At 65.2% G+C, this 113,110-nt stretch carries 106 protein-coding genes and 1 pseudogene (2 of these 107 cut by a window edge); 49 read left to right on the forward strand and 58 right to left on the reverse strand.

Annotated elements, in window-relative coordinates:
• The 3 genes from eutB to HR9077_RS21220 form a co-directional block, all read left to right on the forward strand.
• Positions 1–954, forward strand: partial view of a hydroxyectoine utilization dehydratase EutB gene (eutB, locus tag HR9077_RS21210; protein ID WP_136069289.1) — the 3' portion only. It extends 48 nt beyond the left edge of the window; only the last 954 of its 1,002 coding nucleotides appear in the window; its start codon lies off the left edge, out of view; the stop codon is at positions 952–954.
• Positions 955–1,175: 221 nt separating this feature from the next.
• Positions 1,176–2,180, forward strand: a complete 1,005-nt coding sequence (locus tag HR9077_RS21215; protein WP_136069290.1) for an ornithine cyclodeaminase family protein — start codon at positions 1,176–1,178, stop codon at positions 2,178–2,180.
• A gap of 44 nt (positions 2,181–2,224) precedes the next feature.
• The gene (locus HR9077_RS21220) at positions 2,225–2,785 is read left to right on the forward strand and encodes a cupin (RefSeq protein ID WP_244613407.1); all 561 of its coding nucleotides are present in this window, start codon (positions 2,225–2,227) and stop codon (positions 2,783–2,785) included.
• Positions 2,786–2,810: 25 nt separating this feature from the next.
• Here HR9077_RS21220 and HR9077_RS21225 read toward each other — a convergent pair whose 3' ends face one another.
• The 6 genes from HR9077_RS21225 to argC all read right to left on the reverse strand — a co-directional run bounded on the left by HR9077_RS21225 (position 2,811) and on the right by argC (position 8,851).
• Positions 2,811–3,839: a 2-hydroxyacid dehydrogenase gene (locus HR9077_RS21225; RefSeq protein WP_244613408.1), complete on the reverse strand. Its 1,029-nt coding sequence runs from the start codon at positions 3,837–3,839 to the stop codon at positions 2,811–2,813.
• Complete coding sequence (locus tag HR9077_RS21230; protein ID WP_136069291.1) at positions 3,820–4,512, reverse strand: GntR family transcriptional regulator; 693 nt, start codon at positions 4,510–4,512, stop codon at positions 3,820–3,822. Before HR9077_RS21230 ends, HR9077_RS21225 begins: the two co-directional genes overlap by 20 nt.
• The gene (locus HR9077_RS21235; protein WP_348532942.1) at positions 4,509–5,996 is read right to left on the reverse strand and encodes a tripartite tricarboxylate transporter permease; all 1,488 of its coding nucleotides are present in this window, start codon (positions 5,994–5,996) and stop codon (positions 4,509–4,511) included. Before HR9077_RS21235 ends, HR9077_RS21230 begins: the two co-directional genes overlap by 4 nt.
• The gene (locus HR9077_RS21240) at positions 5,996–6,487 is read right to left on the reverse strand and encodes a tripartite tricarboxylate transporter TctB family protein (protein WP_136069293.1); all 492 of its coding nucleotides are present in this window, start codon (positions 6,485–6,487) and stop codon (positions 5,996–5,998) included. The genes HR9077_RS21235 and HR9077_RS21240 overlap by 1 nt, the downstream gene beginning before the upstream one ends.
• 73 nt (positions 6,488–6,560) lie before the next feature.
• A complete protein-coding gene (locus HR9077_RS21245) occupies positions 6,561–7,535 on the reverse strand; it encodes a Bug family tripartite tricarboxylate transporter substrate binding protein (RefSeq protein ID WP_136069294.1) in 975 nt (324 codons plus the stop codon).
• A gap of 359 nt (positions 7,536–7,894) precedes the next feature.
• On the reverse strand, positions 7,895–8,851 hold the full coding sequence (gene argC, locus HR9077_RS21250) for an N-acetyl-gamma-glutamyl-phosphate reductase (RefSeq protein ID WP_136069295.1): 957 nt from the start codon (positions 8,849–8,851) through the stop codon (positions 7,895–7,897).
• Between the two features lie 247 nt (positions 8,852–9,098).
• Between argC and HR9077_RS21255 the strand changes: the two genes are divergently transcribed.
• Complete coding sequence (locus HR9077_RS21255; protein ID WP_136069296.1) at positions 9,099–9,767, forward strand: haloacid dehalogenase type II; 669 nt, start codon at positions 9,099–9,101, stop codon at positions 9,765–9,767.
• Between the two features lie 25 nt (positions 9,768–9,792).
• Here the strand turns inward: HR9077_RS21255 and HR9077_RS21260 are convergent, their stop codons facing one another.
• Positions 9,793–10,548, reverse strand: coding sequence for a GntR family transcriptional regulator (locus HR9077_RS21260; RefSeq protein WP_136069297.1), 756 nt, complete (start codon positions 10,546–10,548; stop codon positions 9,793–9,795).
• Positions 10,549–11,219: 671 nt separating this feature from the next.
• On the opposite strand from HR9077_RS21260, the gene HR9077_RS21265 reads away from it, so the two are divergent.
• The 6 genes from HR9077_RS21265 (at position 11,220) to HR9077_RS21290 (ending at position 17,332) form a co-directional block, all read left to right on the forward strand.
• Positions 11,220–12,218, forward strand: coding sequence for a flagellar biosynthesis protein FlgA (locus tag HR9077_RS21265; protein WP_244613410.1), 999 nt, complete (start codon positions 11,220–11,222; stop codon positions 12,216–12,218).
• On the forward strand, positions 12,215–13,489 hold the full coding sequence (gene otnK, locus HR9077_RS21270) for a 3-oxo-tetronate kinase (RefSeq protein WP_136069299.1): 1,275 nt from the start codon (positions 12,215–12,217) through the stop codon (positions 13,487–13,489). Before HR9077_RS21265 ends, otnK begins: the two co-directional genes overlap by 4 nt.
• Positions 13,486–14,136: a 3-oxo-tetronate 4-phosphate decarboxylase gene (gene otnC / locus HR9077_RS21275; protein ID WP_136069300.1), complete on the forward strand. Its 651-nt coding sequence runs from the start codon at positions 13,486–13,488 to the stop codon at positions 14,134–14,136. Before otnK ends, otnC begins: the two co-directional genes overlap by 4 nt.
• 77 nt (positions 14,137–14,213) lie before the next feature.
• Positions 14,214–15,185, forward strand: coding sequence for a Bug family tripartite tricarboxylate transporter substrate binding protein (locus HR9077_RS21280; RefSeq protein WP_136069301.1), 972 nt, complete (start codon positions 14,214–14,216; stop codon positions 15,183–15,185).
• Between the two features lie 114 nt (positions 15,186–15,299).
• Positions 15,300–15,785 carry a tripartite tricarboxylate transporter TctB family protein gene (locus tag HR9077_RS21285; protein ID WP_136069302.1) on the forward strand — a complete coding sequence of 162 codons (486 nt, stop codon included), beginning with the start codon at positions 15,300–15,302 and terminating at the stop codon, positions 15,783–15,785.
• A gap of 53 nt (positions 15,786–15,838) precedes the next feature.
• Positions 15,839–17,332, forward strand: a complete 1,494-nt coding sequence (locus tag HR9077_RS21290; protein ID WP_136069303.1) for a tripartite tricarboxylate transporter permease — start codon at positions 15,839–15,841, stop codon at positions 17,330–17,332.
• Between the two features lie 4 nt (positions 17,333–17,336).
• On the opposite strand, the gene HR9077_RS21295 is transcribed toward HR9077_RS21290, so the two are convergent.
• From HR9077_RS21295 to HR9077_RS21305, 3 genes are read right to left on the reverse strand one after another with little or no spacing between them, the layout of a single operon-like run.
• Positions 17,337–17,990, reverse strand: coding sequence for an ATP-binding cassette domain-containing protein (locus tag HR9077_RS21295; RefSeq protein ID WP_136069304.1), 654 nt, complete (start codon positions 17,988–17,990; stop codon positions 17,337–17,339).
• Positions 17,991–18,008: 18 nt separating this feature from the next.
• Positions 18,009–19,703 carry an ABC transporter permease gene (locus HR9077_RS21300; protein WP_244613412.1) on the reverse strand — a complete coding sequence of 565 codons (1,695 nt, stop codon included), beginning with the start codon at positions 19,701–19,703 and terminating at the stop codon, positions 18,009–18,011.
• Positions 19,704–19,711: 8 nt separating this feature from the next.
• A complete protein-coding gene (locus HR9077_RS21305) occupies positions 19,712–20,938 on the reverse strand; it encodes an ABC transporter substrate-binding protein (protein ID WP_136069305.1) in 1,227 nt (408 codons plus the stop codon).
• A 174-nt stretch (positions 20,939–21,112) separates the two neighbouring features.
• Here HR9077_RS21305 and HR9077_RS21310 point away from each other — a divergent pair, with 174 nt between their 5' ends.
• The 3 genes from HR9077_RS21310 (at position 21,113) to HR9077_RS21320 (ending at position 25,283) form a co-directional block, all read left to right on the forward strand.
• On the forward strand, positions 21,113–22,924 hold the full coding sequence (locus HR9077_RS21310; RefSeq protein ID WP_136069306.1) for a DUF748 domain-containing protein: 1,812 nt from the start codon (positions 21,113–21,115) through the stop codon (positions 22,922–22,924).
• 80 nt (positions 22,925–23,004) lie between these two features.
• Positions 23,005–24,474 (forward strand): NfeD family protein, encoded by a 1,470-nt coding sequence (locus tag HR9077_RS21315; protein ID WP_136069307.1) that lies wholly within the window; start codon positions 23,005–23,007, stop codon positions 24,472–24,474.
• Complete coding sequence (locus HR9077_RS21320; protein ID WP_136069308.1) at positions 24,471–25,283, forward strand: slipin family protein; 813 nt, start codon at positions 24,471–24,473, stop codon at positions 25,281–25,283. Before HR9077_RS21315 ends, HR9077_RS21320 begins: the two co-directional genes overlap by 4 nt.
• Before the next feature lie 3 nt (positions 25,284–25,286).
• On the opposite strand, the gene HR9077_RS21325 is transcribed toward HR9077_RS21320, so the two are convergent.
• Complete coding sequence (locus HR9077_RS21325; protein ID WP_136069309.1) at positions 25,287–26,708, reverse strand: APC family permease; 1,422 nt, start codon at positions 26,706–26,708, stop codon at positions 25,287–25,289.
• 172 nt (positions 26,709–26,880) lie between these two features.
• On the opposite strand from HR9077_RS21325, the gene HR9077_RS21330 reads away from it, so the two are divergent.
• From HR9077_RS21330 to HR9077_RS21355, 6 genes are all read left to right on the forward strand, one after another.
• Positions 26,881–27,363: a DUF302 domain-containing protein gene (locus HR9077_RS21330; protein ID WP_136069310.1), complete on the forward strand. Its 483-nt coding sequence runs from the start codon at positions 26,881–26,883 to the stop codon at positions 27,361–27,363.
• Between the two features lie 407 nt (positions 27,364–27,770).
• On the forward strand, positions 27,771–29,261 hold the full coding sequence (locus tag HR9077_RS21335) for a SulP family inorganic anion transporter (RefSeq protein ID WP_136069311.1): 1,491 nt from the start codon (positions 27,771–27,773) through the stop codon (positions 29,259–29,261).
• 16 nt (positions 29,262–29,277) lie between these two features.
• Positions 29,278–30,132 carry a universal stress protein gene (locus HR9077_RS21340; protein ID WP_136069312.1) on the forward strand — a complete coding sequence of 285 codons (855 nt, stop codon included), beginning with the start codon at positions 29,278–29,280 and terminating at the stop codon, positions 30,130–30,132.
• Between the two features lie 163 nt (positions 30,133–30,295).
• Positions 30,296–31,507, forward strand: coding sequence for an MFS transporter (locus tag HR9077_RS21345; protein WP_136069313.1), 1,212 nt, complete (start codon positions 30,296–30,298; stop codon positions 31,505–31,507).
• A gap of 295 nt (positions 31,508–31,802) precedes the next feature.
• Positions 31,803–32,657: a universal stress protein gene (locus HR9077_RS21350; RefSeq protein WP_136069314.1), complete on the forward strand. Its 855-nt coding sequence runs from the start codon at positions 31,803–31,805 to the stop codon at positions 32,655–32,657.
• Positions 32,658–32,698: 41 nt separating this feature from the next.
• Positions 32,699–33,097, forward strand: a complete 399-nt coding sequence (locus HR9077_RS21355) for a RidA family protein (protein ID WP_136069315.1) — start codon at positions 32,699–32,701, stop codon at positions 33,095–33,097.
• A gap of 4 nt (positions 33,098–33,101) precedes the next feature.
• On the opposite strand, the gene HR9077_RS21360 is transcribed toward HR9077_RS21355, so the two are convergent.
• From HR9077_RS21360 to HR9077_RS21440, 17 genes are all read right to left on the reverse strand, one after another.
• The gene (locus tag HR9077_RS21360) at positions 33,102–33,713 is read right to left on the reverse strand and encodes a hypothetical protein (RefSeq protein ID WP_136069316.1); all 612 of its coding nucleotides are present in this window, start codon (positions 33,711–33,713) and stop codon (positions 33,102–33,104) included.
• A gap of 87 nt (positions 33,714–33,800) precedes the next feature.
• Entirely contained in the window at positions 33,801–34,553 is a 753-nt protein-coding gene (fabG, locus tag HR9077_RS21365; protein ID WP_136069317.1) for a 3-oxoacyl-ACP reductase FabG, read from the reverse strand.
• Positions 34,543–35,079: an ApeP family dehydratase gene (locus HR9077_RS21965; protein ID WP_168381019.1), complete on the reverse strand. Its 537-nt coding sequence runs from the start codon at positions 35,077–35,079 to the stop codon at positions 34,543–34,545. Before HR9077_RS21965 ends, fabG begins: the two co-directional genes overlap by 11 nt.
• Positions 35,080–36,270 carry a beta-ketoacyl-ACP synthase gene (locus tag HR9077_RS21375; protein ID WP_136069319.1) on the reverse strand — a complete coding sequence of 397 codons (1,191 nt, stop codon included), beginning with the start codon at positions 36,268–36,270 and terminating at the stop codon, positions 35,080–35,082.
• Positions 36,263–36,838 carry a DUF3261 domain-containing protein gene (locus HR9077_RS21380; protein ID WP_244613414.1) on the reverse strand — a complete coding sequence of 192 codons (576 nt, stop codon included), beginning with the start codon at positions 36,836–36,838 and terminating at the stop codon, positions 36,263–36,265. The genes HR9077_RS21375 and HR9077_RS21380 overlap by 8 nt, the downstream gene beginning before the upstream one ends.
• 10 nt (positions 36,839–36,848) lie before the next feature.
• Entirely contained in the window at positions 36,849–38,120 is a 1,272-nt protein-coding gene (locus HR9077_RS21385; protein WP_136069321.1) for an NAD(P)/FAD-dependent oxidoreductase, read from the reverse strand.
• On the reverse strand, positions 38,113–40,428 hold the full coding sequence (locus HR9077_RS21390; RefSeq protein ID WP_136069322.1) for an MMPL family transporter: 2,316 nt from the start codon (positions 40,426–40,428) through the stop codon (positions 38,113–38,115). Before HR9077_RS21390 ends, HR9077_RS21385 begins: the two co-directional genes overlap by 8 nt.
• Positions 40,418–41,023, reverse strand: a complete 606-nt coding sequence (locus HR9077_RS21395; protein ID WP_136069323.1) for a LolA family protein — start codon at positions 41,021–41,023, stop codon at positions 40,418–40,420. Before HR9077_RS21395 ends, HR9077_RS21390 begins: the two co-directional genes overlap by 11 nt.
• 27 nt (positions 41,024–41,050) lie before the next feature.
• Positions 41,051–42,604, reverse strand: coding sequence for an HAL/PAL/TAL family ammonia-lyase (locus tag HR9077_RS21400; RefSeq protein ID WP_136069324.1), 1,554 nt, complete (start codon positions 42,602–42,604; stop codon positions 41,051–41,053).
• Positions 42,594–43,541 (reverse strand): LpxL/LpxP family acyltransferase, encoded by a 948-nt coding sequence (locus HR9077_RS21405; RefSeq protein ID WP_244613415.1) that lies wholly within the window; start codon positions 43,539–43,541, stop codon positions 42,594–42,596. The genes HR9077_RS21400 and HR9077_RS21405 overlap by 11 nt, the downstream gene beginning before the upstream one ends.
• Positions 43,538–44,296, reverse strand: a complete 759-nt coding sequence (locus HR9077_RS21410; protein WP_136069325.1) for a glycosyltransferase family 2 protein — start codon at positions 44,294–44,296, stop codon at positions 43,538–43,540. The genes HR9077_RS21405 and HR9077_RS21410 overlap by 4 nt, the downstream gene beginning before the upstream one ends.
• Positions 44,289–46,073 carry an AMP-binding protein gene (locus HR9077_RS21415; RefSeq protein ID WP_136069326.1) on the reverse strand — a complete coding sequence of 595 codons (1,785 nt, stop codon included), beginning with the start codon at positions 46,071–46,073 and terminating at the stop codon, positions 44,289–44,291. The genes HR9077_RS21410 and HR9077_RS21415 overlap by 8 nt, the downstream gene beginning before the upstream one ends.
• On the reverse strand, positions 46,070–46,651 hold the full coding sequence (locus HR9077_RS21420) for a COG4648 family protein (RefSeq protein WP_136069327.1): 582 nt from the start codon (positions 46,649–46,651) through the stop codon (positions 46,070–46,072). Before HR9077_RS21420 ends, HR9077_RS21415 begins: the two co-directional genes overlap by 4 nt.
• A gap of 42 nt (positions 46,652–46,693) precedes the next feature.
• Complete coding sequence (locus HR9077_RS21425) at positions 46,694–46,957, reverse strand: phosphopantetheine-binding protein (RefSeq protein WP_136069328.1); 264 nt, start codon at positions 46,955–46,957, stop codon at positions 46,694–46,696.
• Positions 46,881–47,747 (reverse strand): lysophospholipid acyltransferase family protein, encoded by an 867-nt coding sequence (locus HR9077_RS21430; RefSeq protein WP_168381020.1) that lies wholly within the window; start codon positions 47,745–47,747, stop codon positions 46,881–46,883. The genes HR9077_RS21425 and HR9077_RS21430 overlap by 77 nt, the downstream gene beginning before the upstream one ends.
• Positions 47,747–48,433: a beta-ketoacyl synthase chain length factor gene (locus HR9077_RS21435; protein WP_136069330.1), complete on the reverse strand. Its 687-nt coding sequence runs from the start codon at positions 48,431–48,433 to the stop codon at positions 47,747–47,749. Before HR9077_RS21435 ends, HR9077_RS21430 begins: the two co-directional genes overlap by 1 nt.
• Positions 48,434–49,389: 956 nt before the next feature.
• Positions 49,390–49,902 (reverse strand): hypothetical protein, encoded by a 513-nt coding sequence (locus tag HR9077_RS21440; protein WP_136069331.1) that lies wholly within the window; start codon positions 49,900–49,902, stop codon positions 49,390–49,392.
• Positions 49,903–50,158: 256 nt separating this feature from the next.
• On the opposite strand from HR9077_RS21440, the gene HR9077_RS21445 reads away from it, so the two are divergent.
• The 5 genes from HR9077_RS21445 (at position 50,159) to HR9077_RS21470 (ending at position 53,993) form a co-directional block, all read left to right on the forward strand.
• Positions 50,159–51,832, forward strand: a complete 1,674-nt coding sequence (locus tag HR9077_RS21445) for a methyl-accepting chemotaxis protein (protein WP_136069332.1) — start codon at positions 50,159–50,161, stop codon at positions 51,830–51,832.
• Positions 51,833–51,912: 80 nt separating this feature from the next.
• Entirely contained in the window at positions 51,913–52,272 is a 360-nt protein-coding gene (locus HR9077_RS21450; protein WP_244613416.1) for a helix-turn-helix domain-containing protein, read from the forward strand.
• A gap of 126 nt (positions 52,273–52,398) precedes the next feature.
• Positions 52,399–52,548, forward strand: a complete 150-nt coding sequence (locus tag HR9077_RS21455) for a BrnA antitoxin family protein (RefSeq protein WP_136069333.1) — start codon at positions 52,399–52,401, stop codon at positions 52,546–52,548.
• Positions 52,549–52,786: 238 nt separating this feature from the next.
• The gene (locus HR9077_RS21460; RefSeq protein ID WP_136069334.1) at positions 52,787–53,116 is read left to right on the forward strand and encodes a hypothetical protein; all 330 of its coding nucleotides are present in this window, start codon (positions 52,787–52,789) and stop codon (positions 53,114–53,116) included.
• Between the two features lie 379 nt (positions 53,117–53,495).
• Positions 53,496–53,993, forward strand: a complete 498-nt coding sequence (locus HR9077_RS21470; protein WP_136069335.1) for a hypothetical protein — start codon at positions 53,496–53,498, stop codon at positions 53,991–53,993.
• A 165-nt stretch (positions 53,994–54,158) separates the two neighbouring features.
• On the opposite strand, the gene HR9077_RS21475 is transcribed toward HR9077_RS21470, so the two are convergent.
• A complete protein-coding gene (locus HR9077_RS21475) occupies positions 54,159–55,874 on the reverse strand; it encodes a PilZ domain-containing protein (RefSeq protein ID WP_244613417.1) in 1,716 nt (571 codons plus the stop codon).
• Positions 55,875–56,114: 240 nt separating this feature from the next.
• Here HR9077_RS21475 and HR9077_RS22540 point away from each other — a divergent pair, with 240 nt between their 5' ends.
• Positions 56,115–56,270, forward strand: a complete 156-nt coding sequence (locus HR9077_RS22540) for a BrnA antitoxin family protein (RefSeq protein ID WP_168381021.1) — start codon at positions 56,115–56,117, stop codon at positions 56,268–56,270.
• Between the two features lie 153 nt (positions 56,271–56,423).
• On the opposite strand, the gene HR9077_RS21485 is transcribed toward HR9077_RS22540, so the two are convergent.
• From HR9077_RS21485 to HR9077_RS21505, 5 genes are all read right to left on the reverse strand, one after another.
• A complete protein-coding gene (locus tag HR9077_RS21485) occupies positions 56,424–56,768 on the reverse strand; it encodes a hypothetical protein (protein ID WP_136069337.1) in 345 nt (114 codons plus the stop codon).
• A gap of 378 nt (positions 56,769–57,146) precedes the next feature.
• The gene (locus HR9077_RS21490; protein WP_244613418.1) at positions 57,147–58,646 is read right to left on the reverse strand and encodes a PhnE/PtxC family ABC transporter permease; all 1,500 of its coding nucleotides are present in this window, start codon (positions 58,644–58,646) and stop codon (positions 57,147–57,149) included.
• Entirely contained in the window at positions 58,639–59,367 is a 729-nt protein-coding gene (locus HR9077_RS21495; RefSeq protein WP_136069339.1) for an ATP-binding cassette domain-containing protein, read from the reverse strand. The genes HR9077_RS21490 and HR9077_RS21495 overlap by 8 nt, the downstream gene beginning before the upstream one ends.
• The gene (locus HR9077_RS21500) at positions 59,367–60,224 is read right to left on the reverse strand and encodes a putative selenate ABC transporter substrate-binding protein (protein ID WP_136069340.1); all 858 of its coding nucleotides are present in this window, start codon (positions 60,222–60,224) and stop codon (positions 59,367–59,369) included. The genes HR9077_RS21495 and HR9077_RS21500 overlap by 1 nt, the downstream gene beginning before the upstream one ends.
• A gap of 93 nt (positions 60,225–60,317) precedes the next feature.
• On the reverse strand, positions 60,318–61,178 hold the full coding sequence (locus HR9077_RS21505) for a MurR/RpiR family transcriptional regulator (RefSeq protein ID WP_136069341.1): 861 nt from the start codon (positions 61,176–61,178) through the stop codon (positions 60,318–60,320).
• 215 nt (positions 61,179–61,393) lie between these two features.
• Here HR9077_RS21505 and zwf point away from each other — a divergent pair, with 215 nt between their 5' ends.
• The 5 genes from zwf (at position 61,394) to HR9077_RS21530 (ending at position 65,536) form a co-directional block, all read left to right on the forward strand.
• A complete protein-coding gene (zwf, locus tag HR9077_RS21510; RefSeq protein WP_136069342.1) occupies positions 61,394–62,869 on the forward strand; it encodes a glucose-6-phosphate dehydrogenase in 1,476 nt (491 codons plus the stop codon).
• Between the two features lie 3 nt (positions 62,870–62,872).
• Positions 62,873–63,544: a 6-phosphogluconolactonase gene (gene pgl, locus HR9077_RS21515; protein ID WP_136069343.1), complete on the forward strand. Its 672-nt coding sequence runs from the start codon at positions 62,873–62,875 to the stop codon at positions 63,542–63,544.
• A 22-nt stretch (positions 63,545–63,566) separates the two neighbouring features.
• Positions 63,567–64,226 carry a bifunctional 4-hydroxy-2-oxoglutarate aldolase/2-dehydro-3-deoxy-phosphogluconate aldolase gene (locus HR9077_RS21520; protein ID WP_136069344.1) on the forward strand — a complete coding sequence of 220 codons (660 nt, stop codon included), beginning with the start codon at positions 63,567–63,569 and terminating at the stop codon, positions 64,224–64,226.
• Positions 64,227–64,569: 343 nt separating this feature from the next.
• Complete coding sequence (locus HR9077_RS21525; RefSeq protein WP_136069345.1) at positions 64,570–65,196, forward strand: DUF938 domain-containing protein; 627 nt, start codon at positions 64,570–64,572, stop codon at positions 65,194–65,196.
• A 106-nt stretch (positions 65,197–65,302) separates the two neighbouring features.
• Entirely contained in the window at positions 65,303–65,536 is a 234-nt protein-coding gene (locus HR9077_RS21530) for a hypothetical protein (RefSeq protein WP_136069346.1), read from the forward strand.
• A gap of 74 nt (positions 65,537–65,610) precedes the next feature.
• Here HR9077_RS21530 and HR9077_RS21535 read toward each other — a convergent pair whose 3' ends face one another.
• Both HR9077_RS21535 and HR9077_RS21540 read right to left on the reverse strand, forming a co-directional pair.
• Positions 65,611–67,023 (reverse strand): PhoH family protein, encoded by a 1,413-nt coding sequence (locus tag HR9077_RS21535; protein WP_136069347.1) that lies wholly within the window; start codon positions 67,021–67,023, stop codon positions 65,611–65,613.
• 253 nt (positions 67,024–67,276) lie between these two features.
• The gene (locus HR9077_RS21540; protein WP_136069348.1) at positions 67,277–67,456 is read right to left on the reverse strand and encodes a metallothionein; all 180 of its coding nucleotides are present in this window, start codon (positions 67,454–67,456) and stop codon (positions 67,277–67,279) included.
• 135 nt (positions 67,457–67,591) lie between these two features.
• On the opposite strand from HR9077_RS21540, the gene HR9077_RS21545 reads away from it, so the two are divergent.
• The 3 genes from HR9077_RS21545 to HR9077_RS21555 are packed head-to-tail and all read left to right on the forward strand — an operon-like array spanning position 67,592 to position 72,075.
• A complete protein-coding gene (locus tag HR9077_RS21545) occupies positions 67,592–69,988 on the forward strand; it encodes a PAS domain S-box protein (protein WP_136069349.1) in 2,397 nt (798 codons plus the stop codon).
• Between the two features lie 40 nt (positions 69,989–70,028).
• Positions 70,029–70,427 carry a response regulator gene (locus tag HR9077_RS21550; RefSeq protein ID WP_136069350.1) on the forward strand — a complete coding sequence of 133 codons (399 nt, stop codon included), beginning with the start codon at positions 70,029–70,031 and terminating at the stop codon, positions 70,425–70,427.
• Positions 70,408–72,075, forward strand: coding sequence for a diguanylate cyclase (locus HR9077_RS21555; protein ID WP_136069351.1), 1,668 nt, complete (start codon positions 70,408–70,410; stop codon positions 72,073–72,075). The genes HR9077_RS21550 and HR9077_RS21555 overlap by 20 nt, the downstream gene beginning before the upstream one ends.
• A gap of 38 nt (positions 72,076–72,113) precedes the next feature.
• On the opposite strand, the gene HR9077_RS21560 is transcribed toward HR9077_RS21555, so the two are convergent.
• From HR9077_RS21560 to HR9077_RS21580, 5 genes are all read right to left on the reverse strand, one after another.
• A complete protein-coding gene (locus HR9077_RS21560) occupies positions 72,114–74,225 on the reverse strand; it encodes a TonB-dependent siderophore receptor (RefSeq protein ID WP_136069352.1) in 2,112 nt (703 codons plus the stop codon).
• Between the two features lie 152 nt (positions 74,226–74,377).
• Complete coding sequence (locus HR9077_RS21565) at positions 74,378–75,376, reverse strand: helix-turn-helix transcriptional regulator (RefSeq protein ID WP_136069353.1); 999 nt, start codon at positions 75,374–75,376, stop codon at positions 74,378–74,380.
• Between the two features lie 200 nt (positions 75,377–75,576).
• Positions 75,577–75,984 (reverse strand): nitrite reductase small subunit NirD, encoded by a 408-nt coding sequence (gene nirD, locus HR9077_RS21570; protein ID WP_136069354.1) that lies wholly within the window; start codon positions 75,982–75,984, stop codon positions 75,577–75,579.
• Between the two features lie 128 nt (positions 75,985–76,112).
• Positions 76,113–78,602: a nitrite reductase large subunit NirB gene (gene nirB, locus HR9077_RS21575; RefSeq protein WP_136069355.1), complete on the reverse strand. Its 2,490-nt coding sequence runs from the start codon at positions 78,600–78,602 to the stop codon at positions 76,113–76,115.
• A gap of 2 nt (positions 78,603–78,604) precedes the next feature.
• Positions 78,605–79,879, reverse strand: coding sequence for an NAD(P)/FAD-dependent oxidoreductase (locus tag HR9077_RS21580; RefSeq protein WP_136069356.1), 1,275 nt, complete (start codon positions 79,877–79,879; stop codon positions 78,605–78,607).
• A gap of 591 nt (positions 79,880–80,470) precedes the next feature.
• On the opposite strand from HR9077_RS21580, the gene HR9077_RS21585 reads away from it, so the two are divergent.
• From HR9077_RS21585 to HR9077_RS21970, 7 genes are all read left to right on the forward strand, one after another.
• A complete protein-coding gene (locus HR9077_RS21585; RefSeq protein WP_136069357.1) occupies positions 80,471–83,215 on the forward strand; it encodes a nitrate reductase in 2,745 nt (914 codons plus the stop codon).
• Positions 83,175–84,122, forward strand: a complete 948-nt coding sequence (gene cobA / locus HR9077_RS21590) for a uroporphyrinogen-III C-methyltransferase (RefSeq protein WP_136069358.1) — start codon at positions 83,175–83,177, stop codon at positions 84,120–84,122. Before HR9077_RS21585 ends, cobA begins: the two co-directional genes overlap by 41 nt.
• 369 nt (positions 84,123–84,491) lie before the next feature.
• A complete protein-coding gene (locus tag HR9077_RS22280; protein WP_244613420.1) occupies positions 84,492–84,656 on the forward strand; it encodes a hypothetical protein in 165 nt (54 codons plus the stop codon).
• A gap of 27 nt (positions 84,657–84,683) precedes the next feature.
• Positions 84,684–84,809: a hypothetical protein gene (locus HR9077_RS22370; protein ID WP_280178460.1), complete on the forward strand. Its 126-nt coding sequence runs from the start codon at positions 84,684–84,686 to the stop codon at positions 84,807–84,809.
• 119 nt (positions 84,810–84,928) lie between these two features.
• A complete protein-coding gene (locus tag HR9077_RS21600) occupies positions 84,929–85,270 on the forward strand; it encodes a zinc ribbon domain-containing protein YjdM (RefSeq protein ID WP_136069359.1) in 342 nt (113 codons plus the stop codon).
• Between the two features lie 147 nt (positions 85,271–85,417).
• Positions 85,418–86,161, forward strand: coding sequence for a Crp/Fnr family transcriptional regulator (locus HR9077_RS21605; protein WP_136069360.1), 744 nt, complete (start codon positions 85,418–85,420; stop codon positions 86,159–86,161).
• A 283-nt stretch (positions 86,162–86,444) separates the two neighbouring features.
• Complete coding sequence (locus HR9077_RS21970; RefSeq protein WP_168381022.1) at positions 86,445–86,585, forward strand: hypothetical protein; 141 nt, start codon at positions 86,445–86,447, stop codon at positions 86,583–86,585.
• 188 nt (positions 86,586–86,773) lie between these two features.
• On the opposite strand, the gene HR9077_RS21610 is transcribed toward HR9077_RS21970, so the two are convergent.
• Complete coding sequence (locus tag HR9077_RS21610) at positions 86,774–87,796, reverse strand: LysR family transcriptional regulator (protein WP_136069361.1); 1,023 nt, start codon at positions 87,794–87,796, stop codon at positions 86,774–86,776.
• 48 nt (positions 87,797–87,844) lie between these two features.
• On the opposite strand from HR9077_RS21610, the gene HR9077_RS21615 reads away from it, so the two are divergent.
• Both HR9077_RS21615 and HR9077_RS21620 read left to right on the forward strand, forming a co-directional pair.
• The gene (locus tag HR9077_RS21615; protein ID WP_136069362.1) at positions 87,845–88,675 is read left to right on the forward strand and encodes a hypothetical protein; all 831 of its coding nucleotides are present in this window, start codon (positions 87,845–87,847) and stop codon (positions 88,673–88,675) included.
• Between the two features lie 59 nt (positions 88,676–88,734).
• A complete protein-coding gene (locus HR9077_RS21620; RefSeq protein WP_136069363.1) occupies positions 88,735–89,976 on the forward strand; it encodes an MFS transporter in 1,242 nt (413 codons plus the stop codon).
• Positions 89,977–90,348: 372 nt separating this feature from the next.
• On the opposite strand, the gene HR9077_RS21625 is transcribed toward HR9077_RS21620, so the two are convergent.
• Positions 90,349–90,780, reverse strand: coding sequence for a GFA family protein (locus tag HR9077_RS21625; RefSeq protein ID WP_136069364.1), 432 nt, complete (start codon positions 90,778–90,780; stop codon positions 90,349–90,351).
• 79 nt (positions 90,781–90,859) lie between these two features.
• Complete coding sequence (locus tag HR9077_RS21630) at positions 90,860–91,750, reverse strand: LysR substrate-binding domain-containing protein (protein ID WP_136069365.1); 891 nt, start codon at positions 91,748–91,750, stop codon at positions 90,860–90,862.
• 105 nt (positions 91,751–91,855) lie between these two features.
• Here HR9077_RS21630 and HR9077_RS21635 point away from each other — a divergent pair, with 105 nt between their 5' ends.
• On the forward strand, positions 91,856–92,488 hold the full coding sequence (locus tag HR9077_RS21635; protein WP_136069366.1) for a LysE family translocator: 633 nt from the start codon (positions 91,856–91,858) through the stop codon (positions 92,486–92,488).
• 76 nt (positions 92,489–92,564) lie between these two features.
• Here HR9077_RS21635 and HR9077_RS21640 read toward each other — a convergent pair whose 3' ends face one another.
• Positions 92,565–92,891: a hypothetical protein gene (locus tag HR9077_RS21640; protein ID WP_136069367.1), complete on the reverse strand. Its 327-nt coding sequence runs from the start codon at positions 92,889–92,891 to the stop codon at positions 92,565–92,567.
• A gap of 158 nt (positions 92,892–93,049) precedes the next feature.
• On the opposite strand from HR9077_RS21640, the gene HR9077_RS21645 reads away from it, so the two are divergent.
• Positions 93,050–93,976 (forward strand): LysR substrate-binding domain-containing protein, encoded by a 927-nt coding sequence (locus HR9077_RS21645; RefSeq protein WP_136069368.1) that lies wholly within the window; start codon positions 93,050–93,052, stop codon positions 93,974–93,976.
• A gap of 24 nt (positions 93,977–94,000) precedes the next feature.
• On the opposite strand, the gene HR9077_RS21650 is transcribed toward HR9077_RS21645, so the two are convergent.
• Complete coding sequence (locus tag HR9077_RS21650; RefSeq protein ID WP_136069369.1) at positions 94,001–94,933, reverse strand: LysR substrate-binding domain-containing protein; 933 nt, start codon at positions 94,931–94,933, stop codon at positions 94,001–94,003.
• 97 nt (positions 94,934–95,030) lie between these two features.
• Between HR9077_RS21650 and HR9077_RS21655 the strand changes: the two genes are divergently transcribed.
• Positions 95,031–95,960, forward strand: coding sequence for a DMT family transporter (locus HR9077_RS21655; RefSeq protein WP_136069370.1), 930 nt, complete (start codon positions 95,031–95,033; stop codon positions 95,958–95,960).
• Positions 95,961–96,036: 76 nt separating this feature from the next.
• Here the strand turns inward: HR9077_RS21655 and HR9077_RS21660 are convergent, their stop codons facing one another.
• From HR9077_RS21660 to HR9077_RS21670, 3 genes are all read right to left on the reverse strand, one after another.
• Positions 96,037–97,269, reverse strand: a complete 1,233-nt coding sequence (locus HR9077_RS21660; protein WP_136069371.1) for a dicarboxylate/amino acid:cation symporter — start codon at positions 97,267–97,269, stop codon at positions 96,037–96,039.
• Positions 97,270–97,424: 155 nt separating this feature from the next.
• Positions 97,425–98,453 carry a serine hydrolase domain-containing protein gene (locus HR9077_RS21665; RefSeq protein ID WP_136069372.1) on the reverse strand — a complete coding sequence of 343 codons (1,029 nt, stop codon included), beginning with the start codon at positions 98,451–98,453 and terminating at the stop codon, positions 97,425–97,427.
• A gap of 86 nt (positions 98,454–98,539) precedes the next feature.
• On the reverse strand, positions 98,540–99,490 hold the full coding sequence (locus tag HR9077_RS21670) for a DMT family transporter (RefSeq protein WP_136069373.1): 951 nt from the start codon (positions 99,488–99,490) through the stop codon (positions 98,540–98,542).
• Between the two features lie 99 nt (positions 99,491–99,589).
• On the opposite strand from HR9077_RS21670, the gene HR9077_RS21675 reads away from it, so the two are divergent.
• Positions 99,590–100,462 carry a LysR family transcriptional regulator gene (locus HR9077_RS21675; protein WP_136069374.1) on the forward strand — a complete coding sequence of 291 codons (873 nt, stop codon included), beginning with the start codon at positions 99,590–99,592 and terminating at the stop codon, positions 100,460–100,462.
• On the opposite strand, the gene HR9077_RS21680 is transcribed toward HR9077_RS21675, so the two are convergent.
• Positions 100,459–101,016 carry a GNAT family N-acetyltransferase gene (locus tag HR9077_RS21680; RefSeq protein WP_136069375.1) on the reverse strand — a complete coding sequence of 186 codons (558 nt, stop codon included), beginning with the start codon at positions 101,014–101,016 and terminating at the stop codon, positions 100,459–100,461. The two genes, HR9077_RS21675 and HR9077_RS21680, sit on opposite strands and share 4 nt — an antisense overlap.
• 55 nt (positions 101,017–101,071) lie before the next feature.
• Between HR9077_RS21680 and HR9077_RS22545 the strand changes: the two are divergent.
• Positions 101,072–101,313, forward strand: a pseudogene (locus HR9077_RS22545) (YciI family protein); the annotation flags it as partial.
• Positions 101,314–101,356: 43 nt separating this feature from the next.
• On the opposite strand, the gene HR9077_RS21690 reads toward HR9077_RS22545, so the two are convergent.
• Positions 101,357–102,694 (reverse strand): MFS transporter, encoded by a 1,338-nt coding sequence (locus HR9077_RS21690; protein WP_348532943.1) that lies wholly within the window; start codon positions 102,692–102,694, stop codon positions 101,357–101,359.
• 175 nt (positions 102,695–102,869) lie between these two features.
• Entirely contained in the window at positions 102,870–103,346 is a 477-nt protein-coding gene (locus HR9077_RS21695; protein WP_136069376.1) for a peroxiredoxin, read from the reverse strand.
• Positions 103,347–103,530: 184 nt separating this feature from the next.
• On the opposite strand from HR9077_RS21695, the gene HR9077_RS21700 reads away from it, so the two are divergent.
• Complete coding sequence (locus tag HR9077_RS21700) at positions 103,531–104,151, forward strand: TetR/AcrR family transcriptional regulator (RefSeq protein WP_136069377.1); 621 nt, start codon at positions 103,531–103,533, stop codon at positions 104,149–104,151.
• Positions 104,152–104,183: 32 nt separating this feature from the next.
• On the opposite strand, the gene HR9077_RS21705 is transcribed toward HR9077_RS21700, so the two are convergent.
• The 5 genes from HR9077_RS21705 to HR9077_RS21725 form a co-directional block, all read right to left on the reverse strand.
• Entirely contained in the window at positions 104,184–105,041 is an 858-nt protein-coding gene (locus tag HR9077_RS21705) for an ABC transporter substrate-binding protein (RefSeq protein ID WP_136069378.1), read from the reverse strand.
• A gap of 193 nt (positions 105,042–105,234) precedes the next feature.
• A complete protein-coding gene (preA, locus tag HR9077_RS21710; protein ID WP_136069402.1) occupies positions 105,235–106,533 on the reverse strand; it encodes an NAD-dependent dihydropyrimidine dehydrogenase subunit PreA in 1,299 nt (432 codons plus the stop codon).
• Between the two features lie 11 nt (positions 106,534–106,544).
• Positions 106,545–107,918, reverse strand: coding sequence for an NAD(P)-dependent oxidoreductase (locus HR9077_RS21715; protein WP_136069379.1), 1,374 nt, complete (start codon positions 107,916–107,918; stop codon positions 106,545–106,547).
• Positions 107,919–108,223: 305 nt separating this feature from the next.
• On the reverse strand, positions 108,224–109,666 hold the full coding sequence (gene hydA, locus HR9077_RS21720; protein ID WP_136069380.1) for a dihydropyrimidinase: 1,443 nt from the start codon (positions 109,664–109,666) through the stop codon (positions 108,224–108,226).
• Between the two features lie 187 nt (positions 109,667–109,853).
• A complete protein-coding gene (locus tag HR9077_RS21725; protein WP_136069381.1) occupies positions 109,854–110,720 on the reverse strand; it encodes a nitrilase-related carbon-nitrogen hydrolase in 867 nt (288 codons plus the stop codon).
• A 621-nt stretch (positions 110,721–111,341) separates the two neighbouring features.
• Between HR9077_RS21725 and HR9077_RS21730 the strand changes: the two genes are divergently transcribed.
• Positions 111,342–112,883 carry an NCS1 family nucleobase:cation symporter-1 gene (locus HR9077_RS21730; RefSeq protein WP_136069382.1) on the forward strand — a complete coding sequence of 514 codons (1,542 nt, stop codon included), beginning with the start codon at positions 111,342–111,344 and terminating at the stop codon, positions 112,881–112,883.
• Positions 112,884–112,953: 70 nt separating this feature from the next.
• On the opposite strand, the gene HR9077_RS21735 is transcribed toward HR9077_RS21730, so the two are convergent.
• Positions 112,954–113,110 carry the 3' portion of a LysR family transcriptional regulator gene (locus HR9077_RS21735; protein ID WP_136069383.1) on the reverse strand. The gene runs 752 nt beyond the window's last position, so only the last 157 of its 909 coding nucleotides appear in the window; its start codon lies beyond the right edge, outside the window; the stop codon is at positions 112,954–112,956.

A 113,110-nucleotide genomic window follows, 5' to 3' on the forward strand; every position in this document is an offset into this window, starting at 1 on the left:
CGCGCCAACCTCGTCGGCCAGGTCGCGCGCACGCCGCTGATTCGCTCCCAGGCGCTGTCGCGGCGTTTCGACGCCGAGGTGTTCCTCAAGCTGGAGAACCACCAGCCGAGCGGCGCCTTCAAGCTGCGCGGGGCGACCCACATGATCCGCACGCTGATGCAGGAGCGGGGGCCGGATGCCCTGGCGCGCGGCGTGACCACGGCGTCGACCGGCAACCACGGACGCGCGGTGGCGCTGGCAGCGTCGAATCTCGGCGTGCCGGCGGTGATCTGCCTGTCGCGGCTGGTACCCGACAACAAGGCGCGCGCCATCGAGGCGCTGGGGGCCGAGGTGCGGCGCGTCGGCAACAGCCAGGACGAGGCGTTCGGCGAGGTCGCGCGGCTGGTCGACGAGCAGGGCATGACGCTGATTCCGCCGTTCGACGACCCGTTGATCGCCAGCGGCCAGGGCACCATCGGCGTCGAGCTACTCGAGGATCAGCCGGATCTCGACCGGGTATTCGTCGGGCTCTCCGGTGGCGGTCTGCTGGGCGGCATCGGTGCGGCGCTCAAGGCGATCCGTCCGGCCACCCGGGTTACCGGGATCAGTCTCGCCCAGGGCGACGCCATGTGGCAGAGCCTGCGGGCCGGCCGGCCCATGGAGGTCGAGGAGGTCGAGAGCCTGGGCGATTCGCTGGGCGGCGGCATCGGGCTCGACAACCGCTGTACCTTCGCGCTGGTGAGCGAGGTGATGGACGATCATTTCCATGTCGGCGAGGCGGCCATCGCCCGCGCCATGGTCGCGCTGCTCGACGACGAGAAGATGCTCGTCGAGGGCGCGGCGGCGGTGGGCCTGGCGGCGCTGGACGAGCATGCCATCGACATCCGTGGTCAGCGCGTGGCGCTGGTCGTCTCGGGCAACGGCGTGGCACTCGAGACCTTCGATCGTGCCCGGGTGCTTGCCAAAACCGACTAATCTTGCTGCGCTTGGGAAACACCGCACAAAATGCCTGCGCGGGCAAATCGCTGCGTTGCGCGGTGCTGGTACGCCAGCCCGGCCGGAATCCTCACCTATACCCCATAGGCTCGGGTTCCTGTGCTCCGTGCGCCTAGCGCTTCGCTCGGGGACGCCTAGTTCGCTCGGCAATTTTGTTCAGCGTTTCACTTTGATTTCTTTAGGACAGAGGGCCTCTGCCCATGCAGCTCTATCAACGCGACGCCATCGAGTCGGCGGTCACCATCGACGCGGCGGCCCTGGAAGCCGTGGAAGGCGCCTTCGCGGCACTCGGTCGCGGCGACGTCGTGCAGCCGCCGATCCTCTCCATGGCCATCGAGGAATCCAACGGCGAGGTGGACGTCAAGACCGCGCACATCCGCGGCGGCGAACGCTTTGCGATCAAGGTCAGCCCGGGGTTCTTCGACAACCCCAAGATCGGCCTGCCGAGCCTCAACGGGCTGATGATGGTGTTCTCCGCCAAGACCGGGCTGGTCGACGCGGTACTGTTCGACGAGGGCTACCTGACCGCGGTGCGCACCGCCCTGGCCGGAGCCCTCGCCAGCAAGCACCTGTCCCGCGAGGAGAGTCGGCGGGTGGCGGTGCTGGGTGCCGGCGAGCAGGCCGAGCTGCAGGTGCGCGCGCTGCAACTGGTCCGCGACATCGATACCGTCGACGTCTGGGCGCGCAGCCGCGAGTCGGCCGAGGCCTATGCCGAACGCGTGCGCGGCCTGGGGCTCTCCGTCAACGTTCACGCCACGGTACGCGAGGCCTGCGAGCAGGCCGACATCATCGTCACCGCGACCCCGTCCCGCGAGCCGATCCTGACCGCCCAGGACCTGCCCGACGGCGTGCACGTCACCGCCATGGGCTCGGACAGTCCCGACAAGCGCGAACTCGACGAGGAGGTGATGATCCGCGCCGACGCCTTCGTCTGCGACACCCGCGCCCAGAGCGAGACCAACGGCGAGCTCAAGGCGTTCGCCCGCCGGCCTGCAAGCGCTGCGCCCGGTTCCGGTTCCGGTGGTGGTTCGGCCGGCTTCGGGGCGGATGGAAAGCCGCCGTTCAAGGTCTATGAGCTGGGCCGGGTCATCGCCGAGAACCAGCGGCTGCGGGTCTCGGCCGCCAGCATCACCGTCTGCGATCTGACCGGCACCGGCGTGCAGGACACCGCGATCGCCAGCTTCGCGCTCGCGCGGCTGAGCTGAATCGAACCCGGTTAAGCCATCGTCTCATCGCGCAGGAGGTTTCGATGCGACATTCCGCCAAGCCGCCGTTCGCGGCCACGCCGACCGCGCAGGCCGGCGGCGAAAGCCAGGTTCCCGCGCCGCGGACGCTGCGTTTCGAGGCGCGCGGCGGTTTTCCCAACTCGCCGTTGCCGGTGCTGGTCTACCGCCGGCTGCTTGCCGGCTCGGGGGAGGAACTGGCGACGGCCTTCGAGACGCTGTTCGCGCGTCATCGCTGGCCGCCGCAGTGGCGCTACGGGCTCTACGATTTCGACCACTTCCACTCCACCGCCCATGAGGCGCTGGGGGTGTTCAGCGGCGACGCGCACATTCGCCTGGGCGGGCCCCAGGGCGACGAGCTCGACATCGCCGCGGGCGACGTGCTGGTCCTGCCGGCGGGCACCGGACATGCCTGCCTGCAGGCCAGCGGCGACTTCGAGATGGTCGGCGCCTACCCGCCGGGCCAGGTCTGGGAGGTGGAGCGCGGCGACCCCGCCCAGCTGGCCGCCGCCCAGGCGCGTGTCGCCCGGGTCGAGCTGCCCGCCGACGACCCGGTGGGGGGCGAGCTGCTGTCGCTGTGGCGTTGAGTTGTGTCGCCATGAGCTATGCGGACTAATTGACTGGCGTCGGCAGCTCGCGGCCTTCGGCGAAGGCGAGAAGGTTGGCATACTGTAGATCGCCCATGGCTTCGCGGGTATGCACGGTGCCCGAGCCTTGGTGCGGCTGCAGCAAGACGTTCTCCTGGTCGCACAGACGGAGATCGACGTCGGGTTCGTTTGCGAATACGTCGAGCGCCGCACCTGCCAGGCGCTTGTCCTGCAATCGTGCGATCAAGGCTTCCTCGTCGATGACCGTGCCCCTTGAGACATTGACCACGATGGCTTCGTCGGGCATCGCATCGAGAATCTCTGCGGATACCAAATGGCGTGTTTCCTCGCCACCGACCACCGTAATGAACAGGACATCGACATGGCGTGCCAGCTCGATCGCCTCGGCGTGATAGATCCAGTCGGCGGGTACCTGCTTGGGCTGGCGCGATTGGTAATGTAGCGTGGTCTTGAATGCTGCCATGCGATCGGCAATTTCCTTGCCGATGCGCCCCATTCCCAGAATCCCGACACGTAGACCACTGGCATGTGCATTGAGCGGAAACGCGCCCCGGCGTGTCCAGTCGCCGCTACGAACCCAGCGGTCACCGTCAATGAGACGTCGTTTGAGAGCTAGGTACATGCCGACCGCCAAGTCAGCGACGTCATCGTTGAGCACATCCGGCGTATTGGTCACGGTAATGTCGCGGCCCTTGGCTGCCTCGATGTCGATATCGTCGTAGCCGACACCGAAGTTGGCGATCAAGCGAAGGTTGGGCAGGGCATCCATTTCGGCGGCGCCGAATGGCGAATGACCGTGGTAGGCAACGGCTTGGCAGGCGTCCCGCTCGTCGCTGGCAAGGCTCGTCAACTGCTGCGGGGTGTCGACCAAGCGCGTTACGAAGCGGGACTCCAGCCGCTCACGCTGTCGTGGAGAATAAGGACCGATCAGGATCGTGTCGGGTCGAGTCATATCGGGAAATTCCATCCTTCTGAATGAGTGGTATTCGGGATCGTTGGGGCCGCTGTAGCGATCAGGTACTTGCTCGATCAAGCAGGCCTTTCCGCTCGATGGCGAGGGTCTGTTCACGCGTGCGACGATGCAGAACCTCCAGGACGGCGATCGCGGTATCAACATCGGTGGCTGCGATGGCACGCATGATATCCACATGAGGTCGGCCCGTGTCGGCCAGCCCCTGATCGGCGAACTGGGACAGGAAAAAGCCGATGCGGCGTGATACGGCATGCAGCGGCATGATGGTCTTGGCGGCGACGGTATGTCTGGCCGCTTCGCAGACGCGTTCGTTGAAACGTTTGTCTATCTTTGAAAACCCGACGTTGTCGGCACTTTCCAAGGCCTTTTCGGCCTGGCTTGCCATATGCAGGAATTCCTGTCGTTGGCTGTCGCTGGCCAACTGCGCTGCGCGCTTGATGAGCAATCCTTCTACATGCTGGCGAACATCCAGGGCTTCCAATGCCGTGGTCGTATCGATGGGCCGGATTAAAATGCCTTGCCTGGGCAGGACGCTTAGCAGGTAGTCCTGCTTCAGCCGCAGCAAGGCTTCCCGAATCGGCGTTCGCCCCATGTCGAGTCGATCACAGAGAGTCTGTTCTGTCAGGGTCTGTCCGGGTGCCAGCTCTAGGGTGACGATCATCTCCTCGATGAGCGTGTAGGCCTCCTCGGCGCGCGAGAAAAGCGATGATGCGGAGCCGTAAGATACGTTCATGTCGATCTCACTTTACTTGCAGAGCGGCGCAGGAGCGCTATCAGAGGAGGAACCAGCCAGATGGCAATGGTAATGATCGCCAATCCCAGGGCGATGGGGCGACTGAAGAAGATCAACAAATCGCCATTTGATTTAACCAGTGTGTTCAAAAAGTTGTCTTCGACGACAGGGGCCAACACGACACCGAGGATCGCTGGGGCAAGCGGGAAGCCGTTCTCCTCCATGAAAAAGCCGAGTATGCCGGCACACAGCATCGTCATGACGGCAAAGACGGTATTTTCTACGGCGAAAGAGCCGATGATGCAGGCCGCGACGATCAGCGGCATCAGTATCGTGCGTGGCACGGCCAGGATATGTCTAAACACCCTGATCGCCAGGTAGCCGAACGGCACGATCAGGATATTGGCCATCAGAAAAGCGAGAAAGACCGCGGTGATCAGTTCGCCTTGAGTCAGGAAAACGGTAGGGCCGGGGTTGAGCCCCTTCATGTAGAGCACGCCGATGATGACTGCAGTCAAGCTGTCACCGGGAATGCCGAACACCGTGGCCGGGACCAAGGCGCCCCCGATCGACGCATTATTGGCGGCACTGGCCGAGGCCACACCATCTACAATTCCAGTGCCGAATTTTTCCGGGTGCCGAGATTGTTTCTTGGTGCTTGCATAAGCGATGTAGGATGCAATGTCGGCCCCGGCGCCGGGAATGGCTCCGATCAGGGTCCCTATCCCGCAGCCCTGTAGGATCTGGAAGCCCATGCGCTTGACTTCTGTCAGCACTCCTCTGAAAAGGCCGTGTAATTTGCCCACCGATGGCGGCTTGCCGTTCCCGGGTGACAGGGCAAACCGAAACACCTCGGATAGGGCGAACAGGCCGATCAGCACCGGGATGAAGCCTAGTCCGCCGGAGAGGTATTCGGTGCCGAAAGTGAAACGCGGCTGCCCCGATACCGGGTCGAGCCCCACCATGGCTATTAGCAGTCCAAGACTCAGAGAAACCAGTCCCTTGGCCGGTGAGCCGTGAGAGACCGCGATTGCCGCCGTCAGGCCCAGGCAAGCCAGCCAAAAATACTCTATCGAACTGAACTGAAGGGCCAGATTGCCTAGCGAGGGCGCGGCAAAAATCAGCACAATACTGCCGAATATCCCACCCAGCGACGAGCAGATTAGGCCGGTCCCCAGGGCGAGACCTGCCTGGCCTTGCTGAGTCATGCGGTAGGATTCATCAACGTAGGCGGCGGAAGCCGGTGTGCCAGGAATGCGTAGTAGCGCACCGGGAATATCACCCGAGAAGATTCCCATAGCACACAGCGTTACGACGCCCGCCAGGGCGGGTACAGGATCCAGAAAGTAACTGACCGGAACCATCAAGGCGACCGCCATGGCGGCGGAGAAACCCGGAATGGCGCCGATCACTAGCCCATATAGGGCACAAGCCAGCATGACTCCCAGTGTCGTGGGTGTGAGTAGTAACGCCAGTGCATCCATTACCATGTCAGAACCCCCGCGAACGGTGTCAGCAATCCCCACGGCAACTGCACCGACATTAACTGATAGAAAAAACTGTGGAAGGCAACGCTACCAATGACGGCGATGGCAATATCCCGTCCAGGTCGGCGGTTGAAATAAAACAGCAATGAGAAGAGAGTCACCGGCATCGTAATTAGAAACCCGAGCACATTGACCGTGAAGATATAGAAAAGGATAGCGATGATGACGAAGCCGATTGGAAGTAGCGCTCTCGACAAACTTTGGTCGCTATCGATGCGCAGCCACGTAGACACCTTGCCTTCGTTGAGAGCTATCCTTTTTGCCAATACGGACAGCCCGCAGATAACGAGCAAAATACCGATCAGGGTGGGCATGAAACCCGGTCCGTAATCGATGAATTGCAGGGTCGGTAATTGCTGAGCCAGGAAAATGACTGCACCGCCGAGGCAGATAATCAAAAGGCCGTTGATACTGTCGTCGAATTTCACAGCAGTGACTCCAGGTACGGGCGTCTAGATCACGACGACACCGAGTGGTGTCGCCGGCGAATTGAGGTGAGGGTCAGTCGTTTTTCACCAATCCGATCGTGTCGATGAGCTTGCGTACCGAACTCTGCTCGTCAGCTATGAAATCGCTGAACGCCTCGGCGTTGCGCCACTGAATGCCGAAACCACGGTCGGTCATCTGCTGACGCCACTGGTCATCATGGACGATCTCCTGCATGGCGTTTTCAAGGCGTTCGGCAATATCGTCAGGCAGCCCTTTGGGTGCCACCAGGCCACGCCAGGCTCCGAGTTGGAGATCCATATCGGTCGCTTCGTTTAAAGTGGGAACCTCGGGGAATGTTTCCAGGCGGTCTTCGCCCATCACTACCAGTGCCTTGATGCGTCCTGCCTGAATCAAGGGCGCGGCTTCCGGAAGTGAAGAGGGGACCACGTCCACACCGCCAGCGGCGAGATCCTGCAAGGCGGCGGCAGCTCCCTTGCCCGAGACGAAACGAACCTTCGATACGTCGACACCGTAGCTGTCCATCATCGTTGCAACGGCCATCGGCCAGGAACCGCCACAGCCACCGCCGCAGGCGATCACATAATCCCCTGGAGATTGCTTGATGGCTTCCAACGCCTGGTGAATGTCTTCCCAGGGACTATCTTCGCGCACCTGAAAACCGGCCGGATCGAAGTTGAATTGCGCAAGGGGAGTAAAGTCCGCGGCGTCGATTTCGGCCTGCCCCATGGGAGCATAGTGGGCGAAGTTATAGAGAATCCCCAAGGTATAGCCATCAGGGGCGGCATTTTTGATCGAAGAAATGCCGACCACACCGCCCCCCTGGCCCTGGTTGATCACATTGAAGGGCTGGCCAAAACGTTCCTGCAGGTGTTCCGCCAGCATGCGCCCCGTCTGGTCGGTCCCCCCACCGGCACCGGAAGGCACCACGATATTAACTGGTCTTTCTGGCCACTGTGCCTCGGCGATGCTGGGAACGAGGCCGGTAACCAACAGCGCCGAGGCGGCTAGGTTAATTACTTTTCGCATAGCTGATCTCCTGTGATATATCACGATGTATGACAGCTTTTTGGCCCTGCTATGTCAAAGCAATATGGCTTGAACTTTAGTCTTAAGGCGTTGGTTGAGGATGAGGCCTGCGAATTAGCAATTCAGTTACGTCACTGATGCAATTAACTTTTTAGTCTCAAGGCGCGTCAGGCGTCATTAAGGCGGCTAGGATTCGCACCTGTCGGGTGCAGAGCGGGTGCCGTCAGCATTGGAAAGGATGACGCTTGCCGAAGAGACGCTGAACGGAAGGGCGCTGCGATATGTCGCCGCTTAAGCGGCGACTGGAGGGGCTCGGAGCTGCACGAAGAGACGATTACCCTGGCCGGCTGGGTGGTTGATCAGTCGGACCGTGTCGCGAGGCCGCTGGCTTCGTCGAGCCCCAGATGGATGTTCATGCTCTGCACCGCGGCGCCGGCGGCGCCCTTGCCGAGGTTGTCGAGCCGGGCGACCAGCGCGAGTTGCTCCTCGCCGCCATAGACGAACAGGTCGACGCGGTTGGTGTCGTTGGCGCCCTGGACGTCGAAGAATCCGTGATCGAGGCTGTCCTCGTCCTGCAACGGCATGACGTTGACGAAGCGCTCGCCGGCGTAGTGTTCGAGATACGCCTTGCGAAGCGCCGCGCCGCTGGCGCCCGGCGCGAGCCGGCTGACATGCAGCGGCACGGTCACCGCCAGGCCCTTGAGGAACGGCCCGACCACCGGGTTGAACACCGGCGTCAGTTCGAGCCCGCCATGCACGCGCATTTCCGGCAAGTGCTTGTGGGTCATGTTCATGGCGTAGGGGCGCGGTGCGCTCAGGCGGCCGGCTTCGGCGGCCTGGTACTCCTGGATCAGCGTCTTGCCACCGCCGCTGTAGCCGGTCAGCGAGAACGCCGAAACGGGATAGTCGGCGGGCAGCAGCCCGGCATCGATCAGCGGACGCACCAGCATGATGAAGGCACTGGCGTGACAGCCGGGGTTGGCGATGCGCTTGCTCTGACGGATGCGCTCGCGCTGGCCGGGGGCCAGTTCCGGCAGGCCGTAGGTCCAGCCGTCGGCGATGCGAAACGCGGTGCTCGCATCGATCAGGCAGGTGTCGGGGTTATCCAGCAGCGCGACCGCTTCGCGCGAGGCAGCGTCCGGCAGACACAGGAAAGCGACATCGGCGGCGTTGAGCAGGCGGCCGCGCTCGGTGCTGTCCTTGCGCTTGGCGGGGTCGATGCGCAGCAGCTCGAGGTCGTCGCGCGCCTCGAGATAGTCGAGCAGGCGCAGGCCGGTGGTGCCTTCCTGTCCGTCCACATACACTTTGAATGCCATCGGGTATCTCTCGCTAACAGCGGCTATCGAATGCGTCAGGCCGCTATTGTGCGCGGTTTACCCGTCACTTGTCATATCCCCGGCACGAACGCGTCAATACCGGCGGGGCTTGCGCCGTCAGGCATTGTCGCCCGGGCTGGTTCATCCGCGATCGCTCGGCCATAGCGGCGGCCAGCCGGCTTGCCGAAGCCCGGCAAAGCAGCCAGTCTGGAAGACGGAATCGACCGATGCGACTGGGACGGATGCCATGAAACGCGCACTTGCCTTCGATGTCTACGGCACCTTGATCGACACCCACGGCGTGGTCGAGGAGCTGAGCCGGCGGATCGGCGAGCGTGCCGGCGAGTTCTCGCAGCGCTGGCGCGAAAAACAGCTCGAATACTCCTTCCGGCGTGGCCTGATGGGCGCCTTCGCCGATTTCTCGCAATGCACCGGCGACGCCCTGGAATTCGTCGATCGTGCGCTGGGCACACGGCTATCCGACACCGACAAGGAACGGCTGATGGCCACTTACAGCGAGCTGCCGGCGTTTCCCGACGTCGCGCCGGCGCTGGAGCGGTTGGGCCGGCTCAGGATGCAGCGGGTGGCGTTTTCCAACGGCAGCCGCCAGGCGGTCAGCCAGCTGCTCGGTCAGGCCGGGGTGCTCGACCATTTCGACGACATCGTCAGCGTCGAGGAACTCAAGCGCTTCAAGCCGGATCCGGCGGTCTACGCGCACCTGCATCAACGCCTCGAGGCCGACGCCCACGAGACCTGGCTGATCTCCAGCAACCCCTTCGACGTCATCGGCGCCAAGCACGCCGGCCTGCGTGCCGTGTGGGTGCGCCGCAGCGCCGAGGCACCGTTCGACCCCTGGGGCGGCGAGCCCGACATGACCGTCGCCGATCTCGGCGAGCTGGCCGAGCGGCTGGGCTAGCCAGCCGGACGTATATCTGTCGCGCTCACGCTTCGTCACCGGATGAGTCCGACCGAAGCGTGGTGTTTGTCGCTTCGGTCGCCCGCGCCGGCCGGGGAGAGGCCTCGGTCTCCGTGGCGCGATGATCGGCGGCGTACTTGAACCATGTCTTGCCGAGGTGGTTGCGCAGCTCCTCGCCCATACGCGTGGCGTCCCTGGCCTCGAGAGCCGCCATGATCGCTTCGTGCTCGGCCATGGCGGTCGTCCACTTCTCGCTCTTCTCGTTGGAAAGATAGCGGACCCGATAGAGCTGACGGCAGAGGTAGCCGTGCATCTCTATCAAAGAGGCGTTGCCCGAGAGCGCCACGATCCGGTTGTGAATCTCCTGGTTGATACGAAAGTAATTCTGCCGGTCGCCGCGGATGAAGGCGGCCTTCATTTCGTAGTGCAGTGCCTGGAATTCGGCAATGTCACGATCGGTGGCCCGCGCGCAAGCCAGTTCGGCAGCCGCTTGTTCGAGCACGCTCAGCACATAGGCTTTTTCCTGCATGTCCGAGGGGCTGACGTCCGCTACCACCGCACCGCGATTGGGCAGTATCTCGACCAGACCTTCGGCAGCGAGAATCTTCAGTGCCTCGCGTAGAGGCGTCCGCGATACCTGCAATTCCTCGGCCAGCGTACGTTCGGGCAAGCGTTGCCCCGGCTGGAAATGGTCCATCACGATATGTTCACGAAGATAACTGGCCACTTTGGCCACCAATCCGGGGCGCGGCGTCTGCACGATGTCGTCGAGTGAAGTCATAGCAAGTTGCCTGAGATTTACCGTCAATATGGCATACCATACCAGTCCCCTCCAATCCTTCCGTTCCTTCCTGAGTTATATTTTTCCCTGTTTTTTAGTGGCTTAAGAGCCTCCGACGGGGTGGTTATACCATCGTATAAGGGGATTTCCTTGCTGCCATAAATGGTATACCACTAGTCTCGTGATGACACGAGAGGCTCCCCGGTGTGGTGAGCACGATTCCTCACAACGCGGCAGCGCAGCCTGCGAGCCGCCGCCTGGAAAGCGACGAGCGAATGAATTTCCTGAAACACTTTGAAGGTCAAAGAATCGTCGAGGCCTGCGTCGCCGGCGCCGGTGATTTCGGCACTGGGGTGATACGGCAAGCCCTTAATATGAAAGCGCTTTCAGCACGCATAGCGATAGATGTGGATACCTCGAGCGCACGCCGGGCACTCGAGCGGGCAGGCGTCGGTTCGGCCCATATCGCTGAGTGCGACGATCCGGCCACGGCTCGCACGGCGTGGGACAGAGGCTGCTTCATTGCTGCCGGTGAATTGTCCACGGTACTCGAGTTGCCGTTCGATGTGCTTGTCGAGGCAACTGGTATACCAGAGGTGGGTGCCCAACATTCATACGCTGCCTTGTGCGCCGGCAAGCATGTCGGGATCGCCACCAAGGAGACCGAGTCGGTGGTAGGTCCCTACTTGACCCATCTGGCAATCGACGAGGGATTGATCTTCACGCCTCTCGACGGCGACCAGCCGAGCCTGTTGATCGGGCTGGTGAGCTGGGCCCGGACCCTGGGCTTCGAGATCGTGGTGGCGGGCAAGAGCAGTGAATACGACTTCGTCTGGAACCCCGAGCGTGAGGAGCTCGTCTGCAACCGCGAAGCCCATTCGATACCCGAGCTGGCCTCCGCGTGGGCGCTGCCGGCTGACTCGGTGGCGCCAACTATTGCGGCACGCGCCGAGGCGACCCGAATGATCCCGCCGATTTCGGTGCCGGATCTCTGCGAAATGGCCAATGTGGCCAATGCCACCGGGCTATTGCCCGATCGCCCCGAATTCCATGCCACGGTGCTGCGCATTCCCGAGGTGCCCACGGTCCTGGATGTCGCCGAGCACGGTGGGGTGCTGCGGGGCAGCGGGCGAGTCGAGGTCTTCAATTGCCTGAGAACCGCCGACGAGGTCAGTTTCGCAGGTGGTGTGTTCGTGGTGCTGCGCTGCGAGGACGAAGCCACCTGGGATCTGCTGCGCGACAAGGGCCATGTCATCAGTCGCAGTGGCGCCAGTGCGATGGTTTACCTGCCACGCCATTTGCTCGGCCTGGAAGCCCCCATCTCGCTGCTCGACGCTGTACTCAACGGTCTGCCGTCCGGCGGTGGCGAGATGACGCAACCGCGGATCGACCTGGTGGCGCGTGCCACCCGCGATCTGCCGGCCGGACATCGCTTCGAGATGACCGGGCACCATCGGATCATCGATGGCCTGCGTCCCGAAACCCACCCCGCTGGACCGCTCGTCGGAGAAGCCGCCGCCCCTTTCTACCTGCTGCCGGAAGCGCGTCTCAAGCGCGCCGTCGCCGCCGGTGAAACGATTCCCTTCGCGGCCCTCGAGGAAGTGCCCGACTCGATGTTGCTGCGGCTCCGCAGACGCCAGGACCAGCGATTCTTCTCGGAGGTGTCATGACCGCCACACCGACGCTACGTCTGGGATGTGTCGCCGACGATTTCACTGGAGCGACCGATGTCGCCAGCCTGCTGGCCCGTTCGGGCGTGCCGGTGACGCTGCGCCTGGGCACGCCTGAGGCCGCGACCCCGGCTTCATCGGGCATCGAGGTGATCGCGCTCAAGTGCCGAAACCTGCCCCCGCGGCAGGCCGTGGATGAGGTGCTGGCGGCGGCCGATTGGCTGCTTGGCGCGGGCGCCGAGCAACTTTACTGGAAGTACTGCTCGACCTTCGACTCGACTGCCGAGGGCAACATCGGCCCGGTCGCCGAGGCCCTTGCCGAGCGGCAGGATAGCCGGTGGGTGATCTATTGCCCGGCATTCCCCGAGAACGGGCGCACTTGCTACTTCGGCAACCTGTTCGTCAACGGCCAGCCACTCGACGAGAGCCCCATGCGCGATCACCCGCTGACGCCGATGCGAGACGCCGACCTGACCCGGTTGCTGCGCCCGCAGGTGAACGGTGAGGTCGGTCTGTTGGACATCGAGACGCTCCGTGAGAGTGGCGATGCCGTATCCAGCAGGCTCGACGAACTGGCAGCGCGAAACGTGCGTCACGTGATCGCCGATGCCATCGACGGCGACGATCTCGCCGCATTGGGTGACATGCTCGGGCATGAAACGTTGCTGACGGGGGGCAGTGCGCTGGCTGCCGAGCTCCCGCGCCATCTGTTTGCCGAGGGTCCTTCCATGGGTGACGCGCGCGAGCGTATACCCGAGACGGGCAGCCATACGTTGCTGCTGAGTGGTAGCTGCTCGGCCATGACCCGGCGTCAGGTGGCGGCTTACCAGGCGCATGGCCCGAGCTATCGGCTCGAACCGATGGCACTCGCCGAAGGAGACGAGGCGCTCGATGCGGCGCGCCAGTGGCTCGACGATCACTACGATGCCTGCCCGCTTATCTACGCCAGCGCCGATCCCGAGTCGGTGGCGCGGGCGCAGGCGGCGCTGGGGGGCGAGCGTGCCGGAATGCTGGTCGAGGCCGCACTGGCCGCGCTGGCCGATCACGCTTACCGCCGCGGCGTCAGGCGCTTCGTCGTGGCCGGGGGTGAAAGCTCCGGCGCGGTGGCGCAGGCGCTGGGCGTATCGCAATTGCGAGTGGCGCGCGAGATCGCCCCCGGGGTGCCCTGGACCTTCGCCGAGCGCGACGGTGAAGCGCTGGCCCTGACCCTCAAGTCGGGAAACTTCGGTGATGAAAACTTTTTCGCCAAGGCGCTGGAGACTCTCTCATGACGACCGAGACGCAACTTCGCGAGGCAATAACGCGCTTCGGACGTTCGCTATTCGAGCGCGGCCTGACGCCCGGTTCTTCGGGCAACCTGTCGGTGCGCACCGCCGATGGACACATTCTGTGCACGCCGACCAATGCCTCGCTGGGCTTTTTGGATCCGGCGCGGCTATCGCGGCTGGACGGCGAAGGAAACTGGCTCGATGGCGACAAGCCGACCAAGGAGGTCTTCCTTCATCGCGCGATGTACCGCGGAAACCCTGCGAACCAGGCCGTCGCGCATCTGCACTCCACCTATAGCGTCTGCCTGTCCTGCCTGGGGGATCGCGACCCTGAAGACATGCTCGAGCCGATGACGCCCTATGTCGTGATGCGCGTGGGAGCGGTGGCTGGCGTGCCCTATCACCGTCCCGGAGACGACAGCCTTGAGCCCGAGATCGAGCGGCTCGCGGCACGCTACTCGGGCATCGTCATCGGCAATCACGGGCCGCTGGTTGCAGGAAGGAGCCTCAAGGACGCGGTCTTTTCCATCGAGGAACTCGAGGAGGCCGCCAAGTTGGAGTACCTGATGCACGATCGCAATCCACGACGACTCGACGAGAAGGAGGTGAGCGAACTCAAAGCGCAGTTCCGATCCCTTCGGGGAACCTAGTTCACAAGCTTCGAACCCTTTGTCATTCGATAACAGGAAGGAGCGCGCCGCGCATCCTTCGATGGGAGGCCAGTCTCATGTTCAACAAGTACAATCTCGTCGCCATCGGCAGTGCCGTACTGCTCGCCACGGGCAGCAGCGCCGTCATGGCCAGCTCTCAGGCGGATTATCCCGACGGCAATATCAAGATCCTGGTAGCGGCGGGGGCCGGCGGCGGCACGGACAACTTCGCCCGTACCGTTCAGCCGATGCTCGAGAAGAATCTGGATACCACGGTGATGGTCATCAACTTGCCGACCGCATCGGGAGCCATCGCCCACCAGCGCACGGCCAATAGCGAGCCCGATGGGCAGACGCTGGATTTTGCCTCGTCGACCTACATCACCTCGCTGGCGGCCGGGCAGAATCCAACCGGGCTCGATCAACTCACGCCGGTGGCCCGCATGCAATCGGATGTCATGACGCTGATCGTCAATCCGGAAAAATACGAGGATTTCGATGCCTTCATGAAGCATGCCGAGGAAAATCCCGGCGATGTGGTCATCGGCGGCACCGCGGCGGCGAGCCCGGACAAGATGGCGTTCCTGAATTTTCAGGAGGCCTCGGGACTCGATATGAGCTTCATTCCCTATGACCAGGAGGGCAGCGTCTCATCCAACGTGCTGAGCGGCAATATCGACGGCATGTTCGGCGAGATCAGCTCGATCATCGGCTACATGGATTCGGGCAAGATGAAGCCCATCCTGGTCTTCGCCGAAGAGCGCCTCGAGGGCTTCCCGGAGATTCCCACCACCGTCGAGCACGGCTGGGACCTGACCGACGGCAACGAGCGCGGCGTGTTCGTCGACGCCGAGACGCCCGAGCAGACGGTCGCGGCGATCGAGAGCGCGCTCCACGAGGTCTACCAGTCTGACAAGTACCAGGACTACGTCAGCCGCGTTCACCTGGATTATCGCGACGGTTGGATGGGGAGCGAGGCCTACCGTCAGGCACTCGAGGAAGATCTCGAGCAGTACAAGAGGTTGCTGAACCAGCAGAACGGCCAGTGACCGAGCCGGCACGTGACGGAGTCACTGCCGAACCGGGCAAGACCGGCATCGCCGGTCTTGCCCGTTGGGTCCAGGCCCGTCTGAGCCATCATTCTCGAAGGATGGGCGACTCGCATGAGAAAGCCTCTTTATGTATTCATCGGTTGCGTCATGGTAACGGCGGGCTTCTTCCTGGCCTTGACCTGGCAGTTGCCGGGCTCCGATGAAGTATCGACGCTGATCGGCCCACGCTTGTGGCCGCTGATGGTACTGGTCCTGATGCTGGTGTTCTCGGTCCTGCTGCTGATCCAGACGCGACGCAAGGCCAGCGAAGACGTGGACGCAGAGTCCGCCCCGTCCACCTCGAATACCGCGGCCGAGCAGCCAGGCCGGTGGCGCGCGCTCGAGGCCTATCGACACTGGCTGCTTCTGGCGCTGGTGATCGCTTACACCGTGGGCATGGAGGCGATAGGTTTTCTGCCGGCGACGGTGTTTTTCACCCTGCTCGCGACCTGGGTGCTGGGGGCCAGGCAGTTGCGCAGCATCGTCCTGACGACATTCGCCGGCGCCCTGATGGTGGCGGTGGTATTCGATGCACTGCTCAACATTCCGCTGCCATGAGGTATGGCGACCTGAGGCGCTGCGTTCGTACGATTCACCCGTGAGGCGAGAAAATGATCGATAGCCTTCTACATGGGCTGGCTGTGGTGCTGCAGCCCATGAACTTTCTGATACTGCTGTCCGCGGTCTTCATCGGTTTCATCGGCGGTGCACTGCCTGGCATCAGTGGCGTGATCCTGGTGGTGATCCTGCTGCCGGTGACCTATGGCATGGAGCCGACCACGGCCTTCATGCTGTTGACCGCAATCTATGCATCGACGGTCTTTTCCGGCCTGATCACGGCGATTCTCTACCGCGCGCCGGGCACCCCGGAAGCGGTGATGACGTCCTTCGATGGTTACCCCATGACTCAGCGAGGCGAGGCTGGCAAGGCCCTGGGGATCGGCATCCTGAGTTCGGCGGTGGGCGGAATGGTGGGAACGATCGCGCTGATCGTGTTCACGCCGATGCTGGCCTCGGTCGCTCTGCAATTCTCCTCGCCGGAGTTCTTCGCTCTGGCGGTGCTGGGACTGACCGTCGTGGCTTCGCTGGGAGGGAGCGTACTGCTGGGCTTGATCGGGGCCATGATCGGACTGTTCATCGCCTCGGTGGGTATCGACCCGGTAACCGGCACGCTGCGTTATACCTTCGGCAATCTCAATCTGGCAAGCGGCATCAATCTGATTCCTATCATCGTGGGGCTGTTCGCGATCTCCGAAGTCTTGAAGCGAGCCCAGGGCAATGCGCCCCATCAGACGGTCAAGAAGGTCAGGATCCGCATCTTCGACGGGGCCATCCTCAAGAAGATCCGCGCGACGCTGGCGCGCTCGTCGATTCTGGGCGTGGGGATAGGCATCCTGCCCGGGATCGGCGCCAGTACCGCGGCCATGGTCAGTTATAGTGAAGCGGTACGCTGGTCCAAGCACCCTGAACGCTTTGGCCATGGGGAGCCGGAGGGCGTTGCCGCTCCGGAATCGGCCAACAACGCAGCGGCCATGGGGGCGTTGGTGCCGCTGTTTGCCCTGGGCATTCCCGGAAGCGGGACCACGGCGATCATTCTCGGCGCCTTCATCATGCACGGCCTGCAGCCCGGGCCAGCGTTCATGAGTGGCAACGGCGAGTTGATCTACGCCGTTTTCGTGGGCCTGCTGTTGGTCAACGTGATGATACTCGCCTTCGCCAAACCCTTTGTGGCCGTGCTCTCGCGTGTGCTCAACGTGCCCTATGCGGCGCTTGGCCCGATCATCCTCATCTGTTGCGTGGTGGGAACCTATTCCGTGCAGAATTCGATGTTCGACGTGTGGCTCATGCTGGGCTTCGGTGTGGCGGGGTTCTTCCTCGAGAAAATCCGCTTTCCCCTGGTAGCGATCATTCTGGGCGTCGTGTTGGGCCCGATCGCGGAAAGCGAGTTGCGGCGTTCCCTGGCGATGTCTCAGGGCGACCCATCGATCTTCTTCACTCGACCGATCAGCGCCAGTTTGCTGGCCGTCGCCATCGTGGTCGTCACCTTGGCCATTGTCATGCCACTGGTGAAGCGTTATCGCCGAGGCGCCAATGCCGCCAGTTGAGACACTAGCCGGCCGGCGGCAACGCCAGCTCGATTACTCGCCCGCCGGCGGCTTCGGCATCGGCGGCATCGTGGGTGACCATCAGCGTCGGCAGGTTGCGCTCGCGGACCCGGGCGAATACCAGTCGGCGCAGGTCGTCGCGCAGCGCCGTGTCGAGCTTGGAGAACGGCTCGTCGAGCAGCATTGCCCGAGGGCGCGAGAGCAGCACCCGCAGCAGCGCAACACGCGCCTTCTGGCCCCCCGACAGGGTCGCCGGGTCGCGTTCGGCATGCCCGCCCAGGCCGACTTCGTCGAGGGCGGCGTCGATCCGCCGGCGCCGTTGGCGGCGGCTGCCGCCGGCGCGCATGCCGAAGCCCAGGTTGCCGGCCACCGATAGATGCGGAAACAGCAATGGATCCTGGAAGAGCAGGCCGACGTGGCGTGTCTCGGCGGGCAGCGCGTTGAGTTCGCGATCGCCCAGGCGCACCGAGCCGCTGGCGCTGAAGGCCGCCGGCAGGAAGCCGGCGATATACGCCAGAAGAGTCGACTTGCCGACCCCCGAGGGGCCCATCACGGTGACGATCTCGCCGGGCGCGACGACGCTATCGAGGGCCAGCAGCGGCGTGCTGCCGCGGGCGATGCGAATGGACTCGAGGGTCAGCGAATCGGATGGGGTCATGGCGGTCTCGTGATGGATTCAAGAACGGCTCAGCAAGCCGGCGCGACGGCGGAACAGCAGCCTTGGCAGGCCCAGCGCCAGGGCGAAACCCAGCGCCGGCAGCAATAGCTGAAGCAGCGCGTAGACCGCCGTCAGCCGCCGGTCGCCGCCGCTAGCCAGGGCCACCGCCTCGGTGGTGATGGTGCTGACGCGCCCGGCGCCGAGCAGCAGCGTCGGAAGATACTGGCCGATACTGACCGCGACACCCACCGCCGCAGCGGTCAGCAGCGGCGTGGTCAACAGCGGCAGGCGCACCCGCCAGAAGACGCCGGCCGGCGAGGCGCCGAGGCTGCGGGCAAGCTGCGTCCAGCGCGGATCGAGGCGCCGGTAGCTTTCGGCCAGCGACAGGAATACGTAAGGCAGCACGAAGATCGCATGGCCGCCGATCACCGCCATCGGGCCCGGCGTCAGACCGGCCTGGGTCTGCAACGACACCAGCCCGAACAGGAACGCCACCGGCGGCACCAGCAGCGGCAGGTAGAGCAGCCATTGCACGCCGGTCCCCGGCGGCCGACGGCGAAACGTCTCGGCCTCCAGGGCGCCGACCACCAGCACCAGGGCGATGAGCGTCGCGGCGCCGGCGATCAGTGCCGCCTGAACCAGCGGGTCGATGAAACCACTGGCCCCGCGCAGCCAATTGCCCGCGGTCAGGGGGTGCGGCCAGGCCTGGGGGAACGGCCAGTAAGCGGCCAGCGACCACAGCACCAGGCCGCCGAGGCTGGCCAGTATCAGCAGCAGCGTCAAGGCGATCAGCCCGCCACCCAGTGCCGTGCCGAGGCGTTCGGCGAATCGCCGACGGCCGTCGCTCGGCCAGTCGCGCAGCGTGGTGGCGACAAGGCGCTCGAGCAGCCACCAGCTGGCCAGCGCCGCGAGGGTGACGGCGAACTGCAGCAATGCCGCGGCCGAGGCCATGAAGCGCGTCGTCAGGTCCGGGTCGCTGAGCCAGCGCATCACCGCCACGGCAAGTGGCGGCGGGGTGTTCGGGCCGAGGATCAGCGCCACGTCGACGACCGAACTGGCGAAGGCGATCACCGCATAGATCGGTAGCCGCAGCAGCGGGTAGAGCCCCGGCATCACCGCCTTCAAAAAGCCCGCCAGGGGGCGATAGCCGAGCGCCCGGGCGACGCGCAACCGTTCGCTGGCCTGGCACTGAGGCAGCGCGGCGAGGCTCATCAGCAGCAGGAAGGGCACTTCCTTGAGGGTCAGGCCGAGGACCAGTGCCAGACCGTACGGGTCGCCCGGAAACAGGTAATCCGGCGGGTATTGCCAGCCGCTGGGCCAGGGCGAGACCAGCCGGCTGGCCAGTCCCGACGGCGACAGCAGAAAGGCCAGGCCGATCGCCGCCGCGGCGTGGGGCACGGCGAGAAGCGGCGAGAGCAGGCGCTGGACGAGGCCGAACCAGCGACTGTGCAGGAAGACGCCGAGGAACAGCGCGACGATCGCCAGTGCCAGCGCGGCGCTGGCCAGCCCGCTGGTGTAGCTCAGGGCGATCATCGCGAGGAGTCCGGGCTGCTCGCCGAGCGACCGCCAGTGCTCGAGCGTCGGGGCATGGCCGCCCAGCGCCGGCAGCCAGCCGAAGGCCGGAGCGATCACCCCGGCCAGCCCGGCGGCGACCGGCAGACCGAGCAGGGCAATCGCCAGCCAGGGTGCGGTGCGTACCAGGGCGACGTGCAATGCAGGCCTCATTGCGCGCCGTAGCGCGCCTGCCAGGCCCGTTCGAGTCGCTCCATCCAGCTCGGATGCGGCTCGGCCAGGGTATTGCCCAGCGCCCCGGCGGGCAGGCTGGCGGGATTGTCGCCGGCATCCTCGAAGGCGGCGCGCTGGTGCTCGCTCAATGCCTCCATGGCCAGCACGCTGGCGTCACCCCAGCCGTCGGGATCGCGTTTCCGGGCCTGCGCCTCGGGGGAGAGCAGGAAGTTGGCCAGCACCAGTGCGCCGGCTTTATGGCTGGCATTGAAGGGGATGGCGACGAAGTGCACGTTGCCCAGCGTGCCGCCATCGAGCACGTAGCTGCGCGTGGTCGGCGGGAGCTGATAGTTGGCCACCGCGACGGCGGGCTCGGAGGGGGTGAAGGTAAACGCCAGACTGAGTTCGCCGTCGCCCATCAACTGGCGTAGTGCGGCGCCGCTCGTCGGGAAGTGCTCGCCCTCGCGCCACAGGTAGGGGTGCAGGGCGTCCAGGTATTGCCACAGCGGCGCGCTGATGGCAGCGAAGTCGGCATCGTCGACCGGGTGGTAGAGCGGCTCGCGGTCGTCGACCAGTCCGAGCAGCGCCTGCTTGAGAAAGCTCGAACCGAGAAAGTCCGGTACCAGCGGATAGGTGAAGCGCCCGGGGTGGGTGCGCGCCCAGTCGAGCAGCGCGGGGATGCTGCGCGGCGGTTCGTCGACCCGGGCGCTGTCGTAGTAGAAGGTCAACTGGGCCTTGCCCCAGGGCGCTTCGAGCCCTTCGGTGGGCAGCGTGAAGTCCTCGCGCACCTCGGGATTGGCTTCCGGTCGGGTCAGCGCGAAGCGGGGCAGACGCTCCGCCCAGGGGCCGTAGAGCAGCGCGTTTTCCTTCATGGCGGCGAAGTTCTCGCCGTTGATCCAGATCAGGTCGATCGCGCCGTCGTCGGTGTTGCCGGCGGCCTTCTCGGCGAGGACCCGTGATACCGCCTCGGCTGTGTCGCCGAGCTTGACGTGGGTGAGCGTGACGCCATGCTCGGCGGCCATGCGCTCGGCCACCCAGTCGATATAGCCGTTGATCGCCGGATCGCCGCCCCAGGCGTTGAAGTAGACGTGCTGCCCCCGCGCCTCGGCGAGAACCGACTGCCAGTCGTCGAGCTGGTAGGCCATGGCCGGCCCGCTGATCGCAAGCAAGGTGGCGATGCACAGTCGGCCCAGCCAGCCGTCGCAAAGCGCTCGGAGTCTCATCGACGCATCTCCCGCAGGTTGTTCGGTGTGCCACGGCGGGGCCCGCCGCGCTCACCAGCGACCTTAACGACAAGCCGTCGTTGCCGCCAGCCCGGCCCGCGATTGGCGGGTCTGCGCTGGCGATGCCACGCTGGTGAAGGTCCATACACGATTCAGGTACAACGGAAGTCTCGCATGTCGCATTCCCATCGCCGTGCCGCGCGACCGGCGCGCAAGCGTCGCGCCGGTATTGCGCTGGTCGTCCTGGCGGCGCTGACGCTGCTGTTGCTGGTCGCCTGGCTTTGGGCGCTGCCGGCGTATGTCGATCAGCGTCTCAGTCGGACGCTGGCCGAGCGGACCGGCCGCCAGGTGACCATCGACGACGTCGCCATCACGCCGTGGCGCTCACGGCTAACCCTGGAGGGGCTGAGCATTGCCGGCCAGGACGATACCGCGGTGTTCGCCGGTCGCCGGGTGGTGGCGATCCTCGATTGGCATTCGCTGTTCGCGCCGGGCTGGCGCTTCGAGCGGGTCGACCTCGAGGCGCCGCGGCTGCAGATGATCTGGCACTCCGGGGGCGAATGGAACCTGGCCCGGTTGCTCGGCGGCGATGAGGGTGGCGGCGGCGAGACGATGCCGCTGCGCGTTGCCCGGCTCAATGTCAGCGACGGCCGGCTGGACTGGATCAATCGCCGCCCCGACGAGCCACTGACGCTGACCCTGGAGAATCTGGACCTCGAGGCCCGCGGCTACGACAACACCGCGCAGCGGCCCTTTGGCTTGCGCGGCGAGGCGGACTGGAACGGCGGCACCCTGGAAGGCGAAGGCGAGATGGGGTTCTCGCCGTGGACGGTGGATGTCGATCTGACCGCCGAGCAGGTGGCGTTGACCACGCTGTCGGGCTACCTGGCCCACGTCGTCCGCGCGCAGCCGGCGGCGGGTACCCTGGACGCCCGGATTCGCCTGCGCGCGGGCCGGGCCAGCGATGCCGGCACGCGGGTCAGAGGCCGGGGACAGGTCGCCGGGCTCGAGATGCGCGATCCCGAAAGCGACGATCCCATCGCCCGCGCCGAGCGCTTCGCCGTGGAGGGATTGACGTTCGTCAGTGCCCAGCCCCGGCTGACCGCCGAACGGGTGACGCTCGAAGCGCCCTGGCTCAAGGTGGTCATCGACGAGGGGCTCGACACCAATCTCGACGCCTGGCGGCCGCCGCAGTCATCGAATGCTGGCTCAGAGGGTGGCGGCATGCGCTATGCAATCGACACCCTGGCCGTCGAGCAGGGCGCCGTGGCATTCAGCGACCGGCACCTGCCGCGCCCGTTCGAGCTCGATTTCTCTGCCTTGACCGGCGAGTGGCGACAGATCAGTTCCGCCCGGGAGGGCGACGGCCGGCTGTCGCTGGAAGGGCGGGTCGCCGACGGTTCGCCGCTGCGCATCGAGGGCGCCTTCGATCCGCTGGGCAAGGCGATGCAGGGCAATCTGAACCTGCACTTCGAGCGTCTCCAACTGGGAACCTTCGCGCCCTACCTGCGTGCGTTCGGCGGCTATGCGATCGAGCAGGGCCAGGCGACGCTGGACCTCGATTACCGCCTCGAGCAGGGGCGGCTGCAGGCCCGGAACCATCTCGTCCTGCGCCAGCTCCAGCTCGGTGAAGAGGTCGACGCCTCGGCCACCGATCTGCCGCTCAAGACGCTGGTGGGCGTGCTGAAGAGCGACGATGGGGTCATCGAGCTCGACATCCCCATGCGTCTCCCGCTGGACAATCCCGGCTCGGTGGATTTCGGCAGTGTCGCCGGCCAGGCGATCCGCGAGGCGCTCGAGAATCTGGTTTCATCGCCGCTGGAGACGCTTTCCGAGGTGGCCGGGGGCGACGGCGAAGACGGTTCGGACGCCGACAATGACAGCGGCACGGGCCAGACGAGCGGTGCCCGGAGCGATGCCGAGGCCACGGACAGCGACGAGGACGGTCCGGCGGCGCTCTACGAGCGGGCGCGCACCCGCCAGTGATCCTGCGGCGGGGCGGTTGGCCGATGGCGGCCGGGCTGGGCTAGTCTGAACACAGCGCCATTCGCTCGCGCGGGGGACCCATGTTGCCACGAGATCCATATTCCAGCCGTCAGCGGCGAGTGTTGTGGCTGGCCTGCCTGGTATGTGCAACGCTGCTGGCCTGGGCGGCGAATGCCCAGCAGTCGTCACAGACCCAGCGTCATGCGCTGGTGCTGACGCTGCACGGCAGTGTCGGCCCGGCGACCAGCGATTATTTTCAGCGCGGCCTGGAAAAGGCCGAGAACGACGGAGCGGCGCTGGTGGTGCTGCGCCTCGATACCCCCGGCGGACTGGCCGTGGCGATGCGCGACATGATCGGCGCGATGCTCGCATCCCCGGTGCCGGTGGTCGTATATGTCGCCCCGGATGGCGCCCGCGCCGCCAGTGCCGGCACCTACCTGCTGTACGCCAGCCATGTCGCGGCGATGGCGCCGGCCACTCACCTGGGTTCGGCGACGCCGGTGCGTATCGGCGGCGAACAGCCCGAAGCGGGGGCCGATCGAGGACAGGAAGGCGGAGATGACGCCGAACAAGCCGATGACGAAAGTCCGCGGCGCGGCGACACCGCCATGCAGCGCAAGGTGCTCGAGGATGCGGTGGCTTATATCCGCAGCCTCGCCGAGCGCCATGGCCGCAATGCCGAATGGGCCGAGCGCGCGGTACGCGACGCCGTCAACCTGACCGCCCGCGAGGCGGTCGAAAACAACGTCATCGAGGTCGTCGCCCGCGACGTCCCCGAGTTGCTGGAGCGCATCGATGGCCGCGAGGTGGTCATGGCCGACGGCACGCGCACCCTGGAAACCGCCGGGCTGGCCCTGGAACGCTTCGATCCCGACTGGCGCACCGAACTGCTGAGCGTGATCAGCGATCCCAACGTCGCCTACCTGCTGATGATCGTGGGCTTCTACGGCCTGGTCTTCGAACTGATCAATCCCGGCATGCTGGTGCCCGGCGTGGTCGGCGGCATCAGCCTGCTGCTGGCGCTGTTCGCCTTCCAGGTGCTGCCGATCAACTACGCCGGGCTGGGCCTGATCCTGCTGGGCCTGGCACTGATCGTCGGCGAGGCGATGGTCCCCAGCTTCGGAGTGCTGGGGATCGGCGGCATCGTCGCCTTCGTGGCGGGCTCGGTGATGCTCATGGACGATCGCAACCTGGCCGTGTCGCTGCCGCTGATCGGCGGGGTGGCACTGGTCGCCTCGGGTTTCATGCTCTGGGTTATGCTGCGCTTCATGCATCTGCGCCGACGTACTCCGCGCGCCGGGCAGCGCGAACTGATCGGTGCCGAAGCCACCGCGCTGGATGACTTCGTCCCTGGCGAGTTCGGCGAGTCCGCGCAGGGCCACGTGCGGTTGCGCGGCGAACGCTGGCGCGCGCGCAGCGAGCAACCGGCGCGTGCCGGCCAGCGGTTGCGCGTCACGGCCCTCGACGGCCTGACCGCCGAGGTCGCCCCCGAGCCCGATGCACCCGCGTCACAAGCTCAATCACGGCCGACCCCCGGAGGTCCGACATGATGCTTTACTATCTCGTACCGATCGTGCTGCTGATCCTGCTGATCGCCGCCTCGATTCGCATCCTCCCCGAGTACAAGCGCGGGGTGGTGTTCTTCCTCGGGCGTTTCCAGGCAGTCAAGGGGCCGGGACTGTTCCTGATCATCCCGGTGATCCAGAAGATGCAGGTGGTCGACCTGCGGTTGATCACCCTCGACGTGCCCGAGCAGGACGTGATCTCCCAGGACAACGTCACCGTGCGCGTCAACGCGGTGCTGTACTTTCGCGTCGTCGATCCCGAGCGGGCGATCATCCAGGTCGAGCACTTCGCCACCGCCACCAGCCAGCTGGCCCAGACCACGCTGCGCTCGGTGCTCGGCAAGCACGATCTCGACGAGATGCTCTCCGAGCGCGACCGGCTCAACGACGATATCCAGGAGATCCTCGACGTCCAGACCGAGAGCTGGGGGATCAAGGTCGTCAATGTGGAGATCAAGCACGTCGACCTCGACGAGAGCATGATCCGCGCCATCGCCCGCCAGGCCGAGGCCGAGCGCGAGCGGCGCGCCAAGGTGATCCACGCCGAGGGCGAACTGCAGGCCTCGCAGAAGCTGCTCGAGGCGGCCAACGTGATGTCGGGCAACCCGGCGGCGCTGCAACTGCGCTACCTGCAGACGATGAGCGACATGAGCGCCAAGAACGCCTCGACCATCGTCTTCCCGCTGCCGCTGGACGTGATGGAGGCGTTCCGCGCGATGCGTGGCGAGCACGCCGCGCCGCGGCCGAGCGACGATCCGGCAGCGTCGCCGCAGACGCCACCGGCCGGCGGCTGAGCGTCAACGCCGGTAGACGCGCTGCATCGCCGCGTCGCTGAAGGCGCGGCCGTAGCGGCGCAGGGCGAACAGGTACATGGCCAGCCCGAGCGCCATCCAGCCGCCGAACACCAGCCATTCGATCGTGTTCAGTGCCGAGGGGCTGCCGGGCAGGTACAGGCAGACCATGGCGAAGGACAGCACCACGGCGAGGCCGCCCACCAGCTTGCCGTTGGCGATGCGGAACGGCCGCTCCATCTGCGGCTCGCGGGAGCGCAGCACCATGAACGACAGGGCCACGAACAGGTAGGCGATCACGATGCCCAGCCCGCCGGCATTGACCAGCCAGACCAGCGCCGGGCGACCCAGGAAGGGGGCGATGCTCGACAGCACGCCGATCATCAGGATGGCATTGGTGGGGGTCTTGTAGACCGGATGCAGCTTGCCGAGGAAGGCGGGCAGCATGCCCGAGTGAGCCAGAGCGTAGATCGCCCGCGAGCCGCCGATGTAGAAGGCGTTCCAGCTGGTGATGATGCCGGCGATACCCGCCAGGACCATCAGCTTGCTGCCCCAGGGGCTGGCGAAGACCGCGGCCATGGCGTCCGGCACGCTCAGCGAGCTGCCGGTGAGGGCCGTGTGGTCGAGCATCAGGCTGGTGCCGAGAATGATCAGCGAATACCAGGCCACCGCCATCAGTACCGCGATGATCAATACCTTGCCGATATCGCCAAACGGCAGGTCGATCTCCTCCGCGGCCTGGGGAATCACGTCGAAGCCGACGAACAGAAACGGTACCAATACCAGCACCGCCATGATGCCACCGGCCCATCCGCCGTTGGCCCCGTGATTGAACAGCGGAGTCATGTTGACGCCGTCGCCGGCGAACAATGCGCCGCTGATGAACAGCACCCCGACGACCAGGATCAGGACGGTGACCAGCTTCTGGACCAGCGCCGCCGTGCGGATGCCGACGTAGTTGATGGCCATCATCACCAGCGAGCCGAGCACGCCCACCGCCACCCAGGTGGCCTTGACGTCCCAGCCGGCGACGGTCCACAGCTGGCCGACATCGTAGCCGGGCAGCAACTGCTCGAAGACGGTAGGCAGCGCCACCGCCTCGAACGACACCACGCTGACGTAGCCCAGCACGATGCTCCAGGTGCACAGGAACGAGGCGAAGTGCCCCAGTGCGCGATAGCTGTAGACGTGCTCGCCGCCGACCTTGGGCATCGCCGCGGCCAGCTCGGCGTAGGTCAGTCCCACCAGCAGTACCGCGATGCCGCCGAGGATGAAGGCGAGGATGGCGCCGACGCTGCCGCCGTCGAGGATGGCGGTGCCGGTCAGCACGATCCAGCCCCAGCCGATCATCGCGCCGAAGGCCAGTGCCAGTACGTCGCCCCTGGCGAGCACGCGAACCAGGTTGTGGTCGTGGGAAGTCTCATTCATGTGCATTCCAGCCGTGTTGATCGTCGTCCATGGTTGACCGCCGTGAATGGCCAGGCGGACTCTACTCATCAAAATAGCAGCGGGGCAAAGCCGTGTTGAGGCGTTACCGCTTCGTTGCGCCATCCGCTCGAAAAGGTGCCATCCTCAATGAGCAGACGCCGAGGAGAGAGTTATGAAAGCATGGCTACGGGTGATGATGGGCTCGCTGGCGATCGTCGCCGTGTCGAGCGCGGGTGCGGAACCGGGCGAGCGCACCGGGGATGCCTTTCCGGGTATCGAGCATGTCGGCACCGGGGAGTCGGTCAACGAGGTGGAGGCGCGGCTGCGCGAGGCGCTGGAATCGCGGGGGCTGAGGCTGTTCAGCGTGATCGACCATACCCGGAATGCCGCCGGTACCGGTCTCGAGTTGCCGCCGACCAGAACGGTGATTTTCGGCAACCCCAAGGTCGGCACCCCGATGATGCAATGCCAGGGCAGCGCGGCACTGGATCTGCCGCAGAAGATGGTGATCCGCAAGGAAGGTGACGGCACGCGTATCGAATGGAACGCACCTGGCTATCTGGCCCAGCGTCACGGTCTGCGCGACTGCGAGCTTCCGCTCGAGAAGATCGCGACTGTGCTGGAGGAAGTCGCGCGCGAGGCGGCGGGGCAGTGAACGGGCTTCTCGACGGCATCACGAGCGCCGCCCGGGGTGAAGTGGCCGGCGAGAACTGCTAGAATCCGCCACTTGTCGTCTACGGGCTTTAGACCAAGGTCGCAACCCTTCGACGGCTGACGCACACACCCGGCTACCAACCACGGGATCGATACGGCCATGCCCTCGATTGCTGCGAGCAGTCCACCCTAGCGCAACCGCCCGCCTTTTCGCGTGCCCGGCACGCCGTGCGACGTGAGCGTGCCTTGGCATTCTCCGCTCGCCACCTAGGGTTGTACCCGACAACCTGACGTAACTGATTTCGCTATTCATGGACCGGTCGTGATCCGGCCCGTTGCCACGGCTTCGCCGTGGGCGGGCATTTCCTTCCGCGCGCTTGCAGCGTCCCGACAACTACGGAACCGAGAATGATTCGCTCCCTCCGACAGACCTGGTTTTCCAACATCAAGAACGATTCGCTGGCCGGCATCGTCGTCGCCCTGGCGCTGATCCCCGAGGCGATCGCCTTCTCGATCATCGCCGGCGTCGACCCCAAGGTCGGCCTCTACGCTTCGTTCTGCATCGCCGTGATCACCGCCTTCGCCGGCGGCCGGCCGGGGATGATCTCCGCAGCCACCGGCGCCATGGCGCTGCTGATGGTCACCCTGGTACGCGAGCACGGCCTCGAGTACCTGCTCGCCGCCACGCTGCTCACCGGTGTGCTGCAGATCGTCGCCGGCTACCTGCGTCTGGGCGAGTTGATGCGTTTCGTCTCGCGTTCGGTGGTCACCGGCTTCGTCAACGCCCTGGCGATCCTGATCTTCATGGCCCAGTTGCCCGAACTGACCGGCGTCACCTGGCACGTCTACGCCATGACCGCCGCCGGGCTGGGCATCATCTACCTGTTCCCGCTGCTGCCCAGGATCGGCACCATGCTGCCGTCGCCGCTGATCTGCATCGTGGTGCTGACCATCGTCTACATGGCCAGCGGCATGGACATTCGCACCGTCGGCGACATGGGCGAGCTGCCCGACACGTTGCCGATATTCCTGTGGCCGGATGTGCCGCTCAATTTCGAGACGCTGGCGATCATCTTCCCCTATGCGGTGATGCTGACCGTGGTCGGCCTGCTCGAATCGATGATGACCGCGACCATCGTCGACGACCTGACCGACACGCCCAGCGACAAGAACCGCGAATGCAAGGGCCAGGGCATCGCCAACATCGGCGCCGGCCTGTTCGGCGGCATGGCCGGCTGCGCGATGATCGGCCAGTCGGTGATCAACATCAAATCCGGCGGTCGCACCCGGCTGTCGACGCTGATCGCCGGTGTCGTGCTGCTGCTGATGGTGGTATTCCTCAGCGACTGGGTGTCGCAGATCCCCATGGCCGCGCTGGTGGCGGTGATGATCATGGTCTCCATCGGCACCTTCAGCTGGGAATCGCTGCGCGACCTGAAGAAGCATCCCATGAGCACCAATATCGTCATGGTCGCCACGGTGATCGTGGTGGTCGCCACCCACAACCTGGCGATCGGGGTGTTCGTCGGCGTGCTGCTGGCCTCGCTGTTCTTCGCCAACAAGGTCGGCCAGGTGCTGTATATCGGCAATACCATGAGCGAAGACGGGCGCACCCGTGAATACCGCGTGGTCGGCCAGGTATTCTTCACCTCGGCGGATCGGTTCACCGACGCCTTCGATTTCAAGGAGACCGTCGAGCGGGTGCGTATCGACCTGACCCATGCGCACTTCTGGGACATCACCGCGGTCGGCGCGCTCGACAAGGTGGTGATCAAGTTCCGCCGCGAGGGCACGGAAGTCGAGGTCATCGGCCTCAACGAGGCCAGCGCGACCATCGTCGATCGCTTTGCTGTCCACGACAAGCCGGATGCCGTCGACAAGATGATGAGCGGCCACTAACCAGGAGGAGCCTTGTATGTCTCGACAGATTCTGGCCTGCATCGACGGTTCGGGCTTTTCCACGGCGATCTGCGATGCGGGGGCCTGGGCCAGCCTGAGGCTGGCGGCGCCGCTGACCTTCGTGCACGTCATCGACAGGATGGCGACCCCCGTCGCGCACGATTCGACGGGACAGATCGGACTGGGCTCGCGGGAGCACCTGCTGGAGGAGCTCGCGACCCTGGATGAGCAGCGCGGCAAGATCGCCCAGCAGCAGGGGCGGCTGATGCTGGAAGCCGCCTGCCAGCGGGCCAAGGATGACGGCGTGGTCGAGCCCGTCTCCCGGCAGCGCAACGGCGAGCTGGTCGAGGCCTTGTCGGAGCTGGAAGGCGAAGCCCGGCTGCTGGTGCTGGGCAAGCGTGGCGAGTCGGCACCGGCGGCGAGCGCGCATCTGGGTTCCAACCTGGAACGCGTCGTACGGGCTCTGCATCTACCGATCCTGATCACACCGGCCGAGTTCGCGCCGCCGGAGCGTATTCTCATCGCCTTCGACGGCAGCCCGACCGCCAGGAAAACGGTGGAGAAGGTGGCCGACAGTCCGTTGTTGAAGGGGCTGGAGTGTCATGTCGTGCTGATCGGGGAAGACACCTCGGCGCACCGGGAGCAGTTGAGCTGGGCGACCCGGCGCCTGGAGGAGAGTGGCCTGACGGCCTGTAGCGCGATTCAACCGGGGGAGGTCGAGCCGACCCTGCGCGCCTATCAGCAGGAACATGACATCGGCATGCTCGTCATGGGCGCCTACGGACACTCGCGCATCCGTCAGCTGCTGGTGGGTAGCACCACCACCGACATGATCCGCCATGCCAGCGTTCCCGTCCTGATCATCCGTTGATCGCCTGGCCTGGCTGCGACAGGCGCTGGGGTTTCGGCTGACCGGACCTGGCGCCATCGAAAGGGGCTTCTCGCGGTGCAATACCGGATGGCGACCCGGAAAGGCCCGAAGCACCTGCTCTGAGAGCAGGCTGCAGGCAGCGCGCTAACAGGGAGCTTCGAGCATGAGTTACAAGGATGTCGTCAAGCAGTATCCGGGAGTTCTCGCGCTTTGCTTCATAGCGGTCTTTTCGGGAAACCTGGGACAGACCTTCGTCGTCGGATTCTTCCAACCGGCCATTTCCGAAACCTTTGCACTGACCAACGGGCAGTTCGGCATGGCCTACTCGGCGGTAACGCTGATCTCCGGTTTCTTGATCTTCTTTATCGGGCCTACGTTGGATTGGGTCCCCGCCCGCCTGTTTGCAGCATTCATCGTACTGGCCATGACGCTGGGGGTTCTACTTCTTACACTGACGTCATGGCCCATTACGGCGCTTATCGGGCTCGGGTTGGTGCGGTTTTGCGGCCAGGGCTTGTTCACTCACCTGGGTACGACGGTTGTCGCCAAGCAGGTCGCTCAGGCCCGTGGCCGCGCGCTTGCACTGGTCACCCTGGCGATGCCGATCGGCGAGGCGATACTGCCCTCCGCCATTGCGGGGGCCTTGCTTGTCATGGGCTGGAGGGAAGTGTGGTGGGTAATGCTGGCGGCGTTGCTGGTAGTCTGGGGGCCCGTGCTGACCCTGGCCAAGACCTGGCCACGGCCATCCCATCAGCGTTGTCCCAAAGGAAATAGAAGCGACGCCGACTCCTCTCCCCGGCCTTTGAGTGACATGCGCTTCTGGCGGCTCAGCTTGATGATGATGTCGATCGGGATAGTCAACACCGGCATTTTCGTATTCCAGGCGGACCTGGTCGGAGAGTTCGACGCGACGCCCTCGGCCTTTGCCGTGGGGTTTGCGCTGGCAGCAACGGGGCGCGTATGCGGCGCCCTGATCGCAGGGCGTCTGGTCGATAGGCTGGGTGCGGCAATGATGGCGCGTTTATATCTGTTCCCGCTGATGGCTGGTCTATCGATCGCCGTCGGCCTTCAAAATGCCTACGGAATTTTTGCCTACATGCTCTTGTCCGGCTTGGTCACCGGTATGCAGGAACCGACTATAACGAGCCTGCTCATACAAATATGGGGAAGCAGGAATCTGGCGACGCTACGTTCGGTCTTTGCAGCCGGTATGGTGTTCTCGTCGGGCCTGGCTCCTGCGGTGTTCGGCCTGCTGCTGGACGCCGGCATAGCGTTCACGACGATATTGTTGTTGATGGCCGCCATGGTCGCTATGGGATGGTTGCTGGCCTGGAAACCCCTGCAGGAAGCCGCTCGTGGCATCAGCCGGGAATAGAAAGGCTTGTCTGCGGGCCTGGAAAGTGGGTCGCGCACCAGCGGGTCAATGTCCCGATCAGGTCCTTGGGTGGCCCTCAAGCGTCAGGCACTGTCGGCGTGCGGAGGCATGGCTCGCGGAAGGAGCGCCGCTGCACAAACCACAGGCGACCAGGCTTCGAAGGATAGCCATGGACGGATGCCCTCGAGAGGCTGGTGAGCCGACTCCGATCGCCCCGGGGATGTGTCGGGTGCTGTTCACGGCGCACCGGATGAGTTAGAAACGAAACAAATGGACAGAAGAGAGGACGAGCGCGATGAGCGAGCAAGTCATGGCCTGTATCGACGGTTCCGGCTATACACCGTCGGTCTGCGATTACGCGGTATGGGCCAGCCAGCGGCTGACCGCGCCGCTGGTGTTCCTGCACGTCCTGGACAATCATCCGCCGCCCCAGGCCGGCGATCTCTCCGGCAACATCGGCCTGGGCAGCCGCGAGCACCTGCTCGACGAACTCGCCCAGCTCGACGAGCGGCGTGCCAAGGTCGCCCAGGAGCAGGGCCGCCTGATGCTCGACGAGGCCCGTCAGCGCGCCGAGCAGGAGGGCGTCGCCGAGCCCCAGATGCGCCAGCGCAACGGCGAGCTGGTCGAGACGCTGAGCGAGCTCAGCGCCGACATCCGGCTGCTGGTGCTGGGCAAGCGCGGCGAGTCGGCGCACCGGGCCAGCGAGCATCTGGGCTCGAATCTCGAGCGCGTGGTGCGGGCGATGCACCGGCCGATTCTGATGGTGCCCGAGCACTATCGTAAGCCCGAGCGGGTGATGATCGCCTTCGACGGCAGCAGGACCACCCGCAAGGGCGTGCAGATGATCGCCGACAGCCCGCTGTTCAAGGGACTGGCCTGCCACGTGGTGATGATCGGCGCGGATATCGCCGACATCCAGGCACAGCTCGACTGGGCGATCGATACCCTCAACGATGCCGGCATCCAGGCCCATGGGGCGATACGCGCCGGCGAGGTGGAGGCGAGTCTGCGCGAGTATCAGCGCGAAAACGCCATCGACCTGCTGGTGATGGGCGCCTACGGTCACTCGCGGATTCGTCAGTTGCTGGTCGGCAGCACGACCACGGCGATGCTGCGCAATGCCGACATTCCGCTGCTGCTGCTACGTTGAGCGTTGACCCGATGCCATATCGATACTCGAGGAGCCACTGAATGATCCAGCGTCACGATACCAAGACCCGCATGAGCCGGGCGGTGATCCATAACGGCGTCGCCTATCTGTGTGGCCAGGTGGCCGGACCCGAGGCGCGCCACGGCGATATCGTCGCGCAGACCGAGAGCATGCTCGCGCGCGTCGACGGCCTGCTAGGCGAGATCGGCTCCGACCGCAAGCACTTGCTGTCGGCGACGATCTACCTGAAGGAGGGCGGCGATTTCGAGGCGATGAACGCGGTCTGGGATGCCTGGGTACCCGCGGAGTATGCCCCGGCGCGTACCTGCGTGACCGCGGCGATGCCGGCCGACGAGCTGCGCGTCGAGATCAGCGTGACCGCGGCGATCAAGAGCGAGCGGGCGGTACCGAACACGCCACCGCAGACACGCCTCTACTGACCGCTCACTGGAGCGTGGCGTCATCGCTTGCCGGCGGCGGTGACGGCTGGAAGCGCAGCAGCGGCGCCAGGCGTTCCTGCTGGACCTCGCCGACCCGGCACAGCTGATCGGCGATCTCGGCGTACTGGCGCAGCAGCGGTTCGATCAGTCGGTACTGGGCGGGATCGCCGCGCGCCTCGTCGGCGGTATCGGCGAGCCATTCGAAGAGCCGGGCCAGGCGGTGATAGTTGGGATCGCCGCGCCCGGTATTGCCGCGTAGCGCATCGATGCCCAGGCAGCGCTGCACGCTGCGCTTGTTGGGGTCGAGACTCTCCTTTTCGAGCAGCATTTCCGCCTGATGGACGAAGCGCTCCATCAACTGGGCGGTCTCGAGGCTGCGCTGCTGACGCTGCTGGCCCGCCAGGCTTTCGATAAGCGTCTGTTGCTGGCGCCGTTGCTGGGCGACGATGACGATCAGCAGAATCACCACACCCATGGTGGCGACAAGCGCCAGGCCGTACGCCGCCAGCAGAGCCAGGATATCCGCGTCCAGCGGCCAGCCCGGATCGCTGGCGACGACGCCCAGCCCACCCAGTAACAGCGTGGCGATTACCACGAAAACGATCAGCGTTGTCACACCCGGCTCCCGGCTCCGACGAGGGGGAATTCACCTCGTCTCTGGCAGTTATCGGCCGCGCGGATGAAAACTTGACGACGTCGCTCGTCAGCACAGTCCGCCGTTGATGGCCAGGGTCTGGCGGGTGACGTATCCGGCGTCGGGACCGCACAGGAAACTCACCGCGCCGGCCACCTCGTCGGCGCTGCCCAGGCGCTGCATGGGGATCGCCCGGCGCGCCTCGCCGAAATCGCCGTCGGCGGTCATGTCGCTGTCGATCAGCCCCGGTGCCACGCAGTTGACGGTAATGCGACGCTTGGCGAGTTCCACGGCCAGCGCCTTGACGGCGCCGATCAGGCCGGCCTTGGCGGCGCTGTAGTTGACCTGGCCGCGATTGCCGATCAGCCCCGAGACCGACGACATCACCACGATGCGCCCCGGCGCGCGGCGGCGGATCATCGGCATCACCAGTGGCTTCACCACGTTGTAGAAACCGTCGAGACTGGTGTCGATCACGCTGTCCCAGGCCTCGTCGGTCAGCGCCGGGAAGGCGCCGTCGGCGGTGACGCCGGCATTGCAGACCACGCCGTAGTAGGCGCCGTGTGCGGCGATATCGGCTTCGAGGCATTCGCGGGCCCGGGCGCGGTCGGTGACGTCGAAGCGCAGCACGCGGGCCCGGCGGTCCAGCTCACGAATCTCCTCGGCCACCGCCTGGGCCTCCTCGACCCGGCTGCGACAGTGCAGCACCACGTCGAAGCCATCCCGGGCCAGGCGCAGGGCGATCGCCCGGCCGATGCCGCGGCTCGAGCCGGTGACCAGGATCGTGCCGGATGGAGAGAGCGAGGCGTTGTCAGGGGTCATGGATGGCTTCGTCCTGTGGCGGTCGGGCTTCGGGCTGATAGAGGGTCAACCAACCCTCGGCCAGCGGCGCCCCGCGCGGGTCGTCCGCGTCGAGGATCTCGCCGCTGAACTGGCCGAGGCCGTTGGCGCCCGCGAAATCGCAGCGAATGCGCACCTCGAGCGTCCTGCCGATCTGGAAGCGCGGGGTGCGGGCGAAGTATCGACGGCTGCCCACCAGAAAGCCCACCGCCGGCGCCTCGCCGTGCCGGGCGGCGTGCCAGCCGGCCCAGGCCGCGACCGCCTGGGCCAGCCACTCGAGACCCACCCAGCCGGGAATGCCCTGGGCAGGCATTCCTGCGGCAGGCGCTCCTGCGGCAGGCGCCCCTGCGGCAGGTCCCCCTGCGGCTTCGGCGAACAGATCGTCGGCGCGCGGGGTCAGCCGGGCGGTCAGGCCACGGTCGTCGGCGGCGACCAGCGTATCGAGCAGGCACATACCCGCTGCGTGAGGGACGAACTCGGCGATGGGACGAGGCAGGGCGTGCTCCATTCAATCCTCCCGGCTCAGCAGCAGGCTGGCGTTGTTGCCGCCGAAGGCGAAGGAGTTGCTCAGTGCATGGCACGGCGGCCGGGCGGGCGCGTCGTCCCCGACCAGCGCCAGCGGCGCCAGTTCCGGGTCGTAGGCGCCGTCGTAGACGTGGCGCGGCAGGCGGCCGCGTTCCAGCGCCAGCCAGCAGAACGCCGCCTCCAGCGCGCCGGCGGCGCCCAGGGTGTGGCCGGTCAGCGCCTTGGTCGAGCTCGCCGGCGGCGAACCGTCGAACAGCGCATTGACCGCCAGCGCCTCCATGCGATCGTTATGCGGCGTGCCGGTGCCATGCAGGTTGAGGTAGTCGACCTGATGCGGGGCGAGGCCGGCCTGGGCGAGCGCGCCGCGCATGGCCGCCAACGCGCCGCTGCCGTCGGGACGCGGCGCCGAGATATGGTAGGCATCGGCGCTCTCGCCGACGCCGGTCAACTGGATGCCGCCGGGCTCGGCGGTGACCACGAACAGTGCCGCCGCCTCGCCGAGGTTGATGCCGTCGCGATTTACGGAGAACGGCAGGCAGGGGTGGTCGCTGACTGCCTCGAGGCTGGCGAAGCCGTTGACCGTCAGCCGGCACAGGCTGTCGCCGCCGCCGGCGATCACCGCGTCGCACTCGCCGGAAAGCAGCAGCCGGCGTGCGCTGGCCAGTGCCCGGGCGCTCGAGCTGCAGGCGGTGGACAGCGCATACACCGGGCCGGTCAGCCCCAGCCGTTCGGCGACGAAGCGCGCCGGCGCGCCGAGTTCCTGGCGGGCGTAGCGGAAATCGTCGGGCAGCGGCGCCTCGCGCCCGGCGGTCGCCAGCGCGGCCTCGGTCTCGCCGATCCCCGAGGTGCTGGTGCCGATCACCACGCCGATGCGATCGCGGGGATAGCGCGCCAGCGCGGCGTCCAGGCTCTCGCCGAGCCGCGCCAGGGCCAGCGCCAGCAGCCGGTTGTTGCGGCTGAGGTGATCGGCGGGCCAACCGGCGGTATCGCCCAGCGCCGTCTCGACCCGGCCCAGCGGCAAGGCGCGCCCCGGGGTGAAGGCATCGCTGACGGCGAGTCCGCGGCGCCCGGCGAACAGCGCCTCGACGATGCGCTCGTTGTCGTCGCCGAGGCTGCACACCACGCCGGGCGGCGAGAGTCGGCAGGGCGTTCGTCGGGGTGCGGCGTCACTCATCGACGGCTTCCTTCAGCGGGGTGATACGTAAACGGTACTGGCCCTGACGATCGTCGAGCAATACCGGCCCGCGCCGGCCGGCCTGGCTGTCGGCGGGGCTGATGCGGGCGATCAGTCGACCGTGGTGGTGGATCTCGCGCGCTTCGTCGGTCAACGTCAACCGCCACGATGTGCCGGCGAACGCTTCGCGCAGCGCCCCGGCGGGCCACAGGCACCACTGCAGCCGTGCCGCCAGCCACTCGGCCGGGGGCAGCCGCTTCTCGATCTCGGCGAGCGGCACGTCGCCGGCGACGTAGCGGCTGCCGTCGTCGTCATCGACCAGCGTCACCAGACGCTGGCCGTAGGGGGTCAGCAGCGCTGCGCGCAGCTCGTTGCCGTCGAGGCGGATCAGCGCGATCAGCGTCTGCGGCTCGCTGCTGTCATCGCGCTCGAAGGTGAGCTGACGCTTGAGCGTCGCCGGCTCGGCGAGCGCCGGCTGACTCGGCGCGGGCGGCAGCGGCGGGGCCAACGAACAGCCGCCGAGCAGTGTGAGCAGCACGGCAATAACGAGCAGTCGCGGAACGGTCATGCCGCTCATTTCAGCGCACCGTCGCAGGTGAATGGCCGCTCGAAGTCGCGGCATGGCCGCACAGCTCGGCGAGCACATCGAGGCGGCGCCGCGCGCGGCTGACGAAGGGATTGTTCTGGTCCCAGGCGTAGCCGGCGAGCACCGCGCTGATCATCCGCCGCAGGTCGGCGGGCGGGTCGGGATGGAAGATGATCGACTGCAGCCGGCCGTCGTACCAGGCCTCGACGAAGGCGCGGAAGGTCGCCACCCCGGCGCGCAGCGGGTGCTCGAACTCGGCGTCCCAGTCGGGTGTCTCGCCGGCGAGCTGGCGGACGACCAGCGGTGCTGCCATGTCCGCCGAGCGCAGCGCGATGGTCACCCCCGAGGAGAACACCGGATCGAGGAATTCGCCGGCATTGCCGAGCAGCGCGTAGCCCGGGCCGTGCAGGCGCTCGACATCGGCCGAATAGCCCTTGAGCGCGTTGACCGGACGCAGCGGCTCGGCACCGGCGAGCAGCGCGGCGAAGCGCGGTTCGGCGTCGATCAGGGCCCGCCAGCGGCCGGCCGGGTCGGGGCCCGCGGCTTCCAGGGTGGTGATGTCGCCGACCACGCCGACCGAGGCGCGTCCTTGGCGGAAGGGGATCAGCCAGTACCAGGTCGCCGCGTTGTCGGGATGCACGCCGATCAGGATCTTCTCGCGATCCAGCGCCGAGAAATCGCCGCTGACGTGGGTGAACAGCGCCATGCGCGATTCCAGCCGGGCGTCGCGTTCGAGCCCGAGCTGGCGGGCGAGTACCCGGCCGTAGCCGCTGGCGTCGAGCACGAAGCGGGTCGTCAGGATGCGGGTGGTGCCCGCCTCGTCGAGGACCTCGAGTTGCGGGCGCTTGGCATCGGCGACGAACCGGGACACCTGGGTGCCGAACTCGACCGTGGCGCCGTAACCTTGGGCGGCTTCGATCAGCCGCTGGTCGAAATCGGCGCGCTCGACCTGGTAGGTACTCGCCCAGCCGGGGCTGAACTTGTCGCGGAAGTCGATCGCCGTGTCGACGCCGCGACGGGTGAAGGCGGCGCCGTTCTTGGGCTGGTAGCCGCCCGCCTCGACGGCGGGCAACAGCCCGGCGCTGTCGAGATGCGCCATGCACTGCGGCAGCAGGCTCTCGCCGATCGAGAAGCGCGGGAAATGCGCGCGCTCGATCACCCGCACGCTGAGCCCTTCGCGGACCAGGCGTGACGCGGCGGCGGCGCCGGCCGGCCCGGCGCCGATCACGATCACATCGGAGTCGAATGCTCGTTGACTAGTCATGTGCGCTCTCCTGTCGCGTCGTCGCGTTTGCCGGGCGAACCCAGGGCACCAGCAGCCAGACCAGTGTCAGGCCGATCAAGCAGGTCAGGCCCAGGTGATGCAGCGCCGGGGTGGCGCTGAAGGCCAGCAGACCGAAGGCCAGCACGCTGGTCAGCGTCGACAGCGTGATCGCCAGCCAGGTAGCCGGGCGGCGGGCGTGCTCGGCGCTGAAGATACCGGCGTCTAGGCCTATGCCCAGTACCAATAGCATACCCAGCTGGCTGAATACATTCAGCGCCGTGCCGGTCAGGGCGAACAGCGTCAGCACGCCGAGCAGCGCGCCCAGCGCCGGCGCGGCGACCCGCCAGGCGCGGCGGCGATAGCGCCAGCTCAGCACGACCATCAGCCCCAGCAGCGCGGCCGCCACCCAGCCGGCGATGTGCCGGCGCAACTCGCCGAGCAGGGTCGACAGCCGGGCGACGCGGTCGACGTACTCGACGCCGTCGTCGCCGGCGCTCAGCTGTTTCAGCGCGGCGACCTCGTCGGCGGCATCGACGCCGGTCAGCACCAGCGTCGCCGCCAGCATGCCCGGCTCGGTTCCGGGGATCTCGCCCAGCCACAGGCGGCGATCGCGCTCGCCGGCGGGCATCGCCAGCCAGTCCGCGACGCGCAGAAGGGGCACCTCGTCGAGCGTCGCCCGGGCGCGGGTCAGCGTCGTCTCAGGCAGGCCGGCGCGTGCGACCAGCGTGGCCAGCGGGTCGCCGTAGAGCCGGCGTACCCGCTCGAGATTGGCCCGCTGCTCGGCCGGCGGGGGGACATGTTCGGCGAGGTTGTCGTAGCCGATCGCCAGGCCGGCGTCGATGCGCGCATCCAGCGTCTCGCCGAGTCTGGCCAAGTGGTCGAGCAGCGCGGCCTCGTCGTCGGCGCGCACCAGCAGGTAGTGGCTGCCGGTATCGCTGCCCAGCAGCGACTGAACCTGGCGTTCTTCGGCGAGCCGCTCCGGCGACGAGGGGTTGAGCAGGCGCAGGCTATCGTCGACCTCGAGGTGGCCGATGACCACCGCCAGCATCGCCGTCACGCCGATCAGCGCCGCCCAGGGCGACAGGCGGCGGCGCGGTGTGGTGAGCTGCCACAGCCGTTCGGCCAGTCGCGCGGTGGCGGGGTGCGCCGGCAGTCGCAGGCGTGGCAGCCACAGCACCACGCACAGCCAGGCGCCGGTGAGCCCCAGCGCCGCGAAGATCGCCATCTGGCGCAGCCCGGGCAGCGGCGTCAGCGCCTGGGCGAGATAGGCCACCAGGCTCGAGGCGAGCCCCAGCGCCAGCCCCGGCAGCAGTGCGCGCAGTCGAAAGCGAGAACCTTCGATGGCGCGGTCGCTCTGCAGGTGCAGGGCATAGTCGATGGCCACGCCGATCAGGCTGACGCCGAATGCCAGGGTGAGCAGGTGCAGCCGGCCGAACAGCGCCAGGGTCAGCGGCAGGGCGAACAGCAGCCCGCCCGCCAGCGGCAGCAACAGCGCCGCCAGCGTGCGCGGCGAGCGGAACACCGTCAGCAGGATCACGATCAGCCCGGCGAAGGCGCCGAGGCCGATGGTGGTGATCTCGTGGCGCGCCTGACGGGCGCCGGCGGCGGCGTGGAAGATCAACCCCGAGTGCAAGAGTTCGGCCTGAGGGTGGGCACGCTCGAACGCCGCCAGTTGCTCGCCGAGGGCCTGCTGGGCCGACAGCGCATAGGGGCTGCCCGCCAGTTTCCCGATCAGCAGGGCATGGCGCGTGCCGGCGTCGTCACGCACCGTCAAAAGACCCTGCCAGGGCTCGATGCGCGTGTCGTCCTGAGCGTCCAGCCAGCGCTCGAGCAGGCCGAACGGATCGCGAACCGGCTGCGGCGAGCCGAGCGGCGAGAACAGCCGTTCGAGGGCCGGTTCGACCAGCGCGGCGCCGCCGTCGGCATCGATCGCCGCCTGCAGCGCCGGGGTCAGCAGTCGGTAGCGGTAGGCGCCCAGTGTCTCGCGCGGGTCGGCATCGGCAAGGTCGACATCCCGCCAGTCGAGGCGGGCGAGGTCGGGGAGTCCGCTCAGGCGCTCGGCCAGCGCGGCGCTGGTGGCCGGCAGGTCGTCGGCGGTGAGCAGCAGCACGAAGCGATTCTCGAAGGGCCGGCCGAGCTGTGCCGAGGCCCGCTCGATCAGCGGCGCCTGGCGATCCTCGGGCAGTAGCGCGGTAAGCCGGGTGTCGCTGGGCAGTCCGTCGCGCAACTGCCAGGCCAGCAGCAGCGCGCAGCCGGCGAGGATTGCTGCCCAAAGCCAGGCCAGGGGGCGATGTGGATCACTCGCCATTCGGGTCCTCGTCGGCCGTCGCTGCGCTGGCATCCGCCCCGAGCGGGCGCTGGTCGCTGAAGCTCACCTCGAGGATGTCGTCGTCGGCGGCGTGCAGGCCGAGCGTCTGGAGATAGCGGCCGCCGGCGAGGTGGAGGCTTTTCAGGCGCTCGCGCACGGCTTGCTGACGCGGCACCAGGTCGACGCGCCAGGCCTCGGCGTCGCCGGCGAGGGTGATGTCGAAGCGCCGTTCGAGCACCTCCCAGTCGCCGTCAAGCAGGCTCAACAGCAGCTCGGCGGCCTGCTGACGGCGGCGGTCGTCATCGCCGTTGGCCCCGCCACCGCCCTTCTCGTCGAGGCTCGCGGCGTCCTGCGGTGTGAACACCAGACGCTTTTCGACGGGCGTTTCCAGCCTCCACACCACGCGTGTGTCGCGCTCGTAGCGAAACTGGCCGCGGCTGACCAGCGAGGTGTCGAGATCGGCCAGGTAGCGCGTCTGCTCGAAACGCCCGGCGATGTCCGGCGTCGCCGCCAGCCGCGCCTGCAAGTCTTCCAGGTCGAAGGCCCGCGCCGGAAGGCTGCACAGCAGTAGCAGCAGCAGGCTCAAGATTCGCATGACGGGCTCCTTGGGTCGGCGATCCAGCTATTGGTGGTACAGCGGCGCGGCGAGCGCCTCGAGCTCGGCGCACAGCCGGCGCAGCTCGGCGTCCAGGGCGCGATCCTCGCCGAGCGGGGCGATATGCGTGCGGCATTCGGCAACGAAGCGGGCGAGCGCCGGCGGCGGTGACCCGGCGCTGTCCTGGCGGAGCTCGACGCCCTGGCAGGCGGCATGCAACACGCCGGCGGCGACCTGCTCGGCGAGGGTGAGCACGCGCAGCGCATCACGCGCGGCGATGGTGCCCATGCTTACCTTATCCTGATTGTGACTCTCGGTGGAGCGCGAGAACACGCTGGCCGGCATGGTGTGCTTGAGCGCCTCGGCGGTCCACGCCGAGACGCCGATCTGGACGGCCTTGTAGCCATGGTTGAGGGGCGCGCGCTCGGTGCTGGCGCCGCTCAGGTTGGCCGGCAGGCCATGGTTGTAGCGTTCGTCGACGAGCAGCGCGAGCTGGCGGTCGAGCAGGTCGGCGATATTGGCGACCAGGGTCTTCAGCGAGTCCATGGCGAAGGCGATGTGGCCGCCGTAGAAGTGTCCGCCGTGCATCACCGTCTCGCCGAGGGGGTCGATCAGCGGATTGTCGTTGGCGCTGTTGAGCTCGCCCTCGATGAAACCGCGCAGCCAGTCGAGGCTGTCCTCGAGCACGCCGATCACGTGCGGCGCGCAGCGTGTGGAATAGCGGTCCTGCAGGCGCGAGGCGTTGCGCGGTGGATGATCGTCCTGAGTCGCCAGATCGGCGCGCAGCCGCGCGGCGCAGCGTTGCTGGCCGGGGTGCGGCTTGGCGGCGAACAGCGTGGCGTCGAAGTGATAGGGGTTGCCGGCCAGCGCCCAGACGTTGAGCGCCGTCAGGCGCGTGGCGAGTCGCGCCAGGCGCTCGCCACGGGCATAGGCCTGGCAGGCCAGCGCGGTCATCACCGCGGTGCCGTTCATCAGGGCCAGGCCCTCCTTGGGGCGTAGCCGGTAGGGCGCAAGACCGCGTTCGACGAAGGCTTCCGCAGCCGGGCGGCGGCGGCCGTTGTCATGGACCTCGCGCTCGCCGCAGAGCACCGCGGCGAGATACGACAGCGGCGTGAGGTCGCCGCTGGCGCCCACCGACCCCTCGCTGGGAATCACCGGCACGACATCATGCTCGAGAAGCCAGGCCAGCCGTTCGAGCAGTTCCCAGCTGACCCCAGAGACGCCGCGACACAGCGATACCAGGCGTACCAGCACCACGGCGCGGGCGGCCTCGGCGTCGAGCATCTCGCCGAGTCCGCAGCCATGGAAGGTGTACAGCTGATGAGGCAGCGCGGCGAGCTGCTCGGCGGGCACCGCGCGGGTGCAGGCGTCGCCGTAGCCGGTGGTCACGCCGTAGACCACGCCGTCCTCGGCGAGCAGTCGCTCGAGAAAGGCCGGACCGGCCTCGATGCGTGCCCGGAATTCGGCGTCGTCGGCCAGGCGCACGCGCCGCTCGCCGCGGGCGACGGCGCAGACATCCTCGATGGCCAGCGGCGAGCCGTCGAGGGTCAATGGATGGGCGTCGGGGTTCTCAGCGGTCATCGGCATGCCAGTAGGGAAAGAAGTTGAACCACTGCAGCGGATAGTCGCGGCACTGTTCGCTGAGCCAGTCGACGTAGCGCTGCATGGCGGCGTCGCGCCACGCCTCGCGTTCGGCGCGCTTCAAGTGGGTGGTGTCGTCGAACGGTTGAAAGCGCACGCGATGGTGATCGCCCTCGCGCATGCAGCCCAGGGTATAGATCGGGCAGCGCAGCAGCGTCGCCAGCCAGAACGGCCCCTCGGGGAACGGTGCCGGCGCGCCGAGAAACTCGAGATCGCGGGTCCGGCCGTCATCGGCGAGCGGCACCCGGTCGGCGGCGATCACCACGAAACCACCGTCGTTGATGCGTTGTGCCAGGCGCATGGCGGTGGCCGGCGTGATCTCGCTGACCTCGACGATCTCGGGGCCGCGGCGCAGCGTGGCGCGCTCCAAGAGAGTGTTGAACTTACGGGCGTTGCGGGTGTGCATCAACTGCGAGACGTGAAAATCGTCGCGGCTGTCGCTCATCGCGCTGCAGATTTCCAGGTTGCCGTGATGCGAGACCAGCATCAGCCCACCGCGTCCACCGGTGATGGCGGCATCGAGGCAGGCGCGATCGGCGGCGTCGAGGCGCACGTCGAGCGGCATGCCGCTCCAGGCGTCGACCTTGTCCATCAGCGACTGGCCGAAGGCCCGGAAATGGCGCAGCACCAGGCGCTGCGGCCAACGCGGCGGATGTCCGGCATGCCGTGGCCAGATACGCATCAGATAATCGCGCGAGGCGCGTCGCGCCACAGGGCGGCGAACGAAATAGTAGAGGATCACCCACTGCAGCATGAAGGTGAACGGCAGCCGGCCCAGTCGGCGGCGGATCCAGACCATGATCCGCATGCCGGCGACGCTGCCCGATTCCTGAATGCGCGCCCAGTGCTGTCGCGGGGCCTCTTGGGTGGCACTCACGTGGTTTTCCTCCGTTGGGCGAGGCGCCTTCCGAGCAGTCGCGGCAGGCGGATCAGCATGCCGGCGAGCAGCTTGATGTGCATCAGTGCCAGCAGGGCGTTGTCGCGGGCCATGGCGAAGTGCGAGACGCCATCCTGTGGGTAGTGTACGCGAACCGGCAGGTTGATCACTTCGCCGCCGGCCCATAGCCAGCGCACCGGCAGCTCGGTGTCGAACTGCATGCGCTCGCCGCAGCCGTGGCGCTCGACCAGCCGTAGAGTGGCAGCGACCGGAAACAGCTTGGCCCCGCACATGGTGTCGCGCAGCGTGAACGATAGGGTGTTCAGCCACACCAGGCCATGGGTCAGGTAGCGGGCGTAGTAGCGATGGCGGGGCACGCTGGCGTCGAAGCGTGGGTAGCCGATGCGCAGGCGCTGGTCGTCGGCGTCGAGGCCGTGAATGAACGCCGGCAGGTCGGCCGCTTCATGCTGGCCGTCGGCATCGACCTGCAGGGCGTGACTGAAGCCCTTCCGGGCGGCTTCGCGCAGGCCGGCCTTGACCGCCGCGCCCTTGCCGCGATTGACCGGCAGGCGTACCAGCATCACGTCGTCGGCGGTGGCCAGGCGATCGAGTTCCGCTGCGCATTCGGCATCGCTGCCGTCGTCGACCAGCAGCAGCGGAATGCCCAGCCGTCGCGCGCCCGCGCAGGTCGAGGCGATCGCCCCGGCATGGTTGTAGACCGGAATCAGTACGCAGGGACGGGCCGCTTCAGCCATATCGCTCGTCTCCTTTTTCCTCTGCCACGGCCGTTGCGGCAAACAGGATGCGCCCGCTGGCGTGGCGACCGCGCGCGCCGTCGACGCTGAAGCTCAGCCGTTGCCGGCCGCCGGTTGCGTCCTCCTGCGCCAGTGTCAGTCGCGCCCGTTCGCCGGGCAGCAGCAGCAGCGGGAACTTGACCCGTTCGAGGCCCTGAAAAGGCGCGTCGAGGGCGAACTGCTCGCGGGCCAGCTGGCAGGCCCAGTGCACCAGGACCACACCCGGCACCACCGGCTGGCCGGGAAAGTGCCCGTCGAGAAAAATGAGTCGTTCGGGGATTTCGAGGTCGATCGCACAGCGCCCCTCGCCAGCCTCCATGACCCCCAGCCAGCGCGGCTGGCGGCGATCGTCGATATCGCCGAACAGGCGGGCGATCAGTGCCGCCGTGAGCTTGCCCTGGGCGTTGCTCGGCCAATGGCCGACGAAGCGCCAGTAACGCGGAATCACCGTGGGCTCGTAGCCGGCCAGCAGCCGTTCGCGCAGGCTGGCGATCAGTGTGCGCCGCGCGGCGCGGTCCCGGGGCAGCTCGGATTCGTCGAGGCGCACGACCGCGCCGAGCCGGGTGGCGTGTTGCGGCAGGGCTACGGTGTGCACTTCGCGTACCCGCGGGTCGGCGGCGAGGGCGCGGTCCATGGCGGTCAGCGAGACCCGCTTGCCGCCGACCTTGGCGATGCGGTCGCTACGCCCCAGCAGCCGGAAGCCGTTGCCGCTCGGCTCGATGCGATCGGCCTGGCGCTGCCAGTCGCGGGTGTCGATGAACGGTGAGCGGAGCCACAGTTGGTTTTCCGTATCGGCGCGGACCTCGATCCCCGGCAGGGGCGTCCAGGCCTCGCCGCGATGCTGATCGCGCCAGGCGATGCCGCCGGTCTCCGAGCTGCCGTAGATTTCCAGCACCGGCGCGTCGAGCAGGCGGCGGGCCCGGGCGCTGGCCGCGGCGGGCAGCGGCGCCCCCGACGAGTGGACATAGGCCAGCCGCGCGCGCACCGCCGGCCAGTCGATGCTCTCGGGCAGGCGTTCCAGCGGCGGCGGGGCACTGATCAGCACCGCGTCGGTGTTCTCCGTGGCGAGTGCCGCCAGCCAGGCGTGCAGCGTCTCCGGGTAGCGGCAGGTGGTGTCGGCCAGGGGGGCGCCTTCGCAGAGCGGCCGCAACACGGCGAACAACAGCCCGTAGATATGCTGGTGGCTGACCTGGCTGATCACCAGGCGCCCGTCGAGCGGCCATCGGGCGCGGTGGGTGGCCAGTTCGGCATCGAGCTGGGCGAAGCGTTTTTCCAGACGCTGGGGCTCGCCGCTCGACCCCGAGGTGTATAGCGCAAGCGCGAGTCGCTGGGGGGCGAGCTGTCCCCAGCGCGGCGCGTGGCCGGACGAGACGGGCCTGTGGCCATCGGCGACATCGCCGAGCCGGGCGCGGGTCAGGCGGTCGGTGGCGGCAAGTGTCTCGGGGCGGTCGTCGGCGGGCAGCAGGGCGCTGTCGCCGCGTTCCCACAGGGCGATCAGCGCGGCGGCGAACTCCAGCGGTGCGCGTTCGTGAAGCGACCAGTGCTGACCGGGGCCGGCGATGGTGTCGAGGCAGGCCTGCCAGGCGCCGATACGCTGCTGGAACTCCCCGAGCGTGGTGACGCCCGGCGTAACGACGCCCGGCGTGGCGACGCCCGAAGCGGATCCGGCGCACCAGCCGACGCAGCGCGTGGGCTCGCCGGCACGCCAGGGTGCCGAGAGTAGCGGGGAGTCGGTCATGAGGCGCTCTTCCTCTTGATACGTTGGCGCAGGCACCATTCGCCGCCGAACAGCAGGGCCATCGCGAGATAGGCGATGCCACCGTTGTAAAGCGTCCACAGGGCCGGGTCGCCATGGAGCACCGTGGCCAGGGCGAGGCCGCCGTTGACGGCGAAGAAGCCGCACCAGACCTGGGTCACGCGGCGCGTATAGCGCACCCCGCTCGCGGGCAGGTCGGGCTGCTCGCGGCGTGCCAGGCGCTCGATGATGCTGGGCGGATGGCTCAGCGACCAGGCGAACACGCCGAGCAACGCGAGATTGATCACCACCGGCCAGAGCAGCACGGTCAGCGTGGCGTGACCGGCCAGCGCCAGGAGCAAGGCGGGGATCAGCACCACGCCGGCCCAGCGCCGATAGCCCGACGGCAGCCGCCAGCAGCCCAGCCCGGCAACCAGCGCCAGCAGCACCCAGCCACCGGTGCGCTCGGCAAGCAGCCTCGACAACCAGGGCCAACCCAGCGCCAGGGCGCCGAGCAGCAGGTTGAGCAGGACGGTCGGTCCTGAGGCAGTCTTGCCGAGGGGCGTGTTCGTCGCGGCCATCTTCACGTGCTTCGATGCGAGCTTGTCGGATTGCCTGGGCGGTTACTTGACGCGGCGCTCCTCGACCAGCGCGGCCAGGCTGCGCAGGTTGGCGAAATGACGGCGGGTGTCCTCGCTGTCGGCTTCGAGCTGGATGCCGTAGCGCTTCTGCAGGGCCAGGCCGAGCTCGAGAGCGTCGATGGAGTCGAGCCCCAGCCCCTCGACGAACAGCGGCTCGTCGGGAGCGATGTCATCCGGCGTGACGTCTTCCAGTTCCAGGGTGTCGATGATCAATTGCTTGAGTTCGCGTTCCAGCTCGGTCGTCATCGGAGGGTCCCTCTTCCCATGTGGTGCTGTTGAAATAGTCTTCCAGGCGACGCGTCAGGTCGCGAACGGCCTGCTGTGACGTATCACCGCCGACGAGCGGCGCCAAGGGGGCGCCGATCTCGATATGAAAATAGGGGCGGCTCGGCGGCACACGATACCATGCTTCGCCCTTGGTCAGGGTGGCCGGGGTGCAGCGAATGCGTACCGGGGTGATCCAGGCGCCGCTGGCCAGAGCGATCGATGCCGCGCCGCGCTGCAGCCGGACGGGCTGGCCGGGTAGCGAACGGGTGCCTTCGGGAAACACCAGCAGCGGACGACCTTCGGCAAGCGTACGACGGGCCGCGCCGATCACCGTGCGCGGTTCGCGGGTGGTGATGTAGCCGGCGGCGAGAATCGCCCGGCGGGTGATCGGATTGTCGGCCAGTTGGCCCTTGACGATACAGTTGGCATCGGGGGTCGATGCCAGCAGGAACAGCGCGTCGATCAACGAGGGATGGTTGGCCAGCAGCAACCGTCCGGAAGTCTGCAGGCGCTCTATATGGTCGATGCGTACCTCGATCACGCCGAGCCGGCGCAACGCCCCGATGAAGCCCTGGCAGGCAAGGCGTACGAGCCGGCGCACGCGGCGGCGCGCGGTGGGCGCATCGCGCGCGGCCAGCCGGATCGGCGGCGCCAGCAGCCAGCCGATGATCAACGCGCAGAGGCCGAACAGGATAAATCCCAGCGCGGTACCGACACCGCGCCATAGCCGGGAAAACCGCCCGTTTGCGGGCCGCGCCTGTGTGGGCATCAGTCGTCGAGCCGCCATGCCAGGCCGCGCTGGGGACTGCGCAATGGCGCTGCATCGACCAGCCAATCGATGACGTCGGCTGGCTGCGGGGGGTCATGCGCATCGGGGTTCGTCGCGGCCGGTGCGCTGCGCACGCGGCGGCCTCGGTCGGCCGTGAACGCAAGCGCCACGGCGGCCGCTCCACGGCTGGGCGGGGCGTATTCGGCAAAGCGTGCCGGCACCGGGGCATCGCTGAATACGGCGATGACCCGCGGCGCGCCGTCGGCCAGGTAACCGCGCGCTTCGCTGAACAGCGCGGCGAGTTCGTCGCCGCTGGCGGACAGTGCCTGTAGCGAGCGGCGGTTGTCGCTGGCGATCGAATGCACGCCGAGTATGGCGTTGTGCACCGACATGCCGAAGCGTGCCGGCGATGGCGCGTCGCCTTCGGCCAGGGCATACAGCAGTTCCAGTGTGCGTTCGCCGTCGCCGTGCCGGGAGGCGTGAATCATCAGCGTGGTGCTGTCGGGGTCGAGTTCGGCAAGCATATCGCAGACCGCGCGACCCAGGCCGTTGAGCCGCCGCCGCAGCATGGCCGGCAGCGATTGGCCGCTGGGGCGTTCGAATGTCGACAGTCGTGGATCGACGGCAGCGGGTCTGTTCGGCTGCCAGGCACGCCAGTCGTGGAGAAAAAGCGGGACTGTGGTCATGATCGAATCCTGGATTGCCGAGGATGTCCGCGCGGCTGCCAGCCGGGCACCGACATCAGGATCATACCCTACGCGAGTCGACCTCGGCAGGCCATCAACGGCCCGTGGCGCCGTGTCGCTCGGGCGAGCGGCCCCGGGCGTTCGAGGCCGGGCATGACCCCGGAAGTGGCCTTCATCGGCGTCGCCAGGCCGATGACGGCGGCGGTTGGCTTTCCAGCTCCTCGACCGCCAACTATTGTAATGAGCGCTAAAACGGATTTGGCGATCATGGATGGGACGATGAACAGGACGAACAGGGAGTAGTGCCAATGCCAGCCATCAGAAAGTGGGTCCACAAGTACCAGAGTCAGCCTTATCTACTGGAAATCCACCAGGACCGATCCTCGGGCGGGGATTACAGTTTCCGGTTTTCGATGCCGATCGAGATGAGTCACATCGACTCCTCCTGGCATAGGCCGGGAAGGACGTATCCCAGCGAAGATCAGGCCCACAAGGCCGGTGAGCAGTACGCGATGCGCGTGATCGAACGATTGAGATCGACAGCACAGGAGTCCTGACGCCGGCTGTGATTCGCGGGGTCTGGACGGCGACGTCGCTGCCAGCGACGTCGCCGTTTTCGGTTGCATGGCGCAGGCGTCACCGCCGTCCGGCAGGGCATCGACGGGTCCTTGCGGGCGTTTCTCGCACAACTCGTGTCGGCGATCTCTTACAAGATAAGACAACCTGGGTTAAAGCCGTCGGCGCCTGCGACTGCCAGACTGAATCCGATGAGCAAGGACACGCTCATGACAGGGAAGACGAGCACAGGGACGGCTCGAACCAGGGATGCACGGGCAGGATGCCTGTGGAGGTAGCAAGGAAACGCAGCGCTATAAGCCCGGCCCAAGCGGCCGGGCTTTTTTATGTGGCAGAGTGGAAGCTCCGCATGGCAGAGCCCTTGACTGTGTCAGACGCGATCATGCCTTGCCGATCAGCACCAGCTCGCTTTGCAAATGGCTCGGCAGGTCTTCCAGCAGGACGATATTCAGCACCTTGCCGCCGTCCTCTGCCCTGGCCACGCTCTCGTCGAGCGAGGCATTGATCTCGCTCGGGGAAAGGTTGTACATGGCACCGGTCAATGGGTCCACGACCAACCATCCGATCAGGCCACCGAAGACGATATTGCCCGCGATGTACCAGCCATTGGGCGTTGATTCGATGGTGAGCTTGCGTGAATCGTAACCCTCTTTGGAGATCTCCACGCTATATGTCTTTCCGCCGAAGTAGGAGCCGTCGGCTTTCTTGAGTTGTGTGGTTGTCGGCGTCGTGGCGCTGAGAATCTCGTTGCCGCGCTCGTCGGTGATGACGATATTCGCATCGCTGGGAGAGCTGTTGAGGGTCACCGTTTCATCGCGGTCACCGACGATCGTAGCGCAACCGGAAAGAGCCAGTGTACTAATCAAGGCGCCCAAAAGTAGCTTGCTTTTCATCATGTTCCCTTGCATATAAGTGTTTTTTGTCTACCGCTCGGCAGGGCGCCATCCTGCCATGGTTTTTCGCGACTGATTCCGCCAATAAGCACTGAAAGCGGCTTCACCTCGGCCGGTGAATGGCTCGCCATGCTGTTAGATGACTGCCTGCCGTTTACCAAAGAAATTTTCCTTCTTTCACTTTTCGTTCGTGCTGCCGATAGCTGAGGCGCAGGAATCCGTATTAACGTAAATTTAAGTAATTTAAGGTAAAAAAATGAAAAACTGGTCCGTAAAGGGCAGCCTGACGGCGGCGCTTCTGGTGCTCGTCGCCATGCTGGGGGTCATTAGCGCACTGGGGCTGTATTCCATGAGCTCCAGTGGCAAGGCGATACATGAGCTGGCCGAGATCAACGTCATACAGAGCAACGCGCTCAACCGTGCCCAGGTGAATCTGCTGAGGGCGTGGGCGATGCTGGAACAGTACGCTGGTGCAATGGGGGAACAAGCGACCAGTGCCGCGATCACCCAGCTACCGGAGAAGAGTCGAACGGCGCTGGAGCGGGCCGAGCAGCGCTTTGCCGGCTTCGAGGCGGTCCGCATCGGGGAGAATAGCCGTAGAGATCCCTATGTCGATGCCGTCAAAGCGAGCTGGACTGCCCTGGTGGATGAAACGCTTCGGCCGCTTGCACAAGAACCCGATCGTTTCGAAATCCGCATCCAGCAGGCTGCGCTCAGCGAGCGCTTTGTAGCCTTCGATGAGGCCGTGCGCGCGTTCATTCACTATGCCGAGACCCGCGGCGAAACGCTGATCGCCGGGAACGATCGCACGGCGTCAGTCGTCAAGTCGGCTGCCATCGGCCTGCTGGTCCTGGCCCTGCTTATCGCCTACCTGGTGCGTGCAGGAATGATCCGCATGGTCGTCCGGCCCCTCCAGGAGACGGTCGAGCACTTCGATCGCATCGCCAAGGGGGATCTCACCGCGCGCATCGAGGATCGGGGGTCCAATGAGATCGGCCAGTTGTTCGCCTCGCTGAAGGAGATGCAGGGCAAGCTGGTGGAACTGGTGCGCGCTCTGCGCAGCAATAGCGAGAGTGTTTTCACGGGAGCCCGTGAGATCGCTTCTGGTAGCCAGGACCTGTCGTCACGCACCGAAGAGCAGGCTTCTGCGCTACAGGAGACGGCATCGAGCATGGAACAGATGGCCTCCACGGTGCGCCAGAATGCCGATGCGACCGGCGAGGCCGATCAACTTTCCACCCAGGCTTCCCGCAAGGCCGAGGAGGGCGGTCGCGAGGTTCAACAGACGGTCGAAGTGATGCGCTCCATCGAGGAAAGCGCCCGCAAGATCAACGAGATCATCGGCGTCATCGACTCGATCGCCTTCCAGACCAATATCCTGGCTCTGAATGCGTCGGTCGAAGCGGCACGCGCGGGCGAGCAGGGACGTGGGTTCGCGGTGGTGGCCAGCGAGGTACGGTCGCTGGCCAGTCGCAGCGCTGAATCCGCCAAGGAGATTCGCGGTCTGATCGAGGCGACCTCATCGCGCATCGAGGCGGGGGCCGAACAGGCCGAGCGTAGCGGCAAGACCATCAGCGAGACCGTCGAGGCCATCGGCAAGGTTTCCAAGCTGATGGGCGAGGTCGCGGCGGCAACGCATGAGCAGAACGGCGGCATCGATCAGATCAATGTCGCCGTGACCCAGATGGATTCCGTGACGCAGCAGAACGCGTCGCTCGTCGAGCAGACGAGTTCCGCGGCGGCTTCACTCGAAGACCAGGCGGAGCAGTTGTCGGCGCTCATTGCCACGTTCCGGGTTGCCGGTGGCATGGCCAGCTCAGCCCCGAAGGCACTACCCGGCAACCCCGGCGCGGAACGCCGGCCCGTTCAGACCAGGAAATCCGTGACTCCGGCACGCGCTACGGCGACCGAAGAGTGGGAAGCGTTCTAGGCATCTTCCGGCAACATGAGGAGCCCGGCCTGTACAGGCCGGGTTTTTTTATCGCCGAGGAGAGGCCGGAGACGTCGACGGTGAGGTTCAGCGCCGCGATGACCAGCAGCAGGAAGAGCGCCTTCGCGCGGATGGAAGCGCTGTGGGATGCCGAGGAAGGCAGCGCCGAGGCCGACGAGCTGGAAGTGCTGTCGATTCTCGTCGAGCGCTACGAGGATGAGCATTATCCCATTGGGCCTGCCGATCCCATCGAGGCGATCCGGTTTCGCATGGAGCAGCAGGGACTGACGCAGCGCGATCTGGAGCGCTTCATCGGTTCCAGTGGCCGAGTGTCGGAGGTGCTGAACCGCCGGCGCGGGCTGAGCCTGCGCATGGTGCGAAATCTACACAAGGGATTGCAGATTCCCTATGAAACCCTGCTGGACGAGGAGCCGGCGTAAGGAGATCGAAGCAATGCCAGACGATGCCGGCAGCGGCTGGATCGACCCTGACGACGCGCCGGAACTGACCGACGAGTTCTTCGAGGAAGCCGACGAGTACCGGGGCGGTACCCTGACGAAGCGTGGGTGCCCAAGGCCGATGTGGTCAAGGAGCGCGTCACCGTGCGCTTGGACCTTGACGTGGTGGCGACCTTTCGAGAGACGGGCCCCGGCTGGCAGACCCGCATGAATCGGGCGCTGAAGGTGTACCTGGCGGAACATGGTACCTGGATATGAATTGATGCGCCCGGCTACCTCGCCAGACCCTACGCGACGGCCCGCGACTACCTGAAAGACCAGGCACGCAACGCCAGGCAACTGGCCGAGCAGGAGCTACCCGCCGGCTGGGCGATGGCCTGGAGCATGGGCGACTGGCTGGTCCCCCGGCGCCTGGAGCTACCAGGGTCTGGCCCCGATCGACGCCCGCAGCGCCGTGTGGATCCAGGGCCAGAGCCCCGGTGGAATTGTCGCCGAAGTGAAGCGCCGCGGCACCGCTGGCGACCGCCTGGCCGACACCATCGTCGACCCGCTGATTACCGACCCGGTACCGGCTCGAGCGCGGGGTACCGCACGCCAGGCCACCGAGGCGCACGATCTCCCGATATCCGACGACCTGGGTGGGCTGATCGAACCCGGGCAGATGATCGAGGCCAGCGAGGACACTGGCGGCGGCTTCGAGGGCGACTTGCGGGGTCTGGTCCGCGGCCTGAGCGTGACCGCCAACGCCAAGCGGGCCAGCAATGGCGGCGTGAGCCTGGCGGTACGCCAGAGCCTGACCATCGAACGACCCTATCAGGAGGCCTGAGATGGCGAACCCATGGAGCAAGCTGCGCCGACTACTACCCGGCGACCCGCTGCAGGTGGGGACCGTGACGGCGCTCGACCAGGCCGGCAACAGTATCGTCGAGCTGATCGGCGGGGGGCACCGTGCGAGTGCGAGGGCAAGGCGTTGCGGTGGGCAGCCGCGCCTACGTCCAGGGCGGCGAGCTCAAAGGGGAAGCCCCCGAGCTAGAGGCGGTGATGATAGCGGTATAAGTGGCGTAGCGGGACGTGAATTTTTCACAACGTTGTAAGCCATGGCTTACAACGGGCAAGGCCCGTTTCAGTTACATTTAGTATTTGTTAGGGAAGGGGATGGAACCCAGGCAGGGACGCCACCCGATACTCGTCATTAGGAGGCCTGGATGAGGCGTTGGCTCACTGCAGGGGCATTGGCAGGATTGGTCGCAACAGTAGCGCTGGCTGCTGTGACACCGGCTCGTGCTGCCGAGGTCTATCATTGCGTGGTCGACGGGACGCCGACGTTTCAGGACTACCCCTGTGACGGAGAACGCCAGTCCGTGGATGTCGGCAATAACCTCTCAACGGTCGGCTCGCCAGAGCCTCGCTTTGACTTGGCTGAGCAGCACCGCAAGCGCGAAGAACAGGCGCGCCTCAAAGCGGAGCTGGCTCGCGAGCGTGCTAGAGTTCATGATCTTCGGGACAAGGCCGAGGAATCCAAGTTCGATCAAGCCCGCGCCCAGGGCGTGGTGATCCCGGGCATGACTGAGGGAGACGCTCGCCTCATCTACGGCCGACCTGACCGCTCTGGAAGGGACGGTACCTGCACCGTCCTCAAGTGGCACCGTCCCTATCACTGGGTGAAGATCTGTCGGAACGAGGTGGTGCAGTCCTACTACTAATCACCGCAGCCTGGCGATCGGCAGCTCATCCCACCAGATGGTGTAGCACGGCGTCCGGCATAGCCGGAATCCAGATAGCGTGGTGGTGTACCGCGCAGGCGTTTCTCCGCTTTACCGCATCTCCTGGGGGCTTCTCCGTTTCCAAGGCGAGCAACCCCTCTGCCGCTAACGGGAGATATTGTAGTCGACAGGATTGACGATGCCTTCGAGCTTGCCAATCTGGTCGAAGTCCTTGCTGGTCAGGTTTATATCCAGCGTGGTATCGGGGAAGTGCAAGTTCTTGACGACGTGCACCTTATTAGGCAAGCCTTTGAGATCGACATCGACGATCCAGGCCAGAAAGCCCTGCGAATACCGGGCCAGCATGCCGATCGGGTAGAGCCCGTAGGTCTGGATGTACTCGACCAGCATCGACCGCTCGTAGCACTGCGAATGTTCGTTGACCCAGCGGTAGGCGTCGATTGGCGGTTGGGGCGGTGCCCCGTTACGGGGGTGGGTCAGCTTGTCGATGATCTTGACGACGGCCATATAGCGGGCCTCGTCGGAAAGCGCGTCACCGCGCTTGCCGGTCGGATAGCCGCTACCGTCCAGGCATTCGTTGGCATTGACAATCACGTCAAGACAGATGCTACCGGGCTGCCAGCCTATCTCGTCGAACTTTTCGAGCAGCGCCGTGACATGACCCCGCAGTATGCCCTTCTGCGTTGGAGTCATGCAGACCTTGAGCGAGGGTAGGTCGCGGTTGAGCAGCAGCGACTTGCCCATGACGTGCAGCAAGGCGCCGACCATGGCCCCACGCGCCTTGTGGGCAAGTGCAGGGCTAGCCAGCATATAGTCGGCCAGGCGAACGGTGGTCACCAAGGAGTGACGGACCCAGTCAGGGGCACTCGTAAGATAGGAGAGCGCATAGATAAGCTGCTTGCGCTCCTTGGACAACAGATAGAGAAGCGTATCCGCACAATCGTAGATAATTTCCTGAGGGAATTCGCGGTGATTTTTCAAGAACATCAACGACAATTGTAGCCGTCTGGCGATTTCGCGAACCCCCTGAACCATGGGCGGTAACTTGGCAGTCTTGATATTCTCTTGGCGCTCTTTCTGAAGCATCTGGCGCGTCTTTTCGCTGGAGATGAACAGCGCCGATGTAGCGATTTCGAGAGGTTTGAGGCCGGTTCGGCGGGCAGACTCACGCTCGCACTCGTTGACAAAGTGACTGAGGTTCTTTTGCCGCTCGGGAGATATGTCGAGAAATTCGATCCCCACTGCGGCTTGTAATGCTCCACCTAGCGGCCGCATGTGGCGCACCCTTGCATGGCTGGTGAAAGATTGACAGTTGGGGAATTCGATATGGATCTCGGGCAGGTCCTGGCCGACGGAGAGCGCCGTGCTATCCTCGATGGCAACTTCCAACAGGCACCCACCGATCGACAAGTTCTTGACGCTGCCCGAGAGGGACATTCCTCCTTCATAGACGACGATATTGGCCTTGGCTTTCATGCCGAGAATGAAGGGGATGCGTACACTACCCCGGGTTTCCTTCACGAAGATCGAGTTAGGTAGTTGGCAACTCAGCCAATAGGTATCACCCGACTTCTTGAATGCCGATGCCTGAATTCGTTCCAGACTGAGAGTCTCGGGCTCATCTTCCTCCTTCATTATTTCGATGTCGATATTGATCTTGTTGTTCCAGACGAAGCGTTCGAGCTTGTCCTGATCGAAATGCGCTTCTATAAGGAGGTTTCCGGTAGCAGCGTCGACTTCTAGAATGGTAGCTGGGAGAGTCTGTGGTTCGTATTTTGACAAGATATATACATTATGTCCTTTGTCAAGGATCGTTTCGATGGCATAAGCAAAATTATTGTATCCGGTCAAAAATGGCATGGATATTTCCCCGTGTGACCCGTCGGATCTCATGCTTTTATTGTAGTATCTTGGAATATCCATTTGGTGGCAGTTTGAGTCAATATTGGCTTTTTTTGCCATTTTGCTAAGTCATTGAGCTTGTTTTCTTTTTCTTTTGTGTAGTTTTGTAAAGTTAATTGATAGGGGCGTGGAATATTAACTTGCGAAGCATTGAGGGGTAATTAGGGGTACAAAATGTCGAACTGGGGGCTGCACCCGATGTTGGACGTAGTCGTCGGCGAGGCGACGGGGCGGTACCCTAGTGAAGCGTGGGCGCCCAAGGCCGATGTGGTCAAGGAGCGCGTCACCGTGCGCTTGGACCCTGACGTGGTAGCGACCTTTCGAGAGACAGCCCCGGCTGGCAGACCCGCATGAATCGGGCGCTGAAGGTGTACCTGGCGGAACATGGTACCTGGATATGAATTGATGCGCCCGGCTACCTGGCCAGCCCCTACGCGACGGCCCGCGACTACCTGAAAGACCAGGCTCGGGTATTACGAATCCGGCGTTATACGGGCTAATCAGTCGTTAAGGGCAGGCGCCGCCTACCCACTCACCTTCCCAGATGAGGGTCAACGGGTTAGGTGAATCTGCGGCGTACGTGATGTCGGCCGAAAAATGTTCCTCGTCTTCGATCGTGACGTCGAGCGCTTCGCTCTTGTTTCCGGGTGAAATATCAAGCTGTTTCCGCAGTGTACTTTCGAAGTCTTCCGCTTCTTGCGGCGTGAAGCAGTTGGTCGTTTCCTCGGCCGGCGCAGTCTCGTTGTAAGCGGTTGAGGTTACGTTGTATTTGCCGGGCTTGATGCTGGTTGCAGACCACGCCTGTGTGCAGAAGACGGCGGTGGCGATCGATAGCAAGACGATTCGTTTCATGACGCGTCCTCCAGACGCTGAATGGGGTGCAGCCTTGCCGGCAATTGCAAGGCTCGGTAGATATCCAGTTATGCCGCGCTCGCCGGATTGCGGGTCAGGCTACCCTAAAAATAAAAGCGTTTCGATATGTGGCTCCAGCGCGGCGGGCCTCCGGGCCAACAGGTGGTGCTGTTCGACTACGACGCCAGCCGAGCGCCACTGGGGGAAGACATACCCCAGCACCGAGCGGCTGTCACGTCAGCGGATACCTTCAGTCTCCTGGAGGCTTCGTCAACTGGCGGCAATTGGGGCAGGCCTTCTTTGTCAGGGGCAGCTTTATCGAGGTCTGGCGAGGAGAATTGTACGTCGAATTGTACGTCGTTAACGAATCCAGGGGGCTCACCGGCTGCATGGATCGTCCATCACCACGTCGCGGGGCCGGTAACGGCGGGCCAGGGCGTCGACGGCGATGTTGATCATTGCGGTGACCAGCAGCAGAAAGAATGCCTGATCGAACATCAGGTACTCGAAGCTCGAGTCGATATGGAAACCCAGCGTGGCCACGCCGAGCATGCCGAGCAGCGCGGTCTCGCGGATGATCACCTCGGCACGGTAGAACAGTAGCGCGAGTAGCCCGGGATAGAGGCGCGGCAGCAGCTCGTAGGCATAGCGACCGCTGGCGGTCAGCCCCGGCATGCCCGGTTGCAGGTTGTCGGCGTGGCGTGCGGCGAGAAAGGCGAGCAGCGCGCCGTTGTGCAGCGCCAGCGCCAGCCAGGCGGGCAGCATCGAGGGGCCGAGCAGCAGCAGGAAGATGAACGCCAGCATCAACTCCGGCGTCGAGCGCAGGCCGACCAGCACCGCCTTGCCGGCGAAGCGGGACGGGCGGTTGCCGAAGTGACGACTGGCCAGCGGCCAGACCAGCAGCGCGACCAGCAGGGCGCCGACGGTACCCATCAGCCCGAGCAGCAGGGTATTGGCGATCGCCGGCAGAAGATCGGGGATCTCGGTGAACCAGGCGATCAGTCCGCTCCAGTCGCCCTCGCGCAGCGGCGCCGGCCAAAGGTCCTGGCTGACGAAGCGCCACAACAGCCCGCCGTCGACCTGCGGCCAGGGGCCGAGCACGAACAGGCTGGCCAGCAACAGCCAGGGGACCAGCCGGCGATGACTCCACAGGCCGATCGAACCGATCAGCAGATAGAACAGCCAGAGCAGTGCGCCGGCCTCGTGATAGCGGCCCTCGCGAAAGGCGCTCTCGAGATGAAAGCCCAGCGTCGGCAGGCCGACGAAGCCCAGCAGCACGCTGGCGCGCAACGAGCACTCGAAGCGGTAACGGGTATAGGCGGTGAGCCGCGACCAGACCAGCGGCAGCTCGGTGTAGATGAAGCGCGATAGCCGGTCGACCCCGGGCGGCAGGCTGGCGGCGGCGGTTCCCGGGGTCTGCTCGAGGATCTCGGCATAGACCTTGGCGAAGATCCCGGCGTAGGGTACGGCGAGTGCCGCCAGCGCGGTGACCGCCGAGAAGCCGAACACTTGCAGGAACAGCAATGCCCAGAACAGTTCGTGGATCGCGCGAACGAAGGCGCAGCCGGCGCGCACCAGCCGCGAACGGGCAAATATCAGCGCCAGCGGAAAGCCCAGCAGCACGCCGAGCGCGGTGCCCCAGAGCGCCACGCCGACGGTCAGGGCGATGGCGTGAAGCGGCGACACCAGCGCGCTCCAGCTCGGCCAGGCCAGTCCGCCGGCCATCCGCGCGAGCTCCGCCCAGGGATCGTGGGCGATGATCGCCAGATCGGCGAACGGCAGCGCCAGCAGGCACAGCGCGACGAGCATCAGCGAACGGCGCGCCAGGCTCAGGCCGGGTGAGTCGCCACGCAGTGCGCCCGGGACACGCTCACGCATCGCCGGCCTCGGCGCGGCGCTGGACATCGGTTGTAGGATGCGGGGCGTCGGCCGCCGGATAAAGTCGGTCGAGGTCGGCCAGATCCAATTCGCGGGTCGGCGCGTCGAGTTCGAGCCGGCCGTTGCGCAACCCCCACACCCTGTCGAAGTGGCTCAGCGCCAGCTCGCGCTGGTGCAGGGCGACGACGCTGGTGGCGTGGCGCTCATCGATCAGCGCCAGCAGGCGTAGCGCCTGGTGCGGGTCGACGCTGGCCACTGGTTCGTCGCCGAGGAAGAGCCGGCGCTGCTGGTAGAGCGCGCGGGCGATCGCCACGCGCTGGCGCTGGCCGCCGGAGAGTTGCGCGACCGGGCGCCTGAGCAGGCCGTCGAGGCCGAGCTCCTCGCACAGCGCGGCGATCTCGGCCCAGGCGCGGCGCTCGGGGCGTATCAGGTTCCACAGGTTGGCGAGCGCCGAATGGCGTTCGAGTCGGCCCATGTAGATGTTGTGGTAGACCGCCAGCTGCGGCACCAGACCGTGGCTCTGCGGGCACCAGGCGACGTCGCCGGCCAGGCGTCGGCGCAGCGCGGCGAGCAGCGTCGATTTGCCGGCACCGCTCTGACCGAGCAGTGCGACGCGCTCGCCGGCGTGCAGGTCGAGCGTGAGGTTGGCCAGCACGATTTGCCGGCCATGGCCGAGATCGACACCATCGAGGCGCAGCAGTGGCGCGCTTTCAACTGCCATCAGCGCAGCAGGCCGAGTTCCTCGCCGACCTGCTCGATCGGCGTGTAATCGTCGTTGTCGGCGGGAATGAAGGCATCCCGCGGGAAGCTCGCCAGCAGCTCGGGGTCGCTCATGTCGAGCAGTGCCTGCCGGACCCGAGCGGTGAAACCATCGCCGAAACGTGCATCGACGTCGCCACGAATCGTCCATTGATAGTCGGGATAGGCGGGGGTTTCCCAGAGCACCTTGACCTTGTCGGTGTCGACCCGTCCCTCTTCCACCGCGGCCTGCCAGACGGTGAAGTTGACCGCGCCGATGTCGTAGGTGCCGGATTCGACCAGCGCGATGGTCCGCGAGTGATCGCCGGAGAAGCCGACCCGCGAGAAGAGTTCTTCCGGCGCTTCGTCGAACTGCCGGCGCAGGTAGAATTCGGGCATCAGCCGGCCGGAGGTCGAGGTCTTGGCGCCGAAGGTGAAGGAGTGCCCCCCGATCGCCGCGGGCAGTCCCTCTTCGCTCGCTTCGAGCCCGGTGGCGCTGTTGGCGATGAAGTAGCTGTGGAAGGCCGCGTCCTCGCTGCCCTGGGCGAGCGCCTGCGAGCCGGGTACCAGGCGGCGTGCCTGGACGCCGGACAGCCCGCCGAACCAGGCCAGCTGCACCTGGTCGTTGCGGAAGGCGCTGACCGCGGCGCTGTACGACTTGACCGGCAGGTACTCGACGTCGACGTCCAGCTCGCCGGCCAGATAGTCGGCGACCTTCTGGAACCGCTCGACCAGCCGCGACTGATCCTCGTCGGGGATCGCGGTGAAACGGAAGGTCTCGGCACTGGCCGTGGGCACGGTCAGGCACGACAGCAGGGCGATGGCAAACAACCGGCGCATGGGGCACTCCTCGCTTGGCAAAGGGGCTATTGTTGGGTCTCGGCGAGGCCCGGGCAAGTACGGCAGCGCCGGGACGCCGGTCACGCCTGGCGTTCAGGCGTCGCTGAGCGGGAAACGGGTCGCTTGCAGGCTGTCCTTGATCTTCTTGAGATGGCTCTGGAAATCCTCGCCACGGCGCAGGGTGACGCCGGTGGCGAGGACGTCGATCAGCGCCAGATGGATCATCCTCGAGGTCATCGGCATGTAGACGTCGGTGTCCTCGGGGGTGATGACTTCCAGCGTCTCGGTGCACTCGCCGGCCAGCGGCGAATCGGGGGCGGTGATGCCGAGGATCACCGCGCCGTTCTCGCGGGCCAGGCGGGCTATCTCGACCAGCTCGCGGGTGCGTCCGGTGTACGAGATGATCACGATCACGTCGCCGGTGTGACTGGCGGCGGCGACCATGCGCTGCATCAGCACGTCCTCGTGGACCATCACCGGCAGATTGAAGCGGAAGAACTTGTGCTGGGCGTCCTGGGCGACCGGGCCCGAGGCGCCAAGGCCGAAGAAGTGGATCTGCTTGGCCTGGATCAGGTAGTCGACGGCGCGCTCGATGCGCTTGGCGTCGAGCGCCCGGCGGGCGTCGTCGAGCGCGGCGATGGTCGCGCCGAAGATCTTGTCGCCGTAGCGGGCGGCATCGTCGTCGCGTTCGACGCTGCGGCTGACGTAGGGTGTGCCCCCGGCTAGACTCTGGGCTAGCTTTATCTTGAAGTCTGGATAACCCTTGGCATCGAAGTTGCGGCAGAAGCGATTGACGGTCGGCTCGCTGACCGAGGCGCTCTGGGCCAGCGTGGCGATGCTCAGCCCGGTGGCGGTCGCCGGGTCGTTGAGAATGACGTCGGCCACCTTGCGCTCCGAGCGGTTGAGTTCGTCGAGGCGGGCGCGAATACGGTCAAGAAGGTCATGGCTGGCCATGCGGGGGAAGACTCCGATACATGTCATCATGTAGTGATTTAACTACATTGCTGGCCACATCCTAGCGTGACGCCTGCCGGCCCGCCAAGCAGCCGGCTCAAGGGCAGCGGAAAATCCGTTATGGATAGGTGGTAAAATTACCAATATCGATTGCTGGCATGCCTTACAATGACATATTTTATGCGTAAGATAACCAGATTGAAGGGGTTCGAGGCATGATCCAAGACGGTACTCCCGAGACTGATCTGGCGCTGTTCGGCGCCATGGGCGACCTGGCCATGCGCAAGTTGTACCCGGCGCTGTACAACCTCGATCGCGATGGACTGCTCGCCGACGAGACCCGTGTCCTGGGTCTGGCGCGGCAGGATACCGATGCGGACAGTTTCCGCCAGCGGGTGAGCGAAGCGCTCGAGAAGTCCATCAAGCCGGGCAATCTCGATCAGCCGTGCGTCGAACGCTTCATCGCCCGTCTCGAGTACATCAAGCTCGACTTCGCCACCGTCGAGGGTTACGAAGCCATCAGACAGTGGCGCGAAGGCGTCTCGCGGCCGATGACCGTCTACCTGGCGGTGCCGGCGGCCATCTACGGCGATATCTGCGCCAACCTGGCGGCCAGCGACAGTCTCGACGATGAGTCGCGGGTGGTGGTCGAGAAGCCGATCGGTTACGACCTGGAGTCCTCGCAGGCGATCAACGACGCCATCGGCAAGGTCTTTCCCGAGGAGCGGATCTATCGCATCGACCACTACCTGGGCAAGGAGACCGTCCAGAACCTGATCGCGCTGCGTTTCGCCAACCCCCTGTTCGGCAACCAGTGGAACCAGAACCAGATCTCCCATGTCGAGATCACCGTCGCCGAACAGGTGGGCATCGAGGGCCGCTGGGGCTATTTCGACAAGGCCGGCCAACTGCGCGACATGGTCCAGAACCACCTTCTGCAACTGCTCTGCCTGATCGCCATGGACCCGCCGTCGAACCTCGACGCCGATGCCATCCGTGACGAGAAGGTCAAGGTGCTCAAGGCGCTCAAGCCGTTCTCGCGGGACAGCATCGGTCGCGATGTGGTCCGCGGCCAGTACACCGACGGTTCGATCGACGGCAAGAGCGTGCCGGGTTATCTCAACGAGGAGGGCGCGGACACCGAGAGCCGCACCGAAACCTTCGTCGCGATGAAGACCGAAGTCGCCAACTGGCGCTGGGCCGGCGTGCCGTTCTATCTGCGGACCGGCAAGCGCATGCCCGACAAGCTGTCGCAGATCATTATCCATTTCCGTCAGCAGCCGCACTACATCTTCGACCCGGACCAGCGTGACCTGGCGGCCAACAAGCTGATCATCCGGCTGCAGCCCGAAGAGGGCATCGCCCTGCAGGTGCTGACCAAGGATGGCGGGCTCGACAAGGGCATGCGGCTGCGTCCCGGGCCGCTGCACCTGGACTTCAACAGCGCCTTCCCCAAGACGCGCATTCCCGATGCCTACGAACGCCTGCTGCTCGAGGTGATGAAGGGCCAGCAGTACCTGTTCGTGCGGCGCGACGAGATCGAATATGCCTGGCGCTGGTGCGACAAGCTGGTGGCGGGCTGGGCCGAGCGCGATATTCCGCCGCGGCGCTACCCGGCGGGTTCGTGGGGCCCGGTGGCGTCGATCGCCATGATCACCAAGGATGGCCGCAGCTGGTACGAGGATTATTGACCGATGAGTGCAAGCACGCCGCGCGAGCAACTCGCCGCGCAACTCTGTGAAGCGGTGGCCAGTGCGCTGGCCGCGGATCTCGAGAATAACGAGCGGGCCTTGCTGGTGGTCTCGGGGGGCTCGACGCCGGTGCCGTTCTTCACGCGCCTGGCGAGCATCGAGCTGCCCTGGTCGCGCATCGACGTGACACTGGCCGACGAGCGCTGGGTCGCCGAGGATGCCGACGACAGCAACGCCCGGCTGGTCCGCGAGCACCTGCTGCAGGGGCCGGCCGCGGCGGCCAGCTTCTGCCCGTTGACCAGTGACGACTCGACCCCCGAGCTGGGCGTCGAGTCGGTGGCCGGTCGGGTCGCCGATCTGCCCTGGCCGGCCAGCGTGGTGGTACTCGGCATGGGCGGGGACGGACACACCGCTTCGTTGTTTCCCGATAGTGGCGAACTCGGCCTGGCCCTGACCAGCGACGAACCGCTGGTCGCCGTGCGCGCCCCCAGCGTGCCGCAGCCGCGGATCACCCTGAGCGCCGGCCGCCTGCATCAGGCACGTCGCCATATCCTGCACATCGTCGGCGACGAAAAGCGCAGTGTGCTGGCGCGCGCCATGGCCGGCGACGATGCCCGAGAGCTGCCCATCCGCGCCTTTCTGGCCTGCCCGTTGGCGGTCTACTGGGCGCCCTGAACCGATTTTGCTGGAGCCTGACATGAGCAATGAAAAGCAGTTGCCTTCGACCCGGACCACCGAACTCGACAGCATCTGTCAGAAGGCGTCGGTGATTCCGGTGCTTACCATCGAGCGTCTCGAAGATGCCGTGCCGTTGGGCCGCGCGCTGGTGGAGGGCGGGCTGCCGGTACTCGAGATCACCCTGCGCACCGACTGTGCGCTGGATGCCATCGCCCGCATGCGCAAGGCGTTGCCCGGGGCCAGCATCGGCGCCGGCACCGTGCTGACGCCGGCCCAGTATCGCCGGGCCGAGCAGCTCGGTGTCGATTTCGTGGTCACTCCCGGGGCTACCGATGCACTCTACCGGCATGGCGTGAGCAGCCCGGTACCGATGCTGCCGGGGGTTGCGACGATCTCCGAGCTGATGAACGGCTGGCAGTACGGCTACCGGCGTTTCAAGTTCTTCCCGGCCGAATCCAGCGGCGGGGCGGCGGCGATCAAGGCGTTCGGTGGGCCGATTCCCGAGGCGCGTTTCTGCCCCACCGGCGGCGTGACCCCGGAGAACGCCGAGGAGTACCTGAAACTGGCCAACGTGATGTGTGTCGGCGGTTCCTGGGTGACGCCCAGGGAGCTGGTCGAGGCCGGCGACTGGGCGGGTATCGAGGCGCTGGCCCGCGAGGCCGCTGAGCGCTTCGGATAAGCCGGGCGTCTGCTCGCTGCCGCCGCAGGCAGCGGGCCTGCTTCTCTCTCGACAGTCCGTGCTGTCGTTCGACCCGCCGTCCTGGTGGGTCTTTTTTATCCGGCGCTTTTCCGGGACGATCGAGGCCCGGCATTGCGCGAAGCGCGCCGGCCCGGCAGGCCATCAGCCGCTTCGGCCAGTGCAGTCACGGTGGCTCTCCAAGGCCTGTTTGGCTGTACAGGCGGCTGATAAGCTTTACTCGTTTACGAGCCGGCGTGGGCAAGCCATCGGCATCGGGACGTATGGGCCATGGCGCGTACGTGAATGTCGGCAACCCGCGAAGCGACCTCAACGGAGTAGGTTAATGCACAGTGATGACAGCACGGGCGACGCGCGGCTTTTCAGCCCGTCCGTGGCGCGCAACCGCGAACCGATTCTCGAGGTTCTCGTGACGGCACTGGACGGCGCGAAGCAGGTGCTCGAGATCGCCAGCGGCAGCGGCGAGCATGCCGTCCATTTCGCCGCGGCCCTGCCGGAGGTGCAGTGGCGGCCCAGCGATCCCGAACCCCAGGCGCGGGCGTCGATCGCCGCCTGGCGCGACGCGGCGGAACTCGACAACCTTGCTTCGCCCGTCGAGTTGAACGTGCTGGAACGCCCCTGGACCGTGCCGGACTTCGATGCGCTGGTGGCCATCAACATGCTGCACATCGCCCCCTGGGAGGCGACCGAGGCGCTGCTCGGCGAGGCCGGGGCGCGCTTGCCCGACGGCGGGGCGCTGTTCCTCTATGCCCCCTTCCTGCGCGATGGCGTGCCTACGGCACCCAGCAATGCCGCTTTCGATGCCGATCTGCGTCGCCGCGATCCGAGCTGGGGCATTCGCTCGCTGGAAGCGATCCGTACCCTGGCCCGGGCCAACGGCCTGTCGATAGAGCGCATCGTCGAGATGCCGGCCAATAATCTCAGCGTGGTGCTGCGTCGCCGGACAGCTTGAAGGGGGCTGCGTCGCCGGGCGGCTTGATAAATCCGCCGATACCCCAAAGACTAGGGGCAGCGGCCGCAATGTGGCCGATCGTGCAACATCAATGGAGTGAGTGCCGATGACCAGTAACGATCTATCCGAAGATTTCCGCATGCCGGTGGCCTGCCCCAAGTGCGGTAGCCACCTGATGCGCGTCTCCGAGGTTCACAACCCGGACGACAAGGTGTTCTGCGCGTCATGCAACGCCTACATCTGCCTCTATCACGAAGCGCAGCAGATCATGGAAAAGGGACCCGGCAGCGAAAGCGAGGCGATGCTCGAGAAAGCAGTCAACGCCGATCACAAGCGCTGAGCTACGAGCCACGAGCACGCCGTAGCGTGCTCGCAGACGGGGTCCATCGCACAGGCTTGCGTGCCCTGCGCGGTTTACAAAAGCTCCTCGGCGGCCAGCGCCAGGCGCGAGCGCTCCACGCTCTTGAGCGTGACGTGCCCGGCGTGGGGCCAGTCGCGGAAGCGTTCGACCAGTGCCGCCATGCCGCAGGTGTTGGCGGTGAGGTAGGGGGTGTCGATCTGGCCGACGTTGCCCAGACAGACGATCTTGGTATTGCGGCCGGCCCGCGAGACCAGCGCCTTGAGTTGCTTGGGGGTGAAGTTCTGGGCCTCGTCGATGATCAGGAAGGTGTCGTTGAGGGTGCGTCCGCGCATGAAGGTCGGCGAGCGTATCTGCACCCGTGAGCCGATCAGCTGGCGCGTGGCGCCTTCGCTCCAGCTCGAGGTGCCATCCTTCTCGTCGCGCAGCAGGTTGTCCATGTTGTCGTGGAAGGCGCCCATCCAAGGCCCCATCTTCTCCTCTTCGGTACCGGGCAGGAAGCCGATGTCCTCACCCATCGGGATCGGCGCCCGGGTGAACACGATGCGCTCGAAAAGCTTGCTGTCCAGCGTCTGCTGGAAGGCGGCGGCCAGCGTCATGTAGGTCTTGCCGGTGCCGGCGTTGCCGGCGATGCTGACCAGGTCGATCTCCGGGTCCATCAACAGGTTGAGGGTGAAGTTCTGGCGGCTGTCGTGGGCGTGCACGCCCCACACGCCAGCGTGGTGACGGTAGTTGGTCAATAGCTGGAGGCGCGCCGAATGGGGCGCCACTTCGCGGACGATGGCCTCGAAATCGGCGCCGTTGTCGCTGTCCGAAACCAGCATGCCGACGTGCCAGTCGGCCGGTATGGCGCCGTTGAGGCGATAGAAGGTGTGGTGGTCGATACGCTCGACGGCGACGTCGACGTTCAGCGATTCCCAGAGTCCGGCGCCGTCGCGGCCGGCCTGGGCATAGACCTTGGCGCCCTCGATCATCGCGTCGCTGTCGCTGAACACACGGTCGTTGAGATAGTCCTCGACCGGCACGTTCAGGGCCGCGGCCTTGACCCGCAGGTTGATGTCCTTGGTGACCAGGATCACCGAGGCGTCGGGGCGTTCGTCGCGCAGCCGGCAGGTCTCCGCCAGGATACGGTTGTCGGGGCTGTCCTCCAGGTGATCGAGGGGCTTGAGGTCGTTGTAGCACAGAAAGCGCAGGCGGCCGCTGTGGCCATAAGCATCGGTCAGCGGGATGCCGCGGCTGATCTCGTCGAAGCTGACCCGGGATGTGAGCTCGGAGAGCGTACGGCTGATCTGGCGGGCGGTGCGGGCGATCTCGCGGATGCCGTTCTTGTGCTTGTCGAGTTCCTCGAGCACGGTCATCGGGATGACCACGTCGTGTTCCTCGAACTGGTAGAGCGCGGTGGGGTCGTGAATCAGGACGTTGGTGTCGAGTACGTAAAGGCGGGTCGCTTTCTTGTCGATCAGAACCATCGGCAAGTACTCCTCGAATTGACGGCAGGTTCGACGCTGGCAGTGGTCGGTTACATGACGGTGACAACGAACCAGGCGTGGCTACGTTCGGCCTCACTTCCTGAGCGTAATGTCGCGGACCTCCTGTTGGCGGGTCGGAAAAGGCGGGGAGCCTGTCGTTTCAAGATGAACCGAGTTGGCGTGGAACGCCAGCCCGGCGTTCCACGCTAATGTCGCTGTCTGAACGGATCGGTCGTGGCCGCAAGAGGGTGGGTCAGGTCTTGATGCCGCCCCAGCCGTGCTCGTGGCAGTCGCACTTGGGGTCCTGGCAGGGCCGGCGGTCGTCGTGGGCCGTCGCGCAGGCCGTGCAGCAATAGTAGCGCCCGTTGACGGGGATCGCCGTGTCGGGCACAGGGCAATCGCAGTGGGGGCACTCGCATATCCTTGAGGGCATGTTTTCCTCCTTCCCTAGCGTGCGATAAGGTCATTGTAGTCACGCCGCCGCCGCTTCCCAATACGTCGGCTATCAAGCTTTCGCCTTCCGGTCCGATAATCAGGACACAGTCGTTATTCTTCCCAGGAGTCCTTCATGGACCATCGTCCAGCGGCTAAGCCCGATATTCCGGCCATTGACGAGGCCGAGCGTCTCGCGGCGCTGGCCCGCTACGAGATCCTCGATAGTGTCGCCGAGGAGGAATTCGATGCGATCACGCGTCTGGCGGCACAGCTCTGCGACGTACCCATCGCATTGATTTCGCTGGTCGATGCCCATCGACAGTGGTTCAAGAGTTGTGTCGGCCTCGATGCGCAGGAGACCCCGCGCGAGCATTCGTTCTGTACTTATGCCATTGTCACTGACGAACTGATGGAGGTGCCCGATGCGCATAAGGACGCACGTTTCGCCGATAATCCTCTGGTCGTTGGTGAGCCCCATATTCGCTTCTATGCCGGTATGCCGCTGGTGGTCGCCGGAGGGCATCGCCTGGGTACCTTATGTGCAATCGACTCGCGCCCACGGTGCCTCGACGACGGCCAGCGCCGGGCGCTCGAGGACCTGGCGCGGCTTGCCGTACGACTGATCGAGCAACGGCTGCAAACGCGCCATGCGCAAGCGCGCGAGGCATTGCTCGATAGTCTACTCGAGTCGATGCCGGCGGGTATCGTCGCCAGCGACGCCGAGGGGGGCTTGAGCCTGTTCAATTCCCGCGCTCGCGGCTGGCACGGCGGTGACCCGCTATCCATGCCGCCCGAGCAGTGGGCCGCCTGCTTCAACCTTTTCGAGGCGGATGGCGAGACGCCGTTGGCGCTCGAGCGTATTCCGTTGAGGGCTGCCTGGAAGGGCGAAACGGTGCGTGATCAGGAGATTTGCATCAAGGCCGACGGGCAGCCGTTGCGATGGGTAACCTGTAACGGTCAGGCGTACTTCGACGAGGCCGGCAAGCGTCTTGGAGCCGTGGTGACGATGCACGATATCACCGAACGCCAACGCTATGAGCAGCAGATCATTGATATGCGTCGCCGTCTCCAGGCGGTGATCGATGCCTCCACCGAAGTGGCGATCATCGCCACCGACCCTAGCGGGGTGATCACGTTGTTCAATACCGGGGCGGAACGACTGTTGGGTTACGCCTCCGATGAGGTGGTTGGCCACTATACCCCGCTCACGTTTCACCTCCCCGAGGAGATCGAGCGCCACGCCGCCGAACTCTCCGAACGCTACGGCGTGCCCGTGAGCGATTTCGAAGTGTTTACTGCCCGAGCGCTGCGCGGTGAACCGGAAAGTGGCGACTGGACCTACGTCGAACGAGATGGCGGTCATCGCCAGGTGCGGTTGGTAATCAGCGCGATACTCGATTACGCCGGACTGATCGATGGCTTCCTCGGCGTCGCCATTGACCGCAGCCAATTGCAGGCGATGGAGCAGGAACTGAAGATCAGAGAAGAGCAATTCCGCACCGCGTTTGATACCGCCCCCCAGGGCATGGCGCTGGTCTCGCTGGAAGGCCAGTTCCTTGAGGTCAATCGGACCCTATGTACCATGTGGGGGTATGAACGAGATGAATTGCTGGCAACCGATTTCCAGACGTTGACCCACCCCGACGATCTGGCCTCGGACCTGGATCTGGTCGGCCAGCTTATTCGTGGAGAGATTCCGCAATATCAACTGCTCAAGCGCTACTTCACCCATGACGAGAGCATGTTCTGGGGACTGCTGTCGGTTTCGCTAGTGCGTGATTCCGCTCAGCATCCGCGGTACTTCGTCGCACAGATTCAGGATGTTACCGAACAACGTCAACTCGATCGGCTGAAAAGCGAGTTCGTCGCCGTGGTCAGTCACGAACTGCGTACCCCGCTGACATCGATCAAGGGGGCGCTGTCGTTGGTCAACAATGGGGTGCTGGGTGAGGTGCCCTCGACCATGAGCGAAATGCTGAGTGTGGCCGAACGCAATACCGAGCGCCTGGGCCACCTGGTCAATGATCTGCTCGACTGGGAAAAGCTCGCCGCCGAGCAATTGGCCTTCGATTTCAGGACCCATGATCTGCATACGTTGCTCGAGGATGGCTTGGCCAGCAACCATGGGTATGCAGAAAGCTATGGCGTGCAACTGGTGCTGGTCGGTGATGCCAATGTGAAGGTCGAGGTCGATAGCCTGCGCTTCGGTCAGGTGCTGGCCAATCTGTTGTCCAACGCCATCAAGTTCTCGCCGCTCGGCGAGCGGGTGACCGTGAGCTATGGCGTTGTCAGCGAGCGGGTCGTCGTCGAGGTTTCGGACCATGGCCCGGGTGTGCCTGAAGCTTTCCAGGGGCGGCTATTCCAGCATTTCGCCCAGGCCGAAGGTGGCAACACCCGTCGTCAGGGTGGGACTGGATTGGGGTTGGCGATTTCCAAGCAATTGGTCGAGCATATGGATGGCAACATCGGCTTCGATTCCACTATCGGCGAGGGCACTCGCTTCTGGTTTGATCTGCCGCTGGCCGGATAACAATAGGCGCGTATGGGCCTGGTGGCCCGTGGGAGAAAGCATGGCAGTATTGCAAAGGGTGCTGCATGTCGATGATGACGAGTCGATCAGTGCGATTACCCGGATTGCGTTGGAAAGCATCGGCGGCCTGCAGGTGCTCAGCTGTAACAGCGGGCGTGTGGCCGTCGAGCAGGCGGCGGCGTTCAGCCCGGATCTGCTGTTGATCGACGTGATGATGCCCGACATGGATGGCCCCGCCACACTGGCCGCCCTTGCCGAGGTCGTCGCTCTTGACGGCGTCCCCGTGGTATTCATGACCGCCAAGACCCAGCCGGGCGATCATCAAGAATATATCGACCTGGGAGCTACGGCGGTGATCGTGAAACCGTTCGACCCGATGGCCTTGGCGGGAAAACTCGAATCGATCTGGACAGACTTTCATGGATCACAATCCGGTTGATATCGTTCAGGAACGGCTTCGCCAGCTACGCGAGGACTATCGCCTGTGGCTGGACGATGAGCTGAATGCGCTGACCGGCAAAGTCGAGGGCCTGACGGGCGACACCCATCACAGAGTGGCGTGGCTGGAGGTCAGAAACCGTCTGCACAAGATCGCCGGCGGGGCCGGCACCTTCGGTTTCTGCGATATCGGAGAGGCCTGTCGTGAACTCGAAATGCAGCTCGACGAGGCCTTGTCGACAGGGCGCGCGCTGGATGACATCAAGCACAGCCTCATGGCGCTGCACGAACGTTTCGAGCCGGCTCTAGACGCGACGATCTCCGTGCTCTCGGGACAGGCCGAGGCGATCCCCGTAAACACCGCTTCATCGGTGCCCAACGCCACGGCGAAAGCCTATCCACGCGTTTATATCCTCGAGGATGACGAAACGCTGGGCCATCAGCTCTGCCAGATCCTCGCGAGCTTTCATTACGCGGCCACCCTGTTCGTCGATGGTCTGGCATTACAGCAGGCCTGTCGCGCGCAGTGCCCCGACGCGCTGATCCTCGACCTGCATTTCGCCGACGATGGCGCCGCCGAGGGGCTGGCCATCGGCGAGGCGATCCAGCACGAGACGACGGCGCAGCTGCCGATATTCGCCACCGAGGAGTCGCAACGGTTCGATGTTCAGCTGCGCGCCGTGCGTGCCGGCGTGGAGGGCTTTTTGACCCGGCCGCTGGATCCGATCCGTCTGGCCGAGATGCTCGAGGTTCACCTGCGCGGGCACCGGGCGGCGCCAATGCGGGTATTGATGGTCGACGACGATGCCGCGACGCTGGATTACCACCGGCTGGTACTCGAAACCGCCGGCTTCTCGGTGACCACCCTCGACCAGCCCGAGCTGGTTCTCGAGGTCATGGAAAACTTTGCCCCCGACGTGCTGGTGCTGGACGTGAGCATGCCCCAGTGCAGCGGTCCCGAGCTGGCGCAGATCGTGCGTTACCATTCGCGCTGGCTACAGGTGCCGATCGTTTATCTATCGGCCTCGGGGGACGCCCGCGCCCAGCTCACGGCAATGACCAAGGCCGGCGACGACTTCATGGTCAAGCCGATCGCTCCCGAGGCCCTGGTGGCGGCGGTCACCGCCCGGGCGCGGCGGGCGCGCACTCTGGCGACGGCGCTTTCCCGCGATGGCCTCACCGGGCTGCTCAAACACGCCGACATCAAGGAGCAGCTGGGCGCGGCCCTGGCCCAGGCACGCCGCCGCCAGCAGCCGCTGTGCGTGGTGATGCTCGACATCGACCACTTCAAGCGCGTCAACGATACCTACGGTCATCTGGTCGGCGATGAAGTGATCCGTGCGCTGGCCAACCTGCTGAGCCGGCGATTGCGCGAGTCGGACCTGATCGGACGTTACGGCGGCGAGGAGTTCCTGCTGGTGCTGAACGACTGCGAGGAGCCCCAGGCCGTTCGTATCGTCGATGAGCTGCGCGAGGCCTTTGCCCGGTTCTCCTTTCTCGCCGACCAGCAAAGCTTCGCCTGCACCTACAGCGCCGGTGTGTTGCAGGCGAGCGCCGGGAATGGCGTCGAGACGCTGATCGGCAGGGCCGACCAGCGTCTCTACCGTGCCAAGAGCGAAGGGCGCAACCGGGTGGTGGCCGCCGACTGAAGCGGTCGGCGGCGCCCGGGGCGGCTGGCGGGAGGTGCCTAGAAGGTGTAGCTCAGCGTGGCGCTTACATTGCGTTCGGCGCCGAAGTAGCAGTATTGCAGCGAGTTGCAGGAGGCGACGTACTCCTTGTCGAGCAGGTTGCTCACGTTGAGTCGGGCGTTGACCCCCTGCAGGCCGACCTTGCTCAGGTCGTAGCCGAGGGTGGCATCGACCAGGGTGTAATCCGGGACTTTTTCGGTATTGGCGCGATCGGCCTGGATGTCGGCGTAGTAGCGTATGCCCAGGCCGGCGTCCAGACCCGCGAGTGTCTCGCCCTGGAAGGCATAGTGCCCCCACAGGCTGGCCTGATGGCGCGGCGCGTAGATGGCGTAATTGCCTTCCTCGTCCGGATCGTCGCTTTTCGTGTAGCGGATGTCGGTGTAACTGTAGGCGGCTTGCAAGCGCAGCGCAGCGGTCAGCTGCTTGCGAGCTTCCAGCTCCAGGCCTTGCGATTCGATCTCGCCGATCGAGCGGTAATCGTCGTTGGGCTGCTCCTTGGTGGCGATGTTCTCCTGATTGATGCGGAACAGCGAGACGCTGTAGCGATCCTGGGTCCCCGGTGGCTGGTACTTGAGCCCGGTCTCCCACTGCTCGCCTTCCATCGGCTCCAGCAGATCGCCGTCAGCGTCGACGAAGCTGGTCGGCGTGAAGGCGGTATTGTAGCTAAGGTAGGGCGCCACACCGTTGTCGAACAGGTAGAGCACGCCGGCACGGCCGCTGAACTGGGTATCATCCAGCGTGCTGTCGTCGCCGGTGAGGTTGCTGGTGTTCTCGATGTCCACCCAGTCGTAGCGGCCGCCCAGGGTGACGCGCCACTGATCGATCGCCATCTGGTCCTGCAGGTAGACCCCGGTCTGGGTCAGCTCATGGCGTTCGTCGTTGGTAACGGCGATGGCTCCCGCGGGGTCGGCACCATAGCTCGGGTCGAAGGCATCGAGACTGGGAAAGCTGCCGGCGGTCCAGACGATATCGTTCCGGCGGTCCTGGTAATCCACCCCGGCCAGTACCGTGTGTTCGACGAAGCCGCTTGCGAACCTGGCTTCCACCTGGTTATCGAGGGTCCAGGCCTCGAGCGATTCGCGGCCGCCGGAATAGTATCGAGTGAGTTCATTGGATGCCGACGAGGTCCAGCCATAGCCATAAACCTGGTCGAGCTCGACATCCGCGTTCAGGTAACGCACTTTCTGACGCGCGACGAGAGCGTCGCTGAAGCGATGCTCGAGGCTGTAGCCGAACATGCGCTGGGTGCGCTCGAACTTGTCGTAGTCGTCCTCGCCATCGAAGAAGCCGTTGTCGATCTTCCGGCCGTTGTGGCTGTCGACGGCACCTTCGTAGGGCACGCCGGAGTGATAGCCGCCCTCCGGGTCCTTCTGCAGGTAGGCCATGAAGGTGATGCTGGTCTTGTCGGTGGCATCCCAGGTGATCGACGGCGCGATGGCGTAGCGCTCCTCCTCGACCGGGCCGAACTGGGTGTCGCGCTTGCTGCCGATCCCGGTCAGGCGATAGGCGACCCGGCGTTCGTCGTCCAGCGGGCCGGAGAAGTCGAAGGCCGCGCTGCGCTGGGCGTCGTTGCCGACCGAGAAGCGCAACTCATGGTAGTCCTCGAACAGCGGCTTCTTGCTGGTCAATGCCACCAGTCCACCGGGCGAGGAACGGCCGTAGAGCACCGAGGCCGGCCCCTTGACGATCTCCATGCTGTCCAGGAAGTACGGGTCGATGACCATCGAGCTGTAGCCGTTGGTATCGCCCATGACCTTGAGGCCATCCAGGTAGGTGTTGCTCAAGCTGCCGTCGGAGAAGCCGCGCATCACCAGGTAATCGTAGCGATTGGAGGCGCCGACCTGATTGGTGTAGACGCCGGGGGTGTACTGAGCGGCCTCGCGCAGGGTACGCACGCCGCGCTCGTCCATCTCTTCGCGATCGACGGTGGAGACGGTCTGCGGGGTTTCCAGGACCGAGGTTTCGGTCTTGGTCGCCGCCGTGCCGGTGATCGTGAGCGTGCCGAGTGTCTCGGCGTCGCTGCCCGTCGTCTGGGCTGCCGCGGTGAGCGGCAGCAGGGTGATGCCGAGCAGCCAGTGGGTGGCGGGTCGTCCGGTTCGAGTGCCCTGCATGATGTTCCTTCCTGCGGTTGTGAATTCTCGTGATAGTGAGAATTATTCACGCTTATTCGCCGGCCTGCCTATGCAAGACGACGGGAAGGCTATGCGCGATGCCGGTCTTGCCACCGGCCGGGGAATCGATCGGCCGGTGGGCTGTCCGCTCGTCAGCGAAGCTCGCTGGGGGCGATGCCGTAGCGTTGGCGAAACGCGGTGGCGAAGTTGGTGGCGTGACGATAGCCGAGCTGGGCGGCTACCTGCTGGACGCTATGCCCGGCGCGAAGCTGTCGGTGAGCCAGCGTCAGGCGGTATTCACGCAGATGCTCGAAGACCGACCGCCCGTAGGCACGGCGGTACTTGTCGCGCAGGGCGCTGGGGCTCATGCAGGCCAGCCTGGCCAGGGCGGCCAGCGAATGTGCCTCCCCGGGGTGGGCTTCGAGGTGGGCATGGACCCGGGCGAGCAATTGGCGGTCACGCTCGCCGAGCGGGGCGGGCTGCCACGGCGCTGCGCGAGGCCGGTGATGCGTGACGCCCAGTGCCAGCATTTGCAGGGCCAGGCCCTCGGCCAGCAAGGCGCTCGATGCGGTATCGGGCGGAGCGGTCAGCCAGTCATCCAGCGACTGGCTCAGGCCGACCGGCACGACGAGCGGCCACAGCCCGCCCGGATTTTCGTCGGGGCAGGGGCGCGCCAGCGCCGTCAGGCGCGGATCGCTGGCGAGCGCTCGTTGCATGATCGTCAGGTTGACGGCGCGCACGCGGCGCTGGGCGATGTGTCGGGCGCTGAGCGTCTGGCCCCGCTCATAGGTCAGCAGCAGGCCCTGGCCGGCGTGCAGCCGGTAGCGCTCGGGGCCGCGCATCGAGTCGAGCGAGAACTCCGCGCAGCCTTCCAGCAGCACGATGATCGAGACGTGTCCCGGCGCGTCATTCCTGGCATGGGTTTCGTAGGTCTGATGGACCGCCAGGTCCGAGCCGACCAGTTGGAACCCCTGCCAGGGCTGATATTCGTCGACGCGCCCCTCGGCGACCGTCTGCTCGCCCGGCGGGCGGCCGCCGGCCAGGGCCGGGAAGCGATGCGACAGGTGATAGCGGCGCTCATAGGCCGTGAAATCGGCCACCGTCAAGCGGCGTGGTGCGCTCGCGGGGGGCAGGGTCGTCGTGGCGGTCATGGAAGTCAGCCTCGTCCGCGGCGGCATGGCATACCGTCTGCGACTCGATGATTCGGTGCCCGAGTCGCGCCACCGGATGCCATGGCACGGCGGCACGCAGGGCTTCGGTGAGAATGATAATGCGTTTTATTGTACTTTTGCCAATGAAATCCGGCTGGGGTCGGCTCCTCGTCGGTGTGAATCGGGGGGAAGTGGCCGGGTCAGGCGGCGATCATCACCCGGTCGCCGTCGAGTTTTACCGGCCAGCAGCGCAGGCCGACCTCGGGCTTCTCCACGCAGCGGCCATCGCCGAGCCGGAAATGCTGCTTGTAGAGCGGCGAGGCGATTACCGGCTCGCCCCCGATGTCGCCGACGATGCCGCGGGCGATCACGTTGGCGCCGGAAAAGGGGTCGTGATTGTCCACCGCGTAGATCTCGTGGGGCCGGTCGTCGAGCTTCGACGGGGTGGAGGCCGACCTGTCCGCGGCGGGTAGAAAGAACAGCGCCACCTGGGCCGGCCCGTCGGCGGTTTCCAGCCAGGCCGCCACGCCGGAATGCGCGACCAGGTCCGCCGTGCGGCACAGCGGCTGCCAGGTCACGTCGTTGTCGATTGCCGTTGCTGCGTTCATGGTCGTTACCTCATCAAGTCGCTATGTTGGTCCATGGTTTCGTGGGAGCGAATTCATTCGCGATGAAATCTGCAGCCCCTCGGGAAAAAGTCCCCTCCCAAAAATGCCGCTAACGCCGAGATGTCATCTCATGCCGGGCGCAGTTGCCCGCGCTCCTCGGTGACGATGATGTCCGGATCGGGGCGGCGGTCGTTGACGAAGCTGCGGAAGCGCTTGAGCTTATCCGGGTCGCTGAGGGCGCCCGCCCACTCGCACTCGTAGTTGTCGATCACCGTGCGCATCTGCGCCTCGAGTTCCGCGCCGAGCCCCAGGCTGTCGTCGATCACCACGGCCTTGAGGTAGTCGAGGCCGCCCTCGAGATTTTCGCGCCACACCGAGGTGCGCTGCAGGCGATCGGCGGTGCGCACGTAGAACATCAGGAAGCGGTCGATGTACTTGACCAGCGTCGCATCGTCGAGATCGGTGGCGAACAGCTCGGCGTGGCGCGGGCGCATGCCGCCGTTGCCGCAGACGTAGAGGTTCCAGCCGTTCTCGGTGGCGATCACCCCGACATCCTTGCTCTGCGCCTCGGCGCACTCGCGGGTGCAGCCCGACACGGCGAGCTTGAGCTTGTGCGGCGAGCGCAGGCCCTTGTAGCGATTCTCCAGCTGGATCGCCATGCCCACGCTGTCGGCCACGCCGTAGCGGCACCAGGTACTGCCGACGCAGGATTTCACCGTGCGCAGCGACTTGGCATAGGCGTGGCCGGTCTCGAAGCCGGCGTCGAGCAGCTCGCCCCAGATGCTCGGCAGGTCCTCGAGCCGCGCGCCGAACAGGTCGATGCGCTGACCGCCGGTGACCTTGGTGTAGAGGCCGTACTTCTCGCCGACGCGGCCGAGCACGATCAGCTTGTCGGGGGTGATCTCGCCACCCGGCACCCGCGGCACCACCGAGTAGGTGCCGTTCTTCTGCATGTTGGCCATGAAGGTGTCGTTGGTGTCCTGCAGCGGCACGTGGGCGGCATCGGTGATCGGCTCGTTGAAGCACGAGGCGAGGATCGATGCCACCGCCGGCTTGCAGATATCGCAACCCAAGCCCTGCCCGTGCTTGCCGATCAGTTCCGAGAACGTGCGGATGCCCTCGACGCGCACGATGGAGTAGAGCGCCTGGCGGGTATGCGCGAAGTGTTCGCAGATCGACTGGTCGACCTCCACGCCGCGGGCCTCTAGTTCGCTGTCGACCACGTTCTTGAGCAGCGCCGCGCAGCCGCCGCAGCCGGTGCTGGCCTTGGTGTCGGCCTTGACCGCACCGAGATCGCCGGCGCCGGCATCGATCGATGCGCAGATCGCGCCCTTGGTGACGTTGTGGCACGAGCAGATCGAGGCACTCTCGGGCAGCGCGTCGGGCCCCAGCGTCGGTACACCGTCGCTGCCGGGCAGGATCAGCGAGGCGGGATCGGCAGGCAGTTCCAGGCCGTTGCTGTAGTACTGCATCAGCGTATCGTAGTAGCCGTTGTCGCCGACCAGCATGGCACCGAGCAGCTTCTTGCCGTCGCTGGAGACGACCAGCTTGCGGTATTGCTGCTTGATCTCGTCGAGGTAGCGGAACATGCGCGCGCCGGGCGAACGATCGCCGTGGGCATCGCCGATGGCGCCGACGTCGACGCCCATCAGCTTGAGCTTGGTGCTCATGTCGGCGCCGCGGAACGTCTCTTCGCCTTCGGTCAGCGTGGCGAGGGCCACCTTGGCCATCTGATAGCCGGGAGCGACCAGGCCGAAGATGCTGTCGTTCCAGAGTGCCACCTCGCCGATGGCCAGGATCGCCGGGTCGCTGGTCAGGCACTTGTCGTCGATCACCACGCCGCCGCGTTCGCCCACTTCCAGCCTGCAGTCGCGGGCCAGTGCGTCGCGCGGGCGTATCCCCGCCGAGAACACGATCAGATCGGTTTCCAGTACCTTGTCGTCCTGGAACACCATGCGATGGAAACTGGCCTCGCCATCGACGATCTCCCGGGTGGCGCGTCCGGTGAGCACCTGGACACCCAGATCCTCGATCTTCTCGCGCAGCAGCTCGCCGCCTTCGGTGTCGACCTGCATGGGCATCAGGCGCGGCGCGAACTCCACCACGGCCGTGTCCAGATCGAGGCCGCGCAGGGCATTGGCGGCTTCCAGGCCCAGCAGGCCGCCGCCGACCACGACGCCGGTATTGGCATTCACGGCGGCCGCGCGGATCGCGTCCAGGTCATCCAGCGTGCGGTAGACCAGGCAGTTGGCACGGTCGCCGCCCGGAATCGGCGGTACGAAGGGATAGGAGCCGGTCGCCAGCACCAGGCGATCATAGGCGTAGCTGCCCTGGTCGCTCACCACCCGGTTGGCGTCGCGATCGATCCGGGCGATGGCTTCGTGCAGGCGTAGCTCGACGCCGTTGGCGGCATAGAAGTCGGCGTCGCACATGGCCAGCGACTGGGCGTCGCGACCGCCGAAGTACTCCGAGAGATGAACGCGGTCATAGGCGCGATGCCGCTCCTCGCCGAACACCACGATCTCATAGTGTTCGGTGGCGTTGTGCGCGATCAACTGCTCGACCAGATGATGGCCGACCATGCCGTTGCCGATGACGATCAGACGTTGCTTGTTCATGGTTATGCGGCCTCCTCGAGAAGCGGTTTGGCATCGCCGGCGCCGAACAGCAGCGCCTGGCGGCAGGCGCCGAGATCGCGTCCGGCCAGCGATTGTTCGAAATACCAGGGGCCGAAGGCGGTATCGCCGTAGAGCACGGCGCCCTCGAGCCGGTCGTCGCGCAGCAGCAGGCGGCGATAGTCGCCGTGCTGCGGATCGTGATAGGTCAGCACCTCGTGCCCGGCGTCGGGCTCGATGGGCCCGAAGGCGTACAGCGACACGCCGCTGACCTTGAGCTTGGTGGCGCTCGGCGCCTCGACGTAGCCCGCACAGGGTTCGCCGCACAGCCGTGCGGCGAGCACCTCGACCTGGCGCCAGATCGGTTCGACCAGGCCGTAGGTGCGGCCCTCGAACTCGCAGCATTCGCCCAGCGCATGAATCGTCGGGTCGCTGCTGGTCAGCCAGGCGTCGACGACGATGCCGCGGGCACTGGCCAGCCCGGCCCTGGCGGCGAGCTCGGCATTGGGGGTGATGCCCGCGGCGACCACCACGCAGTCGGCGGGCAGCCGCCTGCCGTCGGCGAGGCACACCGCGCCGACGTGGCCCTGGCCGCTATCCTCGCAGCCGGCCAGTTGCGCGCCGGTGATCACCTCGATGCCGCGGCTTTCCAGCTCGGCCCGCAGCAGCTCGGCGGCGGTGGTGTCGATCTGACGGTTCATCAGCCGGGCGCTGCGCTGGAGCACGCTGACCCGCATGCCGCGCTTGCGCAGCCCTTCGGCGGCTTCCAGCCCCAGCAGGCCGCCGCCGACCACCACCGCCCGGTTGTTGTCGGGGGTGGCACCGTCGGCGATGCGGGTCAGCGCCGCGGCGTCGTCGAGATCGCGAAAGCCGTGCACGCCGGCCTGGCGAATGCCCTGCAGGTCGGGCATCGCCGGGCGCGAACCGGTGGCCAGCACCAGCCGGTCGTAGGCCAGCTCGCGGCCGGCGTCGGTGGTCACCCGGCGCGCCTGGCGGTCGATGGTCAAGACCCGCTCGCCGAGCACCAGCTCGACGCCCTGTTCGGCGTACCAGTCGCGCTCGCGCAGGGTCAGCGCCGAACGCTCGGCATCGCCTGCCAGCCAGGGCGAGAGCAGGATACGGTTGTAGGCCGGCGTGCGTTCGTCGCCGATCACGGTGATTCGCCGGGGGCGATTGCCGCGCTTGAGCAGTGCCTCGAGCAGGCGATGCCCCGCCATGCCGTTGCCGACGATCAGCAGGCGCTCGGTCGTGGACGTGTCGTGGCCGTCATGCGGCGTCATGGCCTTTCCTCCCAGCCAGGTGACCCGGCTAAAAACGCAAAAGGCGCCTGACGGCGGAAGACGCTGGGTCTTCGCTCCGTCAGGCGCCTTTGCCTGTCTGCGGTGTTGCTCGTGTTGTCGGATGGACGTCGCTGCCGGCGGGCCGACAGTCGGGATCGTCTTTGATCCGGGTCCTGGCCTGAATGAAGCGAAGGGCGTGCCAGGGGCGAAGTTATCCAAGCCGATTCAGCGTATTGGCCGAATTCTAGGCGCCGGCGACGGTTCCCCGAGGCTGGCCCGGCGAACATTGGTTGTGCATCGGCGGGCGATTCTGCACCAGCGTTGCGCGCCGGCCGGTTCGTCCTTCGTCCTGCGTCGGTCGTGAATCGCGGCTGTCGTGGCTATCTGGCTGTTTGGCCATGAAAAAAGCCGGCCGGGTGTACTTCTTGCTCAGTTTGGGCAACAGGCGTCGATGCGTTTCCGGCGGGGCGGCCAACGGCGGCCGGCCTTGCCACATCGGGGAAATGCGTTCAAGCGTCAATCAGTCAGCATCGGGCAAAGGGGCCCGATCCGCATCCGCGGATCGGGCCCCTTTGCATTGCGGGAGGCAAAATGACCAGAACCGCCACCACATGCCCCTACTGCGGGGTCGGCTGCGGGGTGATCGCCAGCGTCGCGGAGGGCACGCTCGGCGCCGTCGAGGGCGACCGCGACCATCCGGCCAACTTCGGCCGGCTGTGCGTCAAGGGCTCGGCGCTAGCCGAGACGCTCGGCGAGCACGGCCGGCTGACCCGGCCAAGGGTCGATGGCGTCGAGGTCGACTGGGACGACGCGCTCGACGCCGTCGCCGGGCGGCTCTCGGCGACCCAGGCCGAGCATGGCCGCGAGTCGGTCGCCGCCTATCTCTCGGGGCAACTGCTGACCGAGGACTACTACGCCGCCAACAAGCTGTTCAAGGGCTTTCTGGGTACGCCGCACCTGGACACCAACTCGCGGCTGTGCATGGCCTCGGCGGTGGCCGGCTACAAGCGCGCGTTCGGCGCTGACGCCGTGCCCTGCAACTACGAGGACCTGGAAGAGGCCGAACTGGTGGTGCTGGTGGGCTCCAACCTGGCCTGGAACCACCCGGTGCTGTTCCAGCGCCTGCGCACCGCCAAGCAGCGCAACCCGCTGTTGCGCGTGGTGGTCATCGACCCGCGGGTCACCGATACCTGCGAAGCCGCCGATCTGTACCTGGGCGTCAGGCCGGGCAGCGATGCGCGCTTGTTCAACGGTCTGCTGGCGTGGATGGACGCCAACCATCGTCTCGACCGGCGTTATCTCGAGCGCCACGCCCAGGGCCTCGAGGAGGCACTCGCCGCGGCCCGCGAGGACGACTGCTCGATCGAGGCGATCGCCGCCGACTGCGACGTCGATGCCGAGCGCCTGGAAACCTTCTTCTACTGGTTCGCCAGCCAGTTGCACGTGGTGACGCTGTATTCGCAGGGCGTCAACCAGTCGAGCAGCGGCACCGACAAGTGCAATGCGATCATCAACTGCCATCTGGCCGGCGGCAAGATCGGCCTGCCCGGCGCCGGACCGTTCTCGATCACCGGTCAGCCCAACGCCATGGGCGGGCGCGAGGTGGGCGGGCTGGCCAACCAGCTTGCCGCGCACATGGATTACCACACCCCCGGCGCCATCGATCGTGTGACGCGCTTCTGGACGACCGCGTCGTTGACCCCGAGCCTGCCCGCGGGCCCGGGCCACAAGGCGGTGGAGCTGTTCGATGCCATCGAGCGCGGCGAGATCCGCGCGCTGTGGGTGATGGCCACCAACCCCGGCGTCAGCCTGCCCGACGCCAACCGCGTGCGGCGCATCCTCGCGGCCTGCCCGCTGGTGATCGTCTCCGACTGCATGGCCAATGCCGACATCCTGCAATACGCCGACATCGTGCTGCCGGCCTCGAGCTGGGCCGAGAAGGATGGCACGGTGACCAATTCCGAACGGCGCATCTCGCGCCAGCGCGGCCTGCTGCCGCCGCCGGGCGAGGCCCGCCACGACTGGTGGATCATCTGCCAGGTGGCGAGTCGCCTGGGCTTCGGCGAGGCGTTCGACTATGCGCATCCCGGCGAGGTCTTCGTCGAGCATGCGCGGCTCTCCGGCTTCGAGAACCCGCTCGACAAGCAGGCCGAGGGCGCACGCCTGTTCGATATTTCCGGTCTTGCCGGACTCGACCGCGCCGGTTACGACGCCCTGGCGCCGATCCAGTGGCCGGTCAACGCCGCGGCGCCCGAGGGCACCGCGCGGCTGTTCACCGACGGTCGCTTCGCCACCCCGGATGGCCTGGCCAGGCTGATTGCCGTGCGCCCGCGTGGCCCGGAGCAGGCGCTGAGCGCGGCCCGCCCGCTGCGGCTGAACAGCGGCCGGGTGCGCGATCAGTGGCACACCATGACCCGTACCGCGCGCGCACCAAGGCTGATGAACCACCGTAGTGAGCCGTTCATCGAGGTGCATCCCGACGATGCCGCGCAACACGGACTCGCCGACCAGCAACTGGCGCGGCTCGAGGGCGCCGGCGGCGACTACTTCGGCCGGGTGCGGATCGCCCATGCGCAGCGGCGTGGCGAGGTGTTCGTGCCCATGCACTGGAACGACAGCTTCAGCGGCCGTGCGCGCATGGGCGGGCTGTTTGCCGGGCATACCGACCCGGTTTCCGGTCAGCCGGAATCCAAGCACGGCGCGGTCGGTCTGACGCCGCTGGCCCCCGGCTGGGAGGCCACGCTGATTCTCGCCGCCGACAGCGATTGCGAGCCCGTCTGGCGTGACGAGAGTATCTACTGGGCCTATATCCCGCTGGCCAACAGCCGGCGCTGGCAACTCGCCGGCGGGGAGGAGACTGAGGCACCCAGAGACTGGCTGGCGTGGGCCAAGGCCAACCTGCCTGGCGAGCCGGCGCTGTGGGCCGAGGACGTGGGCAGCGGCCGGCTGCGTGCCGCCGGCTTTGACAGCGGCCGGCTGCGCTGGTGGCTGATGGTCGGTTCGCCCGCCGAGCTGCCGGCGCTCAACTGGCTCGACGAGCGCTTCGCCGAGGCGGCGCTGGACACGCCGCTGTCCGGCGATCTGCGCCGCCGCCTGCTGGCCGGCTGCGATACCGGCGAGGCCGACGCCGGGCCGACCGTGTGCAGCTGCCATCAGGTCGGCAGGAAGGCGATCGTCGCGGCGATCCGTGGCGGCGACGACGATGTCGAGGCGCTGGGCGCGCGGCTGGCCTGTGGTACCCAGTGCGGCTCGTGCATTCCCGAATTGAAATCCCTGATCGAAGAGGAGGCCGCCCATGCCGGCACCGAGCAAGCGCTTGCACACGAAGCGGTTTGATCAGGCGGGTCTATTGGCACGCCTCAATGCCGGGGCGAATCGCGCCTGGACGGCGCTGGCTGGATGGGTCCCGGGCGGGCGCGATGTGCCCGAGCCGGGGGCGGGCGACGGCCGGCCGGGGCGCGTCTATCTGGTCGGCGCCGGGCCCGGCGACGCCGATCTGCTCACCCTGCGTGCCGCACGGCTGCTGAGTCAGGCCGATGCCATCGTCTACGACCGGCTGGTGGGCGACGACATCCTGGCGATGATTCCCGCCGGCCGCGAGCGCTATTACGTCGGCAAGGCGCGCGGCCATCACAGCGTGGCGCAGGCCGAGATCGGCGCGCTGCTGGTCAAGCTGGCCGGCGAGGGCAAGTCGGTGGTGCGCCTTAAGGGTGGCGACCCCGGCGTGTTCGGCCGCATGGGCGAGGAACTCGCCGCGCTGGCCGAGGGCGCGATACCCGCCGAGATCGTTCCCGGTATCACCGCCGCGTCCGGCGCCGCCGCGGCGATGGGCATGGCGCTCACCGATCGCGCCCACGCCCAGCAGCTGCGCTTCGTCACCGCCCAGCTGTGTCGCGAGGGCGGCGAGCCGGACTGGGCCTCGCTGGCCCGCACCGACGAGACGCTGGTGTTCTACATGGGCCTGTCGAAGGTTGCAGCGATCTGCAGCGGCCTGCGCGACGCCGGGCTGCCCGACGACTGGCCGATGCTGCTGGTCGCCAATGCCAGCCTGGCCGAGCAGCGGTCGCTGATCGGCACCCTCGCCGACATGCCGCAAAAGCTCGCCGAAAATCCGCTGCCTTCGCCGTGCCTGATCATGGTCGGCAGCGTGGTGCGCATGGCCGAAGCGGCGCAGCGGCAAGCGCGCGCGGTCGGGGTTGAGGGGGGCTTGCGGCAGGCAAGACCCAGCGAGGACCAACAGTAGGGGGGTCAACTTCGACAACCGACAGCGGCTTTACTACGGTTTCATGGAGGCAATGGATTGGCTCTGGAACCGGCATCGCGCAATACGAACATCGTTAATGTGGCTGACGATGCCCCGGTGACCTGTCTGTCACGCTGCAAGCGCCTGCAGGCTCGATCGATGCGGGTGGGCCCGGGAGCCGATTTCTCGTTTTACCTGTCTTGTGGGCCGCGCAGCGTGTGGAATGTGCACCGGGTCCCGCCGACCCGCGCAAGCACGAGATGGCCGAGCGCCGACATCTACCTGAAACCCAGGGCCAGCACCGACCTGATCCTCGCCTCGGCGCTGTCGCGCTAAAAGCACACCCATGGCTCGGATACCAGCACGGCGTTGTCCAACCTGCTGGTGGTCACCGGCAACTATGGCAAGCCGGACACCGGCGGCTACCCGATGCGTGGCCACAACAACGTCCAGGGCGCCAGCGACTTCGGCTGCCTGCGCAACATGTACCCGGGCTACGAGAAGGTTTCGGATGACTCCGCCCGGGAGCGCTGAGCCAAGGGCTGGGGCTACACCCATCCTGTGCAGATCATGGAGGAGTGCGCCAGCATCTCGCCGATGTTCGCCGGGGTGACCTACGAACGGCTCGCAGGCTGGAAGTCGCTGCAGTGGCCGGTCAATGCCGACGGCAGCGATTCGCCGTCGTGAGCCGGCGCGGCAGCGGACCCTGCCCAGCCGTGGGGGATGTCCCCGGCTGGGCATCGTGCCCTGTGCCGGGTACACTCCGCGGCTTCCGCGTTTTGACGCTTCTTCATAAAGGTCCGTTCATGAGTCAGTTACCCCCTTGCCCGGCATGTGCTTCCGAATACACTTACGAGGACATGAGCCTGTTCGTCTGCCCCGAGTGCGCGCACGAATGGCCGAAGGCCGCACCCGTCGAAGGCGCCGGCGACGAGCGGATCATCACCGATGCCAATGGCAACCCGTTGCAGGATGGCGATACCGTCAGCGTCATCAAGGATTTGAGGGTCAAGGGCGCCTCGGCGGTGGTGAAAGTGGGCACCAGGGTGAAGAACATCCGGCTGGTCGACGGCGATCACGACATCGACTGCAAGATCGAGGGGATAGGCGCCATGAAGCTGAAATCCGAGTTCGTCAAGAAGGCATGACGCCGCTCGGGGCGCGCCAGCTGGCGTTTGGCCAGGCATGCGGAGATGCACCATAATCAACGCCTGAAGCGGCAAACCGTTCCTACAAGATGAGCAGAGACACTGTGGCCATGGGCTTCATTCCTGCCCCAGGCAAGGAGCACGAGCATGACCGCAGGTCCTCATTCCCCCAACGCCCTGATGATCCGCAAGCTGGATAGCATCTTCTCCCTTTCCGACGAGGAGAGACAGGCGTTGCGGGACCTGCCGGTGCAGGTCAAGACCGCCACGACCGACCGGGACATCGTCAGCATTGGTGACAGGCCGTCCCAGAGCTGCCTGATACTGGAGGGCTTCACCTGTGTCTACAAGCTGACCTACGAAGGCAAGCGCCAGATCATGGCCCTGCATGTTCCCGGCGACATACCGGACATGCAAAGCCTCCATCTGAAGGTCATGGATTTCAGCATCTCTCCGATCAGCCCCTGCACGGTCGGGCTCATCCAGCACGAGCACTTGCGCGACGTGTGCGAGCGCTATCCCCGCATCACCGCTGCCTTCTGGCGCGAGACGCTGGTGGATGCCTCGATCTACCGGGAGTGGCTGCTCAACATCGGACGCCGCGAGGCCTACTCCAGAATGGCCCATCTCCTCTGCGAGTTTCTGATGCGGCTGAACGCGGTGGGGCTGGCCGAGGGCGACACCTTCGACCTGCCGGTCACCCAGGCGGTACTGGCGGACGCGACGGGCATCAGTTCGGTCCACATGAACCGGGTCATCCAGGCGCTGCGTGCCGACGGCCTGATTCAGACCCTGAAAACGCAGGTGACCGTCCCGGACCGGGAGAAACTGCAGGAAGCGGGCGAGTTCGATCCTCTCTATCTGCACCTGAAGGAGAGCGGGGCCGCATAGGCTTGTCGTCATGCTGGCTATTGGCTAGTGATCTGAGTAGGTGCGATGTCTTTGGGCGCCGAGTGTGTCTTGGCGATGTAATGTGTCGCTCGATTATCGAAGCGAAGTAATTGTTCACTCTGGTTAGTGGGCTTGATCAACGGGGCGTTGAGTCGGCGCTTCACCAGTTGCTCTTCGCCGGCATAGCCGCCGCCGATCGCCACATCGACCTTGTGCCGGCTGTCCAGCCGTGGGCGCGGTTCGCGCGGCGCAAGGTCGAGGCCCAGAAGTTTCCAGGATTGGCATGCATGGTTGGCTCGTTCATTATCAGCTCAGTGCAGCGCAGGTGCCGGACATTGGCAAAGGCATCGAACTCCCCGAGGCTGCCGGCGGCCACGTTGGCAATGAGCTCTCTGGCGAGGTGGCGATGCCGTGGCTGGAGTAGTCTTGGGTATGGTAGACGTTGTCAGAGAAGGTGGTTGTCGAGAAGCCGACCCAACAAGGCTGCTGATCACCGGGCTGCGCGACATTACACTGTAATCTGCATCGGTATTGCCCGCTCGATGATTCTGGTCAGTTCGGGAAATGGCTGGTCAGGTGCTTTGTGTTTGGACAGGAATGGGGGAGCAACTATCAACCACCTGATCGGGTAGTGAATTGCTGCTGGATATAGCTGCGAAGGATCACCAATAGTTCCGCCTTTCCCGGGGCGCTGCAGGACACAATGGCAACGTCTACCGACTTCAGGGGTGGGAGCTTGGTGGAGCCGATGATCATGCCGGGAATATCTTGAGGAATACTGTTTAACGGCAACGCAGCTACACCAAGCCCCGCAGTAACTGCACTCCAGACACCTTGCCGGCTCGCGCTGGTATAGGCGGTTCGCCACTTCACATTATCCGCTTCAAGAGCCTGGATTGCTCTTGCACGATAGCTGCAGCCCTGGGGAAAACAGACCAGCGGTAGCATTTGGTTCCTTCTCCAACTGATTTCTTGATGCATTACCCAGGCGAGCTTCTCCACATAGAGAGTGTGTATCTGGAGGTTGTCGCATCCGACGCTATCGCAGCGATTCACCAAGGCCAGATCGATGCGCCCCGTCTCAACCCACTCTTCGAGTTCGGCAGAGGAGGCGCAGGTCACTTCGAGTTCGACCAAAGGATGGTAGGCTTGAAGCCGTGCCAGCGCGTAGGAGAGGTTCTGATGAGCTGTCTCATCGGACAAGCCTAGGTGTACCGGCCCACTGAATTGCTGCGAGTTGAGTGAGGCGATCGCTCGGTCATGGGCACGAAGCAGGTGGTGACCATTTTCCAGTAGCGTCCTGCCCGCTGGTGTCAGTTCCCCAACCCGCCCTTGTGTCCGATGTAGAAGCCGCCACCCAACACGGCGCTCCAGGCGCTTCAATTGAAGGCTAACCGTCGACTGGGTCCGGTGTAGTCGTCGTCCGGCGCCCGTGAAGCTACCTTCCTCGGCGATAGCGACAAAAGCACGGACGAGCTCTATGTCCAAGTCTTGCATGGCCGCATAACTCAAAATATCAATTATGAATTGTTTAAAATCAATTTCAAGTATTATGTGGTGTCGTCTAGCTTGATCCCTGTTGTTCATAAACTCATCTGGCATGCCTCGCTGAGTCGCGCCGTGTTTTCTATCCATGGCGATAGCCGCAGTGTTGACGCCTATTCATATGAGGGGGATGCTTCAATGAAAACTATTCGTGAGATCGTCGAACCTGAAATTCAACAGGTTGAGGACAGTCAGCTACGCGAAGTGTTGTTTGCAGCTTATGTCGAATCTTCGTCATCACTGGCAGTGATTCAGAATTGTCTCGAGGAAATAACCAGCCAAGCATGGCCTGAGCCCGTGATGTGCCAATTCTTCAAGAATTGGCGTAATCCGGCCGTCGGTGCAGGAAGTTTTTGTGCATTAACGTGTCGGCTGTTCGAGGAAGCCTGCGAATGTGAGCGGGACAGCGTGGCGCAACGTGAGCTTTTCTTCAGCGCAGCATGTATCGCCGAAGTATCAAATGAAGACATGGGGTTGTTAGGCCCTAACCATGGCGAGCTCTATGAAGAGCTCGCGACAGCTTTTTGTGGCAGTGACAAGTGGAAGCTCCAGCGCTACGGCCTACCCATGGTGACTGAATACCTGACAGAGGCTCGTGAGTACCTCGAGCGTGGCAAGGATATGATTTATGCTTTGATGATTTCTCTCGCCGAAGAACTCTACAACCATGGTGAATTCACCTACATTGCCCCTCTGTTCAAGAAATGGTATGGGCGTATTCCTGGGCTGGATGTTCACACGCGTAATCGCTACCTTCGTTTCATATTCGAGCATGTGGGTGGCACTGAAAGTGGCCATTTCGCCTATATGACCCAAGGCTTGATCCATTACTGCAGAGCTTGCGGAGTGACACCTGACTGGGAGGCACTAGGTCAGCGAAATCAGGAATATATTCGCGAGACAGCCATATCGTTCGATCGATTATGCGCCACAATGAAGGTCTCTAATGAACAGGCTGAGGTAGTGTAAACACTGTGACAGTAACGCCTCGAGTTCTGTTCGGGAGATCTTGTTGAGGATGGAGGATAATGACCAACATTGAGCATGCTGAATTGGGGACGGCTTCAGCCAGCTATCGGTGGTGGATCCTAACGGCGGCCGTGACGGCGCAAACGACGGCCGCTGTCTCGACACAAGGCATCGGCGTGCTCGGTGGTTTCATTCAGGAGGATCTCCAATTATCGAATGCCAGTATCGGGCTCCTCGCCGGGGTTCTCAATGTTGCCCCTATCTTGGGGCTCCTGCTGGCAGGCGAGTGGTTGGACCGGGTCGGTGAATGCCTAGTGATCGGGATTGGTGCGCTGATCATGGGCCTAGCCATGATATTGTCAGGCTTCATCACCACCTTCTCAGGGCTGTTGATCTGTCTTTTTTTCGTTGGAGTTGGTTACAGCACAGCGCAGCCCGGTGGGACCAAAGCGGTCTTTCACTGGTTCCCCGTTCGAGAGCGTGGCTTGGCGATGGGCATTCGCCAAGCTGGCTTGCCACTCGGGGGAGTCGTAGCGGCAGCGATATTTCCCCGAGTGGCGAGTCAGACCGGTTGGCAAACGGCATTTCTGGTGGGTGCATGCATAATCATCGGTGGTGGGGCCCTGTTCTGTATGGTTTACCGCTTGCCATCGGGTGTTTCATCGAGAAAAGAGCCATCGCATCATCCCCGTCGGCAGTTGATCGCCTATGCGCGCATGTTGCTCACCAGGCCGACATTCCGTCTGGCTGTACTCGCTGGGGTGGTGCTGATTACTGTCCAGACTGTGGCACTGATGTTCCTGGCACTTTATCTTCGGGATCGCTTTGAGTTGCCTTTGGGTGTCGGGGCAAGCCACCTGCTGGTCATGCAGCTCACTGGTGCTGTCGGTCGTGTCTTGCTGGCCACATGGAGCGATCACCTGCACCGTGGACGTACTGTCATCGTTCTGGTCACTGCCGCGGGGTCGTTGCTCGGTTTGGGAGCGTTGGGCCTATTCCCCGGGAACTGGGATCACGACCTGTTATACATTGCTTCCGCCTGGCTCGGCTTTTTCGGCTTTGGTTGGTACGGACCTTGGGTCGCCTGGATTTCTGAACTTAGTCCAAGGCACAGGCTTGGTGCGACGCTCGGGATTGCGATGGCCATCAACCAAGTAGCGATCGTCGGGACACCCATCCTCTTCGGTAGCTTGGTCGATGCCTTAGGAAGTTATATTGTACCAGGCGGGCTGCTCGTCACTATCGTACTTATCTATACCGTGTACGCTGGACTGCGCACGTTCAAGAAGGTGGAAATGTAATCTTACGCTCTGTCTGAAAATATCTGCGCTCGCCCATACGGCGTTAGAAATTGGCCCGGGCGCGAGTTCGATAAAAATATTCATTTACACTCAGTAAAACTCCGTCTTTTCGCCATTTTTTGCCTTGTCTGGCCAACGCTCGTCGGTTTTTCAGACAAAGCTTAGGCGGGCATTGACCGGAGGTTGAAGTGGTCTTCACACGTCGACGATCGCCACGTCGGCCTTGTGCCGGTCTTCCAGCCTCGGATGAGGTCCGCGCGGCGCGACGGTTATTGTCTCATTGAATGGACCTGTCAGCGTGAAGCTCATTGACAGTACGCCAACATGGCCACAACAGAGGCGTAGGTCGCCGCCCGGGCCGGGTGCGTGCGGTTAGCCGCCGCCAGTACTGGAGAAGGCCTCGAATGCCTCGGCGCCGGTCAAGCGGCGAGTGGCATTGGCGAAGTCGTAGTGTGCCGGTTGCTCGTCGACGAAGATCTGTAGCGCCATCTCCCAGGGCTCGCCGTTGTCGAGCAGCCCCACGGGGACCGCATAGTGGTCGCCCTCCTTGAGGCGATAGAACAGGTGCGTGCCGCAGTGGCGGCAGAAGCCGCGCTCGGCCCACTCCGACGAGGCGTAGACGCTGATGTTGTCCTCGCCGTGCAGGGTCATCGGGTTGCTGCTCTCGATGACCAGCAGCGGCCCGCCGCCCCAGGTCTGGCACATCCGGCAGTGGCAAGCGCTCACTTCATGGCTGTCCAGCTCGACGCTCAGGCTGACGGCGCCGCACAGGCAGGCGCCCTGACATTGATGGTTGGCTGGCATGCTAGGGTCCTCGTCGTAGGGGGCTGATTTCCATCGGGCGATGCAAGGTCACGGCCCAGCGGTGGCTGCTTGGTTGCAATCAGTGTAGTCGCCACAACGGCGCGGCCTGCTGTTGTAGCCATGACACGAAATGCGGAATGCGGGCGTCTTCTTCTCGGCTTTCGCGACTCATGACCACGTATTCGACACCGGTAGCCTGCATGCCACAGGGCGCGATCAGGCGGTTCTCCTGCAGGTCGTCATAGACCAGCGGAAGAGGGCCGATAGCGGTGCCTAATTGGTCGAGCGCGGCTTGCAAGGTGAAATAGAAGTGGTCGAAGTGTTGTTCGCCGGCGGGCTGGTACGCGGTGTTGCTGGCCCGGCACCACACTGCCCATGCCTGGGGGCGGGTTCGGCTATGCAACCAGCGAGCCTTGAACAAGTCCTGCTCCAATACGCCGTTCCAGCATTTAGGGTGGCATACCGGGCCGGCATATTCGGGACATAGCGTGGCGGTACGAAGGTCACCGGGTCGGGGGAAGTCCAGGCGTCGGATGGCCAGATCGCATTCGGCATCATGCAGATCGATCGGCCCGCCGGCAGTATGCAATTCCACCTTGAGCTCGGGTCGTTCACGACGTAACCGACCAAGTCGTGGCATCAGCCAGCGCATGGCCAGGGTGGGCTCGCAGGATAGACGCAACGCCGGAATGGCTTCGTCCTGTTCGTGCAACTTTTCGAGCGAGGCCTCCAGGGCAAGAAAGGCGGTGCCGGTGGCCCTGAATAGGTGTTGCCCCGCGGGTGTCAGGCTGACGCGTCGGGCATGGCGTTTGAACAGTTCGACACCCAGGCGATTCTCCAATTGGGCGATAGCACGGCTCACGGCACCATGCGTGACATGCAATTCCTCAGCGGCACGTGTGAAGTTGCCCAGACGCCCGGCCGCTTCAAAAGCGGGTAGTGAGGATAGCGGTGGCAGACGTCGTTTCATCGGTGAGTCCGGCTCACGGCTGCGGTGAAAAGGTTTCGATTTCTCTCGTGACGAACCGTACGCACAATTCTCTTCACTCGTCCCGTGGTGAGGAGATATCTTAATATGCAAGCGCTCTCAGTGGAACTCGTCGCGGTTGCCACGATCACCTTGCTGGCCGTCATCAGTCCCGGGCCGGATTTCGCATTCATCGTCAGGACCTGCCTAAAGCGAGGCCGGCATGCCGGTTGCTTGGCGGCGCTGGGCATCGGCATGGGCGTTTCCCTGCACATCGCTTACACCTTACTCGGCTTTGGCTTGTTGTTGGCACACCATGCCTGGCTGGTCGAGGTGATCCGCTACCTGGGCGCGATGTATCTGATCTGGTTGGGGATCACGGCGTGGTGGCCGAAACGTCATCAGCCGGTTTCGAATACCACCGAGCAACCCTCCGAGCCGGAAGGTGGAACTTGGCAACCGTTCTGGCAGGGCCTGTTGTGTAATGCCTTAAATCCCAAGGCGATGCTATTTATCGTCGCGCTGTTCAGCCAGGTGGTCTCGTCGACCACGGCATTCTCGATCCAGCTTGGCTATGGCGTGTTCATTGTCTTGGCTCACGTCTGCTGGTTCGCCTTGCTGGCGAGATTGCTGGCAACGCCGGTCTTCCAGCATCAGTTGCGCCACCTTGGGTACTATCTGGACAAGCTGGTGGGCGGCTGCCTGATGGCGCTGGGCATCCGCATGGCGACGAGTGGGTAGGCCTGAACCATGCCGACCACTGATCCGTCATGGACTTGAAGATTCAGGGGGGCATGGTTATCGGGCCTACGCCGCTTCACAGCGCGCGGCGGCGTTGTCTGTGTCGCTTCAGTATCGCCTCGGAGGCGTCCTCCTTCAGTGGCAGGGCAGTGGCCCACTCGATGTCGCCGCGGCAATGGCCCATGTCGTCGAGTATGGCATCGTCGTAGGCGAGCAGGGGCAGGAAGCGCTGCCTGAAGGCGCGACGGCGCTTGCGGTCGGCGAGTGCGCGGCGCACGCGTTTCTCGACAGCCTCGATCAGTCCCAGCGGCGGCATCGCCGGCAGGTAGAAGTCGGGAAATTGCCTGCGTTCGGGCCGTGGCTCATGAAGCCGGGGACGGTTGGCCTGGTTGAGGTCGTTCATGACGGCGTCTCCTCGCCTGCCGCCCGCACGGCGGGCGGCTGTTTCAGGGATCAGTCGATGAGGGTCGCGACCTCGGACTCAGCATGGCCCCCGCCTATGGATCAAACAAACGAAAAGAACTACAGTGAGGGTTAAGAAAATCTGAAAGGTAAGCTGTCATGACTACACAAGCCCCGGAGGATGCGATCTCTCACGCCGAGGCGGCGCGTGTTCCCTCGGCCCTGCCGCTGCTGGACAGCGACGTGCTGCGCACCTTCGTGGCCATCGCCGAGAGCGGCAGCTTCACCCGGGCGGCGCACAACGTCTTTCGTACCCCCTCGGCGCTGAGCATGCAGATCAAGCGTCTCGAGGAGACGCTCGGCCAGTCGCTGTTCGTGCGTGAGGCGCGGCGGGTGCGGCTGACCCCGCAGGGCGAGGTGTTGCTGGGCTACGGCCGTCGATTGCTGAGGCTCAACGAGGAGGCGGTCGCTCACTTCATCGCGCCGCCGCTGGAAGGCAGCGTGCGCTTCGGCTCGCCCGACGATGTCGGCTCGCGCATTCTGCCGCGGGTGCTGGCGCAGTTCGCGCGCTCGCACCCCGGCGTGCAGGTCGAGGTGGTGGTCGGTCGCAGCGTCGACCTGATCGAGCGGGTGGATGCCGGCGAGCTGGACCTGGCGCTGGTCACCGTCGGCAACCGGGGGCAGCTCGCCGAGCGCGGCGAGGTGGTGTTCAGCGAGCCGCTGGTCTGGGCGAGCCTGGCGGGCGGCGTGGCCATCGAGCGTACGCCGCTACCGCTGGCGCTGGCCAATCACGGTTGTGCCTGGCGCAGTCTGGCGCTCGACGCGCTGGACCGCAGCGGGCTCGATTATCGCGTCGCCTATACCAGCGAGAACTGCGCCGGACAGGAGGCCGCGTTGCTCGCGGACCTGGCGGTGGCGCCGCTGCCGCTGAGCCTCATGCGCCCGCCGCTGCGGGTCGTCGAGGCCGGCGCCGGTCTGCCGGCCATCGGCGAGTATCAGGTGGCGATGCTGCGCGGGGCCAGTACCGGGTCGGCCTGCGAGGTGCTGAGCGGGCACGTCGTCGATGCGCTGCAGGGCTTGCGGTAAAAGCGGCCGGGCTGCGCTGGGTCGCTAGGGCGTGTCGCGGAACCGTTCCGCTTCGCCGATCAGCCAGTCGATGAAACGCTGCACCGTGGGTGGCGCACTGCCGCTGGCGGGCAGGATCAGATCGTAGGTGAACGGCGAGTCGATCACGTGGCGGTCACCGAACGGCCGGACCAGCACCCCGCTGGCCAGCCGGTCGGTGACAACGGCGGGGTTGGCGAGCATCACGCCCCGCCCGGCGATCGCCTGGTCGAGGGCCAGGCCGGAAAGCGAGTAGCGGCGCTGTATCGCCACGTCCACGCCGCCCAGGCCGGCGGCATCGAACCATTCCCGCCAGCCGGGAAAATCGATGCTCTGGGGCGATTGCCAGACCACCTCGAGCAGCGGATGCGCGAGCAGGTCGGCGGGCGTCTCGATGGGCGAGCGTTCCAGCAGGGCAGGGGCGCAGACCGGGAACAGCTCGTCCTCGAACAGCCGCAGGCTCCTCACGCCGGGCCAGGGGCCGCGGCCGTAGCGAATGGCGAGCCGCGCGCCGTCGCCGTGCCAGTTCGGTGCGGTCAGGGCCTGTTCCGCGTCCAGCGAGAGCTCGATCTGCGCTTCGCGGGCCTCGAAGTCCGCCAGGCGGGGCAGCAGCCAGAGCTGGGTGAACGAGGGCGGTGCACTGAGAGTCAGCGTGTCGGCCGTGCGCGCCCTTTCGCTTGCCTGCCTGACGCCGGCGGCGATCCGCTCGAGCCCCGCTTCGACCTCGTCGGCCAGCCGGCGCCCGGTCTGGTTGAGATGAACACCGTTGGGATGGCGCTCGAACAGCGCCATGCCGAGCCTATCCTCGAGCTGCTTGACCTGCCGGCTGACCGCACCGGGCGTCACGCTGAGGCGTTCCGCCGCGCTCTTGAAGCTGTCTTCGCGTGCCGCTGCCACGAAGGCGCGCAGTGCGTTGAGGGGCAGCCGTTCGATCTGCATGACGTGAGTTTTCCTGAGCCTAGAGGGGCAGATTAATCGTTTGGCCGAGGTCGGGGCAAATGCTGCACTGAGCGCCCAACCGCACCAGGAGCCAGCCATGAAATCGCCCCGCTCGAACTCGCTGCCTGTCGCCTCGGCATGCCCGGCACTGCGCCGCCCCGTGGACGGCCATGCCGGTGTGTTGATGATCCTGTTCTGTCTGGCACTGGGCGCCCAGCAGGTCGCGATCAAGGCGGTGGCTAGTGATATCGCGCCGTTGGCGCAGGTGGCGTTGCGCTCGCTGGCGGCGGCCATGCTGGTGCTGGCCATCGCCCGTTGGCGCGGTATGAGGTTGACCGATTTGCGCGCCGACCTGGGCCCGGGGCTGCTGGTGGGGCTGGGCTTTACCGCCGAATTCGTCTTCGTGGCCTGGGGGTTGCACTACACGCTGGCTTCGCACATGTCGGTCTTTCTGTATACCGCGCCGGTGTTCGCCGCCCTGGGTTTGCATCTGTGGGTGCCGGGAGAGCGGTTGGCGCGGCGTCAGTGGTGGGGTATCGCCCTGGCGTTCGCCGGCATGCTGATCGCCATGGCGCCGGCCACTCATCGCGTGGCGGCCGGCGCCGTGATGCTGGGCGACGCGCTGGGTCTGCTGGCCGGGCTTTCCTGGGCCGCCACCACGCTGGTATTGCGTCGCTCGTCGCTTTCCGAAGCGCCGCCGGTAAAGACGTTGTGCTACCAGCTCATCGTCGCCGCGGGGATACTGATGCCCGTGGTGGTGGCATCGGGCGACCTCGAGAGGATCGCCGTGACCGGCCCGGTCGTCGCGAGCATGGCGTTTCAGACGCTGGTGATCTCGTGCGGCGCGCTGTTGCTGTGGTTCGCGCTGCTGCGTCGCTACCTGGCCTCGCAACTCGGCGTGTTCTCGTTCCTGTCGCCGGTGTTCGGGGTGCTGTTCGGCGCATTGCTGCTCGGCGAGCCGCTGACGTTGAACTTCATCATTGGCGGTCTCGCCATCCTGTCGGGAATCGTTCTGGTCAGCCGCTGAGGGAGAACGAGGCGCCTGGCGAAGGATAAGCTCGGCGGGAGGAGAGGGCGACGAGGCCCTCTCCCGAGTGGCTCGTTCAGTGTTTAGTGGTGGAATTGTAAATAGTCTCGTCCAGTTCCCCTTCGCTCTTGCCCACCAGCGTCGTGACCATCAAGTCGCCCGCGACGTTTACGCAGGTACGGGCCATGTCGAGTATGCGGTCGATGCCGGCTATGACGGCGATGGCTTCCAATGGCAGGCCAATCTGGCTCATGACGATGGACAGCATGATCAGTCCCGCGCCCGGCACGCCGGCGGTGCCGATGGAGGCCAGGGTGCCCGTGACGATGATCATGCCGTAATCGGCCAGCGACAGGTCGACACCGACAAATTGGGCGATGAAAACAGCTACCACGCCCTGGTAAATGGCCGTGCCGTCCATGTTGATCGTCGCACCGACCGGCAGCACGAACCCCGAAACGCCATTGGAAACCCCCAGGTTTTGCTGCGCACAGCGAATGGAGACAGGCAGTGTTCCAGACGACGAAGCCGATGAGTAGGCGACTACGAGTGCATCGATGATGCCTTGCAAATAACGGAGTGGATTGAGGCGGCCCAGCAAGGCTAGCAAGCCGGAGTAGACGAAAAGCACATGGACAATGCTGGCCAAGTAGGCGACCCCGATAACCTTGGCGAGTGGTAACAGGACTTCAAGGCCATAATTGCCCGCTACATAGGCTATGAGCGCGAAGACCCCGAAAGGCGCAAAAGCCATGACTATGTTCGTCAGCTTGTACATCGCTTCTGCGAAGCTTTCGAAGAGTTTAATGACCGGTTCACCCTTTTCGCCGATCAGGGTTAGCGATATGCCAAGCCCAATAGCGAAAACAATGATCTGCAAGATGTTGCCGCTGGCCAGCGAGTCGATAGGATTGCTGGGGACAAGATTGACCAGGGTCTCGGTAAGGCTCGGGCCCTGTTTTGACTCACTCCCCGCCTCGAAACTCATCTCAAGGCCCACGCCGGGTTCAAATAGCCATGAGGCAAATAGCCCTATGGTGATAGCGAAGGCCGTGGTCACGAGATAGAGTGCTATGGTCCTGAGCCCAATGCGTCCCATCTTCTGGGGATCGCGCATGGAAGTGATGCCGACGATCAGCGTCGAAAACACCAAGGGTACGATCAGCATCTTGATCGCATTGATGAAAATGTCACCCACGGGTTTAAGAATGCTAGCTTCCTTGCCAAAGAGTGCACCAGTGAGGGCGCCAAGGATCAAGCCAGCCAGGATCTTTTGCCATAGAGGAAAACGGCGCCATAAATCGAGCATAAAGCCTCCTTCTGTTATTAACCGTCCTGAAAGGGTGCCGAGTATAAGTGAGGGGACTGGCTGTAATTAAACCTTTTCACAAGGAATAACCAAACTGACTATCCCATGCAAAAAAGGCATGAATAGACTTGCTGAATGGGGTTGCCGGCATAAAGTCAGCTATCGACGGCCTCGATCAGCGCGTCGATCACGTCCTTGACCCGATCGAGGTAGTCGCTGCCGTTGGAGGGCGGCGTGGGGTCGGCGGTCATCACGATGGTCATGGCGCGCTCGGGCACCACGAACAGCAGTTGCCCGCCATAGCCCCACCCGTAGTAGACCGGCACGTCGGCCAGGCGAGTGATGAACCAGCCGTAGCCGTAGTCGTCCTGGTTGAAGTGCGAGCGGGTGCGGGGCTGCCAGGAGCGCTCGATCCACTCGGCGGGCAGCACGCGCTCGCCGGTGTACTCCCCACCCTGACGATAGAGTTCGCCGACACGCAGCAGCGCCCGGGGCGTCAGGCCCATCTCGTTGCCGCCGAAGTAGATGCCCTGCGGGTCGCGGGTCCAGGGTGGAATGGCGATGTCCAGCGGCTCGCCCAGCCAGTCGCGCATCAGCGCCAGGGTGCTGCGCCCGCTGGCCTCGGTCAGCGCGGCGGAAAGCAGGTGGCTGTTGCCGGTGGAGTACAGCATGCGCCCGCCGGGTTCGGCGACGAAGGGGCGGGTGAGGGCGTCGCGTACCCAGTTGTCGCTGGCCACCCAGCCGCCGTAGTTGGCGCCGGAGGTGCGCTCCAGCCCGGCCTGCATCGACAGCAGGTTGCCGACGCTGATGGTCTCGACGCGCGGGTCGATGTCGGCCGGCACGCGGCCGTCCAGCAGTTCGACCACCGGCTGGTCGACGTCTTGCACCACGCCGCGCTCGATGGCGACACCGACGAGCGCCGAGATCAGCGTCTTCGACAACGACTTGATGTTCGCCGTCTCGTCGGGGGCATGCCCGCGCCAGCCGCGCTCGACGAGGGTCTCGCCATCGACGGCCACCAGCAGGGTATGGGTGCGTGGCAGCTCGCCTGCACGGGTCGCGGCGGCATCCAGCGCATTCCGGTCGATTGCCGCCGTGGCGGGCGGTATCAGCGCGGCCAGTGTCGTGAACAGCGCCGTCAGTGTGGCGCGGCGCAGCGCGAGTCGGGCTTGCGGATTGAACATGGCGATTCCGTGGATGGCGGACGAACTCACAGTGTGGTCGAGGCCGGCGCTAGGCCCAAGCTCGCGGCCAGCTCAAAATCCAGAACTCAGACCTGGCGCCGGGTGACCAGGGCGACGCCCAGTGCGGCTACCGCCATGCCCACCCAGGCGAGCGGTGGCATCGGCTCGTCGATCATCAGCCATGCCAGCAGCGCGGCGCTGGGTGGCACCAGGTAGAACAGCGCCGAGATCCGTGATGCTTCGCCGTGACGGATCATGGTCAGCAACAGTGTGATCGCGATCAGCGAGTTGCCGATCACCAGATAGCCGAGCGCCGCAAGCATCGGCGCGGCCCAGGTGATGTCCAGAGTGCCGAAGGCGAGCGCCAGGGGCAGGGTGCTGGCCAGCCCGGCGGCGTACTGGATGGTATTGGCGGCGACCGGATGATGGCGGCCACCGAAGCGCTTTTCATAGAGCGTCGCCGCGCTCATGCCCAGCAGCGCGCCCGCCGCACAGAGAATGCCGGCCACCGAGGTGGCCTCGACGGCCGCCCGGCCGAGGATCACGATCATCGCCCCGGCGAGTCCCAGCGCGAGCCCCAGCCAGTGCCGACGACCGATCGATTCGCCGACCAGCGAGGGAGCGCCCAGCGCCACCAGGATCGGCTGCAGCGAGACGATCAATGCCACGATGCCCGCCGAGGCTCCTACGGCGAAGGCGGAATAGCATAGGCCGAAATACACCGTCTGGATCAGTACCCCGACGACGCCGAGATGCAGCCACTCGCGGCCACGACGCGGAAAGGCCGGACGCAGCCAGATGAGCAGTGGCGCCAGCACCACCAGGACCAGCGAGTAGCGCAGCACCAGGAACAGCATGGGATCGACGTAGGCGGTGCCGATCTTGGCCACCGGGAAGCCCAGCGACCACAGCAGCAGGAACAGCGCCGGCGCGATGCCCAACCAGCGTGGGGCGGTCCCGGCGTGGCCGGTGTCGGTCGCTGCGGTATCGCCGGGGGGCTCGACCGGTTCGGCGTCGCGGCGGGTAAAGCTGGACATGATGTTTCCTGCATGGCGGGACATACGACAACGCTATAGCGCGGCCAGTACCAAGTCATGTTACTTGTTCAGCGAACAGGTATCAGATTTACTGAAGTCATGAACCCTGCTCAGCTTCGCGTCCTCATCGCCGTGGCGGATACCGGTAGCCTCAGTCGTGCCGCCGACGCTGTGGGCATCACCCAGTCGGGCGCCAGCCAGGCGCTGGCCGCGCTCGAAGACCGGCTCGATGTGCGCCTTGCCGTACGCGGCCGGCGCGGTATGGCGCTGACCCAGGCCGGCATGACCATCGTCGAACGCGCGCGGTGCATTCAGCAGGAGTGGATGGCAATCACGAAAATTGCCGAAGAGGCACGCTCCATCGAACGTGGCCGGTTGCGTCTGGCGAGTTTTCCTTCGGTATTCGCCACGCTTCTGCCGGGCCTGCTGCGACGCTTTTCCACGGCGCACCCGGGCATTCAGGTCATCGCCCTGGAGGCCACCGACGAGGAGGTGACGGCTTGGCTCGAGGCCGGCACCGTCGATGTCGGCGTAGTAGCCAGCGGAGCTACGGGGGGCGTGCCGCTCTATCGCGATCGCTGGGTCGCGGTGACGCCGGCAGGACATCCCTTGTCACGTCGATGCAGCGGGCGCGTGGCGTTGAGCGAGGTGGTCACCGAGCCGTTTGTGCTGGCGACAGGCGGTTGCCGGACTCATGCGCGCAGCCTGGCTCGGCAGCAGGGGCTGGCACTGATGGATGTGCGTGTTGAGGTGCGCGATTGGGCGAGCGCCTTTGCCCTGGTGCGCGAGGGGTTGGGTATCGCGCTGGTCCCGGAGCTGCACTTGCCTACCCCGGGGGAAGCAAGGCGCGGGCTGCGTGTCCTGGAACTGTCGCCGGTGATTCCCCGTGAGCTGGCGCTGGCCGTGTCACCGCACAGTGCCGGTTCGCCACTGGTAAGCGCCTTCGTCGATCTGGCAGCCGAATCCGACTAGCCGTTCGTGCCGTCGGGCGCCGGGAGGCAGCCATCGCCGGCACCCAGCGAGCGCTGCATCAGTACGGTGTCCAGCCAGCGGTCGAACTTGAATCCGACCGAGCGGAAGGTGCCTGCATGCTCGAAGCCATGGCGACGATGCAGGGCGATCGAGCCGCTGTTGGCACTGTCGCCGATGACCGCAAGCATCTGGCGCCACGGTCCTTTTTCACACGCTTCGATCAGTGCGGCGAGCAGGCCGCTGCCGATGCCCTGGCCGTGTTTGCCTGCCGCGACGTAGACCGAATTTTCCACGCTGTATCGATAGGCGGGCCGGGGCCGGTAGGGAGTTGCGTAGCAGAAGCCGAGGATGTCGTCGTCCCGTTCGGCGAGCAGGTAGGGCAGGCCCTGGCCGACGATCGCCGAATGGCGGGCACGCATCTCGTCCAGCGTCGGTGGCGTCAGCTCGAACGAGGCGGTGCCATGGCGTACATGGTCGGCGTAGAGGGCTTGGATGGCGGGCAGATCGGCGTCCTGGACGCTACGGATGCACGGTGAGGGATGGGGGCGGGACATGAGACCTCCGGTCGTGTGTGAACGTCGTCATTAATTATCGCGGCGTGGACGGAGCACGATCACCGACGGTTCCTTCGCCGAGACCAAGGAGCCACTGGTCGGCTTCTACCTGATCGAGGCCCACGATCTCAACGAGGCGCTGCAGGTAGCCGCCGAAATACCCGCCGCGCGGGTCGGCAGCGTCGAGGTGCACCGGTCCGCGAACGCGCGGTGGCTCCGGTCACATCGAACAGTGCGGTGGCACAGCGCATCGTGCCCGCCAAGGCCAGGCGCGGCTGTTCATCGAGCGGCGCCTGATGGAACTGGGCGCCGCCGGCGAAGACGGCTAGCAACGCTCCGGTCAGTCTCGCCCGGCCACTGCCTCGATCAGCCGCTTGCGTTCGTGCTCCTCGTAGAAGCTGGGATCGTCGAACAGGTCGTGCTGGTGATCCTCGAAGATCATTGCCAGCGCCTCCTGACTGGTCTGCACCATGGGTTCGAAATGGGCCGTCTCGCCGGAGACCATGCTCGACACGTGGCGGCGACGGTAGATCGCATAGAGGGCCAGCAGTGCCAGCACGCCGGCGATGTAGAAGGGCAGCGCCTGGGTACCGAAGACGTTCATGGCGACCCCGGCGAGGATGGGTGCCACGGCGCTGCCGGCGCCTTGCAGAACCAGCATGTCGGCGGAGCCGGATACCACCTCTTCGGGGTGCAGCTGGTCGATCAGCTGGGCGACGGCGATCGGGTAGAGCGAGAACGACAGCCCGCCCCAGACGAAGTACAGCGCGAACAGTGCCGACTGGCCGGGCGCTAGCGGCATCAGCGCGGCGACGCCCGCGGCGAGGAGCGCCACCCAGGTCAGCACCCGCGGGCGGTCGTGCTTGTCCGAGAAGCGCCCGATGGGTATCTGCAGCAACGCGCCGCCGAGAATGGCGATACTCATCACCAGGCCGATGTCGCCGTTGTCGAAACCGAGCTGCTTGGCGTAGACCGGCGTCATCGCCCAGAAGGCGCCCATCGCCAACCCCGACAGCGCCGAGGCGGCGACCGCCAGCGGCGCGAAGCCGAGCAGGGCCTTCAAGCTGCTCTTGGGGCGGTCGGAGATCGCCGGCTGGCTGCGCCGGGTCATGGTGATCGGCAGCAGCGCCCAGCTGATCAGGATCGAGGTCAGGGCGAAAAGCAGGAAGCCTTCGGGGGTGTCGAGGCGCAGGATCTGCTGGGCAATGGCGATCGCGCCGAGATTGACCACCATGTACATGGCGAAGATGCGGCCGCGCTCGTGAGCGGCGGCCTGGCTGTTGAGCCAGCTCTCGATCACCGTCACCAGGGTCACGAACGCCAGTCCGTAGAAGAAGCGCAGGACCAGCCATACCCAGGGATTGACGAAGATCAGATGAAGCAGCGCGCCGGAGGCGCAGATTGCCGCACAGAAGGCGAAGGCGCGGATATGACCGGCGCGGCGGATCAGCCGTGGGCTGAACCAGGTGCCGCAGATGAAGCCCACGAAGTAGCCGGACATGATGATGCCGACCAGCGTGGTCGAGAACCCTTCGCTGGTGCCGCGCAGGGTCAGCAGGGTATTGATCAGTCCATTGCCGAGCAGCAGCAACGCGACGCTGCCGAGCAGGGCCCGGATCGGGCGCAGCAGTGACCGCATGCGAGTTTCCTTGCGCCGCCGTGTATTCCTGTTTTGCAGTTACCGTGCCAGCCAATGCAAATGAGCTGAAACCGCCTGGGATTGAAGCGGTTGGCTCACCTTGCCAGGCACGAGGTTTATCTGGGTCGGGTGCATGGCGCCTTGCCGATGCGCCGGACCGGGGCATGGCGAGCCGGCGCATCGGCCGGCTCGCCTCCTGGCGGGCGTGTCTTCCTCAGAGCTTGCCGAGCACCGTTTCGGCACTGCTCTGGTCGACGCCCTTGGCATCCACGCCGAGATATTCGATCACGCCGTCGTTGACGATCATCGCGAAGCGCTTGCTGCGAGTGCCCATGCCGCCGCCGCTTGCGTCCATGTCGAGGCCCAGTGCACGGGCGAAATCGGCGTTGCCGTCGGCGAGCATGGTAAAGGCCTGGGCGTTCTGGCTCTTCTGCCAGGCATCCATGACGAAGGCGTCGTTGACCGCCATGCAGGCGATGGTATCGACGCCCCTGGCCAGGATCTCGTCGGCCTTGACGACGAAACCGGGCATGTGGGTATTGGAGCAGCCCGGGGTGAAGGCGCCGGGAACGGCGAACAGCACCACGCGCTTGCCGGCGAACAGTTCACCGGTGGAGATGTCTTCGGGGCCTTCGGCACCATTGGTCTTGATGGTGACGTCGGGAATCTTGTCGCCTGTGGAGATGGTCATGTCCGGGTCCTTTCTTGACGAAGTGAGGGTCCATTACGATGCATAGGAAGCAAGTGGGGCAAGGGGGAAGCGACATCGCTCACCGCGTTATTCAATGCCTCCAGTGTCCGTTCAGCATCACTGCACATGGTAAGTGATAAACTGACGGCCGGGTCGGGAAATCGCAAGGGGTCCAGAGGGCTGCATGGCCAAGCGCAAGGGAGAAATTCGTCAGCGCAATGTCGAGAACATTCTGCTGGCGGCGGAACGGGTGTTCGCCGAAAAAGGGTATGCCGGTGCGTCGATGGGCGAGATCGCCCAATTGGCCGAGATCCCCAAGTCCAACGTGCATTACTACTTCTCGACCAAGGAGGAGCTGTACCGCGAGGTACTGCTGGCGCTGCTCGAGGTCTGGAAGCAGGATGCGCTGTGCTTCGAACTCTACGACGACCCGCGGGTGGTGCTGTCGACCTACATCCGCGCCAAGATGAATCACTCGCGCAACCGTGCGGCGGGCTCCAAGGTATGGGCGGCCGAGGTGATGCAGGGCGGGGCGGTGCTCGGTGCGAGCCTGCGCGACAACCTGTACCAGTGGGCCAAGCTCAAGGAAGCCAAGATTCGCGAGTGGATCGACGACGGCCGAATCCTGCCGGTCGAGCCCTCCTACCTGCTGTACATGATCTGGTCGTCGACCCAGCATTACGCCGACTTCGACTACCAGATCGCCCTGCTCAACGACGATGCACCGCTCGACGAGCTGCAGTTCGAGCGAGCGGTGCAGACGGTGACCAGCATCGTGCTGCGCGGGATCGGCCTGTCGCCGTGACAGGCCGTGGGGTCGTATCCGGATGGAATGCCTCAGAGCGCGTCGACGACTTCGTCGATCTGCAGGCTCAGGCTCTGCAGGCCACCGCCTGAGAGATACCACAGTTTCGGGGTGAGTCGTTCGACACGCGGTGTCGGCAGGCCCTCGGTGGCCAGCGACCGGCGCAATGCCTCGATGTCCCCGGCCTCGTTGCCGATGGCCGCGCTGCGATCGACGACCAGCACCACATCCGGGCCGATTTCGACCATCGCCTCGGGCGACAGCGGCGTGAATGTGCGGCTGCCGCGGGTTTCGGTGGGCACACTGGCGGGGATCTGCGGCTCGTCCAGCCCCAGCACGTCGTAGACGATCGGATTGTCGTTGAGCATGTAGTGGCCATCGTTGTGGGTCACGGTCAGCACGGCCGGTTGCCCGTCGATCTTCTGGCGCGCGTCATTGATCTTCTGGTGCAGCGATTGCAGCGCCGATTCTGCTTGCGGCACGACGTCGAAGTGCCTGGCCAGGTTGATGACCCGGGTGTCGAAGGCCTTCAGGTAGTCGTCACCCGCGATCCCCACATCCGTTACCGGTGCGATGGCCTCGAGCGCCTCGCGTTGGCCGCCCTGGCGTCCGGTGATCAGGATCAGCGAGGGTGACGCCTGGCGGATGGCCTCCAGGTCGGGGGATTTCAGGCCGCCGACATCGACATGGGCGTCGTCCGCGTACTGGCTCAGGTACGCCGGCAGCCCCTGCTTGGGAACGCCAATGACATGCTCGCCGAGATTCAATGCGTCGAGCGTGTCCAGGCTGCCGTAATCGAAGGTGACCATCCGCGCGCCGTCGCGCGTGTCGGCCAGGACGGCGCCGCTCAACATCAGGAGTGTGGCGGCAAGGAGTGCAACGGATCTCATGAGGCTTTCTCCGGGTCATTTGAGAAAACCTATTAGATAACAGTCTTTCTTGTTGTCACAGGCGGAATGTCACCCGGCGTGCAACATGGCGTTGCGTAAGCCGCGATGGCTGCAAATGCAGACATCGCCCCGGGTGGGGCGATGGGTTGTCATTGAACGTGAAGGCGCCTTGCGGCATGTATGCGGAGCCAGCCTAGCCGGCCGCCGTGACGCTTTCACGAAACGGATTGCGCGGGTCCTCGTTCCAGCTCAGGTAGGGCTTGTCGCTTTCCTGCGGGACCATGGTGATGCAGCCTTCCACCGGGCAGGTGATCTGGCACAGGTTGCAGCCCACGCACTCCTCCTCGATCACCTCGTAGCGCCTGGCGCCGGCGGTGTCGACCAGCTTGGCGATCGACTGGTGCGAGGTGTCCTCGCAGGCGATGTAGCAGCGCCCGCACTGGATGCACTGGTCCTGGTCGATATGGGCGATGGTCTGGAAGTTCATGTCCAGATACTTCCAGTCGGTGGTGTTGCGCACCGCCTTGCCGGAGAAATCATTGAGGCTGCGATAACCCTTCTCGGCCATCCAGCGTGCCAGGCCGTCCTGCATCTCCTCGACGATGCGGAAGCCGTGGAGCATGGCGGCGGTGCACACCTGTACCGCGCCGGCGCCCAGCGCGGCGAACTCGGCGGCATCGTGCCAGTTGGAGATGCCGCCGATGCCGCAGATCGGCAGGCCGCGGGTTGCCGGGTCGCGGGCGATCTCGGCGACCATGTTCATGGCGATCGGCTTGACCGCCGCGCCGCAGTAGCCGCCGTGGGTGCTCTGGCTGCCCACGGTGGGCCGGGCGACCATGTTGTCCAGGTCGATCGAGGTGATCGAGTTGATGGTGTTGATCAGCGAGACCGCGTCGGCGCCGCCGCGCATCGCCGCCTGAGCGGCAACGCGGATGTCGGTGATATTGGGGGTGAGCTTCACGATCACCGGCTTGGAATAGTACTGCTTGCACCAGCGCGTGACCCGCTCGATCAGGTCGGGATTCTGGCCCACCGCGGCGCCCATGCCGCGTTCGGGCATGCCGTGGGGGCAGCCCAGGTTGAGCTCGATGCCGTCGGCGCCGGTGGCCTCCACCAGCGGCAGGATCGTCTTCCAGCTCTCCTCGACGCAGGGCACCATGATCGAGACGATCAGCGCGCGGTCGGGCCAGCGCTTCTTGACCTCGGTGATCTCGCGCAGGTTGATCTCCAGGCTGCGGTCGGTGATCAGCTCGATATTGTTGAAGCCCAGCACCTCGCGGTTCTTGCCGAAGTGCGCCGAGTAGCGCGACGACACGTTGACCGGTGCCGGGTCCTCGCCGAGGGTCTTCCAGACCACGCCGCCCCAGCCGGCTTCATAGGCGCGCTCGACGTTGTAGGCCTTGTCGGTGGGCGGGGCGGACGCCAGCCAGAAGGGGTTGGGCGAGCGGATGCCGGCGAATTCGATGCTCAGGTCGACGTCGGGTTTCTTCATGGATGCCTTCATCACGCCACCTCCTGCTGGGCCATGAGTTGCTGATGAATGGCCTGAGCGGCCAGCTTGCCGTGCTGCACGGCCTGGACGGTGAGATCCTGGCCGGCCGCCACGCAGTCGCCGCCGGCGTACACGCCGGCGAGACTGGTGCGAAAGTTGCCGTCGACCTCGATCTTGCCGGCTTCGCGTTCGAGGACCGCCGCACGGCGATCGCTGAGGCTGGCGTCGTCGAAGGCCTGGCCGATCGCCGTGAAGACCGCGTCGGCGGGTATGTCGAGGGTCTCGCCGGTGGCGGTCAGCGCCCCGCCGCGCGACTCGGTGCGCGCGAAGCGCATGCCGGTCACGCGTCCGGCGTCGTCGAGCAGAATCCGCTCGGGCTGGGCCCAGGTGACGATACGTACGCCGTTGGCGCGGGCGATCTCCTGTTCGTGGCCGGTGGCGGCCATCGACTCGACCCCGCGGCGATAGGCCAGGGTGACCGCATCGGCGCCGAGCCGCGCCATCTGCACCGCCATGTCGATGGCGGTATTGCCGGCGCCGATCACCACGCAGCGCCTGGCCACGGCGAGGCGGCCCAGGTCGTCGGTCTGGCGCAGCTGGTGGATGTAGTCGGTGGCGGGCATCAACCCCGGGGCGTGTTCCCCGGTCAGGCCGAGCTGGCGGCTGGCGCCGAGGCCGAGGCCCAGGAACACCGAATCGTAGTCGCGCTTGAGAGTGTCGAGAGCGAGGTTGTCGCCCAGGCGCTGGCCGTGGCGGATCTCGATGCCGCCGATCTCGAGCAGGAAGTCGATCTCGCGCTGGGCGTAGTCGTCGATGAGCTTGTAGCGGGCGATGCCGTACTCGTTGAGCCCGCCGGGCTTGGCTTCGGCCTCGAAGATCGTTACCCGGTGGCCGTAGGTGGCCAGCCGATGGGCGCAGGACAGCCCCGCGGGGCCGGCACCGACGATGGCGATGTGCTTGCCGGTATCGGCGGCGCGCACGAACGGGTGGCCGTCGAAGCGCATGTGGTCGATGGCGTGGCGTTGCAGCAGGCCGATCAGCACCGGCTGGCATTCGGCGTCGTGATTGCGCACGCAGCTCTGCTCGCAGAGGATCTCGGTGGGGCAGACCCGGGCGCAGCTGCCGCCGAGGATGTTCTCCTCGAGGATGGTCTGCGCGGCGCCGTTGACGTTGTCCTCGGCGATCTCGCGGATGAAGCGCGGGATGTCGATGTCCGACGGGCAGGCTTCCACGCACGGCGCGTCGTAGCAGTACAGGCAGCGCTGGCTCTCGATGAACGCCTGGCGCTGGGTCAGCGGCGGGTGCAGGTCGCTGAAGTTGGCTGCCAGTGCCGCGCCATCGCTGCCATGACCGGCACGGGGTAGATGATCCAGGGGATGAGTCACGGTAGGTCTCCTTCGGCGCCGCCGCTCGCCAGGGCGAAGCGGCGGGCCGGCTGTTGTTATGGGCTTAAAGTTTCATTCAACTCGGCAGATTCATCGGGCTTTTCCGAGGGCAAGTCTTCGCGAGGGCGCTGTAAACCCTTCCCTGGGCGCTACCTTTGCTATCTGACCGCCATGGATGGCGGGAATGCTGGAATGGAAAGGAACACTTTCCGGCCATGGCAAAGGACCCTCGCTTCGTCTTGCCCTCGGCGCCCATCATCGCTGGGGTTTGAAAATGAGTTGGCGCTCGGGAGGAAGAAGGAGCTTCAGCGCTCGACGGCGGTGGCCGCGTTGCGCTCGGCGCGTTTCTTGAGCACGTCATAGACGCCGGGATAGGCGGGCCGCTCGATATAGCGACCGGCGCCGCGCTCGGCGTGCAGCTCCTTGCCATCGCGCCATACCCACTTGCCCTGGCTGATGGTATGGCGCGGGATGCCCCGTACCGTCTTGCCCTCGAAGATGTTGAAGTCGACGTTCTGATGGTGGGTCTCGGCGGAGATCGTGCGCGTGCCGTCGGGGTCCCAGACCACCAGGTCGGCGTCGGCGCCTTCCTGCACCGCGCCCTTGCGCGGGTACATGTTGAAGATCTTGGCGGTGTTGGTGGAGGTGACGGCGACGAAGTCCTGCATCGAGATGCGCCCGCCGTTGACGCCCTCGTCCCAGATCACCGCCATGCGGTCCTCGATCCCGGCGGTGCCGTTGGGGATCTTGGTGAAGTCGTCTTTGCCCATCGCCTTCTGCTCGGCGCAGAAGCAGCAGTGGTCGGTGGCGGTGGTCTGCAGGTTGCCGGACTGCAGCCCGGTCCACAGCGCGTCCTGATGCTCCTTGCTGCGAAACGGCGGGCTCATCACGTGGCCGGCGGCCTTGGCCCAGTCCTTGTCGCGATAGACGCTGTCGTCGATCATCAGGTGACCGGCGAGTGCCTCGCCGTAGACCGGCTGGCCCTGGCGGCGGGCATAGGTGATCTCGTCGAGGGCGTCGCGGCACGACACGTGGACCACGTAGATCGGCGCGCCCAGCGTGCCGGCGATGCGTATGGCGCGGCTGGCGGCCTCGCCCTCGACCTGCGGCGGGCGCGACAGCGGATGCGCCTCGGGGCCGGTGAGCCCCTGGGCGAGCAGCTTCTGCTGCATGTGGTAGACCAGCTCGCCGTTCTCGGCATGCACGGTGGGCACCGCGCCGAGCTCCAGGCAGCGGGTGAAGCTGGCCACCAGGATGTCATCGGTGGCCATGATGGCGTTCTTGTAGGCCATGAAGTGCTTGAAGCTGTTGACGCCATGCTCGCGCACCAGGGTGCCCATGTCCTCGTGCACGCTGTCGTCCCACCAGGTCACCGCGACGTGGAAGGCGTAGTCGCCGGCGGCCTTCTCGGCCCAGCCGCGCCAGGTCTCGAAGGCTTCCATCAGCGGCTGGCCGGGGCTGGGGATCACGAAGTCGATGATCGTGGTGGTGCCGCCGGCGAGCCCCGCGGCGGTGCCGGTGTAGAAGTCCTCGCTGGCCACGGTGCCCATGAACGGCAACTGCATGTGGGTGTGCGGATCGATGCCGCCGGGCATCACGTACTGGCCGCCGGCGTCGATCACCTCGGCGTCGGCCGGTGCCTCCAGGTCGGGACCGACGGCGGCGATCTTGCCGTCCACGCAGAGCACGTCGGCGCGGTAGGTGGCGTCATGGGTGACGACGGTGCCGCCACGGATCAGGATGGTCATGATTTCAAACCTCTTGGAATTGTTAGCCGTTTGGTTCAGCGCTGGGGAAGCGCCGGATAAATCGGCGAGCAAGGCCAAGCGCAAGGCGCACGGCGCGCAGCAAACGAGACATAACGGTTGTTAGGCGAGTTTGTGAGCACCGCGCAACGCAGCGATTGGTCTGCGCAGCCATTTAGCCGGTGTTTCCCTATTCGCCGTCGGTGAGCCGCGTATAGGTCTCGGGGCGTCTGTCGCGGAAGAACTGCCAGGTATTGCGAATCTCGCGAACCATCGACAGATCGACCTCGTGAATCAGCAGCTCGTCCTCGCTGGCGCTGGCCTTGGCCTCGATCTGGCCGCGCGGGTTGGCGATGTAGGAGTTGCCGTAGAACTCGCCGATGTTCCACGGCGCTTCCGTGCCAACACGGTTGATGGCGGCAACGAAGCAGCCGTTGGCGGCGGCCGAGGCGGGTTGCTCGAGCTCCCACAGGTACTGCGAAAGGCCGGCGACGGTGGCCGAGGGGTTGAAGATGATCTCGGCGCCATTCAGCGCCAGGGCGCGCCACCCTTCGGGAAAGTGACGGTCGTAGCAGATGTACACGCCGATCTTGCCGTAGGCGGTGTCGAACACCGGCCAGTCCGACTTGCCGGGCTTGAAGAAATACTTCTCCCAGAAGCCGGCGACCTGGGGAATGTGTGTCTTGTGATACTTGCCGAGATAGCTGCCGTCGGCGTCGAACACCGCCGCGGTGTTGTAGTAGATCCCGGTGACGGTCTCCTCGTAGATCGGCACGATGATCACCATGCGATGCTTGGCGGCGAGCTTCTGCATCATCTGGCAGGTGGGGCCCTCGGGAACCTTCTCGGCGGCGGCATACCACTTCTTGTCCTGGCTGGGGCAGAAGTAGGGCTGGTTGAAGACTTCCTGGAAACACAGCACCTGAACGCCGGCTTCGGCGGCCTGCTCGATGTACGGCAAGTGTGCCTCGTTCATGGCGTCGCGAATGGCGGCCGGCTCGAGGTCGGTCTCGGTCTTCAGGGCCATCTGGATCAAGCCGATCTTCACCTTTTCCATCAATCGATCCTCATCTTGTGCTTGTTGTTGCGCCCGTCGTGGGCGATCAGGCATCAAATCAAAACCTGACTATTGAGTCAGGATAATGAAAAGCTAGTCGCTTGACGGGAATCTGCGCAAGTGGTTTTTCAAACCTTTTCATATCGCTGGTGAGACTGGTAACTCTTTAATTTGCATGGCATTCCCTGTTGAGTTGCAGTGGGTGCACCATGCGAGGGATCCGGAGTTGTTATAATTAAATTCTTTTAAAAACAGGAATTTAAAATAAAAAGTGAAGCGTTGATGTGTGGCGGTTGACGCTGTTATGCACCATTGTGGAAATTGACTAGAGTGTCAGGATGCTTGTCGATCGTCTTCAGTCGTCAGGGCTTCTTCCGCCACGACTCGTGGTTTAAAAGCTGACGAACAGGGCAGGTTTTGATGAGTTCATGCGAATCAACGACTTGTTCCAGGCGATCGGTAATGTCGGGCTGGCTTTCAACGACGCCGAGTCTGCAGAATCGGCGGATTGGGCACGCTTCTTGCGAGAGCTTGGGAGAAGACGGCAAGCAATGTCAGCGTTCAAACAATAATGCGCGATTCCGTTGCGGGGATCGGCAGCCGCATGAGGAGACAACAACAATGACGGCAAACACATCACGCGCGGTGCAGCGTGGCGAACTCGTCGAGCTCGAGGTGGGCGACGACGTTCGCGGGAGTTCACGCTTCAACGAGGATATCGCCCCGACGCGGCTCGAGGAGCGTACCTGGTCGCGCTGGAACGTCGCCGCGCTATGGGTCGGCCTGTCGATCTGCGTGCCGACCTACACCCTGGGCGGCATCCTGACGGCTTACTTCGGCCTCTCGGTGAGCGAGGCGCTGATCACGATCCTGATCGCCAATATCGTGATCCTGCTGCCGCTGACGCTGAACGCCTTCCCGGGCACCAAGTTCGGCATCCCGTTTCCGGTGGTGCTGCGCTCGTCGTTCGGCATTCGCGGCTCCAACGTGCCCTGCCTGATCAGGGCGCTGGTGGGGTGCGGCTGGTTCGGTATCCAGACGATGTTCGGCGGGCTGGCGATCCACCTGTTGCTGGCGGCGATCTTTCCGCCGTGGCGGGCGCTGGACGGGCTCGGCGAGGTGATCGGCTTCTTCCTGTTCGGGGCCATGAACCTGTATGTGGTGATCCGTGGCGCCGAGTCGATAAAGTGGCTGGAGACGCTCTCGGCGCCCTTGCTGCTGGCCGTCGCCGTGGGGCTGATGGTGTGGGCCGTGCCGCACGTGTCGATGACCGAGTTGCTGAGCCAGCCGCCGTCGCGCCCCGAGGGTGCGCCGGTGTACGGCTACTTCTTCGCCGGGCTGACGGCCATGGTGGGCTTCTGGGCCACGCTGTCGCTGAACATTCCCGACTTCAGCCGCTTCGCCAAGAGCCAGAAGGACCAGATCGTTGGCCAGATCATCGGCCTGCCGCTGACCATGTTCTTCTTCGCCTCGCTGGGCGTGGTGATGACCGCGGCATCGGCCTCGCTGGTCGGCGAGACGGTGTCCGACCCGGTCAGCCTGATCGGGCGCATCGACAGCCCCTTCTGGGTGGTCATCGCCATGTTCTTCATCATCGTCGCGACCATCTCGACCAATACCGCCGGCAACATCGTCTCGCCCACCAACGACTTCCAGAACATCGCTCCCAAGCTGATCAACCAGACCCGCGGCACGCTGATGACCGGCCTGGTCGGGGTGCTGCTGATGGGCTACGACCTGCTGCAGAAGGCGGGGGTGATCGTCTCCGACGTGACCCTCGAGAGCCTCTACTCCAACTGGCTGCTGGGCTATTCGAGCCTGCTGGGGCCGATCGCCGGGATCATGATCGTCGACTACTTCCTGATCAAGCGTCAGCAGCTGGACGTCGCCAGCCTGTACAAGGATGGCGCCGCCTATCCGGCCTACAATCCGGCGGGGTTCATCGCCTTCTTCGTGCCGGTGGCGCTGACCCTCTTCTCGCTGGCGACGGGGGCCTGGACCTGGTTCTACGATTACGGCTGGTTCACCGGCTCGGCGCTGGGAGCGATCGTCTACTACGTCGCCAGCCAGGTGCTCGTCAAGCCGGTGGCGGCGCCCGCTCCCGGTACGGCCGCTCCCGGAACGGCCGCTTCCGGCGCGGCTGCCGAGAAAGCCAACGGCTGAGCGCCGAGTCGCCGTCAAGCGAAGCACGAGCCCGGCCTGCGCCGGGCTCGTGCTTTTGCGCGCTCGTGGATTAGCTATCGACGCCGCGCGAGTCGTCCGCGGGGATGTCGATCATGGCCAGCATGGCGCTGGCGGCCGCCGAAAGCGGATGACGGCGGCGCATGATGACGCCGAGTTCGCGGGGGATGTCGGGCTCGATGAGCCGGCGGTGGGCGATGCCGTCACCG

It is taken from the genome of Modicisalibacter radicis (genome assembly GCF_900961225.1).
Lineage (GTDB): Bacteria > Pseudomonadota > Gammaproteobacteria > Pseudomonadales > Halomonadaceae > Modicisalibacter.

Coding starts and splice junctions, on each gene's coding strand:
- HR9077_RS21215 (WP_136069290.1), top strand. CDS start 1,176: ATGCAGCTCTATCAACGCGACGCCATCGAGTCGGCGGTCACCATCGAC.
- HR9077_RS21220 (WP_244613407.1), top strand. CDS start 2,225: ATGCGACATTCCGCCAAGCCGCCGTTCGCGGCCACGCCGACCGCGCAG.
- HR9077_RS21230 (WP_136069291.1), bottom strand. CDS start 4,512: ATGAACGTATCTTACGGCTCCGCATCATCGCTTTTCTCGCGCGCCGAG.
- HR9077_RS21235 (WP_348532942.1), bottom strand. CDS start 5,996: ATGGATGCACTGGCGTTACTACTCACACCCACGACACTGGGAGTCATG.
- HR9077_RS21245 (WP_136069294.1), bottom strand. CDS start 7,535: ATGCGAAAAGTAATTAACCTAGCCGCCTCGGCGCTGTTGGTTACCGGC.
- argC (WP_136069295.1), bottom strand. CDS start 8,851: ATGGCATTCAAAGTGTATGTGGACGGACAGGAAGGCACCACCGGCCTG.
- HR9077_RS21255 (WP_136069296.1), top strand. CDS start 9,099: ATGAAACGCGCACTTGCCTTCGATGTCTACGGCACCTTGATCGACACC.
- HR9077_RS21260 (WP_136069297.1), bottom strand. CDS start 10,548: ATGACTTCACTCGACGACATCGTGCAGACGCCGCGCCCCGGATTGGTG.
- otnK (WP_136069299.1), top strand. CDS start 12,215: ATGACCGCCACACCGACGCTACGTCTGGGATGTGTCGCCGACGATTTC.
- otnC (WP_136069300.1), top strand. CDS start 13,486: ATGACGACCGAGACGCAACTTCGCGAGGCAATAACGCGCTTCGGACGT.
- HR9077_RS21280 (WP_136069301.1), top strand. CDS start 14,214: ATGTTCAACAAGTACAATCTCGTCGCCATCGGCAGTGCCGTACTGCTC.
- HR9077_RS21285 (WP_136069302.1), top strand. CDS start 15,300: ATGAGAAAGCCTCTTTATGTATTCATCGGTTGCGTCATGGTAACGGCG.
- HR9077_RS21290 (WP_136069303.1), top strand. CDS start 15,839: ATGATCGATAGCCTTCTACATGGGCTGGCTGTGGTGCTGCAGCCCATG.
- HR9077_RS21295 (WP_136069304.1), bottom strand. CDS start 17,990: ATGACCCCATCCGATTCGCTGACCCTCGAGTCCATTCGCATCGCCCGC.
- HR9077_RS21305 (WP_136069305.1), bottom strand. CDS start 20,938: ATGAGACTCCGAGCGCTTTGCGACGGCTGGCTGGGCCGACTGTGCATC.
- HR9077_RS21310 (WP_136069306.1), top strand. CDS start 21,113: ATGTCGCATTCCCATCGCCGTGCCGCGCGACCGGCGCGCAAGCGTCGC.
- HR9077_RS21315 (WP_136069307.1), top strand. CDS start 23,005: ATGTTGCCACGAGATCCATATTCCAGCCGTCAGCGGCGAGTGTTGTGG.
- HR9077_RS21320 (WP_136069308.1), top strand. CDS start 24,471: ATGATGCTTTACTATCTCGTACCGATCGTGCTGCTGATCCTGCTGATC.
- HR9077_RS21325 (WP_136069309.1), bottom strand. CDS start 26,708: ATGAATGAGACTTCCCACGACCACAACCTGGTTCGCGTGCTCGCCAGG.
- HR9077_RS21330 (WP_136069310.1), top strand. CDS start 26,881: ATGAAAGCATGGCTACGGGTGATGATGGGCTCGCTGGCGATCGTCGCC.
- HR9077_RS21335 (WP_136069311.1), top strand. CDS start 27,771: ATGATTCGCTCCCTCCGACAGACCTGGTTTTCCAACATCAAGAACGAT.
- HR9077_RS21340 (WP_136069312.1), top strand. CDS start 29,278: ATGTCTCGACAGATTCTGGCCTGCATCGACGGTTCGGGCTTTTCCACG.
- HR9077_RS21345 (WP_136069313.1), top strand. CDS start 30,296: ATGAGTTACAAGGATGTCGTCAAGCAGTATCCGGGAGTTCTCGCGCTT.
- HR9077_RS21350 (WP_136069314.1), top strand. CDS start 31,803: ATGAGCGAGCAAGTCATGGCCTGTATCGACGGTTCCGGCTATACACCG.
- HR9077_RS21355 (WP_136069315.1), top strand. CDS start 32,699: ATGATCCAGCGTCACGATACCAAGACCCGCATGAGCCGGGCGGTGATC.
- fabG (WP_136069317.1), bottom strand. CDS start 34,553: ATGACCCCTGACAACGCCTCGCTCTCTCCATCCGGCACGATCCTGGTC.
- HR9077_RS21965 (WP_168381019.1), bottom strand. CDS start 35,079: ATGGAGCACGCCCTGCCTCGTCCCATCGCCGAGTTCGTCCCTCACGCA.
- HR9077_RS21375 (WP_136069319.1), bottom strand. CDS start 36,270: ATGAGTGACGCCGCACCCCGACGAACGCCCTGCCGACTCTCGCCGCCC.
- HR9077_RS21380 (WP_244613414.1), bottom strand. CDS start 36,838: ATGACCGTTCCGCGACTGCTCGTTATTGCCGTGCTGCTCACACTGCTC.
- HR9077_RS21385 (WP_136069321.1), bottom strand. CDS start 38,120: ATGACTAGTCAACGAGCATTCGACTCCGATGTGATCGTGATCGGCGCC.
- HR9077_RS21390 (WP_136069322.1), bottom strand. CDS start 40,428: ATGGCGAGTGATCCACATCGCCCCCTGGCCTGGCTTTGGGCAGCAATC.
- HR9077_RS21395 (WP_136069323.1), bottom strand. CDS start 41,023: ATGCGAATCTTGAGCCTGCTGCTGCTACTGCTGTGCAGCCTTCCGGCG.
- HR9077_RS21400 (WP_136069324.1), bottom strand. CDS start 42,604: ATGACCGCTGAGAACCCCGACGCCCATCCATTGACCCTCGACGGCTCG.
- HR9077_RS21410 (WP_136069325.1), bottom strand. CDS start 44,296: ATGGCTGAAGCGGCCCGTCCCTGCGTACTGATTCCGGTCTACAACCAT.
- HR9077_RS21415 (WP_136069326.1), bottom strand. CDS start 46,073: ATGACCGACTCCCCGCTACTCTCGGCACCCTGGCGTGCCGGCGAGCCC.
- HR9077_RS21420 (WP_136069327.1), bottom strand. CDS start 46,651: ATGGCCGCGACGAACACGCCCCTCGGCAAGACTGCCTCAGGACCGACC.
- HR9077_RS21425 (WP_136069328.1), bottom strand. CDS start 46,957: ATGACGACCGAGCTGGAACGCGAACTCAAGCAATTGATCATCGACACC.
- HR9077_RS21430 (WP_168381020.1), bottom strand. CDS start 47,747: ATGCCCACACAGGCGCGGCCCGCAAACGGGCGGTTTTCCCGGCTATGG.
- HR9077_RS21435 (WP_136069330.1), bottom strand. CDS start 48,433: ATGACCACAGTCCCGCTTTTTCTCCACGACTGGCGTGCCTGGCAGCCG.
- HR9077_RS21440 (WP_136069331.1), bottom strand. CDS start 49,902: ATGAAAAGCAAGCTACTTTTGGGCGCCTTGATTAGTACACTGGCTCTT.
- HR9077_RS21445 (WP_136069332.1), top strand. CDS start 50,159: ATGAAAAACTGGTCCGTAAAGGGCAGCCTGACGGCGGCGCTTCTGGTG.
- HR9077_RS21470 (WP_136069335.1), top strand. CDS start 53,496: ATGAGGCGTTGGCTCACTGCAGGGGCATTGGCAGGATTGGTCGCAACA.
- HR9077_RS21475 (WP_244613417.1), bottom strand. CDS start 55,874: ATGCCATTTTTGACCGGATACAATAATTTTGCTTATGCCATCGAAACG.
- HR9077_RS22540 (WP_168381021.1), top strand. CDS start 56,115: ATGTTGGACGTAGTCGTCGGCGAGGCGACGGGGCGGTACCCTAGTGAA.
- HR9077_RS21485 (WP_136069337.1), bottom strand. CDS start 56,768: ATGAAACGAATCGTCTTGCTATCGATCGCCACCGCCGTCTTCTGCACA.
- HR9077_RS21490 (WP_244613418.1), bottom strand. CDS start 58,646: ATGCGTGAGCGTGTCCCGGGCGCACTGCGTGGCGACTCACCCGGCCTG.
- HR9077_RS21495 (WP_136069339.1), bottom strand. CDS start 59,367: ATGGCAGTTGAAAGCGCGCCACTGCTGCGCCTCGATGGTGTCGATCTC.
- HR9077_RS21500 (WP_136069340.1), bottom strand. CDS start 60,224: ATGCGCCGGTTGTTTGCCATCGCCCTGCTGTCGTGCCTGACCGTGCCC.
- HR9077_RS21505 (WP_136069341.1), bottom strand. CDS start 61,178: ATGGCCAGCCATGACCTTCTTGACCGTATTCGCGCCCGCCTCGACGAA.
- zwf (WP_136069342.1), top strand. CDS start 61,394: ATGATCCAAGACGGTACTCCCGAGACTGATCTGGCGCTGTTCGGCGCC.
- pgl (WP_136069343.1), top strand. CDS start 62,873: ATGAGTGCAAGCACGCCGCGCGAGCAACTCGCCGCGCAACTCTGTGAA.
- HR9077_RS21520 (WP_136069344.1), top strand. CDS start 63,567: ATGAGCAATGAAAAGCAGTTGCCTTCGACCCGGACCACCGAACTCGAC.
- HR9077_RS21525 (WP_136069345.1), top strand. CDS start 64,570: ATGCACAGTGATGACAGCACGGGCGACGCGCGGCTTTTCAGCCCGTCC.
- HR9077_RS21530 (WP_136069346.1), top strand. CDS start 65,303: ATGACCAGTAACGATCTATCCGAAGATTTCCGCATGCCGGTGGCCTGC.
- HR9077_RS21535 (WP_136069347.1), bottom strand. CDS start 67,023: ATGGTTCTGATCGACAAGAAAGCGACCCGCCTTTACGTACTCGACACC.
- HR9077_RS21540 (WP_136069348.1), bottom strand. CDS start 67,456: ATGCCCTCAAGGATATGCGAGTGCCCCCACTGCGATTGCCCTGTGCCC.
- HR9077_RS21545 (WP_136069349.1), top strand. CDS start 67,592: ATGGACCATCGTCCAGCGGCTAAGCCCGATATTCCGGCCATTGACGAG.
- HR9077_RS21550 (WP_136069350.1), top strand. CDS start 70,029: ATGGCAGTATTGCAAAGGGTGCTGCATGTCGATGATGACGAGTCGATC.
- HR9077_RS21555 (WP_136069351.1), top strand. CDS start 70,408: ATGGATCACAATCCGGTTGATATCGTTCAGGAACGGCTTCGCCAGCTA.
- HR9077_RS21560 (WP_136069352.1), bottom strand. CDS start 74,225: ATGCAGGGCACTCGAACCGGACGACCCGCCACCCACTGGCTGCTCGGC.
- HR9077_RS21565 (WP_136069353.1), bottom strand. CDS start 75,376: ATGACCGCCACGACGACCCTGCCCCCCGCGAGCGCACCACGCCGCTTG.
- nirD (WP_136069354.1), bottom strand. CDS start 75,984: ATGAACGCAGCAACGGCAATCGACAACGACGTGACCTGGCAGCCGCTG.
- nirB (WP_136069355.1), bottom strand. CDS start 78,602: ATGAACAAGCAACGTCTGATCGTCATCGGCAACGGCATGGTCGGCCAT.
- HR9077_RS21580 (WP_136069356.1), bottom strand. CDS start 79,879: ATGACGCCGCATGACGGCCACGACACGTCCACGACCGAGCGCCTGCTG.
- HR9077_RS21585 (WP_136069357.1), top strand. CDS start 80,471: ATGACCAGAACCGCCACCACATGCCCCTACTGCGGGGTCGGCTGCGGG.
- cobA (WP_136069358.1), top strand. CDS start 83,175: ATGCCGGCACCGAGCAAGCGCTTGCACACGAAGCGGTTTGATCAGGCG.
- HR9077_RS21600 (WP_136069359.1), top strand. CDS start 84,929: ATGAGTCAGTTACCCCCTTGCCCGGCATGTGCTTCCGAATACACTTAC.
- HR9077_RS21605 (WP_136069360.1), top strand. CDS start 85,418: ATGACCGCAGGTCCTCATTCCCCCAACGCCCTGATGATCCGCAAGCTG.
- HR9077_RS21970 (WP_168381022.1), top strand. CDS start 86,445: ATGCATGGTTGGCTCGTTCATTATCAGCTCAGTGCAGCGCAGGTGCCG.
- HR9077_RS21610 (WP_136069361.1), bottom strand. CDS start 87,796: ATGGATAGAAAACACGGCGCGACTCAGCGAGGCATGCCAGATGAGTTT.
- HR9077_RS21615 (WP_136069362.1), top strand. CDS start 87,845: ATGAAAACTATTCGTGAGATCGTCGAACCTGAAATTCAACAGGTTGAG.
- HR9077_RS21620 (WP_136069363.1), top strand. CDS start 88,735: ATGACCAACATTGAGCATGCTGAATTGGGGACGGCTTCAGCCAGCTAT.
- HR9077_RS21625 (WP_136069364.1), bottom strand. CDS start 90,780: ATGCCAGCCAACCATCAATGTCAGGGCGCCTGCCTGTGCGGCGCCGTC.
- HR9077_RS21630 (WP_136069365.1), bottom strand. CDS start 91,750: ATGAAACGACGTCTGCCACCGCTATCCTCACTACCCGCTTTTGAAGCG.
- HR9077_RS21635 (WP_136069366.1), top strand. CDS start 91,856: ATGCAAGCGCTCTCAGTGGAACTCGTCGCGGTTGCCACGATCACCTTG.
- HR9077_RS21640 (WP_136069367.1), bottom strand. CDS start 92,891: ATGAACGACCTCAACCAGGCCAACCGTCCCCGGCTTCATGAGCCACGG.
- HR9077_RS21645 (WP_136069368.1), top strand. CDS start 93,050: ATGACTACACAAGCCCCGGAGGATGCGATCTCTCACGCCGAGGCGGCG.
- HR9077_RS21650 (WP_136069369.1), bottom strand. CDS start 94,933: ATGCAGATCGAACGGCTGCCCCTCAACGCACTGCGCGCCTTCGTGGCA.
- HR9077_RS21655 (WP_136069370.1), top strand. CDS start 95,031: ATGAAATCGCCCCGCTCGAACTCGCTGCCTGTCGCCTCGGCATGCCCG.
- HR9077_RS21660 (WP_136069371.1), bottom strand. CDS start 97,269: ATGCTCGATTTATGGCGCCGTTTTCCTCTATGGCAAAAGATCCTGGCT.
- HR9077_RS21665 (WP_136069372.1), bottom strand. CDS start 98,453: ATGTTCAATCCGCAAGCCCGACTCGCGCTGCGCCGCGCCACACTGACG.
- HR9077_RS21670 (WP_136069373.1), bottom strand. CDS start 99,490: ATGTCCAGCTTTACCCGCCGCGACGCCGAACCGGTCGAGCCCCCCGGC.
- HR9077_RS21675 (WP_136069374.1), top strand. CDS start 99,590: ATGAACCCTGCTCAGCTTCGCGTCCTCATCGCCGTGGCGGATACCGGT.
- HR9077_RS21680 (WP_136069375.1), bottom strand. CDS start 101,016: ATGTCCCGCCCCCATCCCTCACCGTGCATCCGTAGCGTCCAGGACGCC.
- HR9077_RS21695 (WP_136069376.1), bottom strand. CDS start 103,346: ATGACCATCTCCACAGGCGACAAGATTCCCGACGTCACCATCAAGACC.
- HR9077_RS21700 (WP_136069377.1), top strand. CDS start 103,531: ATGGCCAAGCGCAAGGGAGAAATTCGTCAGCGCAATGTCGAGAACATT.
- HR9077_RS21705 (WP_136069378.1), bottom strand. CDS start 105,041: ATGAGATCCGTTGCACTCCTTGCCGCCACACTCCTGATGTTGAGCGGC.
- preA (WP_136069402.1), bottom strand. CDS start 106,533: ATGAAGAAACCCGACGTCGACCTGAGCATCGAATTCGCCGGCATCCGC.
- hydA (WP_136069380.1), bottom strand. CDS start 109,666: ATGACCATCCTGATCCGTGGCGGCACCGTCGTCACCCATGACGCCACC.
- HR9077_RS21725 (WP_136069381.1), bottom strand. CDS start 110,720: ATGGAAAAGGTGAAGATCGGCTTGATCCAGATGGCCCTGAAGACCGAG.
- HR9077_RS21730 (WP_136069382.1), top strand. CDS start 111,342: ATGACGGCAAACACATCACGCGCGGTGCAGCGTGGCGAACTCGTCGAG.